A 115,343-nucleotide genomic window follows, 5' to 3' on the forward strand; every position below is an offset into this window, starting at 1 on the left:
ACGCAATATCTATGCGACTCATATTCAAGGCCATAAAATCTCCTTTGAGGCATAACTCAAAGATCAAGTCATATCAGGGACCTGAGTTAATGAATTCTTAACTCAGGTCTTTAATCGATACGGCATCCAGCATTTTTTGCGCTTGCACCCGATCAATATCTCGCTCCCAAACAGCAATTACCACAGTCGCAACGCAATTGCCTATCAAATTGGTCAGTGCACGTGCAATCCCCACAAACCAATCAATCGATAGAATCAGGACCAGGCCAATGGCAGGAATCGCCGGAATCGCAGACAATGTCGCGGCCAAAATCACGATCGCAGACCCCGGAATGCCATGTGCACCTTTAGACGTCAGTAGTGAGACCAGTAGAATTAACCCTAAATCATGCATGGATAGCGGCGTATTGGTCGCTTGTGCAATGAACACCACCGCCAAACTGAGATAAATCGAAAATCCATCCAAATTGAATGAATACCCAGTTGGAATCACCAAGCCGACCGTTGACTCTTTAATGCCCAATTGGGTGAGCTTACGCATAATTTGTGGCAAGACGGCATCTGAGGATGCCGTACCCAATACGATGAGTAACTCCTCTCTTAGATATCCGATGAGCTTAAAAATATTAAAGCCGACCAACTTCAAGATCAGCCCCAAAATCACCACGATAAAACTGATGCAACTGATATAAAAAACCAGCACCAACATCCCTAACTGCTTGAGGGATGTCACGCCATATTTGGCCGTGGTATATGCAATTGCACCCAGCACGCCCAATGGCGCCAATTTAATAATCATGCCCATGATGCGGAAGAGAATTTGTGACAGACTCTCCAAAAAGTCTGCCACCGGCTTGGCTGGCTCACCAATCATCGACATACCTGCACCAAAGAGCAGCGCGATCAATAGCACCTGCAAAATGTCGCCTTGCGCAAAAGCATCCACAACCGTCGAGGGGATAATATTGAGCAAATAATCAGACACACTATGCAGGCTTTTGGTGCGCTCGACATAAGTCGCCATGGATGTTCCATCCAGCGTCTGGGTATTGATATTCATCCCGACACCTGGCTTTAAGACGAAGGCCATGAGTAATCCCAAAGCCAGTGCCACCGTGGTCACAACCTCAAAATAAAGAATCGTTTTACCGCCTACACGCCCGACTTTCTTCAGGTTACCTGCCCCATAAATGCCAAGCACCACCACGCAAAAGACGATCGGCGCCACGATCATCTTGATCAACTTAATAAAGCCATCGCCAAGTGGTTTTAGATCTAAACCCAAATCAGGCACGATCACACCAATGATGACACCCACAATCAAAGCAAAGAGCACTTGGATAAATAATGATTTTTTGATGAAGGTCAGCATAGATGCTCTCAAAACAAAAAAGCATGCAGTTGCTCAAACAGCGAAACAACCCACGCAAAATAAATGATCTGTCAAAATTAAAGGTGCAATAACCACGCCATCAAGAAACCAGATGGTCGCTATAAATGACTATTTAAAAGCATTATTTTTATGAAATTAACAAGATATCTGCCGTCAAAAAAAATCCCCAAACTGTACGTAAGGGGATATCGTTAAGCTCTTAAGTGCGGATTAAAAATGATATTCCGCTCGGATCATCGGCGTACTTGCCGTTGCACCCTTGCCCGCTTGAGATTCTGGGTTACCGAATTTGTTATGCCAATATTCATATTCAGCACCCACGCGGAACGTCTTTTTAGACATGCCCAGATCAGCACCTAAGTCATACATGACTTGCATATCTACATGAGTTTCGGGCGCGGTTGCACTGCCAAACTCACTTTTCCCTTTAGGTCCGATAAAAAGTGCATAGCCCTCAAAGGATAATGGCAATGAGAACACCGGCATCCCCCAGACCATTTCTAACATCGGATGGGTATCGTAGGTATATCGCTTATCAATCCCCGCAGGGTCATTGCTCTCATTCAGTGCCAATACACTGATTTTAAGAAATCCCGGCACATCCATCATGATGGTCGGTCCAAGCACCAGCATGCGTTTTTTAGAGCCATAACTGTCATTTTTGGTATTAAGATCAAAACCACCGGTAATCCCAAACCCTTGAATCGGACCAATCTTTAAGTCCTTTTTAAACGCTTTGCCTAAATTGAAGGTATTGCGATATACCACATACACCTCTTGAGCGCCGTCTTTAGTGCCTTTGCCCGGATCCTTATCATCCGATAGCAGCACATCCGCATTAAAGAAGTTGGTACCGTATTTATAGCCGCTGACGTGATTTAAAGAGATGATATTCTTACTGATATCCTGACGACTACCATCGGGTTTGTTGTCATAGGGTTCAGCGAATGTGGTGCCATAACGCCATCCCAATGACGTATCACTCCACTCTGCCGCATGAATTTGTGTCCCCAAAGCCAACAGCCCCAGCCCGCAAAGCAGGCTATTTTTTAACTTTTTCGTCGAAATGGCCGTGTTTAAAACGCTGACTGACTGAGCAATCATTATGAACTCCCCCTAAGCTTAAGTGATGGTCTTACTACTAAGTCAATTTTGTGATTAACTTATTTCTTGTTATTCATTTTGCAAAACCCTGACCAATTTTAAGACTATAGATAGTCCCGCATGTTCTCCATAACTGATCTTGTATAAGAAATAAAGCTCTGCCAATATAAGCTAAAATGATCAAAATCACGGATTTATTCCGCCCCCGATTCAAGCAACGCCTAGATAAAACAGATGCTGTTTCCTGCGAAAAATCAATGCATAGGATTCATTTAGCGGTCTTTTGAGGAGCGACAAGCATGTCCAAGTCCATCACCAGCTACCCGCGCGATTTGATCGGTTATGGTGCAACACCACCACATGCCAACTGGCCCAATGGAGCACGCATCGCCGTCCAATTCGTACTGAATTATGAAGAAGGGGGTGAAAACAGCATTTTGCATGGGGACGCAGGATCGGAACAATTCCTCTCCGAAATGTTTAATCCTCCTGCATTTGAAGACAGACATTTATCGATGGAATCCATCTATGAATATGGTTCTCGTGCTGGGGTGTGGCGCATTTTGCATGAATTTGAACGGCGTAATCTCCCCCTGACCATTTTTGGTGTCGGCATGGCTTTAGCACGCCACCCAGAACTGGCACTGAAGTTTCAAGAACTGGGACATGAGATTGCCGCGCACGGCTTGCGCTGGATTAGCTATCAAAACATCGATGAAGCAACCGAACGTGCCCATATGCAAGAATGCATCACGCTTTTCAAAGAACTCTATGGTGCAGCGCCCCAAGGCTGGTATACCGGTCGCGATAGTCCCAACACACGGCGTCTACTGGTTGAACAGAATCAACTCGAACAAGGCGCAATCTTGTATGACAGTGATTATTACGGGGATGACTTGCCCTTTTGGACACAAGTCGAGCTATCGAGCGGCGAGAAAAAACCACACTTGATCGTGCCCTATACCCTAGATACCAATGACATGCGCTTCTCATTGCCACAAGGTTTTGCAACGGGTGATGACTTTTTCCACTATCTCCGGGATGCCTTCGATATCCTCTATGCCGAAGGCAGCACAGCACCCAAAATGCTTTCTATTGGACTGCATTGCCGACTGATTGGACGACCTGGGCGCTTCAAAGCCTTACAGCATTTTTTAGATTATGTGCAAAAACACGATCATGTCTGGGTTTGTCGTCGCGTCGATATCGCAAAGCATTGGATCGAAAACCACCCTTTCCAAACCCCTTAAACGCATATATTGAAATTTCATTTTATTGTAGAGAAACGCCTCATGGATTTTATTGAATCACCTGCCGTTGAACTTCCTGAGTTTGCCAAGACCGGTATGAACCTTGCCGATGGCAGTTTAAATGCCGTCGTCCTTAGCGTAACCGATGAGTTCTTCGCACCGCGCGAGCGTATGCTGAACCCTGCGCCTGCTCGCTTCTATCCTGGGCTGTATGATGACAATGGCAAGTGGATGGATGGCTGGGAGACTCGTCGTCGTCGCAATACCGGTCATGACTGGTGCGTGGTTCGCTTGGCCTATGCTGGCACACTGCTGGGCGTAGACTTTGATACCAGTTTCTTTTCCGGAAACTTTCCACCAGCGGCATCTCTTGAAGGCTGTTTCTGTGCGGAAGGTGAGCCCGATGAAGAGACAACTTGGGTGACGCTGATTGATTCAGTTGCCCTATCTGGAAATCAACATCACTTTCATACGATAGATAGCCAGCAAACGATTAGTCATGTGCGCTTGCATATTTGGCCGGATGGCGGCATGGCACGGCTGCGCATTTATGGTTTGCCATGGTGCAACTGGGAAAATCGGGATTTGAGTCAAAGTTACGACTTAATCGCCCTTGAAAATGGTGGTCGCCAAGTGGCATGGAGCGATGCCCACTACGGTGAACCTCGTCAGATATTAAAACCGGGTCGCGGTAAAGACATGGGAGATGGTTGGGAAACTCGCCGTCGCCGTGAGCCCGGCAACGAGTGGTGCATACTGGCACTTGGACAAGCGGGCACGATTGAAAAAATTGAAATCGATACCGCGCACTTCAAAGGAAATTTCCCTGATCGTTTTTCGATTCAAGCCGCATTTGAAGAAGTGACTTTGGAGCGGGCATTAGTTACGCGCAGTATGTTCTGGCCTTATCTCATTCCTGAACAGCCCCTGACTGCCGATAGTATCCATAGCTATATCAATGAAATCAGTAAGCTCGGGAAAATCAGTCACGTCCGTCTCAACAGCATCCCAGATGGCGGTATCAGTCGTTTACGCCTTTGGGGCAAAGTCGATTCAGTGCAGTGAACACTTAAGGAGCAAGTCATGTCTGACCCGATGACCTTGAAGATTGAGCCATTGACGACTGAATCTTTCGCCCCTTTTGGTGATGTGATTCAGACCGAATCTGCACACTCATTCCTGATTAACAACGGCACGACTGAGCGTTTTCACGCCTTGGCTGCGGTTGAGCTGCTCGAAGAGAATAATGATGTCGCGCGTGAAAACCACTCTCGCGCCATTATCTCTATTTTCCGAGCCGAGGCTCGAAACTTTCCCTTTTCTATCAATATGCTGGAAAAACATCCCCTCGGTAGTCAAGCCTTTATCCCGCTTTCAGGTGAGCCTTATCTGGTGGTTGTGGCAACAGGAACTGACTCTCCTCGGCAGCTTCGCGCTTTTATAGCCACGGCAAACCAAGGGGTCAACTATCACGCTGGCGTTTGGCATCACCCCTTATTGGCTTTGCATAAAACCTGTGATTTTCTGGTGGTCGATCGTCAAGGCTCTGGGGTGAACTGCATCGAAGATGATCTGGATCCATCCTACTTGCTTTCTTATCCATAATCCTTTTTCTCATGGAGTCGATAATGCTGACAATCAGCACGCATGTTCTCGATACCAGTCGCGGCTTACCCGCAGCCGATATCCCTGTGGAACTCGCCATCTGGCAAGATCATGCATGGCATCATTTGGGATCGGGAGTGACCGATCCCGACGGGCGAATCCGCTATTGGGGCGAGCAAGTCTTTGCGCTCATTGGTCACTACCGCTTGACCTTTCACTTAGTCGATTATTTTGCAGCACGTGGACAAGCGGCTTTCTTTCCTGAAGTCAGCCTACAGTTTCAGTCCGATGGTGCACTCAAACACTTGCACGTCCCCTTACTCCTGAATCCATACGGCTATAGCACTTATCGCGGTAGCTAATTTTTTTGATCATTACTTTTAAACATTTACGCTAAAGAAAGCGTGGGAGAAGCCATGAGCGCATATCTGTTGGACTGGCTGAATTTACTGGTTCGTTTTATCCACGTGATCACGGCAATTGCCTGGATTGGCGCATCATTCTATTTCGTCTGGCTCGATAATAGCCTCGCAGAGCCCCCTCAGGAAAAAAAAGACAAAGGAATCAAGGGCGACCTCTGGGCGATTCATGGCGGCGGATTCTATGAGGTCGCCAAATATCAGCTCGCCCCACCAGAGATGCCCAAGCATCTGCATTGGTTTAAATGGGAAGCCTATAGCACGTGGCTGAGTGGTTTTTTATTGCTATCGCTCATGTATTTTTTTGGAGCAACAACCTATCTGATTGATCCCAGCAAGGTTGCGTTCACACCTAAAATCGGCGTAGCCGTAGCGCTTGCCGCCATTTTTGGCAGTTGGTTAATCTACGATGCGCTCTGTCGTACGAACTTCGCACGTACTCAGGGTAAAGCCTTTGCGGCGCTGCTCATCGTACTGATTGGTCTGCTGAGTTTTACGCTCAACCACATTTTTAGTGGTCGTGCGGCTTATCTACTGGTCGGGGTATCGATCGGTACCTGTATGGTTTTCAACGTTTGGCGGGTCATCATGCCTGCTCAAACCAAACTGGTAGAAGCCGTACGCTTCAACAAGACTCCAAATCCAGCCTATGCCCAAGCGGCAAAACTACGCTCATTGCATAACAATTACGGCACCTTACCCATCGTTTTTCTCATGCTAAGCAACCACTATCCGATGACCTATGGCAATGCCCATGCATGGCTGGTACTGGTGATTTTGGTGTTACTCGGTATGTGGGTACGTCATTTTTTCAATCTGCGCCATCATGGCAAAATTCATCCTCCAATCCTGATTAGCGGCTTTATCGCATTCTTCGCCTTGGCCTTCATCTTAAAGCCGCATATGCCAGAAGCTCCCAAGCCCGTGAAACGCGTGCCGCGCATTTCAACGCCAGTGAGTGAAGGTTTACCCCTGAATACAACACCCGCCAGCAGCGCCGTACCAACGGTAACCAACGCGGTTCAAGCGCCTTCAGGGGATATCAACGCGCAAGCACAGTCGATCATCAAAGAACGCTGTGCAGTGTGTCACTCCAAAACACCAACCGACTCAACATTCACGACAGCCCCCATGGGTGTGATGCTGGACAATGAAGCTCAAATGAAGCAATGGGCAGCACGCATTCGCGCCAATGCGGTCGACAGCCACACCATGCCATTTATGAATAAAACGGGCATGACCGATGCAGAACGTGAACAGCTTCGCACATGGCTCGACAGTACCACAAATAAACAATAAATCAATACCCTAGCTCAAACAACACCCATCAGCTCCATGCTGCACGTGCTGATGGGTTTATATGAATTAGCGCAACTTCGGTATATGCATGCACCCACTTGATGCCGTTTACAGAATCTTATACTTTCACCGTATACACAAAGATTGATAGATCAATCCATACAGAAACCCGATACAAATCACCAAGCGCAGGGAAACCTTTTATGACCTTGACCACACTGCCTAAGATCGATGCGCAGCCGACATCGCATATTGCGGTCACCGCACTGTCGAAATTGGATCAATCTGATTTTGTGCTCAAATTAGAAGGCATTTTTGAACATTCACCTTGGGTTGCTGCACGCGCTTGGGCAGATCGCCCGTTCCACAATCGCAGTGACCTTGAACGTGCGCTGCAATCCGCGATGTGGTGCGCAAGCCGTGATGAGCTCTTAGACCTGATTCGTGCTCACCCTGAACTTGCTGGTAAAGCAGCCGCTTCAGGACAACTCACCAAAGAATCTACTCATGAGCAAGCCGGTGCAGGACTTAATGCCTGCACCCCCGAACAACTGATAAAAATCCAGCAACTTAATGCTGCGTATATGGAAAAGTTCGGTTGGCCCTTTATTGTCGCTGTGCGCGGCATGAATGTCGATGCCATCATTGCCGCGATCCAAACCCGGCTTGATCACACGGCGGAGCAGGAATTTGAGCAGGCTCTGCAACAAATCAGCCGTATCGCTAGCCTACGCCTAGATGGACTCTTGATTGATGCCTAACGGATACCTCAGAAAAGGATAATGTCAGCCACTAAAAAAGCACTATACCTTCTGGGTACAGTGCTTTTTTATCGCTACTTTTTCAATCTATCCGCTTTAGTTCAAGTCAGACATTAAGCATAAGCAACATGAGGAGCTGGCTGCTTGGTTGACAATGGTGCTTGAACTTTTGCCGGTGTAGACTGAGGACGTAAATATGCAGACTTGGTATCTCTCATCACCGCAATCACCTGTTCGCGGAACCAACGACACTCTTCGGAATGGTGTGATCGATCATGCCAAAGCAAATAGAATGGAATCGGCGGAAAATCAATGGGAATATCAGAGACCTTAAGCGGCATCAATGAACAGAAATGCTCTGCAAAAATACGCGGGGCAGAAAACACCGCATCCATCTGCATCAGCATATACGGCACCATATTAAAATACGGGACATACACCACGACATTGCGCTTCAAGCGCTCTTTGGCCAGATGTAAATCAATGACGCCGCGCTGCCCTACCGTATACGGTGTCGGCACCAGATGCTCTGCATTCAAATAGGTATCTTTGGTCAGTGTCTGCCCCGCCAATGGATGCGCTTTACGCATCAGGCACACCACTTCATCTTCAAACAATGGTGCTAAACGTAAATGCTCTGGTGGCTGAGGCCAGTTGGCGATCACGCCATCGAGCATCCCTGTTTCTAATGCATTGCTATAGTTAAAATCAGGTCCAAGTGAATGCAGGATCACTTGTGAGTTCGGTGCAAGCCTGCGAATCCGGCTCATCATCTCACCCAGCATCACTGCACTTAAATAGTCCGGTGTTGCCAAGTTATAGACCCGACGTGACTGGCTAGGGTCAAAACGCACCTGTTGAATGCCGATCGCCTCAATTTGGCTCAGCGCGGTACGCACAGGTTCGAGTAATGCTTGTCCACGCTCCGTTGGAATCATACCGTTGCGGCTACGCACCAATAGTTGATCCCCGGTAATTTCACGTAAACGACGAAGAGAAGTACTGACTGCTGGTTGTGACTGGTTCAAACGCCTTGCTGCATTTGACACACTACTTTCCGAAAGCAACGCATACAAAACTTGTAATAAATGAACATCTAACGATTCCCACTTGCTGGAAGTACTCATTGCTCTAACCTCAATTTTTTCGTGATACAGATCATGTATTTTGAAAATGTTTTTTCAGTTTTTAAAATACAGATCGTGCATTTTCAAAATGAAAAACATACTAACCATGTGGTAAGCAATATCCGTTCCAAGAATCCATTTTCACGAAAAAAAAATTCAGGACAATGTGTCACTGTCAAGAGGGTCAAACCATATAGACCTTATTACTTTTTCTTAAAGTTCTGCCACTTATCGCTCATTGCCTTGGCCGTTTCACGCTCACGCGGGTTATCGCCGGCTTGATAAAAAACTGTTCCTTGCAGACGTTCCGGTAAAAACTCCTGCTGTACAAAGTTTCCCGCAAAGTCATGCGCATATTTATAACCCACGCCATAGCCCTGCTCTTTCATTAGGCGGGTTGGCGCATTGCGAAGGTGCATCGGCACAGGAAGCTCTGCAGTTTTCTCAGCCAGATCCAATGCAGCGTTAATCGCAAGATAGGTACTGTTGCTTTTCGGACTGGTCGCCAAATACACCACCGTTTGCCCTAAAATAATGCGGCACTCAGGGTAACCAATCGCTTGCACCGCACGGAAGCACTCTCCCGCAAGGAGCAATGCATTGGGATTGGCATTGCCAATATCTTCCGATGCCAAGATCAGCATACGCCGCGCGATAAATACCGGGTCTTCCCCGCCTTTAATCATACGCGCCATCCAATACAGCGCCGCATCGGGGTCACTGCCGCGCATCGACTTAATGAATGCAGAGACAATATCGTAGTGCTGGTCACCCGATTTATCGTAGCGTACGATATTTTGCTGTGCACTTTGTAGCACCAAATCATTGGTGATCACCACGTCGGCATCTACTGGCTGCGTATCGACGATCAGCTCCAGCAGATTGAGTAGTTTACGTGCATCTCCGCCAGACAACTGCAACAATGCATCCGGTTCGCGCAGCACAATACTGCGATTCTTAAGCTCCGTATCCAGAGTCAGTGCCCGCTCAACCACCGCGATCAGTTCCTCACGACTCAGGCCATGCAGGGTATAAACCTGACAGCGAGATAACAACGCAGAATTCACTTCAAATGAAGGATTCTCGGTGGTTGCACCAATCAGCGTGATTTTGCCCTTCTCAACCGCTGCAAGTAGTGCATCTTGTTGAGACTTATTGAAGCGATGAATCTCATCGATAAACACCACTGGCGGTGCCAATAATCCCGCTTGCTCACCGCCCTGCCCAATCACATCGCGAATATCTTTAACCCCGGCACTGATCGCCGACAAACTAATCAATGGACGATCAACGGCCTCAGCCAAGAGCAGTGCCAACGTGGTCTTACCTACACCGGGTGGTCCCCAAAAGATGATTGATGGCAGGCGCCCCTGATCAACAGCTTGTCTCAGTGGACCATGTTCACCTAGTAGATGCTGCTGACCAATAACATCGGATAAACGACGCGGACGGATACGTTCAGGAAGGGGGATTAGAGAAGCTGTCATAAGTAGTAAATCGATACTCTAAAATAGATTTAATTATATTTCGAACAATGGATAGTAAATACTATAGCGCAGAATACTCTTCTATTCTTCTACATGCACGGGCTAGACTTTGGGAGTTCTGTATGGCGCTTTCGACAGACCAAGTATCATTGACGAATTTAATTAAACACTGGTTGTATCCTATTCCAACTTTGCTCGGACTTCCTCTTGCTGGCAAAATATCAGCTTTGAGTGATCGAGTCCCATAGCGTTGGGTTAATTGTAGTAATGCCCGCTTTGAATCTAAAGTTTCAACATTATTAGGAATCATTGTCAAAGGGGAACCTATGAACCCAGAGAAACCTTCTTTATCTGCCAGAAGCCAACTTTCTATTTCCTTAACCACTACCCGAAAAAAAAACTGGGCAGGTATATTTTTAAAATGTATCCAACTTTCAATTAAACGAGGAGCACAAGATATTTGATCAAGGTCAGTTAAGACTAAAACTGGTAAGATTCTTGCTACACTTATCAAAGACTCTATTTTCTTCTTCAGCTCTTGATTTCCATTTGTGACAATTGAAGCTACGATAGGAACGGTCGGATGATAATGTGATAATATTTTTACAGCTACAGCATTACTAAGTTGATCTTCAACTGCAATATAAAAACCCTTCATTCCCAGAGTCCCATTTGTTCTATAGTTTCTGGACGAGTTTTAGGAAGAACTACATCAGCGATTGTAAGCCCTGCATCCAAACCAACTTGTTCAACTTCATCAATTTTCCTAGCTTTTGTTCCCTCTTTTTGGGGCTCTAAAACAATGACCCCACGATAGTCAATTCCGCTATTTCTTAACAATGCTTGGCTATGCGTTGTAATAATAATTTGTCTTCTAGCTTTTCTATTGCTACGTTGGATCGTATCAATTAATAAAGGTATTTGTTCAATAACACCCTCATTAAGGGAAATTTCTGGTTCTTCTAATAGAAGCAACCCTGATCCATCTTGCAATGACCATAAAATCCCCAATAAGCGTAAGGTACCATCGGAGAAAGTGTCCTCTCTTTGCCACCCAGCATTTGGACGATAATGCTCATAAAGAGCCTCCAAATGTGGATGACCCATTTCATCCTGAGAAAAGCGTAACTCTTTAAAGCGCGGAACTGCTTTAGATAATGCAAGAGCAATTTTGCCAAGTCGAGAATCACGAACTCGCTTAGGGGTCTTAGCAATTCTTTCTAAAAATCCTTGACCAAAAGGATCCCCTTCTATTCGATTACCGCCAATAACATCGCCAAATTTCAACAACTGGGGAACTAAATGCAAATAGGTAATATTTGCAAAAAAGTCTGAAACTTCTCTAAATTTTTTATTTGCTCTAGTTTGTTCTAATGCAGTTTCTGTCAATAACTGTCGATCTACCTTGTCTTCATCATCTGGTCTACTTAACAATTTAGTATCGCCTTGCCAAACCTCTTCTGTCGAAATAAGTATTCGATGATTACCCCTACCCTCTGCCTTGAAACCCAAGACATATCGCCAACTTATAAGGTCATCATCAGGTTGGTCAACGAAGTGGAATTCAAGTTTTATTTCAGTATCTTGACGGCTATGTAAGCACCTGAGTTTTGAGATATTACCTCGATCTTTAACTGCTTTTTGCAACCCTCCACCATCCGCTTTGCAGATATCTCTCATAAACCTTAAGACATCAAGAGAGTTGGACTTACCTGAGGCATTAGGACCAATAACGTATGATATTAATGACATATTAATCTCCGCTTCGCGGAAATTACGCCAATTTTTAAGTTTTAATATTTTAATATACACAACCAACCTCATTTAATTGATCTAGTTAATCAACATATTATGTTCATAACATAGAAAAAGAATATTGAATAACGTTTTTTGAGGTAATTGCTATTTTTATAATTTAAATACCAATGTAGACGTAGATTATTAAACCCCAAACCGCGTCACCCTCGGAAAATCCAGCAAAATCCGCATTTCCTGAATTAAGCGAGCGAGATGATTACGATCACGGACTAAAACAGAGAGGTTGCTCGATTCTTCCAAGCTTTCTAAACGCTCAACCCCACCTTGAAACTGGCGGATCAAATAAATGAGCTGTGTGCTTTCTTCATCAGTGATCGGACGATCGATTTTGAGGTGTACAGGGAAACGCGGGTCGGTATCTGTAGCGGTTTGCCAATGTAATCTCACCACATTTTCAGGATGGCGATTGAGTTCATGCTTTAAATTCGGACAACGTCTGCGATGAACCACAAGCCCACGTCGGGTCAAATGACCATCGATGCGGTCACCGAGAATAGGAATACAGCACGGTGCATAGCGCACATCCAAACCATCAGTACCAACAATCAAATTATTGGATTGATTGACATGCAATGAATTTTCAGCAATGGCTGCACCATGCGACTCGGAAAGATGCGTGAGCAGTCGGGTCGCAACCATTTGCGGCAAGAGTGCGCCGAGCGCAATTTTTTCAAAGAGTTGGGCTTTGCCTTTTAGATGCTGCCAGTCCAATACACCTAACCAATCTTCATCAGACAAACTTTGAATATCAATTTGATACAGTTGCAACGCACGGCTTAAAGCTTGTTGGCCCAAGGCCAAACGATCCGTGGGTTCAGAGGCTTTAAGCACTTGCTGGATGGCACGTCGTGCCTTACCCGTATTCACAAAGCCCAACCAGTCTGGATTAGGAGTTGCTAGATCATCCGTAATGATCTCGATCACTTGTCCGGTACTGAGTGGTGTCGCCAGTGGACAGGGTTGACCATCGATAGTTGCAGCAATGGCATGATTACCCAGATATAAACTGGCGGCATAGGCAAAATCAACCGCAGTCGCACCTTGCGGGAGCTCATGCAAATCGCCATCTGGTGTATAGACAGAGATTTTTTCACGATGCAGATAATCCAGCAGTGCATCAAAAGTATTGGTCGCACAATCTTTATCGATCAGCTCACCTAAATTACGTAGCGAAGCCTGAATCGCAGAACGCGATGACTGCGGTGCAATATCACCCAGTACCACGCCCAATTGCGCGGCTTTACGCATTAACTGAGTACGGAGCGTGATGTCAAGTCTTCCCCGCTCATCACTGAGCGATAACTGCAGTGCTTGATTACCGCCGGGTAGTGGATTACGAATATGATCGGTCAATTGTGACCATAAGAAATGCTCACGAACCACCGCTGCAAACTGATCGCATTCCGCGATGCTTTCAAGTTCTATCTCATAAGCGTGGGTATGCAATAAGGTCGGAATATCCGCATGTTCATTTAAGAAGCGCTGATAGAGTGTAATGTCATTATTAATACAAATCGGGGTGCCGTGTAAGTGATGTTCCGCAATAAAGCGCCCGATCTCACCTGCCCAATGCTGCTTTGCGCGCAGTCGGTCATCGGTACTTTGTACCAACTCATCATGCAAGCGTTTAAACAGCTCAGGCTCTAGATTTTCATAACACAGAATTTCAAGCTGATCGGCAATCTCATTGACACCAACCAAGCGCCCCATCGGGACAAAAATATTCAAGGTTTCCGAAGCAATCGCCCGTCGCCTATCAGGCTTGAGCGCCGCAAGGGTCGACATATTATGGAGACGATCGGCAAGCTTGATCACGATGACGCGAGGATCATTTAAGGTCGCGGTCAGGATTTTACGTAAGGTTGCAGCTTTATTATCATTTTTATCATTGGAAACCGTGAGCTTGGTCAAGCCATCGACAATATCCGCAACGGTTTGTCCAAAACGCTGTTCAATTTCTTCTTTACTAACTTCAGTATCTTCAATCACATCATGTAGTAGCGCAGCCATCAGGCTTTCAGTATCGAGCCGCATATTGCCCAATACTTCTGCCACCGCAATCGGGTGAACAATATAAGGCTCACCACTTTTGCGTGTTACGCCTAAATGGGCAGTATCGGCAAAAGCGCAGGCATCCATGACTTGTTTAATTTGCGAGTCAAGCAGATATTCACTAAGCGTCGCCCGTAGACCAGCCGTCAAGTCTGGAAGATGACTCCAACTTGAATGGGTAAAGCCTGCTTTTTCAAAAGCAGTTGGCTGGACGCGCCCTTGATTTAACTCAAGTTCACGATCTGGCGTCGCGGTTGTCATGGGTGGTCAACTAGGCAAATGAATACGAATATAACGAACACACCTAAATGAAACGCATATCACGGTATATTGTCAATGAATATAAGCTATTTTTTTATCAGAATAAACAAAATACCGCCACGTCTATCGACTAATTCGCGACTTGGTCGCACTAGAGTAAAGCAACTTTATCATCTCGTAAGTTAAAGCACATCGAGCATAAGTATAGTGATGCACTATCCTTTCACGTACAATTGATTCGAAGAGACACGCAAACTGGATCCACGACAGATTCAAAATCTCTATTTCACGCCTCACCACTTTCATTCATCCACCTAGCCATGACGACCAATCCAATGATCTCAGAGCCATCGACCCACTCCCAAGAACCGCATGTGAGCGAACCGCTGCTTGAGCTACTCGCCGTCATGAGCCGCCTTCGTGCAGAGTGTCCATGGGATCAAGCGCAAACGCCAGCCAGTCTGACACGCTATGCCATTGAGGAAGCCTACGAAGTCGAAGCAGCTATTCAAACAGGCAATATTGATCATATTCGTGATGAACTCGGCGACTTGCTGCTACAGGTGGTCTTTCAAGCTCAAATACATGCTGAGCAAGGGCATTTTGATTTCTTTGACATCGCCCAGACACTTTCCCAAAAACTGATTCGACGTCATCCCCATGTCTATGGTGATGATGTTGCAGCGCAAGCTTCTGATGTCCGTGTGCTTTGGGAACAAGTCAAGCAAACGGAACGTGCAGCCAAGGGAGAACTGACTTCCATTTTAAATGATGTCAAACATGGCTCCCCACTCATCCAAGCCCACTCTTTACAAAAACTCGCTGCCAAAGTCGGCTTTGACTGGCCGGATGTCCAAGGTGCGCGTGATAAACTGTCTGAAGAAATTGCCGAACTGGATGAAGCAATTGCCACTAAAGACCAGACAAAGATCGAAGATGAACTGGGCGATAGTTTCTTTGCACTGGTCAATGTGGCCAGAAAATCAGGAATTCAGAGCGAAAGTGCATTACTCGGCACCATCGCCAAGTTTCGTAGACGCTTTAGTTTCGTGGAGAAACAACTCAAAACTCAAGGAATCAGCCTTGAGGAAGCGGATTTAGCCACCATGGATCAGTTATGGGATGAGGCAAAACGTTTAGAGCGTATCTCCACCCAAACAGCTAATTTAGATCTGGAGCAACAATAACGCGCATGAATGCACATGCTGATCAACTCAAAAAGCCCGAACTCATCGACCCGTTTGCGCGTTCGATCAAATACGTTCGGCTGTCGGTCACGGATCGTTGTGACTTTCGCTGTGTGTACTGCATGAGTGAGGACATGCAATTTCTGCCTCGTGACCGCGTTTTGACGCTTGAAGAGTTGGTACGTTTAGGTCAAATCTTTGCCAGCCTCGGTGTGGAAACATTTCGCCTCACGGGCGGTGAACCTCTGATTCGTCGCGATCTGCCGTGGTTAGTTGAGCAACTGGCGCAATCTGGCGAGGTCGTCATGACCACCAATGGCTCCCGCTTAGACAAACTGGCGGCACCTCTCAAACAAGCGGGCTTATCGCGCCTTAATATCAGTTTAGATACGCTGAATGATCACCAATTCCATGAATTAACCCGGACAGGTCATCTCAAAGATGTGCTCAATGGCATTGATGCGGCTCAATCAGTGGGATTTTCAATTAAGCTCAATGTCGTCATGATGAAGGGGCGCAATGACGATCAAATCTTACCTCTGGTTGAATTTGCAACTGCACGCGGTTTAGACATCAGCTTCATTGAAGAAATGCCACTGGGTGTTATCGATGAACACTCAAGACAACTGGCATTTATGTCCAGTCTTGAGGTTCGCCAAGTGATCCAAACGCGTTTTGATTTACAATCGAGCACACATCACACCAGCGGTCCCTCACGCTATTGGCAAATCGCTCTGCCTCAAAATCCGCACGGCACTCGCATCGGTTTTATCTCCCCGCATAGTCATAATTTTTGTGGCGACTGTAATCGTGTGCGCGTCACCAGCGAAGGACGCCTCCTGCTCTGTCTGGGCAATGAGGAAGGGACCGATTTAATGCCCTTGCTACGTGCAGGGGATCGTGATGAACTCATTGCCTCTCGTATCAAAACAGCACTACTGATGAAACCCGAAAAACATCACTTTGACCTAAATAATGAACCGCAAATTGTGCGCTTTATGAATATGACCGGTGGCTAATCATCAGCGCCATGCCATTGATCACGAAATGAACCATTAAAACAATCCTTAAAACAGTTGCATAATGTAGTATTATCTCTCCAGTATTATGCAATTCCGCTCACATTAAGGAGCATCTGTGCCTCTGAAAACCCTCTCCGCCTCAAGTTTAGGTCTTAACGAATCCATGGTTTCCGCCGCAATTTTGGATGTCATCGACACCCTCATGCGTGCAGGATTTAAGGCATATATCGTTGGCGGCGGTGTACGCGACTTATTATTGGGTTTACGTCCTAAAGATTTTGATGCGGTAACCAACGCAACTCCAGCCCAAATTCGCGACGTTTTTGGCAAACGCTCACGCATTATCGGACGACGTTTTGAGCTTGCTCACGTCTACTCCGGCCGTGAAATGATCGAAGTTGCCACTTTCCGCGCACCTCCACGTAAAGTCTCAACGACAGCCTCGGGCATGATTACCCGGGACAACGTCTGGGGAACCATCCAGCAGGACTACGTGCGCCGTGACTTCACCATCAATGCCATGTATTACCAGCCACGCGAAGGAGTCGTTCTAGACTTTACCCACGCGATTTCAGATATCAAAAATAAGCAACTGACCCTACAAGGCAAACCAACTGTCCGCTTTGAAGAAGATCCTGTGCGGATGTTGCGGACATTGCGCTTTGCAGCGAAGCTCGAGTTCAAGATTGATCCCGAGATCACCAAAGTTTTGACACCCGCAATGACCCAATTATTGCTTGAAGTCTCTCCGCACCGTATTTACGACGAAACACAGAAGATGTTTTCGGGCGGTCATTTAGCACCACTCTTGCCTCTCATGGTTAAGTATCATGTCTGGAATCGTCTCTTTATTGACGTCTCGCCGGAACTGACCCCCCTGATCAAGCAAGCCGCAGAAAATACGGATGCGCGGATCGCGATCGGTAAAAACATTAATCCAGCATTCTTCTACGCCGTGTTGCTGTGGGAACCATTCCTTGCGCGCGTCAAAGAACTGGTTGCCACAGGTGCCCCGCATTCCATCGCATGGACACAAGCGGGTCTCGACGTACTACGCCGTCAGTCTAAACACACCGCCATTCCACGCTTTAGCGAAATGTTCATCCGTGAAGTGTGGGAATTACAGCCGCGTTTAGAACAGCCCAAACCACGCCAAGTTCCAGCACTCGCCGCACACCCGCGCTTTCGTGCGGGCTTTGACTTTTTGCTTATGCGTGAGCAAACTGGTGATGCATTAGTGGGCACCATGGGTCAATGGTGGCATGACTACCAAACTTTGAGTAATGATGGTCGTGAACGCGCCATTGCCGATCTCAATCGTTTGCAACAGCGCCTGCAACGTAAACGTCAAGCAGGTGAAACCGTACAGCCCTTACAAGCAGTGATTGCTGAAGCTGATCATAGCGTTTCTACAGCAGAAATCACGACTCAAAATACGGTAGATAACGCAACATTGAATATCACGACACCAACAACCAAAGCAAAGCGTGTACGAAATCGTAAGCCTAAAACAGCGACACATGAGCAAACCCTTGCAGCACTTGCGGCTGAAGTGCAAGAAGCGGCGATTTTTGACGAAAGCACGCCGATCAAATCGGCTCCAATGAATGACAAGCCTCTTGAGTCAGTGGAGGCCATTCAATTGCTGCCCTCAGATGATCCGGCGATGATTCATGCCAATCTTCGTGCAAAACGTCGATCCAATCGTAACGACGGTCAAGGCTCGAGCAATAGCAGCGATAGTCGCTATAGCCTCGCCCCACGTCGTCGCCAACCGCGCAGTAAACCGATTCAAATTGAACCAACCATCGTGTCGGCTCAATCAGAAGATGCGTCATAAATGGCGCGTGCTTTTATCGGTTTGGGCAGTAATCTTGCGAATGAATCTGGCGACTCACACCAGATTCTGCGTGATGCAGTCCATGCATTACAGGGCCTGAGTACGAACAAAACTCAAGTCTCAAGTTTATATGCCAGCAGCCCAATGGGTCCCCAAGACCAACCCGACTACCTAAATGCAGTCGCTCTGATTCACACGACCCTCCCCCCTCACGACTTACTTGATGCCTTACAAAAGATAGAGCAACTTGCTGGTCGTGTTCGCGTTCGTCGTTGGGGGGAGCGTACCCTCGATTTAGATATTTTGATTATGGATGAAGGGGACATTTTCGCAAGCGATAATGCAGAGAATCCTGTTCCTAAGCAGATGATTATGCAAGATGAACGTCTCACTATCCCACATATCGGAATTTTAGAGCGGTCATTTGTCGTGCAACCACTCTTGGAACTCGACGCGAGTTTGAGCATCGGTGGTATTATCTTGACCAAATGTTCTGCCGCAACAGAACAAACCGGAATCCGGATTGTTGAAACTGTTGGTTGGGCAGATTAAAGCGGTAGTGCCCTGTCACCCCCTAAACACGTCACAGATCGATGTGATGCAAAAAAGGAAGTCACTTAAATGATTCGTCTCAGTCAATTAGCCCAATATAAAGCTGAAAGTAAACCGTTTTCATGTCTGACTTGCTACGATGCCAGTTTTGCCAAGGCTATGGAAATCGCAGAAATCGACTCTATTTTAATTGGCGACTCGCTGGGTATGGTCATTCAAGGACACGACTCAACACTTCCCGTTACTGTCGAAGATATTGCCTACCATACCCGTGCAGTTGCGCGCGCGAATCATCATGCGTTTATCATGGCCGACTTACCATTTATGTCCTACGCTACACTGCCCGATGCAATCCGTGCCGCAACCACGATGATGCAAGCCGGCGCACATGCGGTAAAGCTCGAAGGGGGTGCTTGGCTGGCAGAAACCATCCGCGTACTCAAACAAAATGGTATTCCCACTTGCGTTCATCTGGGGTTAACGCCTCAATCTGTCAACGTTTTTGGAGGCTATAAGCTCCAAGGACGTGACCGTGATGCGGCAGACCAACTCTTGGCCGATTGCCAAGCCGTTGTCGATGCAGGCGCTGCATTACTATTGCTCGAAGTCGTGCCTGCGCAACTTGCAAAAGAAGTTCAGGCGCGATTTAATGTGCCTGTCATTGGAATTGGTGCAGGTGTCGATTGCGATGGTCAAGTGTTGGTCATGCACGATATGCTGGGGCTTAATTTTGAAAAACCGGCCCGATTTGTTCATGATTTTTTACAAGGCAAAGGCAATATTGTCGAAGCTTTTCGTGATTTTCATCATTCCGTACAAAACCGGGCGTATCCTGAGACAAAGCACGCCTTTCATATAACGCTGTAACACATCCGTTTGCTGTATTTTGAAGTCATTATTTAAGATTTAATTCGTAGAGTAAGCTAAGCATGAGAACCGAAACCACTATCCAAGGGCTACATGCCGCACTCAGCCCTGTGCGTGCCAGTCGTAAAAGTATTGGTTTTGTCGCAACAATGGGCAACCTTCATGAAGGTCATCTCAAACTGGTACAAGAAGCCAGTCAACTCTGCGATGTGGTCGTGGTCAGTATCTTTGTAAACCCCACACAATTTGGCCCAAACGAAGATTTTGCCAACTATCCACGGACCTTTGAAGCAGACAGTAATCTGCTGGCTGAAGCAAACTGCGATATTTTATTTGCACCAAGTACCGAACAAATTTATGGCGAACAGCCTCAAAAAACAACCGTTCAAGTAAATTCACTTGCGGATGATCTTTGCGGTCAAACTCGCCCTGGACATTTCACAGGTGTAGCAACCGTTGTCACCAAACTGTTTAATATCGTTCAACCGACTGTCGCCCTCTTTGGAGAAAAGGATTATCAACAACTCGCGATCATCCGCCATCTGGCTAATGATCTCTGCTTTGATGTTGATGTCATCGGTGTGCCAACTGTACGTGCAGAAAATGGTTTGGCACTCAGCTCACGTAATGGCTACTTATCTGAAGAAGAACTGATTCTCGCACCAGCTATTTATACAACTCTGCAAACTATTCAAGCGCATATCTTAGAAGCGTCTGAAAGTGGCAAAATTGATTTTGATGGATTCGCTGCAGAAGGCCGTAAGGTGCTTGAAAATCAGCAATTCGCCGTTGATTACGTTGAGATTCGCAATCCAGATCTCACCCCTGCGCAAGTTGATCAGGGCAAATGGGTCATTTTGGTCGCAGCAAAACTTGGAAAAACGCGTTTAATCGACAATTTGACAGTCACTCTACCTAGCGCATAAAAGTAACCTCTTATTTTCTATAAAAAGTTGGATTCATTTACATTTCGAAATAAACCCTCACATCGTGGGGGTTTTTTTTTCGATAAAAGACCGTTCATAATGATAAAATCAATTATATTCATCACGTGTAAAACGATTATGATGGCACTCTTAACAGAAAACTTAGCTGAAAAGCACTTTTGTCATCATTATTGCGAATAATAATGAACTGGAAAACTATATTGTGAAGATCTTATTTTGAAAAAACTTCTTATCGTATCAGGTCGTTCTGGAGCAGGGAAAAGCTCGACACTGCACATGCTTGAAGACCTTGGCTATTATTGTATTGATAATTTGCCAGTTTCTTTGTTGCCTGAGATTGTGGCAAAACTAAACGCTCAAAAAAATATCGAAATGCTGGCCCTAGGGGTTGATGTCAGAACGCCTCAATCAGATCTCATGCAATTCGAAGACATCCTCGAACAACTGCGCCAGCATGGTGAGATCGAAGTGATCTTCCTGAACGCACGTGATGATGTGTTATTGGCCCGCTATGGTGCAACTCGCAGACGGCATCCTTTGACTGATCGATACAATACCATAGCAGAAGCCTTACAAGCCGAAGACTCCTTACTATCAGGAATTGCACGTCATGCAACACTAACGCTGGATACCAGCAATCTGAATGTGCATGAGCTGCAACATACGCTGTCCGTTAAGATGGGCCAAAATGAACGTATGATTTTGATTTTACAATCTTTTGGCTATAAACGTGGTGTGCCGCTCGATGCGGATTTTGTCTTTGATGTACGTCATCTTCCCAACCCACACTGGCAACCTGAACTTCGTGCTCTGACTGGGATGGATCTGGAAGTCCAAGAATTCCTGAACGGTAATGCAGATGTGACGGAAATGTATAATGACATCCTTGCTTTTCTGCTAAAATGGCTACCAGTTTTCGCAGCAAGTCACCGGCATTACTTGACGGTGGCTATTGGTTGTACGGGTGGGCAGCACCGCTCCGTTTATTTGGTTAACCGACTTGCTGATGCACTCAAAGCGCAATGGCCCACCCAAACCCTTCACCGTGAATTAAAGTATTGGTCATGAGTACAGCACAAAACGATCCGATTGATACCACGCTCGACGTGATCAATAAATTAGGCTTACATGCACGTGCTTGTGGCAAGCTTATTGAAGTGACCTCTCGCCATCGCTGTGATATTCGTATTGGTCGAGACGATGCTTTAGTTGATGCAAAAAACATTATGGCTTTATTGATGCTGGGTGCGGGTAAAGGCTCAACGTTAAGGCTCGTCATCCAAGGCTCCGATCAAGACAAAGCCCACGATGCCATACGAGAATTATTCGCTCTTAGATTTCACGAAGCGGAATAAAGCATTCGTAACCGATTTCACAGATTCAAGAGGATACTCCACGTATCTTCTTGAGTACCCCATCTGTTAACTCTTTATTCTTCTAATATTCATTCATTTTTTAGAGTTGATTTAAAAATCCATCATGCGTAAAAAACCACATACTGATATCCCTGACTTTGAAGATCTTGAAGATCGCCCAAGTCGAACCGAACAGAAAAAAGCGATGGCTCGCTTACAACTCTTAGGAGAAAAGCTTGCCGCGCTACCGCCAGAGCGTATTAAAGCATTACCCGTCAATGAAGTATTGATCGATAATTTACTAGAGATGGCACGCATTCCTAGTTTTGAAGCACGTCGTCGTCAATCACAACTGATCGGGAAATTACTCAAGCGCGAAGATGAGGGGGCAGTTTTAGCCACATTTAATGCCAAGCAACCAGCAAAAAAACAAGCACAAATCACAAGATGGGTTGATCGTCTTATTGCACAAGGTGACGGTTCATTGAATGACTTCGTACGCCAGTTCCCTGCCGCCGAGCGCCATACTTTACGTCAGCACGTCATGCGTGTGCAGAAAGCCAAGGTCGAACAAGCTTCGGAAGAAGAGCAAGCAGACGTACTTCGTGCACTCGAAAATTATGTCCATCAAGTAGCGCTCCTTTCTGATTAAAATCCGTCCTTTAGCTGCTGTAATGCATAACGATTACACCAGCTAACACAATAATTCACTATCTGACACAAATTGTCATAGATCCACATTGATCATCAACATGCTGTTTATTACTAAATTTACATATCTCACTAATTTATATCAATTAAATATAATAACCCAAAACTGGCACGCCTTCTGCATAATCTCTAACAGAATCAGTACGTACTGATTACTTATTCCTCTAGGAGAGTTAAAATGAATACTGTACAAAAGGGTTTTACATTGATTGAATTGATGATCGTTGTTGCGATCATCGGTATTTTGGCCGCGATTGCTATTCCTGCTTATTCTGACTATACCGTTCGTACTCGTGTCACTGAAGGTCTAAATTTGGCTGATAGTGCAAAACAAATGATCGCTACCGATGCAACTTCAGCTGATGACTTAACAAATGTAGTTAAAACATGGAATGCTCAAGCTGGCGCTACTGGTGCTAATAGTAAGTTCGTTGAAAGTGTCCTGTTAACTGATGTTACTGGTGTTATCTCTATTACTTATAATGCTAAAGCTGTCGGCATTGCAGGTGGTTCTAATACTCTAATCATCTCTCCATTTGTTAGATCTGCGGCTGGTGCAACAGGGACGGCTAGTACAGCTATTACTCTTGCTGCAGCACAAGCTGCTGGTACAACAGGAGCATTAGATTGGGCTTGTAACTCTCTAACCGATGATGCATCGACTAAAGCTGGAATGGCGGGTGCTGTGAAAGGTACGCTATTAACTAAATACGCTCCTTCATCTTGCCGTTAATCTAATACTTTAGCTAGAACAACTTATAAGAAAGAAAGCAGCTCTAGAGCTGCTTTCTTCAATTCCATATGAGTAAATACTGATGTCCAAGCGTATTAAAGCATTTTTAATCCACCTGATTAGTTCGTCTCTCCTAGCATTCCTAACACTTATTTTAGTCTTTTACATCTGGTACCCTTCACCTTTGCATATTGCTACAGGTGTTTCCCACATTTTTCTCATTATGCTGGCTGCAGATGTAAGCATCGGCCCAGTACTCACTTTACTGGTATATAAAGTTGGTAAAAAAAGTCTTAGGTTTGACCTAACTGTGATCATTATCGTTCAACTTTGTGTTTTTAGTTACGGCTTACACACTGTCGCAATTGCTCGTCCAGCATGGATTGTGTTTAATGTTGATAGATTCGATCTCGTCCAAGCAAACGATATCGACCTACGCAAAGTATCTAAAGCGAAAAAAAATTATCAGCAGGTCTCTTGGCGTGGGCCAGCATGGGCTTCAGCAAAATTCCCTACAGACAAAAAAGAGCGCGAACAAATCTTTATTGAATCAGTCAAAGGTGGCTATGACATCCCCCAGCGCCCTGATTTATACCTACCTCTCAGTGAGAGTTTAGATATTATTCGCAATAAATCTAATCAACTTATAAAATTAAACGAATTCAACAATAAAGAAGCAGTTCAACAAATCTTGCTTGCATGGCCTAAAGCAAATGCATGGCTACCTCTCAAAGGAAATATTCAAGATATGGTAGTACTAATCAATAAAAAGGATGGGCGTGTAATTTCTATCGTAAATCTAAAGCCTTGGAAATAATTTTATCTATCGATTCTTAATAAGAATCGATAGATAGCTACTAAGCAAAAAATCACTATGCTCTACATTTTTTACTCAATTAAAAAAAAATGTCTATAATTACGGCATTCAATCAAAACCCTGACACTAAGGTTGCAAGTGACCAAAACCATAATCTCCACACTGGCTGGCTTATCTCTCTTAATATCTTGGCTTATTCCCCATCACTATAACCCTTGGTTAACCAGTGATAGTGAATTTCTTGCTTTTATTGCAGCATTGCTGCTGTGTCCATTATTGTTTAATGCAAAAATTACCTTACCTCGAATCAGCATCTTTATCGCGATATGCGCGCTCATTCCAATCATCCAATGGGCATTTGGAGTCATCTTCTTTTTAGGTGATGCTGTTATTGTCTCGTCTTATCTGCTTGGTCTTGCAACCGCAATCATGCTGGGACATAACTTTGCGGGCAATGAAAGTACAAGAAACAAAGCCTATATGGGTCTGGCCAGTGTACTGATCATAGGGTCGGTGATCTCGACATGGCTAGCATTTCGACAATGGCTCCAATTTGATAGTGGCTTTAATAGCTTTTCCGCTTATATCCCACCTAATTCAGGCTATAGACCTTTTGCCAACTTTGGACAACCGAACAACTTAGCAACCCTTCTTTGCATGGGATTGGCAAGTGTTTGGTATTTATTCGAACGACATCTGATCGGCCGCACCGCAAGTAGTTTGTTAGCCGGATTTCTGATTTGCGGGGTGACACTCACTCAATCTCGCACTCCATGGGTGGGAGCATTTTTTGTATTGGTCTGGTGGGCTTGGAAAAGCCGCTTTCTCACTTCTCGTCTCTCTTGGCTCAGCCTTATTGTTTGGATCACCTTATATGTCGGTCTGATCTTAAGCTTGCCGATCATTACGGATTACCTAGGAGTAGGAGAAGTCGATTTAGCCGGTCATGCCCAAGCTTTTGAACGCCTAGGCCTATGGCAACAGTTCAGTCTGGCTGTTATCGATGGTCCTTGGTGGGGTTATGGCTGGAATCAGGTCAGTGTGGCTCAACTTGCCATGTCAAATGTGTTTCCCGTGGCACAGATGACCAATTCGAGCCATAACATTTTACTCGACTTGCTCGTTTGGAATGGACCCGTTGTCGGGATGCTCATGATCGCTGTAATCGGTGTCTGGATTTTCCGTTTGGGCTATTCAGCAAGAAATCAAGAAACCATCTTTGGTCTCATGACCGTGGGTTTTGTGCTCATTCATGGGATGCTTGAATACCCACTCTGTTATGCTTATTTTCTATTACCTGTAGGCTTTCTGCTGGGTTTAAGCAATAGACAGCTTACACAGATCGGTGTACCGCCATTACCTCGCTTTAAATGGATTGCTATACCCGACTTCACATTGCCACGCATTGCATTTGCAAGTTTTCTGGTTGTGAGTGTCAGCTGTATGGCATGGATTGGACAAGAATATTCAAATCTAGATAAAAATTACCAAGAGAGAGCGTCAACTCAAACCGCAGGAACATCACTTTCAAGCGAAGGCCATGCAGTTTTACTGACCCAGCTCCGTGACCGTCTTCGCTTAAAGCACTCCGATCCAACGGCTCGGATGACGGCTCAGCAATTAGATTGGACTCGCAACGTGGCGTATCGCTACCCACAAATCGCCAATCTTTACCACTATGCAGCAGCATTGGCACTGAATAATCAGCCGACTCAAGCCAAGTTAGAGTTAACTAATCTCCGTGCTCTGTATGGTGAAACGGTATATACCAATGCATTGAATCAGCTCGCAGCCCTAGAAAAACAGACCAGCGAATTAAGTACGCCGCTGATGCAAAATCAGAAACCTTGCCGACACCACCGTAAGCATACGCATTGCCAAAGCATACTTCAGTGAATTCAATAGAGGTATTAGGAGTGATGCAAACAAATTTCTTGCGTCTATCTCATTCCTTTTGAATCCGCCGACAATATCGCTTATACTTCGCCACTAATTTTTTCATGCAATGCGACCCGTAGCTTGTAGAGCGTCTTTTTAAGCTTCCGTACTGCAGAACTTAACTGATTTTAGCTATTTTTTACAAACAACCCTAATTATCATTTTCTAGGATCGAGGAAACCATGCAAATTACGACTGAAGTGGTCTCTGGGCTAGAGCGCCGTCTGAACGTTACCGTTCCAGCACAACGTGTTAAATCTCAATACGACGCACGTCTGAAACGCGTTGCCAAAACAGCAAAAATCAACGGATTTCGTCCAGGCAAAGTGCCACTATCCCGTATCCAAGCTGAATATGGTCAAGGCATTCAACAAGATGTGATTAACGATCTCGTTCGTGACACGGTATTTGAAGCCATTGAACAAGAAAAAATCCAAGCAGTAGGCATGCCTAACATTGAATCAGTAGATGTCAATGACGCAGGCTTAACCTATAAGGCGCTCGTTGAAGTCTATCCAGTAGTGACTGTAAACAGCTTTGATGGTTTAACCGTTGAGCGTCAAATCAGCACGGTTAATGATGCTGATGTCGACACCATGGTCGACAACTTGCGTAAACAACGTCAAAGTTTTGCAGTTAAAGATGGTGCGTCTGCTGATGGCGATCAAGTGACCTTTGATTTCGAAGGTAGCATTGATGGCGAACTCTTTGATGGCGGCGCAGCGAAAGACTTTAAACTGGTCTTGGGCTCAAACAAAATGATCCCTGGCTTTGAAGCTGGCATCGTCGGCATGAAAGCAGGCGAAGAAAAAGTAATCGATGTCACCTTCCCTGCTGACTACCAAGCAGAGAACTTGGCTGGTAAACTGGCACAGTTCAAAATCAACGTATCACAAGTTGAAACTGCTCAGCTTCCAGAAGTTGATGCTCAATTCCTTCAATTATTCGGCATCGACCTTGCGCCAAATGAAGGTGGTATTGAAAAGCTCAAAGCTGACGTGCGTAAAAACATGGAACGCGAAGTGAAAAGCAGCTTGCGCAACCAACTGAAACAACAAGCCTTTGATGCGGTTCTTGCAGCCAATGAAATCGAAGTGCCTAAAGCAATGATCGCTGAAGAAACAACCCGTCAGCGTAAATTGATGCTTCAGCAATTCGCTCAACAATTCGGTGGTGCACAGCAGTTTGATGAAAACATGCTGCCAGATGAATTGTTCCGCGACAAAGCAGAGCGTTCAGTGAAGCTAGGCGTATTGATCAGCAAAGTGATTGCTGATGCAAATCTGCAGGTAGATCAAGACCGTGTTAAAGCGATGATCGCTGAAACCGCGGAATCCTATGAAGACCCGACTGAAGTCATTGAATACTACACTAACGACAAACAACAACGTGCTCAGGTTGAAGCCGTCGTTCTTGAAGACCAAGTGGTTGATCACATTCTTGCGGGTGCTAAAGTCACTGAAGTGACTGTCGATTACCAAGAGCTGTTAAAACGCAACCAACAGCAACAAGGTTAATTCCATCTATTAAAATCAGAAATTAAGACAAGTGCTTAAAATCTGGTTTTAAGATCGATTTGATTAAAAAAGGCGCTATTAGCGCCTTTTTTTACAAATAAATTTTACAGTTGCCCTTTGCAATTTAGTGCAATATCCCCCATATTCAAGAATTAGCCCCTAATATCTAATAGCATTCATATTAAAAGGAAGAGATACGGTGATTGATTTATACACCCCTGAACGCAATGCTCTAGTGCCGATGGTCGTCGAACAGTCTGCTCGCGGCGAACGCTCTTTTGATATTTTTTCTCGCCTGCTCCGTGAACGCGTCATTTTCTTGACCGGCGAAGTTGAAGACCATATGGCAAATCTGGTTGTTGCTCAATTACTCTTCTTGGAAGCAGAGAACCCAGACAAAGATATTCACCTGTATATCAACTCCCCAGGCGGCTCAGTGACTGCGGGCATGGCGATTTACGACACCATGCAATTCATCAAACCCGATGTCTCGACCATCTGTATCGGTCAAGCCTGTTCAATGGGCTCCTTCCTGCTGACCGCAGGCGCCAAAGGTAAACGTTTTGCACTGGATAACTCTCGTGTGATGATTCATCAACCGTTAGGTGGTTTCCGTGGCCAAGCCTCAGATATCGAGATACATGCACGTGAAATTTTGTATATTCGCTCAAAACTGAATAACCTCTTGGCACTTCATACGGGGCAATCGGTGGAAACCATTGAAAAAGACACGGATCGCGATAACTTCTTAAGTGCAGAAGCCGCACGTGATTATGGTTTGATCGACGCCGTTTTGACTAAACGACCAAGTGTTGCCGAATAACCTCACCTATAAGCAAGGTTTTGCTATAATTATTCACATTGATTTTTACATTATAACTTGGGAGCTCCCATGACTGATCTTCCCAAAAACTCTGGTCATAGCGACAAGAGTTGTTCATTCTGCGGAAAACGTCAGGATGAAGTCAAAAAGCTGATTGCAGGCGAAAACGCATATATCTGCAATGAATGCGTGGATATCTGTATTGATCTGGTTCAGACCCCTGCTCCTGCCGCAACAGGCTCGTGGGCAGAGCGTCCTTTGCCTAAACCTGCTGAGATTCGTGCAGCCCTTGATCAATATGTGATCGGCCAAGAGCAAGCGAAGAAAACGCTCGCAGTCGCCGTTTATAACCACTACAAACGTTTGAAAGCGTCTCATAACGTGCCGGCCAAAACAGGCGCACGTGAAGCCATGGTTGAGCTATCAAAGAGCAATATTCTCCTAGTGGGTCCTACGGGTTCAGGGAAGACTTTACTTGCTCAAACCTTAGCACGTTTGCTTGATGTCCCGTTTGCGATGGCCGATGCCACAACGCTGACCGAAGCGGGTTATGTCGGTGAAGATGTTGAAAACATCGTACAAAAGCTGCTGCAAAAGGCGGAATACGATGTCGAAAAAGCGCAAATGGGTATTATCTACATCGACGAAATCGATAAGATCAGCCGCAAAAGCGATAATCCATCCATTACCCGTGATGTTTCTGGTGAAGGCGTCCAGCAAGCTTTGCTCAAAATGATTGAAGGTACGGTTGCCTCTATTCCACCCCAAGGTGGACGTAAACACCCTCAGCAAGAGTTTGTGCAAGTTGATACGTCAAACATCCTTTTCATTTGCGGCGGCGCGTTCTCTGGTCTAGAGAAAGTGGTTAAACAGCGCAGTGAAAAAGGCGGTATTGGCTTTGGTGCTGATGTGAAGAGCAAAGATGGTACCAAGACTTTGGGACAATTGTTCCGTGAAGTCGAGCCTGAAGATCTGATCAAATATGGTCTGATCCCTGAGTTCATTGGCCGTTTACCTGTACTTGCTACGCTTGAAGAACTGGATGAACAAGCCCTGATTCAAATTCTGACTGAACCCCGTAATGCATTAACCAAACAGTATCAGCGTCTGTTTGAAATGGAAAACGTGGATTTATCTTTTGATGAAGCATCACTGAAAGCGGTTGCCAAGAAAGCACTGGAACGTAAGACTGGTGCGCGTGGCCTGCGGTCGATTCTGGAAAATGTACTCTTAGACACCATGTACGATCTGCCCTCCATGAAAGATGTCGGAACGGTTCAGGTGACTGAAGCGGTCATCAACAGTGGTGAAAAACCTACGCTTAAGCCAGAACGCCTTCCGGCAGTAGCCAACGACAGCAAAGACCCGTTGGAGCATTTGCAAGTTTTAGAAAACACTCAAAAACTTGCTTAAATCACTCCAGTTATTTATCTGATCTAAAGCCGCCTATATTTAGGCGGCTTTTTATTGGCAAATGAATCGTGAATGCATACATAACTCTGACAAACCAGCGCCACTTTTTTGACTATCGTAGGCTCATGCATTCACCCACGATAAAAACAAGAGATTGAGAGTTTTATGCCTGTAACATCAATGACCCAGCGCTTCTTATTGCTCATTTTACTCACTGGGCTGCTGTTACTAAGCTATCAAGTTCTCGTCTTCTTTATTTCTCCGGTACTCTGGGCTGCCATTCTGGCTTATGTCACTTGGCCTCTCTATAGCCGTCTGCGAAGCCGACTGGGGGAACGCAATAATTTAAGCGCCCTACTCATGACCTTTGCACTGATCTTGGTCGTGGGTATCCCAGTACTGATTGGAACTTTCTTACTACAGCAAGAAGCCCGTAATCTCTATCTAAGTCTGCAAGGACAGATTGCCGAAGGTCGATTGATCGTGCCAGATTCCGTACTGAGCCTACCTGCGATTGGCGGTGAGATTAAAATCATTGTCGATAAAATCAATAACGACCCCAGTGAAACGGTACAAATGATTCGTCAGTGGACTCAAGCCCATCTGACCTACGGCAAAGTAATCATCAATGAGATATCTCGCAATGCAGCCAAACTGGGCTTTGCCTTAATGACTGTATTCTTTCTCTATCGTGATGGTGATACCGTGCTCAAGCAAATCCGCCGGGCACTGCATCACATCATGGGTCAACGTGTAGATGGCTATCTGTCTGAAATTGGCCTCACTACGCAAGCAGTGGTCTACGGCATTGGTTTAACGGCCTTGGCTCAAGCCTTGCTTGCAGGCATTGGATATGCATTTGCAGGTGCCCCTAGCCCAATCCTACTCACCGTCATGACCTTGTTATTCGCCTTGATCCCTTTTGGGACCCCGTTTGCCTGGGGTGGTGTCAGCTTATGGCTTCTTGCCCAAGGTCATACAATCCCGGCTATTGGCTTGGCACTTTGGGGAGGGTTGGTGGTGAGCTGGGTGGATAATATCATTCGCCCTATGGTCATCTCTGGCGTCACGCAGGTGCCCTTCTTACTGATCATGTTCGGTGTCTTGGGAGGGTTGGGGGCTTTTGGTCTCGTAGGCTTATTTATCGGACCGGTCATTCTGGCCGTTTTACTCGCAGTCTGGCGAGAATGGCAAGCGCGGGGCATCATAATTGATGATGAAAAAGTCCAACCCGAAGAGCAGCCATAACCTCTCCTCAGTGTTCAGTCATCGGACATGCTAAAACGTTCAAGCACGACATTGAGGTAATTAAAGCCCAATGCCGTACAAACCAGCTGTGATGCATTTGGCTGCATCAGTTGCTCTTGTTGCAAAGCCCTAACCGTGGGCCCGATACGATCAAGTGATAACCCTGTCCGCTCTGCAAAATAAGACTGTGGCACGCCACCTACTAATCGCAGAGCATTCATCATAAATTCAAAGGGCAAGTCTTCCGCTAAGACGGGCTCAAATTGCAGTGGGGGCGCGGGAACCTGCGCTAAATAATCTTTAGGCAACCGTGACTTCTGAAACCGATAAATCATAGGCGCAGGACTGCCCTGCTCCTTCACAGTGATTTTGCCATGCGCACCGGCTCCAATCGCCAAATAATCGCCAAACTGCCAATAGTTTAGGTTATGACGGCTGGGCAACTCCTTCGCCCAAGCGGAGACTTCATATTGCACATACCCATGCGCACGCAATAACGCCTCACCTGCCGACTGAATGTCTGCTAACCGGTTTTCATCAGGCAGTACGGGCTGAGTCCGAAAAAAAACCGTATTGGGTTCAATCGTCAATTGATACCAAGAGATATGGGTTGCCCCACAGTCCATCGCATTTTGCAGATCAAACAGCGCCATTTCCACCGTTTGATTGGGTAATCCATGCATCAAATCCACATTCAATCGATCAAAACCATCTGCACACGCACGCTCAATTGCCAGTCTTGCCTCGTCTGAGCCATGAACTCGCCCTAACATATGCAATAGTTCATCATTAAACGTCTGCACACCCAGCGACAACCTATTAATACCCGCTATCAGATATTCCGAGAAGGGAGCATGTTCTAGCGTGCCTGGATTGGCTTCTAACGTGATTTCACAATCAGCGGCAAACTCAAAAATTTGGCGTAGCTCAGCGAAAAGCCATTGATAGCCCGCTGCAGAAATGAGAGATGGCGTCCCTCCCCCAATAAACACACTCACCAAAGGTCGATTCTGTGCCCATGCGACTTGTTGCTTGGCATCAGCGAGCAGCGCTGCAAGATACTCCTGCTCTAAACTGATAGATAACGTGCCATCTACCGAAAATGTACCTTGCGGCACAGCATGTGAGTTAAAATCACAGTAAGGGCATTTTTTTACGCACCATGGCATGTGGATATACAATGCTAAGGGAATGTGAGAATCAACAGTAATAAAAGGACTCAAAACGGGAGCATCCTATGGCCTATTGGCTAATGAAATCTGAACCAGAAACATTTGGCATTGAACATCTTAAAGCACGCAGCACGGCACTTTGGGATGGGGTACGCAACTATCAGGCACGTAACTTTTTACGACAAATGGCTGTGGGTGATGAAGCACTATTCTACCACTCAAACACCAAAGTGCCGGGAATAGTTGGACAGATGACGATTAGTCGTGCGGGCTATCCTGATCCAACACAATTTGATCCCCACCACAAATACTATGATCCGAAATCTACACTGGATAATCCACGTTGGACAGGTGTGGATGTCAAGTTTGGTGAGATTTGGTCGAAGCAACTGCCACTGGAACAATTACGCTTGATGCCAGAGCTTGAAAGCCTTGCTTTGGTTCGCCGTGGCAATCGACTTTCGCTCATGCCAGTCAGTCCTGCTGAATGGCAAGCCATTATGAAGAAGCATCAAAGCCTATAACGCCCAATTTTAGAATTTCAATCTTGAGATTGAATATCACGCAAGACCGAAAAAAGGAACCTTCATGTTACACAACAAAAAAATGCTACTTATCGGCCTGACCGCTACCATCCTACTCTCTGGCTGCGGCGGTGGTACGGGTGATGCTATCGTTGATGCGATTACACCGCCTGCCCTCACCGATGGTGCTGGAGGCCGTTTCTACGGCTATTATGTACAAAGTGCAGATACCGCAGATACGCCCTCAACCGTGGGCGGAATGTATCTGTCCTTGCCCAATAGTGAGGGTGGGTTTAATGGTCGCATGTCCTATCAGTTCTACGATTGCCAGCGGACAAATGCCCTGCAAATCACAGGACAAAAAACCACAGCTTACCTCACCGGAAAAACCGTAGGTTCGCTAGACACTTTGAATTGGGATCAGTTGAATCCCACATTTGCGGCAACATTCTCAGGTAGCTACTCTCGGGCAACCGATAATTATTCTGGCAAATACAATCGCATCGACAAAAGTGGTGATGATCGTAAAACCGTCAATAACTGTGGAAGTTATACCGTTGCCGATAAAGGCACTTGGCAAGTTTATAAAGACTCCGTTACCTTTCCCAATAATTTTGCATTAACGCAAACAGGCGATCTGATTAACTGGACCTTTGTAAACAACGCCACTCGCGCAGTGGTCTTGATTGTCGATCCAAGCCAAGTGGATAGTTCAAACAATGCCGTTGTGCGTCAGATCATTGCACCTGCAACGACGCTCATCACCAATGCGGTCAATAATAATGTCGCCCGTGGTCAGCAATATCTTGCAGTGGTTGAACTGTTTGATATCAATAATACGCCTGTGGCTTTTAAGACCCTTGCCGTCAAATTCTAATGACCCCATAAAGACTTTTCAGATATCGAATATTGCTGAAGTCGCTTTAGCAATATTCGTTTTAAAATCTAATCAATGAAGGAAAACCATGACTACACCGTCTACTCCTGCTATCCCCAGTTTTCCTTGCCCTCAGTGCGGCAAGCCGTCGCACTGGACGGACAATCCCAGCAGACCCTTTTGCTCTGAGCGCTGTAAATTGATTGATTTAGGCGCATGGGCCAATGAAGAATATCGGGTTCCAGAACGTCAAACCACGACTCGCTATGATGCCAATCAGGATGATGATGAGGTATAGAGCAAGGTCATGATGTAAACACGACATCCGACTCTTTAAGGGCCGCGATGGGCACCTGATCATAGTGTATGACCAGATTCATACTATTCTGTTGGGCTTGAGCGAGCGCTTGTTCAGCTTGTATCAAAATTGAATCGGCTCCCACCATGCCAAAAGGCACGCAGGTAGAAACACCGATACTCGCCGTGATCTGAATCTCAAGTCCAAATCCATCTGCAATTATGAGGTTCTCAATCCGAGCCCTGATTCGCTCTGCGACAGCCAAACCCACGTCACGATGAGCAGCAGATAAAATCACGATAAAATGATCATCATCGAAGCTGCCCGCTAAATCTTGATTACGCAGACTAAGCTGCAAAAGGTTGGCGATCTTTTTCTTCAACTCATTGCTAAAAGTACGACCATATGTTTTCTGAATATATTCAATTCGATCAATAGCAATTAACAACGTTGATATTTCTTTTTCATCAGAACTCAGTGTCACCAACCGCTCTAAGTGCTGATCAATGCTATACCGACTTAAAAGATGGGTGAGGGAATCCAGTTTACTTTGCATCGCCGCATCACGTTCGCGTTGACTCCATTGCTTTAAGATCACATCCATAATGAATAAGATAAATAGCAATGGCGGCAGAGTAAAATAAAGCTGACTATATAAATAAAACGCCGTAAAACCTTGCATCCCTACCACGTCTTGATTGGCAAATAGGGGTGCATAAGGAATCAAGTTCAAATTACTGGCAATGGTTAAAACTACCATGGTCAGCATCGTCAGGACGGCCATGATCAGGACAATCTTTCGGGGAAATAAAACCAGTCCAATCAAAGGTGTTCCAATCAAAAACACCCCTGTCGCAGGACTCAATGCACCCAAACAATATCCTGATATACACATCGCAGTTGCGAAAAAAATGATACAGAAGATCGGAAAATAACGATTGACCCGTGCACTGGTCCGCCATGTATAGCCAAAAATCATTGCAGTAAATGCAATCATCAGAATGACCACATCCTTCCAAAGCAAGATCGTCGAATTGACGTTAATAAAATGATGTAATGTTGGATGAAGCATGACAAAAGCAACGTACAACGCATACGACGTAAATAGCACGACCATAATCGCAAGCAAGAGAATACTTTTTTGAATAAAGCTCCACTCAATAATGATCATAGAGCTGAGACTTTTTTGTCGTATCTCACGAATGTGTTGTCTAATTTTTTTAAGTGTTAGTGCTTGGGTCACCATGGTTCACATACCCATTTTAATAATTTACGCTCACAAATCAGAGCAGGTCGAAAGTGCAAGCTTCCATTCGACCAAGCCTAAATGCAATACATTTTAGCGACTTATCGTGACACAGTATACAAATTACTGACTTATTGCCTATTAAATTGAAGGGGGTATGGGATATGCCCCCATGTGTTTAACCAAGGTCCCCTCTTCATTAACATCAGCTTTCGCATCGTAAATATGGAAATCGGGAGCTTGCTCTGCAACTAACTGATCAAAATGGATCACTTGATTACGTCCGGCATTTTTTGCGAAATAGAGCGCTTGATCTGCTTCGTGCAGCATCGGATCGATACCCGCCATCGCTTGCGGCGCACAGCTGGAGACACCAACACTGGTCGTAATCTTAATCTCATCCCCGTTTTTATCCAGAATTCGAATCGCTTGTATGCGATTGCGTATCCGCTCCGCCACTTGCATACCCACCTGACGCTCCGAGCGCGCAAGAACCACGATAAACTCCTCCCCACCAAAACGACCCGCAACATCATTTTTACGCATGCTCTGTTGTAAGACCAGCCCAACTGCTTTGAGAACTTCATCGCCAATCATATGGCCGTGGGTATCATTGATCTGCTTAAAGTGATCAAGATCCAAAATCAAAATCGAGATCCGTTCCACTTCCGTACTTTCAATAATCAAACGCTCGAGATGTTCATTAATCGTTCGCCGATTAAACAAGTTGGTTAATGAATCGAGTTGACTCAGTAAAGTCACTTCACGCCCACGCATATGCCATTGCTTTAAAATCACATCCGCAGCAACCAAAATGATCAGCGACGGAGGCAGCATAAAGTACATTTGGCTGTAGAAATAGAACCGTGAATGCTGCTTTAAATCTAGAATCCCGCCACTGGCAAAGAGCGGCGCATACGCAATCCAGCCAGAGACTCCAGCAAATGCTAGGAGTGTCATCAAGATCGTCGCAAGTATGGTCACCCACAGCACCATACCGCGAGGAAACAAGGCAAGCCCGATCAGTGGCGTACCAATGAGAAATATGCCCGTGGCGGGACTCATTGCACCAACCAGATACCCTGTAAGGCACATGGAGATTGCATAAAACACAATAATAAAAAGAGGTAGATGCCGATTAGCCCAAGCACTTTTACGCCAGATATAGCAACAACAGAAGAAAATAGCTGCGAGCAGTGTGACTAGAATATCTTTCCAAATCAGAATTTTGAAAAGAGGAACATCAATATAAGCCGCCCACTCTGGATTCAGCGGTACTGCAAACATATAGAGGACATAAGAGGAATAAAGCATAATCATGAATACGAGCAACAACATGCTTTTTTGGGCAAAACTCCACTCCATCACGATAACCGAACCAAGAGTCCGTTTATATAATGCAATAATTTGCGTTTTGAGGTCTTTGGGGTTTAAATCACTGATATTCATGTTCCGTCACAAATCAGCTGGCGTGTATTGTTCATACGACTGTAATGAAATCGCCAAAATCCACCAACTCTTTTATGGTGATTTCCGACCAGCTCTCATATTGCCCTTATGAACGCGTTTTTTTGCTGTATTGAAAAGTCATACGTCCTATATGACTAGATCATGTATATTGTAGCGCAAAAAATATGCAGTTGTGCTCAATTTTCGTCTGACATTTCATACCACTGAAATAAACACAAATCACCTATACCTACAAAAGCACTCTATCTCATTAGATTGGGCATGCAGTTCCTCATAGAATTTGGCATAAGGATTGCTGCACTCTTGGTGGTGGATCCGCCTAGTTACGTTGTTTTAGGATAAAAACCTGCTCCTTTTGCACTCTATAGCACAAGTGATGCAAACCAATCCTATATTCATTATTTGCATTAAGGTCGTTATAATCGGCAGAATTAAGACTATAAGTTCATGTGGCTTTCTTGCGTTTTAGATGGCGTAATGGATGTCTGATTTCAATGCATCAATAGCATGTCAGAATACCAATTCTGTCAAACTATGCGATTAATGCCCAAATGGAGCCTAACTTCGATATGTGCCAATTACTCGGCATGAACTGTGCGACACCGACCGATATTACCTTTTCATTTAAGGGATTCTCGCAGCGTGCGGGTGTGACTTCGGATCATGCCGACGGCTGGGGAATTGCTTTCTTTGAAAATAAAGCCTGTCGCCTGTTCATTGACAATCAATCTGCGGTGAACTCACCGATTGCGGATTGTTTACGTCGTAATCCGATTAAGTCCAAGAACGTGATCGCGCACATTCGTAAAGCCACGCAAGGCAATATTGAAGTTGAAAACAGTCACCCCTTCATGCGTGAATTATGGGGGCGACACTGGATCTTTGCTCATAATGGCGATCTTAAGAATTATGCCCCAGCGTTAAATGGCACTTACTTGCCTGTCGGAACGACAGACAGCGAACTGGCGTACTGTGCTCTGCTACAAGGGTTGCGGGATCGCTTTGGAAACACCGAGCCGGATCTTGCTGAGATTTTCTCAGTGCTAGCCGAACTTGCACCGACCATTGCGGCGCATGGCACCTTTAACTTTATGCTATCTAACGGTCAGGCACTCTTTGCCTATGCCACAACTAATCTGCATTGGCTGATTCGCTCATGGCCTTTTAGCCAAGCCCATCTGGTTGATATGGATCTCGACATCGACTTTAGTCACTATGCCAAGCCTGATGATCGTGTTGCAGTCATTGCAACCGAACCACTGACAGACAACGAACAGTGGACTGCATTTACTTCGGGAGAATTACTGGGTTTTGAAAATGGTCATTTACGCTATCAAGCACAAACCCATGTCCAGCTCATTGAGCCGCCCGCTCAGCCTGTTCAAGAACAGGCTTTTGCCAATGCGGTTTAATTCCCCATAACAACTAAAAAATCCCTTCCTTAAGTAAAAAAGGAAGGGATTTTTTTATCCGTTTAAGAGACTGAATCTCTCAGAACACTTGTTGACTCAAAAGCATTTTGACAATGAATTCAAGAAATCGCCTCAAAGCCATCTAGTATGGGATTAATCAGCGCTGCCATCATTTCGATATGGGCGACATCAGCATTCAGCGCTGGGATGTATTGATACGACGCGCCTCCAGCGTTAAGGAACACATCACGATTTTCGATCGCAAGTTCCTCTAGCGTTTCTAAACAGTCTGCCGAAAACGCTGGACTAATGATCTGTACCGACTTGACCCCCGCTTGCGCCCACTCAGTCAGCAGCACATTGGTATAAGGTTTAACCCACTCTTGCTTGCCAAAGCGCGATTGGAAGCTGATGGCCCACTGATCATCACGTAAACCCAGCGCCTCTGCCACATGTTTAGCCGTCGCATGGCAACGCTTAGGATAAGGGTCACCCCGCTCCGCATAAGGGATAGGAATGCCATGAAAAGACATCAACAGCCGATCAGGAACACCGTGCTCAACCTGATAACGATGCACACTATCAGCAAGTGCTTGGATATAAAGCGGATGTGCAAAATAGTCTTTAATGAACGTGATCGTGGGTAAATTGCGCTGTGTCTGCATCCAACGTGTCGCTACATCATAGACCGCACCGGTGGATGTAGCTGAATACTGAGGAAAAAGCGGCAAGATGATGATCTGCTCGACCCCATCAGCAGATAAACGATCCAGTGTTGCGGCCAAACTCGGGGTACCATACGTCATCGCAGGCAGCACCGCGACATCACGATGTACAATCTGAAAATCCAGCATTTGCTGGAGCGCATTGGCCTGCGCGTTCAAAATCAACCGCATCGGTGAATCGCCCATGGCCCAGATCGAGGCATAGGCATGGGCGACGCGTTTAGGTCGAAAGGGCAGCACAAATAGATTGAGGATGATGGCCCAGATGAGCCGTGGAATCTCAATCACCCGCGGGTCAGAGAGAAACTCACGTAAGAAACGCCTCACAGCCGGCGGTGTTGGCGCATCGGGAGTACCGAGATTAACAAGAAGTACAGCACGTTGGGTTGAAGAAGAATCTGAGGTATTCGATGTCATCTATGAACCTGTTTCAAGGCGCTGACCTGCCATGAGTTTATTAAGTTGACCCTCTCCCTGCGTTGATAAGCCCCATAGGATGCGATGCTTTTCATCACGCCCAACAGGAACAATCCATTTATTATTTTTAAGCTGCATTTTAATGGCATGCAATGCACGAATATTAATCTGGCAGCGTGCTGTCGCATGGGCACGGGGCATAGAATCTTTGACATCACCGAGTGCTGAGATGTTCAAATAATCATTGATGATCCGTGCAAAGTCCTCTTCGGGTGCTGGTGGACGAAAGCCGGGGCCCATTGCCATCAGCAGTTCATTCCATGACATTTGGCGACGCGGACGCAATTCACGGAAGTTGCCATCCTGATAAGCATGTACACGGTAATCAAAAGCAACCACCTCATCCCCACGAACTACAGGAACTTCAAGCGGTGCTGGTTTTTCTTCGATATCCACAAAAGCCTGTTCAACTTCAGCATCTACTGGAGTTGGTCTTGCCGTAGAGCGACCACGACCCAGCGTCGTCAGTTGCTGAACTTTAAGGCGTAGTTTGTCATTTTCGGCTTGCAACGCTTGCATCGGACCATCGTTTGGACGCACCCAGCCCAAGGAGGGATAACGCTGTGTGAGCTGAGGCATGGCATGGCGCAAAATCACTTCGAGTTCGCGCGGTTCACGGAATGTAACCACCATATCGCGTTCGCGTTGCAATTGGCGGCGGAAATCTTGAAACTTGACCTGCCCTTCTTGAGTCTTTTCTTGAAAATCAGGAGAACGGGTCTCAGGCGACTCATGCAGAATCACAAAAACGGGTTTTTGTTTGGTGATTGCATAGATATATTCAAGATGGACATAACTGACGCCTGAAGCCGATAACTCACCGTAGCGTGATCCCAGCATCAATACAAAGTAATCGCAATCATCGATTTGACGGCGAGCAAAAGCGGTCGTCAGTGGTGTACGAGTCTCTAGTCCCCACGAGAAAAAGCCTAAACTGGCCAAAGTTTGTGCCAGTACCGACCGCTCAGCTTGCATATCTGCGCCAGTCGTACTGATAAATACATGATACCGCTTGTCGATCATCTGATCGCTCCCATTCATGATTGCCTTTGGCAATCTGCAGATTCATCCTTTTCTGCTTTCCTGATGAGTGTACATTTGCAAAGATGAGCACGCAACTAGGTCAATGCCCAACTCATGCAATAAATACGTCAATATGTGACATATTCTGCATAAAAGTGTTAAAAAGCATCATCAGCCTAAATTAACACCATCACTCAGCGATAAACTTTGGCATTATGACACGAATGGGTCGTGACAAAAAATGTCACTATCGCCCTTGTGTCATGCGGGCCAGCAACGTTAAAAAGCCCTGCATAAACACTAACTCCTGATCGACCTCTCGTACGGCAGCATAGAGCGTACGGCGCAATCCCTGCTGAGAGCCTTCAGCATTTTTAGGGATTAATCGGCGACTGACCACCCAACCTTTTTGTTCATAATCCTTAACCACCCAATCAGGCAATGCCGCAATACCACGACCACTCGCGACTAGCTGAATCAGCATCGGCGTCAATTCAGTAGTGCGTAATTGAGCAGGTTTTAAGCCATAGGGGGTTAAATATCCCGCAACAATATCCAGTCGTGTCGGCTCGACCGGATAAGCAATCAGCGTCTGTGCCGCGACTTCCTCAGCATGGATCACCTCTTGCGCAGCAAGGGGGTGAGATGGTGCCAGCACTAGCCGGGACTCATAGTCAAATAAACGGAGATACTGAATGCCCTTGACGGGTAGACAATCAGTGGTGACCAATAGATCAATCTCACCCTGCTGTAGCTGAGTATGGGGTTCTGGCTCAAAACCGCTGGCAAAGTCCAAATCGACATCGGGAAAATCCTGTCGATAACGATTCAGCACGGGCATCAGCCAGTCAAAACAACTATGGCATTCAGATGCCAGTAACAGACGACCTGTTTGTCCATGCGCCAATCGCGTCAGCTCCGCCCGCGTTGTCTGTATCAACGGTAAGACTTGATCGGCAAGCTGGAGTAGGCGCAGCCCAGCTGCTGAAAACTGGAGTGGTTTAGTCTTGCGATTGACCAATGACATCGATAGCCATTGCTCAAGCTCTTTGAGTTGATGTGACAACGCGGAGGGTGTGAGGTGCAAATGCTCAGATGCCGCAGCCAAGGAACCTTGCTCACGGAGTGCATGCAATGTTTTCAGATGGCGAAGTTCCAGCATGAAGCGTACCTTTTAAAAATAAAAATGACATAACATTAGTATTATTCATCTTACCATTAAAAAGATGAGTTTAATTCATGTTTATAAATAATCACACTAGCCTATCGAATTTTTTGTTAGGCAGTTATAAAAATGACCACGATCCATATTCTTGGGTATCCGTGCATAGATGCAAAACGTGAACTGAAGTTTGCGGAAGAATCTTGCTGGCAGAATAAATCAACTCAAGCAGAGTTAGTTGAACAAGCACTGCTGGTGGAAGCCCGCAATTGGTAAGCTCAAGTCGCAGCGGGCGTGTCACACTTACGGTCAGTGAATTTGTCTATTACGACAGCATCATCACGGGGTCTTTTTTTACTACTTTTTAATACGTTTAGTTTTACTATCAACTTAAAGTGCCCAAAGCCCCAATCGCCCTAAACTACTGGCCAGCTTCAAACGCGCCACATGCCAATTCGACAGCGCCTGTACACGTTGCTGTTCCGCTTTGCTTAAAGAGCTCTGTGCATTCAGCAGTTCGATGATGCTGCCTACTCCAGCCTTATAACGACCTTTCGCGGTATCAAACGCTTGCCGTGCACTTTTAAGGAGATCATCAGTGGCTTTAAGTCCTTCTGTTTCCGTGGCCAATGCCTGATAGTTTTTCCAGACCTCTAGCGAAACTTGCTGTTCCGCATTTTCAAGCTCCACGGACTTCAGTTCAGCTTGTGCTTTCGCAGCACGGACACGATAACTACGGCCAAACCCTTCAAAGAGCGGGATTTTCAATTGGATACCCACACTGCTGTTATCGGATTCAGTCGCCGAAGGTGGTTGACCGATTTGCCGATTGCGGTTTGCCGATCCAAACAAAGACACCGAAGGTAATCCTTCATCGCGTACAGCATTCACATTGGCATTGGCGGCAGCCAATTGCGCTTGTGCCGCCCGTAAGCTGGGATGCGTACGCTTGGCATCCGCAATCAGCTGATTGATTGAGGTAACAAATGCAGTATCCGGTAGATCACGCGTATCAGTATTGACTGTAAAAGGCGTATTCGCATCAACACCCATCGCGACAGCCAGCGTCCCTTGGGCGGTTCTCAAATCCCCCAACGCTTTCACACGATCCAAACGCGCCTGTGCATAATCCGTCTGGGCTTGCAATTTGTCGACCAGTGTCCCCGCGCCAGCATTGTATTTGGCCTCAGCTGCTTTGAAGCTTTCACCAGATGTCTTCTCTGCTTCGCTATAGGCATCCAGAGCACTTTGGGCGCTCATCAGATCATAGTAAGCTTGTGCAGCGGCCACAAAAACCTTCTGTAATGTCAGGTCTTGGGTGGCATTGGCTGCGATCAGCAATTGCCGCGCGTTTTCAAGGTTGGCGCGGCGCAGCCCAAAATCAAACAGCACCCAATTGGCATTCACGCCGACATTATGGGCGGAGGTCTTGGAATTAAAACTTAGATCGGGTCGATCCTGCACCTGATAATTATTGGGTCCACGACTATAGCTCAATGTTGCATCGGCGGTAGGAAGATAAGCCGCTTTCGCAACACCGACTTGCGCGGCTTGAATCTTGACATTGACCCACGCTTGACGCGCTTCGGTATTACTACACATTGCCCGTTCGACTACCTCAAGCAAATCGACCGAAGTCTTAATGCTGCCCCAAGTACAGGGATCGGCCATGGCTCTATCAAGCGTGCTATTCGCTGTGGGCTTTGTCGCAGATTCACCCCCCGTGATAGAGGATGACTCGGACTGAGGCGGCTTTTTCACCAACACTTGACCTTTAGATGGTGTTTTTGAATAGAGTTTTTTGACTGAAAAAGGGTCGATTTCAAAAGCATGGGCAGGAATCATTGCCGCATAGAGTGCGGTCAAAACTCCTACAGTGATCCCATGACGAGCAGACGTGCTCATATCATTGCTCACTTGACGGTTGTAGTGCCGCCTCAACGGGGACATCGTGTACAACTTTACCGCCCGACAGTACAATCACACGCTTGGCAGATGCAATCGTTTCAGGACGATGGGCAATGATCACCCGGGTCACATCCAGTGATTTCACAACCTGATTGACCTCTTGTTCTTTAGCAATGTCCAAATGACTGGTTGCTTCATCGAGAAAGAGAATCTTTGGACGTTTATACAGTGCGCGCGCCAATAAAACTCGCTGTTTCTGCCCACCTGACAAGACCGTGCCCATATCCCCCACTAAGGTGTTATAGCCCATCGGCATTGCGGAGATTTCAGCATCCACCGCCGCCATCTTGGCGCACTGTTCGACCCATGCCTGATCGGCTTTAGAATCAAAGAAACTGATGTTATCGGCGATAGAGCCTGCAAAAAGTACATCGTCCTGAAGTACCGTACCGACCATGCTGCGCAGGGTATGGATACCGAGCTGCTTGGTACTGATCCCCCCGATCAACACATCACCATCAGTCGGCGGCAATACACCCAGCAACACATTCATGAGGGTGGTTTTACCGCAGCCTGAAGGACCAATGATGGCGACAGAATCCCCAGCACCGATCGTAAAGTTCACATCATCCAAAACATAAGGTTCTTGGTCTGAATAGCGATAGCGTAGATTAGTTACGGTGATGGATGGTGTGAGTGGTGCATCCTCAGCCAGCGTTTGACGCCCGAAAACCTCCTCAGGTTCAGTCAACACGATATCGGCTAGACGCTCACCTTGCAGTTGCAGCATTTTGACTTCAACAAACTTATCAATCAGCGAGCCAACCCGCCCATCAAACTGCCCTTTATACGCCATAAACGCCATCAAGGCACCGACACTGAAATTACCATCCAGCACCAGTAAAGCACCGAGCCAAATGATCAGGATGTTTTCAACCCCAAATAACACCCCATTAAACAGTCTGAATAGAATTTGTAGTTTCTGAGTCCGCAAGCCAGCATTAGTTTGGTCTACTACCAGCGTCAGCCATGTGGAACGGCGTTCATCCTGGCGCTCAAAGAGTTTGATGGCCTTAACACCACGCACCGTTTCCATGAAGTGACTTTCTTGCTTGGCTGAGTGAATAATTTGTTCCTCAGTGGCATTGCGCAGGGGGCGATACCAGATCCAGCGACTTAAGGCATACAGGACCATCGCCGCAATGGCGATCAATGCCAGCTTTGGACTATAGATAAACATCATGATCAACGTCACGACGGTCATCAAACCATCCAAAATCGCCTCTAAAAATGTCGCAGTCAAAGTATGCTGAATCTGGTCTATCGAACCAAAGCGTGAAATCACATCACCCAGATGACGTTTCTCGAAGTACTGTACAGGCAGACGAATCAGATGAGTAAAGACGTTCGCACGCCATTGCACGTTGAGCGTCGTCCCCATATACATGATGACCCAAGAGCGCATCACACTGACCGCTTGTTGCATCAGCATTAGAATCCCAAAGCCGATGGCCAAGGTTGCCAGCAGATCTCGGTCCGCAGTCACAATCACATTGTCGATTACCCACTGCATAAAGAATGGACTGACGAGTGCAAAGACCTCTAATGCAAGCGCAAGCAATAGGATCTGACTTAAGGAACGCCACAGTCCTTTGACATGCCCCATAAGCTCACGCAGTCGTACTGCCTGAATTTCTTCTTTCTTTTTAAACTCAGGATTAGGCCAAAGCTCAAGCGCTACGCCTGTGAAGGACTTAGAGACCTCACTCAACGATAACTTACGTGAACCAAAAGCAGGATCATAGATGATGACTGATCCGCTATGAACTTCTTTGAGCACCACAAAATGATTAAAGTCCCAATGCAAAATGCACGGTAGCTTCAGTTGATCGAGATCCTCAAGCTCTAGCTTCAACGGACGGGTTGCTAGCTCTAAACGATTAGCAATTTGAATCAGATTGGCCAGTGTCGCGCCCTTAAGCGAGATTGGATAGGAGCGGCGCAGTGTCGCCAGATCAGTACGATGGCCATAGAAACCCGCAACCATGCCTAAACAGGCCAGACCACACTCCGTCGCTTCGGTTTGCAGTATGAGTGGTAATTTTTTAGAAAACCCAAAAGACAGCTCATCAAGAAAAGTCATCATTAGCAGCCTAAAAATAGAGACTTAAAAAAATTTAAAGTTTACCGGTCAAGCTATATAGGGGCTCAAGCACCCACTCATACAGATGACGCTTCTCTTGCAGAATATCGGCATCCAGCAACATGCCTGCTTGTAAAGATTGTGCTTTGCCGTAGGCCTGGACGGTTTGCTGATTCAATTTGACCGTAATGCGATACAGCGGCTCACTATTTTGAGTCGTGCCATTAATCGGGATACTCATATTGGTGATTTCACTGCTCGGCAAAGCCGTCTTGGATACGGAAACCACGACCCCTTTGGCATGGCCAAACTTTTGATAAGGATAGGCTTGATAACGCAGTAAGACAGAATCGCCCGGTTTGATAAAACCAATCGCTTTACTCGGAACATACAGCTGCGCTTGTAAAATTGAGCCTCGCGGCACAATACTAACCAGAGGCTTATTATTATCCACTGTTTGCCCAACTTCTGCCGTTACCGTAGTCGCAATACCTGATTCGGATGCGGTGATCACCAAGCGTCTTTTCGCTTCGCTCTCTGTCAGTTCCTGACTGGTACTGGCGAGTGTGCGGTCAATCTGTGCCAACTGATTTTGTTGATTGAGCGATAAGCTGCCTAGCGTGTGCTGCTGGGCATCCAGTTCACGTCCAACCGTGATGCGATCCCGCTCTAGGCTTTGCAGTCGATTGCGTTGATCCAGTAAATCTTCTTGTTTTTGTTGAAATTGTTCTTTTGAAATATAATCTTGATTCAGTAGACTCTGATAGCGACTGATGGTTTGTTCAGCTAATGCCACGCGGCTTTGCTGACCTTGAATCTGACCCGCTAAAGCAGAGAGTTCTGCGCGTAGATCGCTCACTTTTCGGGCTTGTGCAGATTGATCATCTTGCTGAATGGCTTTGGTTTTGATTAACTCATCGCGCAAGGACTGTTCACGCGCCTGAACCTGCCGACTGATTGCATTTTGCGTATCACCTTGAGTGCTGCTTTGACGTTCACTGGATAGGACGTACAACACATCGCCTTGCTTGACCGCCTGCCCTTCGACCACTTTTTTTTCTAAAACAATACCCGGCTGCTGCGCATAGATTTGCACCAGACCTGTATTGGGGATGAGTTGTCCTGTAACCGTACTGCGCTTGGTATACGTTCCCCAGATCAGAAACAGAACCACGATCAATGCAAGGATGCCTGCAAATGCAGTCATCATGCTAAAAGAAATGGGGCGTGCAAGAATGATGTTGCCCAGCCAATTGACTTGCTGGGCATTCAGCGCTTCTGTTCGGAAAAGGGGTTTATTTGACATGGTTAATTTTTCTATATTTGATTTTTAAATTGTATTTTTTTTAAATTGACCCACATGTTTCAAATTTGTTCCACATCACCAATTCTTTCATTCCAAGGTAGACCGACTAACCTGTCAATGTAAGGACTTAGTCTTTGAAAAAGTATTCCTATTACGACCAATAGTCAACCATAACTATATAGATTTAAGCGAAAAGATGTCTATTAGTTTACAAAAATTAGGACTTAGGCTGGTTTGGTAATCTTGATCCAGTTGACCTCTGACGCATCATTAGAATTATTATTTGGGGCTTAAAAACAGATTGCTCATCCTTGAGCACTCATACTTAGAAGGTATTAAGTCCCGACCACTGGCGGTTCTGTTGGTGTTGTTGGTTTGCACGGTGGTTTTGGATGGCAGCCAAAACTCGGCTTTGGCTTACAAAAGAAAAAGGAGGGTTTACAGAAAAAAAAGCACCCGCCTGATACCTGCTGAATTTCCTGCGTAGATAATACTTGCATGGTTTTAGCTCCTCGTTTGGCCAAAAATTAGGCCGATTGATGACAATGGTGATCGAATCAACGTGCAATAATATTCACACCCGACTCCATTTTGGACAACACACAAAAACGCTCATAACCAGCGCTTTGAACTAGTTATATTGAATCGTAAAAGTCGCCGTGCTATTGGCTGTACCAGGGGTCACGGTGGTTTGGGTCTGGTAATAGCGCGCTTTAAACGGCACCGATAACGGGCCAGCGCTTGAAATGCGATTGCCCGCAGGAATCCCTACCCCATAGGTCACGGGTTGATCATTCCGGGCATCTAATAATTGAATCCCAACCCCAGTGGCCGCTCCTGCACCCGTTGCAATCGCCAATACGCCCGGACTTGAGGTACTGCCACCAGTATTAGGATCTAATGAAATCAATACATTACCCGGACTTTGCTGGCAGGTGAGATTAATCGCAAAATTGCGCTCTGCTGCAGTTGAACCCACACCCGTAAAGGTACTTTTAGGGACGCTACCAAAATCAACAGGAATATTGAGAGAGCCCGCATCCACCGTACACGATGGCGAGACAATCGTAATGCCATTTCCGGATAAGACAGAAGTCAGCATCGGTCTGCTAGGACCAGTGCCATTTAAGTAATAAGAGGTGTATTCGCCCGCAGCAAATGCGCCGCTTCCTGTAGTCGCGGCAGTCTTGATCAGCTCTACACGGAATAAACCCGCATTCAGATTCAGTGTCGATGCCCCTGTAAGCGTTAGTACATGCGGATAATCCAATTGCCCCAAGCTCCCGGCCACGCGGGATAAGCGAATCCCGACTCCAGGAACTAAAGAACTATAAATTCGACCACCGGTATCACTACCCTGCTCCATGATTCCGATCGCACTACCGCCTGAAGCGGTACAACTGCCGTAACCATTAATCCCAGTAATTGGAAAATCTCGTGTTGCAAACACAGCGCCTATTGCTGTAGTTGCTGGAATCACGATCCGACCCATATCCATCTGAATCACTTGCGGTAGACCCGATGTCATCGTGACATTACATGCGGCAAAAGCCGTGTGACTTGCCACCACATAAAGCAGTGAACCCGCGATGACGCCACGTGATAGCACCTTAAATTGACTTTTCATCATTGAGCACTCACTAGACTGTTCGGTGACGTCAGCGCAGAATCCACGCACTGAACATCAAGCAATTCATACTGCGCACCAGTATCTTTTGCAGTGCGCTGCGGTAGTTTGTAATTGATTTTGCACTGTTGATTTTTTTGCTCGCCCCACTTGATCAGTAGCGTGCCCACATCCTGATTCAAACGGGCAAACAGTTGGCCGGATTGACCGACGATACCGACATTCTGACCATCGGCATCAAAGACTGATGCGCCAAAGGGCAGCGCTGTATCCGAGGCACTCTTCACGCGAAGAAGCATTGAGCGACCCACCGTCGTTTTAAAACCAACTTTGACCACGGCTCCTGCATAAGGTGCAACTTGCTGACTACTGCTTTCCAGTTGCACATCCGTTGAGATGCCTTTCGGGTCAATTTCAACCGTGTTGTTGCTGTATGGGATCAAGTATGGAATCAGCGCATAGCCCCGACCATCAATACGCACACCGGAGTAGTTGGCCACACGCGCGCCTTTTGCCGATTGCGCTTCCACAATCGCCATGGTCTCACCGCTTTGCGGACCAAAAGTCAGACCGCCTTGGTGCAGGATGATGCCACCACTGGCACCTGCGGATAGGGTACGATAGTTGCCGCCTTCGGTATAAGAACCCGTCAAGGTGCTATACGGGCTGAGATACTGCCCAGTGACTGAACCACTGGTGTCATCATTGCGCGAACTGTTATTCACACTGACGCCGTAGCTCAAATTACGATCTTCACCATAAGAGCCATTCAATCCCACACGACTGGTCGTGCCGCCCTGAGTGCTGTTACTCATGGTGGTATTGACCGATGGCGCATAAGCACCATTGCCTAATGGGAAGGAGACGTTCAACATGTATTGGGTATCATCACGCCCCAACACATCCCGCGTGCGTGCCGCAGAGAAGCCATAACTCATGCTGGCGTAGTTGTTGTTATAACCAACCTGATACTGGGTATTGGTGCCTGTCCGATCCCAATAATTGCGAACCGAACCCGTGGCATAGAATGAGCCAGATTTGCCAATGGTTTGATTAATAGTCACTTCGAAGTTGTTTTTCTGACGCTCAACACCACCCGTCATCAACCCTCGACTGTCAAAATCGCGCATGTAAATGGCATCATGCAGATTTAAAAACTCAGAAGTAGAATAACGGTAGGCCGCAACGGCAATATTGGTGTCGGTTTCGGTAAAGCGTTTGCTATAGCCTAATTTAAGACTCTGACCACTGTAATTTTTCAGGTTTTTAAAGTCAGTATTGGCCTGAGTGACATCAAGGGCAAATGCGCCAACTGCCGTATTTAATGCACCGCCCAAGATCAATGAGGTATAACCCTCACTGACATTTGCACCCCCGTAGACAGTGGTCAGGTTAGACAAACCATACTGATAAGAACCTTGCAGAAAGTACGGCTTACTGCTGAGCTGATCATCACGATATTGACCACTGGTCAACTCGTAGCGGCTGGTGCCCGGACGTAATAAACGCGCCACAGATGCAAAGGGCACGACAAAGGTGCGCTGCCGCCCATCCGCTTCCGTCACCGTCACATTTAAATCACCACCATAACCTGTGGCATACAGATCCTTGATTTCGAAAGGACCAGCAGCAACGGTTGATTGATAAATCAAGAAACCATTTTGACGAATTTCAACCAGTGCATTGGTATCTGCAACGCCGCGAACCACTGGGGCATAGCCACGGAGTGAGTCTGGCAGCATCCGATCATCGGAGACCAGTTGAATCCCGCGAAATGCCAGTGTATCAAACACTTCACCTGAGGTATTGGAGTCGCCTAGGATGAAACGACTACGAAGAGCCGCAGAGTTATATTGCGCATAGGTTGCAATATTCTGCCATTTGGTTGCGGAGTCGGTAAATTTGCTGATGGATGAATTATGGCGGAATTGCCATTCGCCTAAGTTAAAACCAGAATTTAGACCGAGGTAAGATAAGGTTTGGTCCTTACCGTTCATCTGGGTTTGGTAGGTGTTAAAGTTATAGCCCAGTGTCGCGGCGGTTACACCATGATCCCAATAGCGCGGGTCGACATAGCCACGGGCTGAGCGACTCACCATCGCCTGAGGAACGCTTAAATCTAAGCGCAGGTCAGAACCGTCAAAGTCATGGCTGGCCTGTGGCATAAAGAAGGTAATCGGACGACATTCATCCGCCCCTAGCGCAAGACTAGAATCTAATTTAGAAGTATCCACACCATAGCGCTGTAATTGCGCGATCGTAAAGCAAGGTACGGCAATCGTTTGATCTTTTTCTGCACGGAAGCGAATATCCTCACGCCCAATCCAACGCTGATTCATATACAAATCAACGCGATAATTTCCCGCCAGTACAGGGTTACTTTTTTGAAAACTGCTTAAATCGACATGACCGGTTTCACCTGCCAGAAAACGACTATCAAAGACGAAGGTGTTTCCTCCACTCGCGGCTACCCCAGCACCTGTCGCTGACCATGCGACAGGTGAGAGTCCACAACTTGCGATCAGCATCGATAACGTGCTTAAAGCAAAGCCACGATTGGGCATCAATTGGCGAATGCCACGATGTTGAATCGGTGCGTAGTCCATTGAAAATGCCATTTTTTGCACAGAGAAACTCCTAAATCATCTCAAAAAACAACTTTGAGTGAATGCCACACAGTTCTTATTGCGAATTAGGGGGTTTGTAGTGTTGCCTTACTATCAACACCAGAGCCGTAGTCATTAATAAAGGTATAGTGGACTTCGGTGGTGGCAGCGGAAGGCTGCTGCGTCAGCGCTTTCAAGTGAAAAAGGGTCTTGGAAAATGGTGCGACCATTCCACCTTCTTGATAGGTATATGTTTTGCCATTCGTTGTAATACCCGCTTGACTAAAAGACACGTGATAGACCGTTGGGTTATCCACTTGCAGGGCCAAACCGTTTTGATCAGGTACAACGGACCAACGTAATTTTTCAGGGGCATCAATCGCAAGTCCCGGTAAACCTTTGGGGCGGAAGAAAACTTTAATCCGGGATCTAAAAGCAATCTGCAAAAAATTACGTGCGGCGGCATCACTGGCTTGAGGGGGAATCTCTAGCACGTTGAGCCAGAACACGGATTCACGATCTTGCGGTAACGGGGTACCGGTATAAATCAAACGTAGGGTTTGTCCACGACCCTGTTCAATACGGGTCAGCGGCGGTGTTAAAAGAAAGGGGGCTGTGCTTTTTTCAGGGGCTTGCTTTGCGTCTCCATCATCCAGCCAGGCTTGGACCAATGAGGGTGAATCCCCATTATTGTCGAGCTTAATGGTCACTTCTCGTTCTTGCGCAGGATAAATAATCCGCGTGCCGTTAATGACGACGCTTGCGAAAGATTGACTGCTGCAAAACAATAGTGCTGCTGCCCAAACTAGATGGATCGAAGCTTTCATAGGTAAACCTTAGCAATATGAAATACGTCCTTTTGATGCACAGAAGATGCGGCAACGAGTCCGTGTCGCCACAAAAAACCAAGAGTCGATAACGAATTAGTTATAAACGATGGTGTAGTTGGTACGGCTAGCCACTTTACCTGCAGTCGCTGCACCACCTACTGCGGTGTATTGCACGAAGTAGTTCAATGTTGCTGCACCAGCATTCAGCGCAACAGTTTTAGAACCGTTAGTACCGTTTTTAGCTTGGTTTAATTGCAAACCAGTAGTGTCGTCATTCAACAATTGCAGTTGAACGTTGGTTGCTTGACCAGTACCGGTATCATTTTTCAAGTAGCCTGTGGTCAGATCAGTAGATACGCCTGGTTCGAAGTAAGTTGCGACGTTACCAGTTGCAGGTGAACAACCGCTCAATGCGATGTTGAACGGTGTACGACCAGCCCATGAGCCAACTGCAGGAAGAGTTTGAACAGAAACAGTAGGCAGAGTCACGGTAAAGTCCTTACCACCACCGTTACCACTGATCGTACAAGTTTGTGCAGTGATTTGACCTACAAAGTTGATCAAGCCATCAGCAGCTTGTGCATTGATTGGCAACAATGCTGCGGTGCCAAGAGAGAGAACTAAAGCGGTATTTAATGCAGAAATTTTCATGCGGTTTTCCTTTCATTCAGGTGTGAAGAATTAAGTTCTTTTGGAGCACCCTTTTCATGACCATCGCAATCATCAGACATATGTAGAGAAGCTAAGTAGCGCGTTAGCTCACCAGCATCAAATGTGTGGACTTACCATGAAGGAGCAGGAATCAGTTTATGATAGATTTCTAATTTTATTATTTAGATAAACTTAATGAATATTTACCAATCGGTCGATAAAAAAGCTTTTTATTCTAAAATAATGTGAACTAGTTATCATTATTTTGATTTTATTATTACCTCTTATCTATCGCTCTACACACTTCATCCATATATATGCAAAGTATGCTTAACAATACGTGCTAGACTAGGTGAGCTTCTTCGAGTCAATGCGGACCGCATATTACCGAATGGGTCGTGAAGATGGAATTGAAGATGTCATCCCGGTTACAAAAAAAATTGCAACATTATTGTGAACTAGTTATCACTTTATGTCAGTTTCTGACTGCTTTGAGTTGTTCAATCCTCGGAAAAAATGGCTGATCAAACCAAACCTTCGTACAACTCTCTACAATTGTCACAGAACAGTCCAGACTCAATCCCGCGAATCAAGGCTATTCAGATGTTCAGGGATCACTTTTGGCTGATCAACTTGAATCCGCTTAATCTTTGCGGTTTCGCCGCTAAGGAGCATGACTTGCCGAAGGGGTACATCAAATTGCTTTGCAATAAAGGCACACAGCACTTGGTTGGCTTTACCATCAATAGGTGGTGCAGCCAAACGAATCTTTAACATAGGCGTGGGGATATTCGATGCGGGATGATTGATAGTCTCAAGCCCAATGATCTCAGTCTTTTTTGCATTGGGCTGAACTTTGACAAAGAAAACAAAAACAGGCACAGAATCACTCAAATCCATTACTCATTTCTGAATAATGCGAACGAGCGTCTATGCTGCTGGAAAACATGCTTAGAGCATGCCTTGCAGCAGGAAATTATGTGCATAGCTGAGTAAAAAGCGCGTAGCTCCAATAGCAAGCAATGCAACCAATGGCGACAGATCCAGTGGCCCCAGATCCGGCATAAACCGTCTAAACGGTGCATATAACGGCTCAGTCATTTGCATGACCAGTACAATCATTGGCGTTGGTGCTTGCGTAAACATCATGACAAGGCTTGAAATAATGGACACATAGATCAGAATCTTGCACATCCACAAGAAATCATCGAGCAAGCCAAAAACCAGCTCCAGAAGTAAAACATCCGGTCCGATATTGGTTGAGCCATTCAACAAGTTCGTACCGCCTAAATCGATCAGGCGAACCAGAACCATCAGCCCAAGCGCTGCCAAATTAATGCGACCATGACCGACTGTCGGTAAAATACGACCAAAAATATCCACAATGTGCGTTGCACGAACGGTCGACATCACAATCGGGTTATAGGGATCAACCTGAGTTAGCTGCATCATAAAGCGCAAGAAAAACAATAACATTGCCACGCCAGTGACGATGTTAAAAATCTGTAAAATTAACGAATCCATACAACCGCGTCCTCATCTCTATTTTGTAAAACTTAGTCGATCAAGCATGACACTGCCAGTCGGGCAATGCGACTTGATATCAAAAGCGACTGCATTAATTGGCTGACAATTCGATACTGCGTGTTTCTGCTGCGGCTAATGCATCAATAATATGCGCCCGCACCGCATGGGCATCCAGATAGTCAATCGCCGCCGCCGTTGTGCCGTTTGGAGAAGTCACTTTTTGGCGAAGTTTTGCAGGACTGTCTTCGCTGATAATCGCCATTTGTGCTGCGCCTAGAGCCGTTTGCAAGGTCAAGGCACGAGCAGTCCGTTCATCGAGCCCTTGCGCCACTCCCGCATCGATCATGGCTTCCATCAAATAAAAGAAGTAGGCGGGACCCGAACCTGATACTGCAGTGACGGCATGCATCAATGATTCATCTTCAACCCACAGCACTAAGCCTGCGGCTGAAAGAATGGTTGCTGCCGTATCTCGATCCAACTGGCTAAGCACATCATCGGCATACAAACCAGTTGCACCTGTTTGCACCAAAGCAGGGGTATTGGGCATCGCACGGACGATCCGCTCTTGTCCTGCAAGACCATGGGCAATCGTCGCCACCGAAATACCGGCTGCAATTGAGATCACTAGCTTATCAGCAACCAGATCAGCCAATTCAGCCAATACCGCTTGAATGATTTGTGGTTTTACAGCGAGCACAACAACATCCGCACCCTTCACCGCTTCAGTGGCGGTCGAGAACGCCCCGACGCCGCGCAATGCCAATATCTCCCGTAACTCAGCGACAGGCTCAGCAACGCGAATCATTGTCGCGGGTAAACCCTCTGCCAGAAGCCCGCCGATCAATGCCTGCGCCATGTTTCCGCCGCCGATAAAGGCTACGATTTTGGTTGAATCAATTGGGGTCACATTGTGTTGTACGCTCATAAAACTAAATCCACAAAATTATTCATAAAAATTATAAAACTCATCATTAAAACAAGTCATCAAAAACCAATCATTAAGATCGTGATCCTTTTATCACGATCTTAATGATCATCTGCGGCACCTTAAAATAACCATGCCAAAATCACAGATGATCTCGCCGCTGAGCATAACCAAAATCTATTGGAATTTAATGACACTGAATCAAACCCCAACCAGGAGTTTCGACGACCTGTGCCACGGGCCAAAATCCAGCCGCGCTAAGGAGTGCTAAAGGCGCTGCATCTAAAGTTTCAAGCACTTGGATTTGTTCACGCTGCCAAGGTGACAAATCCAATGACTGTAACAGTTTTTTAAGTGGCCAGCGCCCCACCCGCCCACTTAAATGTAACGACTCTCCTGGACGACGTGGACGGAGTCGCAAAGGTTGCCTCAGCAGCGTCAGTGACAAGCCGCTGGGCATCAACTGGATATGCCACTTGCCCGTGGCTAAATCCAACTGCTGCTCCAGCACAAAAAATCTTTCCTGAATATCGGCTTTTGGTAGATCAAGCGGTAGACGAAATAATCGCCCCTGATAGCGCCTAAACTGATAACTGCCCGTACCAGACTTCCAAATCACCTCGGGCGTCGCATCCATCTGGGCATCCATCATCTGGCGTACGGCTTCAACCCGACTCAGTGGCGGGGCATAGCGTTCGTCCCCTTGCATCCAGCGCGACAACAGCCAACGCGTTCGCGCCTCGGATAAGGTCTGAATCGCAGTAATATCCAAGGTATTTTGTGATTGCCGCACCGATGTAATATCCAGCAGACCCTGCTCTGTAAGCATGGACTCCGCATCCGCCATCAAGAGTGCCGTGCGTGTCATCGCTGTTTCAAACCCCGGCCACTGGGCTTGCAGCACGGGCCAGACTTTTTCGCGTAATACAACCCGATCAAAATTCAAATCATGATTGGCCGGGTCATCGACCCAACACAATTGATGCTGGAGGGCGTAATGCTGGATATCGGCACGAGAGATGTGCAAGAGCGGCCTGACAATGGTCAACTCGTCTTGCACATAGACTTCACGCATCGCCGCTAAGCCACTCACACCGCTGCCACTCAGCAAACGCATCAAGACCGTTTCAGCTTGGTCTTGTTGATGATGTGCCAGCACCAGCACCTCATCGGCATCAATCACTTCCTTAAATGCACGATAGCGGGCAATGCGTGCCTCATTCTCAAGATTACCGGATGCGACATGAACTTTCTTGACCACCACATCCAGATTTAAGGCTCGCGCCTGAGTCACCACTTGACGGGCCCACTCGCTAGAAGGTGCTTGTAAATCATGGTCCACGTGGACCACGCGCAGTTTGAAGCCAGACTCCGCTTCCGCACAAATACGCTGCAGCGCAAACAGCAATGCAATGGAGTCTAATCCCCCACTACAACCCAACAAAAAACGCTGATTCGGTTTAAACCGTTTCAGCGTTTCCTTAATCGCCTGTTCAATCAGCATGCAAGCTGCATCCGTTTAGTCTTAGTCGCACGCAATACTCATCACGTGACCGGTAATGCAGGCAAACGACTCCCGAATTTCATTAAGCGCTGATAACGCGCCTCAACCAGTTCTGCCACGGGCAATGCACTGAGTTGATCAAGCCATGCCGTCAGTGCAATCCGCAGTGCATCTACAGCATAGTCTGGCGTCAGATGCGCCCCTTCACCTTCGCTGATCACTTGGTCGATCAAACCCAAAGCTTTTAACTTCTGCGCAGTCAACGCCAATGCCTCACTGGCACGCTCAGCTTGTTCGTTGGTTTTCCACAGAATCGATGCACAGCCTTCGGGTGAAATCACTGAATACATACTGTTTTCAAGCATCAGGACTTTATCTGCAACACCAATCGCCAGTGCTCCACCTGACCCACCTTCACCAATCACGGTCGCAATAACCGGTACTTTCAACGTGGATAGTACCGCCAGATTTCGCGCAATCGCTTCCGCTTGACCGCGCTCTTCTGCACCTACGCCTGGATAAGCCCCCATGGTGTCGATAAAGGTAAATACGGGCAAACCAAAGCGTTCAGCCATTTCAAACAAACGCTGTGCTTTGCGATAACCTTCGGGATTGGTCATACCAAAATTATGATAAATCCGCTCGGCAGTGCTCCGGCCCCGATGCTGCCCAACCACCATCACTGGGCGACCATTAAATCGGGCTAATCCGCCAATTAATGCGTGGTCATCGCCAAAAGCACGATCGCCATGCAAGACATCAAACTCTGTAAACAAGCCATTCACATAATCTAAAAATTGCGGGCGATCCGCATGACGTGCAATCTGCACGGTCTGCCATGCGCTTTTAATCGGGTTCAGTGATGCATTCATGTTTTATCCTATTCAATCATGAGCCAAGCAAGGCGAGCAAACTGCTGTTAAGACACTGTTAGGCTTCAATTTCAGCTTTAATCAATTGCACGATATCCAGTGCAATCCCCCAATTCGCGAACTGGACAATCTCCTGCTGCAGATCCGCTTGCAGCATTGGCCACTCAGCGCCATGCTGATCTACTGCCAACTGCCATGTTTTCTCATCAATAATCGATAACACAAAGGTCGGTACGACCTGATCATAGCGTGAATGATGGAACAAGACTGATAAGCGTAACAACAGACATAGTGTTAATAACGATTGACCACCGGCATGCAGTACTTGTGCGCGTGTTTCAACGCGAAGCTTGCGGCGATGTAGGCCGACGAGAAAAGACAAACGTAGTTGATCGACTTTAGAAAAGCCGGGCACATCAGAATGCTCAAGCAGGTAAGCCCCATGACGATGATAACTGCCGTGACTAATGGCCAATCCAATTTCATGCAAGTAAGCCGCACGGCGCAGTAAATCACCGTCTTCTTCATCCAGATTTAAGGCATCTGCTACTTGTTCAAATAAGGTACGTGCAGTCAATGCCACTCGCTCCGCTTGACGTGGATCAGCGTAGTAACGTGCCATCAACGCTTGGACACTACGATCACGCACATCTTCATGACGGAAGCGTCCGAGCAGATCATACATGACCCCCTCACGCAGTGCGCCATCGGAGTAACCCATTTTTTCAATACCAAGAATTTCAAATAAACCCATCAGAATCGCAAGACCCGCTGGCAACACTGCTTTACGGTCTTCTTTTAACCCCTCAAAGTAAATGTCATCAGTATGTTTCCACTTCAAAATTTGCTCACGCAGTTTTTCGAGTGCCGCATACGTAATATGGCCTTGCTCATCGCTAAGGCCTTGCTGAATCAGCAACTGACGCGCGGCCTTAATCGTACCGCTTGAACCAACCACAGTATCCCAACCCGTTTCACGATAAATCGCCGCAATCGCGGTGACTTCCTTACGCGCCGCTGCCTTGGCACGTTCAAAAGACATCGGATTGATCTGACCATCCACAAAAAACTGACGGGTAAACGCGACACAACCCATCTGTAAGGACTCTGTTTGCAACGGCTCAAAATCCTGACCAATAATAAACTCGGTCGAACCGCCACCAATATCCACCACCAAACGACGACCACCCGCCGCAGTGGTATGCGATACGCCCAGATAAATCAGACGTGCTTCTTCGCGTCCAGCGATAATCTCAATTGATTTCGGCAGTATCCGCTGCGCTTTATCAATAAACTCTTGAGCATTGGTTGCTTCACGCAGCGCATTGGTCGCCACAATGCGCATCCGCTGGGGAGTGACACTCCCCAACCGCCCCACAAAACGGGAAAGACAATCTAATCCACGCTGCTGCGCCTCCAAACTCAATACTTTGTCAGCATCCAAGCCTGCGGCTAACTGCACTTTTTCTGACATTGATGCAACTTTACGCACTTCGCCGTGATCTAAACGCGCGATTGCTAAATGAAAACTATTCGACCCGAGATCAATCGCGGCCAAAAGTTCTTCTTCAGGGAAAAAATCAGCCATCAGCAAATCCAAAAACGATAAAAACCATTAAAAGAAAAAAGAAAAATTGGAGAAATTCTCATCCAAAAAAAACGCTAGAACGCAATTTGGGGTTAATCCCCTACCCGCCCTAGTCGCTTGCATCAAACGTATCACACGTCAATTGACCTGAGTTTAACGCGAAACGTCACCAAAGCCCAACCAAAACGTCATGCAAATCGACTCAAAATGCTACCAATATTTCACCATGTCGTCATATTAGTGAGATCGAAACGCGTTAACAGGTGACTTTTATCTGCATAACACGCTGATTTAAAACTGACATCATCGACAGAACCGATCAGCCCCATCAGAAGAGCCCATTTGACAGTAAAGGCTTTACCCTTGAAAATGGCAACATTACCCTACATATCAACACTACGCAGTTTTAGTAGCGCCATGCTTTAATAGCGCAGAGATTGATACTGATCAAACAAACCATTAATCTTTCGCGATCAGCATGTGTATCGTAGGTCTACCGATTCACCTATTTGGAGTCCGCCATGAGCGACCTGATTATCAACACCACTGACAGTAACTTCAAAACCGACGTCTTGGATTCAGATATCCCTGTACTGGTTGATTTCTGGGCAAGCTGGTGTGCACCTTGTAAACAAATCGCTCCAGTTTTAGAAGCATTGTCTGCAGAATACGAAGGCAAAATCAAAATCGTCAAAGTAGACGTAACTGCTAACGAACAAACCTCTGTAGATTATAACATCCGTAACATTCCTGCTCTGCTGATCTTCAAGAACGGTGAGAAAGTAGATCAAAAAGTTGGCGCAGCACCGCGCTCACAATTGGTTTCATTCATCGAACAACATATCTAACAGATCTTGAGTGATGGACATGCCATGCATGCCCATCACCACTAATGCTTTTTTTTGTATTGTTTTTAAATTTAGATGTGTAACAACATTGACAAGTCCTTATCAAAGCTCTTATAGTTCCAAATAAGGAAAAGATGTTTATTTTTTGATAGACTGCCCCGCCAGTTGATTCAAGACGACCGCTCGGTCAAACCTACTTCACTCCTATAAAATTTGTTCCGAATCGATTTAAATTTAATAATTTTGCTTTGATACTTTATCTAGGGTTACAAAGTGATCTGAATCAAACGATTTGAATTCTGTTTTTGTTTCAGAACCAACGCGTTATGATGTAGTAAAGATGATGCTTTTAAGATAACACAACGACGTACACTATCTTAAACAAACACAAAATATGACTGTCCGGGATGACGGCATTTTACTTAGTGATTCACTTGATCATTTTTAGCAACCCTGCATTCAGAGCATAAAGTCTCTTACACTCTGATGGTTCGCGTTCCCGCTAAAACTAATCAATATCATCTGGCTAGACTGTACATATCCCTCTCAACAACTTTAATTTTTAATTTAAGACACTTCATGCATTGCTCACTGTATTTACACGCGATTGGTCCTTTTTGGATTTCGCAAAACCACAGGTCGCACCTAGAAATGCCCCAATTTATCTTATTAGCTGAACGAAACCGATCCCCATTGAAAGATATCCATACCATGCAACATTTTGTTTCTCCCTCCCTCCTCCATTCCACGAATCCTGCTCTATGAATCTTACAGAACTTAAGAAAAAACCAATCAGCGAACTTGTGCATATTGCTGAACAAATTGGCTTAGACAATATGGCGAGAAATCGCAAACAAGATATTATTTTTGCACTGCTTAAACGCCACGCCATGAACGGCGACGAAATCTTTGGCGATGGTGTCCTTGAAATTTTGGGTGATGGTTTTGGCTTTCTACGCTCTGCTGAAGGCTCTTATCTTGCCGGCCCTGACGACATCTATGTCAGCCCAAGTCAGATTCGACGCTTCAATCTGCGTACAGGCGACACCATCAACGGTACGATTCGCCCACCAAAAGAAGGTGAACGCTACTTCGCACTGCTTAAAGTGAATCAGATCAACTACGATTCCCCAGAAAATGCCCGTAATAAAATCCTTTTTGAAAACTTAACCCCGCTGTTCCCAACAGAACAGATGATCATGGAGTTAGGTAACGGCACGACTGAGGATCTAACGGGTCGTGTGATCGATTTGATGGCGCCGATTGGTAAAGGCCAACGCTCCATCGTGGTTGCACCGCCTAAAGCCGGTAAAACCATGTTGCTGCAAACTCTGGCCCAGTCAATTACTCGCAATACGCCTGAAGCGTATTTGATCGTTCTCTTGATCGATGAGCGTCCTGAAGAAGTCACAGAAATGCAACGTACTGTCCGTGGTGAAGTCGTCGCATCGACCTTTGATGAGCCACCAGCACGTCACGTCCAAGTGGCTGAAATGGTGATCGAAAAAGCAAAACGTCTCGTTGAACACAAGAAAGACGTGGTGATTCTGCTCGACTCGATCACTCGCCTCGCCCGTGCTTACAACACCGTGATTCCATCCTCCGGTAAAGTCTTGACCGGTGGTGTGGATGCGCATGCGCTTGAACGTCCAAAACGCTTCTTTGGTGCAGCGCGTAATATCGAGGAAGGCGGTTCACTGACCATCATCGGTACCGCGCTGATCGAAACTGGTTCAAAAATGGATGAAGTCATTTTCGAAGAGTTCAAAGGAACCGGTAACCAAGAAATCAATCTTGAACGCCGTATCGCCGAAAAGCGCGTGTTCCCAGCCATGAACATCAAGAAATCTGGTACGCGTCGTGAAGAGCGTCTGATGGATGAAGATACCCTACGTAAGGTTTGGATTCTGCGTAAATTGCTACATCCGATGGATGAGCTACAAGCGATTGAATTCTTGCTTGATCGCATGAAAGATACCAAGACCAACGATGACTTCTTTGATCAAATGAAGAAGAAATCCGCAACGGCATAATGCCCTAAGCAAACAAAAAGCCGCACACATCGAAAGATGGTGCGGCTTTTTTGTTTTTCAGAATAAACGAGAAATACTTAAGACTTCTTCAATGTATACATTGCAGCATGTTCACTGGCAATCGGTTTGCATGAGGTATCGTATTTAACAATACCGCCAGCCACAACGCCAAAGCACACGATATTGCCAGGAACAGCACTATCGGACTTCAGCGCAATATTGGTGCCGTCTTTGCTAGCCAGCCACAGCCCTTTTACTTCAGGTTGCTTAAACTCTTTCTCACGAACATAGGTTTCATTGGACGTGTAAGTACCATCTGCATTAAGTTGTATAATGGTTTTAATACTGGAGTCTCCGCCCGGCAGAGTGCCCTCATACTTTCCTGCAATCGCAATTTGATTCGCGGTGGGCGCCGGGGCTGATGCGGTCTCCGTGGGTGCTGCCTCTTTGGCATCGGCGGCAACACGTTGCTCGTGTTTATTACAGGCTGACAAGAATGTCACCAGAAAGACGCTACTCCACACCAGCAACATGGGCTTATTGATATTCATATACTTTTCCAAAGCGACTAAACCAGACTTATATTTTAGAGCATCCCACCTTTAAAAAGATGCCCCACGCGTCCCGTTTATGTAAATAATCTGGCTCAAACAGATGTTGAGCACACGCGGCTACAATGCCCCTACGATGTCTTATCTCTTGCGCTTACAATTTTAACGTAAGATGACACAGTGCTCCAATTTGGTGATGTTTTACATCTTTTAACATACTAACGGCACCTACACCGATAACAAACTTTACCATGTGGTAAAATACAATTCGCGATTGAACATACGACTCTCAATCAAAGCAACGCGTCTGAGCGCTGATAGGAATGTTCATGACAGAAATTTTCATGGAATAACTTCCTGCACAGACATTACGATAAGTTACGACCTCATTCATGCAACTCACAAATGATCAACGGCGGCAAGTTGAACACATCAAAATACAGCCTCAAAAATAAATACGATAAATTTTTATAAAACAATGCGCTAAGCATGATACGGCATACCCATGACAAAACAGGATGTCTGATTTTAAAAGCGCAAGGATGAACGCTTATCCATGAATAACGACGGTATTTCGCTGCAAAGTAGCAACCCGTCTTAACTTTTTGTCAGTCCACACAATGACGATGACCTATAGACCCAAACATGAACATGACAGAGAAAGATCTATGAGCTGACATCCATTCCATTTCCATGACTACGCAATTGCGTCAAAGGTATATATATGATTTTTAAAGATAGAACCATTAAGGCTGCCATTTTCGATATGGATGGCACCATGTTTGATACTGAACGACTTCGCTTCAAAACAATCCAGCAAGCGTCCGATGAGCTCTTTGGAACGCCCATCAGTCATGAAGTCCTCTTGGGCTCACTGGGTTTGAGTGCTAAGAAAGCCGAAGAGCTAGCCCAAAGTGTCTATGGCACTGACTATCCCTACAAAGATATCCGCCGTCGTGCCGATGAGCTTGAACTAGCACACATCAGAACATACGGCGTGCCCATCAAAAAAGGACTGTTTCAAGTCCTAGAACGACTCAAAAAAAATGACATGTTGATGGCCGTTGCCACATCAAGTCGCCGTGAGATTGCAGAAGAATATCTGATCAATGCCAATGTGATGAAGTACTTTGATATCACCGTGTGTGGTGATGAAGTGCAATTGGGCAAACCTCACCCAGAGATTTTCTTAACCGCAGCGCATGAACTGAACTGCCCCCCCGAACACTGCTTTATGTTTGAAGACTCCGAAAATGGTTTGCTCTCGGCATTTGGTGCTGGTGGGATCCCCATCCTGATTAAAGATATCAAAGAACCAAAACCCGAGATCAAGCAAAAAGCTTTTCAGTTTTATGAAAGCATGACTGAGTTCCTACAAGAATTGGCAGATGCAACACCTAACCTACCGATCCCCAAACTGATTGATGCCTTTCCCCAAGCCATTAATCAATTAAAAGTGGGTATCCATGGTTTTGGCGCCATGGGCGGTGGTTATCTGACGCAAGTCTTCTCTCATTGGGATGGCTACACTCGTCCAATGGAAATCACAGCCGCCACGGGCAATAGCGTCCTTAGAAATCTGATCAATGCCTTCGGCAAATATCATGTGGACTACAGCAAACTCGCCTTTGACCAAACCATTGATCATATTCGATTGATTGATATTGCTGATGAAGAGGCCATGCTTCAGATGTATGTTGAATCTGAGATCATCGGCTTATGCCTACCTGAAGCGGCGATCAAACAACAGGCGAGCCTAATTGCCCAGGGGCTGCTTGCACGTCACCACGCCAGTGGCCGTGAGATCACGCTATTGATTATCTTAAATAAAGTTTCTGGCGCAACCTTTGTGAAAAAGCAAGTCAAACAGGCCTTATCCCTGCTGACAGATGAGGTGACATGCAAACAGATCATTGATCACGTTTACTTTACCGAAACCGTGGTGAATCGTATTGTCAGCAAGGCATCGAATAAAGCGCTGATCAAACAAGCCAAGATTAATTTTTATAGTGTGGAGGGGGGCCTTGCCGATAAGAATCTGCTCTCGCGCAAGAATATCCGCACCATACTGCCGCAAGGTGAAGACCCCACCGATCAGAGTATTCAAAGCATCTCTGAAAAACTGGATGTGATGTCGAATATCACGGATATCGTCAATTCGTTCAACGTGACGGTGTTTAATAGCGGCCCTGAAATGGCGCTGTATGCACAAAAAGGCAGTAAAATTCTGGAGCAATTAAGACAAGTTCAAGTTTTTGATAATATGAAAGAAATTCAAATGATCAAAAACAAACTGCTCAATGGCACCCATGCCATCATCGCATGGTATGGCAGTTTACTGGGCTATCAAAGTATTGGTCAGGGCATGGGTGATCCACGGGTTTTGGCACTGGTCAAAAAACTGGTCAATCATGAGATCAAACCTGCCATTCTCAAAGAATCCCCTGTGTCCGCCAACTTTATGAATACCTTTATTCAGAATTTTATTCAAAGCTGTAAGGTCTCTTTTAAAGACCCTTGTGCTCGCGTGGCCCGCGATCCCCTGCGTAAACTGCAAAGAAAAGAACGCATCATCGGCAGTATTGATCTGGCTCAGAAATACGAGATTGCCACACCAATGCTGGAATTTGGTACCGCACTAGGGCTACTCTATGCGATACGTCTGATCAATCCGAATGACAAAGAAAGCCAGTTGATTCATTCGATGTATAAGGAGCAGCAATCGATTGTGCCCATACTGACCTATCATGATCGCTACAATGGTCAAAGTTATCAAAGCCTTGATCGGGAAAAAGACCATGCACTGATTGAACGGATTACGGATCACTTTAATCGCTTAAATGACCCGTCACTCAACCACCTCGACTGGCCGCTTGAAAAATCCTAATCGAACAGCTCCCCTTGCAGCGAGATCTCATCTCGCTCGACAAAACCACTGAGACCCACACCCACGAGTCGATAATGAGTGCTTTCTGGCAATTGAACACGCTCGCAGAGTGCGAGCGCGATTTGCGTGAATTCCGTCTCGGAACGAATCGTGTGCTGAGGGGTAAAGCTACGGGTGATACTTTGAAACTGCGCAGTTTTAAGCTTTAAGACCACTGTGCGTCCAATACGATTGGTCTTCTTGGTCGCATTCCATGTTCTGAGCGCCAACTTCTGAATGGCTTCATGTAAAGCACTTAAGGGGAGATCGACACTAAAGGTATCTTCAGATGAGATCGACTGCACAGGTTGATTGGGCTCGACCGTACGCTCATCGATACCTCGCGCGCACTCAAACAGTCGCCGACCAAAACGACCAAAGCGTTGCTCAAGCTCAGCAAGCTCTCGTTGTCTTAAATCCGCAACGGTTGCGATACCCAGTTCTGTCAGCTTGGCCTGCATCACCTTACCCACGCCATGAATCTTCGACACGGGTAACGGTTGTAAAAAAGCCTCGACCTGATGAGGTCGAATCACAAACAGCCCGTCGGGCTTACGCCAATCAGAGGCAATCTTGGCCAACAGTTTATTCGGTGCTACGCCAGCCGATGCCGTAAGCCCAATCTCGTCGCGAATCTCGGCACGGATTTGGGTGGCTATGGCAGTCGCTGATCCAAGATCTGCCTTTGGCGCAGTGACATCGAGATAAGCCTCATCTAAAGACAAGGGTTCAATCAGATCGGTATAACGATGAAAAATCTCATGCATCTGCCGCGAAGCCGCTTTATAACGGACAAAATCAGGGGGAACAAAGACGGCATCAGGACATAAGCGCTCGGCGCGGATTGCCGACATGGCCGAGCGTATACCAAACTTTCTGGCCTCATAAGAGGCCGCACAGACCACCGAGCGCTCCCCTTTCCACGCCACCACCACGGGTTTGCCACGCAAGCTGGCATCATCACGCTGCTCAACTGAGGCATAGAAGGCATCCATATCAATATGGATGATTTTCCGTGGTGATGTGCTCATGACCAATTTCGCTGTGGTTAGGCTATCGTTAGACTGCGTTTATGCTTCGCTGACAATCGGCCAGCCGGCAGCTTTTGCACCGCGAGTGCCGCCTTTTAGTTCAATATAATCGCGTGTTGGATCTAAGGCTTCCAGAATCGTCACCGCACGACCCGCTTTGGTGCCACCACCACACAGCACGTACACAGGCTCACCTTGAGGGATGCCTTCGAGGGTAGATGCATCCAGATGCTCAATCGGGCGATTCACCGCACCCACAATATGCCCCTCGGCAAAAGACTTGCTATCTCGTACATCCCAGACCTGCACCTGCGGCTTATCCTGTTGAACTGCAGGAAAATCCATAATTGCTAATTGCTTAATCACCACACTACTCCTCATGATTTGAACTGATGCGTTCATTCAACTTAACACTTCATACACGTCAAAGCGCTGACACCCCGCGTTTTGTAGGTACAATTTGCTATAATGACGTCATTCAATTTATCCGTATAGGTTACCTTATGCCATCACTCGATATTGTCTCAGAATTAGAGCTTTTTGAACTCAATCATGCTGTACAAAACACACAAAAAGAAATCCAGACCCGTTTCGATTTTCGCAGTAGCGAAGTCAGTATTGAACTGAATGAAAAAAACAAAGAAATTAAAATCAAAGGCGAAAGCGATTTTCAAGTTGAAAACGTTTACGCCATGTTAGAAAACCACATGACCAAGCGCAAAGTAGACATCCAGAGTCTGGATCCGCAGGACATGGCTGCTTCTGGGAAGTTCATCACTCAATTGATCAAGCTCAAAGATGGACTTGACTCAGATAGCGCAAAAAAAATTAATAAAGCCATTAAAGAAAGCGGCATTAAAGTTCAATCTTCAATCCAAGGTGACAAGATTCGCGTCACAGACAAAAAACGCGATACCTTGCAACAAATCATGGCTTATCTGAAAGAACAACAGTTCGGTTTACCATTGCAGTTCAATAACTTTAAAGACTGATGCGGTCTAAGCCCATCAGATCTAGACACTAAACCCCTTGCAGGATTGAGAGTACATTATGAGTAAGAATCTAATCGCCACTATCGTGAACGGAACCAAACTACTACCGGCATCGGTTCGCGTTCGAGTACTCTCTACTGCTTTTGGTAAAGCGGTTCCCATGGTTGGCACAGCAGGCATCCGCTACGAACTGGTTACTCCAGAAAAAGTCATCTGCACCATCAAAAATCGTCGCCCCATGCAAAATCATATTCATGGTGTGCATGCAGTTGCCATGGCATTGGTTGCAGAAACTGCGACCGGTTTTGTCACCTCGATGAACCTGCCTGATGGTGAAAAACTGGTGCTGATTAAATCGATGAAACTGGAATACAAGAAAGTTGCCAAGGGTGATATTACTGCGGTCGCAACCCTGACTCAGACTCAGCGTGAATTGATTGCCACCACTCCTAAAGGTGAAGTGACAGTCTCTTGCATCATCACCGATGAAACGGGCCAAAGCCCAGTTGAATGTGAAATGATCTGGGTCTGGGTTCCAAAGAAAAGAGCGGCTTAATCTAGGCACTGTTGTGCTGATACCCTCCCATTCAGGCGGTCAATTGACCGCCTGAATAACTCTCAATTCCATAAACATTCGCACCACTTTTCCTCATTCGATATCCGATCATAAAACAATCACATTTCTAAATTAGAATCACTTCCAAACGTAAATAAATCTACTTTTGAATCCTATTCTTGATAGTCACAAATCTCCTCAATATTTGATTTTAAATTGATTTATTCTGATGGCAGACGCGATTACAATAATGCCAACACTTATTAGAACTCATCAGGAGCCTTATCATGTCATTACGTGGCGACCCGCAAGTTATTGCCTATCTCAATAAAGTTTTGCTCAATGAATTGACGGCCATCAACCAGTATTTTCTGCATTCCAAAATGTTTAAAAACTGGGGCATCACCAAGCTTGCTGAACATGAGTGGCATGAGTCGATTGATGAAATGAAACATGCTGACCGATTGATTGAACGTATCCTGTTTTTGGAAGGTCTGCCAAACTTGCAACAGCTCGGCAAACTGCATATCGGGGAAGACGTCAAAGAGGTATTGGCATGTGACTTAGGCATGGAAATGCAAGCGCATCCGGATTTGAAAGATGCCATTGAACATTGCGAAAAAGTCCGTGACTATGTGTCCCGTGATCTGTTTAACGACATTCTGGAAAGCGAAGAAGAACACATCGACTGGCTGCAAACCCAGCTTGATCTGATTGAGCGTATTGGCATTCAAAACTATACCCAATCTCAACTCGGCTCTTCCGCAAACGATTCTTAATAGGAACTAGACGACCAGCCTCGTCCCTGCCTATTTCATAAAAAAACGCCCAGATCGGGCGTTTTTTATTGCCTGTGATATGAATGAAGTCTTGGCATGACTATACAACACGCATAAAAAAAGTCCGCCGGGGGAGGCGGACTGAAAAGGGGTCTTACTGTCTTTGGGGGACATAAGCAGTATATGTCCACATGCAGCTTGAGTCTGTAGCTAGGCTGTCCTAACTCTGTAAACAAATGTCAATTATGTAACGATTAAAACAAAATTAACCTTATTCATAAAAATTTTAAAAATTAGAATAAGATTTGTATAAACAACATATTAAATAAATCTATAGCTCACTTCAACTTCTGAAAACGTTGACCGATTGCTTGGATAAATGTTAACACGTTTTTACCGTTCGGTTCAATATTTAAGAAATAAAAAAAGAAGCATCTTTTAAAACTGGTCAGAACTGACTTTTGGGATGCATAAATGATCGATTTCGCCATTTAATTTGACACTGCTCATTGTCATGATAATTCTCTGAATAAACTTGTTTGCAAGCCTCTGATGACCAGTCGCCTGTAAAGCATCGTTTGGAGAATGCCCCCCATGTCTGTTGCTATTCGACCCATTACCCGCCCGAAAGCCATCGGCATTACCGTACGTCGCCTCGCCTTCCAGCCTGCGCGGATACCGCGTCAGTACTTTGCACGGTCGCCGCTGGTCTCTCATTTACTGACGGCCCTCTCTTCGACCTTTCCGATTGGCGAGCAGTTCTTTGTCCATAGTGTGCGGAATGTGCGTGATCGGGTAAAAAACGATGCCTTGCAAACCCAGATTTCTGCATTTATTGGTCAAGAAGCCATGCACTCACAAGCGCATAGTCAATTCAACCAAAGCTGGCGTCGGGATGACTACCAACTGGATAGCTTTATGGCATGGCTGGCACGTGAAGACAAACGGATCAAAGCCGTACCTGCACGTTATCAACTGGCAGTCACCTGTGCCTTCGAACACTTTACCGCGATGCTCGGTGAATACATCCTACGCAATCCCAAGTTAGTTGAATCCTTTGATCAAGAAGCCATGCGTCTCTGGCTCTGGCATGCGATTGAAGAAGCGGAACACAAGAGTGTCGCCTTTGATGTTTATCAAGAAGTATTTAATGATCTCAAAGTGCGCCGTCAGGTGATGCTCTCCGTCACCACAGGGTTCGCTTCTCTGGTGGCCTATAGCACTTGGCGTTTGTTTTGGCAGGATCGACGTAATAGCCTGTTTGCGCTACGCGGTAATCTGCGCGGCGTGGCTTTTTTGGGTCATATGTTCATTACGCTGGTACCAGAGTATCTGGACTATTTTAAAGCCGACTTCCATCCCGCTAAACGTGATCGTACTGCCCTACTAGATCATTGGCGGAAATATCTGGATGAGACAATGAAAATCGCTGCGTGAAGCGGATCAACACAAAACAAGAAAGGGAGCATCAAGGACGATGCACTACCCATTAGCTTTTAAGCTTTGCTGATGGCGCGTACACGCTCGGTCAGAAAGCTTTGTAAGTCACTATAGCTATAGATATCGGCATCATCGCCTATACGGACAATAATCGTCACCAGCATATTATTGATCGGTGCGGCATAGATCTCGACGCGCTGACGTTGGTTTTGCACATCGCGGGTGCGGTAGGTGGTATGCAAAAAATCATGATTGTTGATGGTTAACTGATCGGGATCGGTCGCACTCATTAAGCTGCACTTGGATGCCTTAAAGTCACGCTCTATTTGTTTACGCAGGATCGAGAAAGCCGCAGCGGTTTTGGGCTGTTCAATGCTTTTCAGTAGACTGGGTGTTTGGCTAAATTCAATGGTCCCCAAGGGTGACTCAAAGCGCTCAGCATGCTTGGTGGTCGACACTGAACGCCAGTCGTCTGAGCTGGCTTTAGGGGATGAGATTTGAGAGATCGTCACCGCTTGGTCTTCATAGGACTTACATCCACTCAAAAGCGATGCAGCCACTAGCAGTCCTGCGGCAACATTCCATGTTTTCATTGATCTAGGCGTCCTTATCCTATTAAACAATTCAAAATACAAATATCTTTACCGGTTGGTCATAAATCGGACGATTAAGCATCATACAGATTCATGACTTTAACCATGCAAAAAAACCGCCAATCTCCGGGCGGTTTCTGATAAGCGGTCACAAAAAAAGCAAATTATGCCTTTTTGACAAACTCTGACTTCAGTTTCATGGCGCCAATGCCATCAATCTTGCAGTCAATATCATGACCATCACTGGCATCTGGCAACAAGCGAATGTTTTTAACCTTGGTGCCTACTTTAACCACTAAAGATGAACCTTTGACTTTCAGATCTTTAATCACCGTCACGGTATCACCATCTTGCAGCAAATTACCATTTGAATCTTTGATCACAGCACTGTCATCCGCAGCTTCAGTCGCGGCACTCTTACTCCACTCGTAGCTGCACTCTGGGCAAATATATAAATCGCCGTCCTCATAGGTATATTCAGATTGGCACTTTGGACAGTTTGGCAATGCGCTCATGGGAAAAGGCCCTTAAAAAGGGTGCATTGTAACCGAATTGGGGTAATTTATGCGCATCACATACACATCAAATGATAATGATGTGCTAATCCAGTCCTTTAACAGAAAAACCCAACCCCAGAAACGAACTCTTTTTAAAGTCGTTTTTTAGCTCAATCTATGTCAGGACAGCATTCAGATCAAGATATTGTATCTCAATCTACTGCTGCCCTATAGCTCGCTGATGAATCCTCTAGCTCATCATTGCAGATGCTGCAATGATCACGACAAAACTCGCAACAATGAACAATAGCGTCGTTTCCACCAATCCTGCCGCACGCGCTACTCGCTCTTCGCTAGAAGACAGCAGGAGCACAGGAAACTCTCTTAAGAAGATCAATGCTGAAAAAATCTGAACCACCACACAGAAGCCGATTAGCAAGAAAGCAATCGGATGTTCCATACGGCTGGTATGCATTGCAGAGGTGGCAGAACTCGGATCGAAAAAAGCGGTGATGATGGGTGCATCGGAGAACAATTTCCCGCCTATGGGTTCCATGGCGTAGAAAAACACACTTCCAATAAAAGAACCAATAAAGACCATGGCTAAGAACCATGGTGGGCAAACAGGTTTATACGACAGTACATTACGACTAATTGCAGCCATGATATCTCTCCTTGTATCTAAACTCTACAAAGACAGCGGCTTAGCAGCTAACGTGTCTACAACGGTTTACTTTGGCACATCAGCTCTTTTTAAACACCCAAGCCTTAAGCTTTGCGTGGTTTATTCTTGAATAATGTCTGATTATTCTTTGAGCTTTTGATTTAATTTATACCCTTTATGAATCATTGTCAAATTGTACAAATAGCCTATAATTACAAAATAAAATACTGAATTATAATGATTATTATAAGAGCACAAACATTCTGTTTAACTCAACGCCTAGATCACCAACAAATCCATAAACTCATGCACAGGCATTGCCTCTAATTGCACCGGATCATTGGTCAGATTCACAATCTGCTCAACCCGACTCGGCACAAAACGCGTCGCCAGATTAGTCTTAAATTTCTCAATCAGCACAGGAATGCCATCGAGACGGCGGCGGCGATGACCGAGCGGATACTCCACTTCGACCTTCGCAGTTGAGGTTCCGTCTTTAAAGAAAATCTGAATGGCATTGGCAATTGAGCGGTAGGCAGGATCGTAATATTCCGCACTATAGCGCGGGTCTTCGACCACGATCATCTTGTCACGCAGCACATCAATCAACGGATGTGCTGCATGGTAATCATCTTCATAGTCATCCGCCGTGAGATTCCCTGTGATGAGGGGTACTGCCACCATGTACTGCAGACAGTGATCACGGTCGGCAGGATTGGCCAGAGGACCGACTTTAGAGATAATCCGGATGGCTGAATCATGGGTAGTGAGGATAATCTTATCAATCTGATCCAGTTTGTCTTTGACCCACGGATGCAGTATAACGGCAGCTTCGCAAGCCGTCTGACTATGAAACTCGGCAGGAAAACTAATCTTAAACAAGACATTTTCCATCACGTATGAGCCATAGGGGCGCTGGAATTTAAACTGGCGGTCTGCGGGTGCTTTGGTTGCTAGATCTTTATTGGTATGGCTAAACAAAACGTCATAGAACCCCCACTGCGGGGCAGTCAGCGCACTGGGAATCCCCATCTCACCGCGTGCGGCGATATCGACCAGACGTACGGCACGCGAAGTCGCATCGCCAGCCGCCCATGACTTACGTGAACCGGCATTCGGCGCATGACGATAGGTACGCAGAGATTGACCATCGACAATCGCTTGAGATAAGGCCGCCATGGTGCGCTCACGATCCAGACCGCGTAGTTTTGCAATGACCGCAGTAGACGCTAGCTTGACCAAGAACACATGATCCAGACCCACACGATTAAAGGAATTCTCCAGCGCAATCACGCCTTGAATCTCATGTGCCATGATCATCGCTTCAAGCACTTGCTTCATGGGGATTGGGACTTTACCACGCGAGACTTGCACCTGAGACAGATGGTCAGCAACTGCCAGAATCCCGCCAAGATTATCAGAAGGATGCCCCCACTCTGCGGCAAGCCACGTATCGTTGTAATCCAGCCAGCGAATAATCGCGCCGATATCCCAAGCCGCTTTCACCGGATCAAGCTGAAATGATGTGCCAGGCACGCGTGCGCCGTGCGGCACAATCGTACCTTCAACGATGGGACCGAGCAGTTTGGTACATTCAGGGAAACGCAGGGCAAGTATGCCACAACCTAGGGTGTCCATCAGACAGTGACGCGCGGTAGTCAGTGCTTCAATACTCTCTATCTGGTAGTGAAGTACATAATCCGCGATGTCCTGAATCACGTGATCGTAATCAGGACGGGTATTGAGATCAAACGTAGCAGACATAGCAAAGCTTCCTGCTGATCGGGGAACTCAGGACAAGTTCCCCGCACTGACAAGCATACTCTAGAAGGTGTCGCCAGGGATGCGTACCCAACCTTCCATCAACACACGTGCACTGCGGCTCATGATTGCTTTGGTCACGGTCCACTCGCCATTCACTTGGGTTGCTTCCGCACCGACACGCAAAGTGCCTGATGGATGACCAAAACGTACCGCAGTACGCGCACCACCGCCAGCCGCAAGGTTCACCAGCGTACCGGACACTGCCGCCGCCGTACCGATTGCTACTGCTGCTGTACCCATCATGGCATGATGGAGTTTACCCATCGACAGTGCACGTACCAATAGATCGACATCGGCAGCATTAACCGCTTTACCACTTGATGAGACATAGTCTTTCGGCGGGGCAACAAAGGCAATTTTTGGGGTATGTTGACGTTTAGCGGCTTCAGAAATATCTTTGATCAAGCCCATACGCACCGCGCCGTAAGCACGAATGGTTTCAAACATCGCCAGCGCTTTGGCGTCGCCATTGATCGCCTCTTGCAGCTCTGTCCCGGTATAGCCAATGGCATCGGCATTAACAAAAATAGTTGGGATACCGGCATTGATCATGGTCGCCTTGAATGTGCCCACACCCGGAACTTCCAGATCATCCACCAGATTACCTGTTGGGAACATCGAACCACCTGCACCGTCTTCACCTTCATCAGCAGGATTGAGGAATTCGATTTGCACTTCTGCTGCTGGGAATGTCACGCCGTCCAGTTCGAAATCACCGGTTTCTTGCACTTCACCATTGGTAATCGGCACATGGGCGATGATGGTTTTGCTGATGTTGGCTTGCCAAATGCGCACGATGGCAACGCCATTCTGCGGGATACGGCTGGCATCGACCAAACCTGAACTAATCGCAAAGGCACCGACTGCCGCTGACAAATTCCCGCAATTCCCACTCCAATCCACAAATGCAGTATCAATAGACACTTGACCAAACAAATAATCGACATCGTGATCAGGCTGAGTGCTTTTCGACAGAATCACCGTCTTGCTGGTGCTGGAGGTCGCGCCGCCCATACCGTCGATTTGCTTGCCGTAAGGGTCTGGACTACCGATCACACGCAGCAGTATTGCATCACGTGCTTTGCCCGGCACTTGTGCCGCTTCTGGCAAGTCGGTCAGATTAAAGAAAACGCCTTTGCTGGTGCCACCACGGATGTAGGTTGCTGGGATTTTAATTTGGGGAACGTTGCTCATTAGGGTACCGAATGACTATTTAAACTTGCTAAGGATTATAGCGGCAATGCCCTATGGATTATAGGGAAAATGATGCTGCTTATTGTTGTGCATCCATAGGTCACATGCGTATCACGCTCTATTGCCCCGATGGAAATCAAACAAATCTAACGCACCGTTGAGACAAAAGTTGGCAAATCCCAAGTTCCGCCGGCTGCCACAGCTTTACACTCGCCTGTCGTCGAGGCGCCTGTATGAATAAAGTGATTGCCATCCCATGCCCATGATTCTGATGACAAACAATCTCCAACGCCCCGCCCTTTTTGCACAGAGGTGATTTTACCTTCCTGATAATCACTGGCATCCGTGGTAACGAGAACAGGATGGTAAGGCGCTTTGGCATCAATAACCCAGTAACCATACCCTTCGTTATATGCCGCGCGCCAACATAATGCTGAAGCGAGTAGCTTCTGGTCATTGAGACGTGTAATCGAGATTTCGCTGGACCCTTCCTGTGGATCAGTCAGCATCGAACAAGCGTCATCATCACTTTTAAAAGTCGACTTCAACGCCGCTCGGAGTTGGCTCCGTTGTGTGGGGTTCCACGATACAGGTGATGATTTGACTTTGACAGCGGTGATTAGCGGCTTAGGCAAGGCTGGTAATACATTGGCTTCGGTCAATGTGCCTTTCTTCACAATGGCGCCTGTGGTGTTGATACGGCCTTGCACATCATCCATTTTGAGCAGCACGGCGGCCGCGCCTTTATCCGAGATACGCCACTTTTGCTGCTTACCGATCAAATCAATTGGGCTGGTCTTTTTCACTGAGGATAATATCCCCTCAACCTGGGCACTCGATAAGTGACCGATAAAATCACCATCTTTACTGATGCTCACCTTGCCAAAATTCTGACCATTGATCTTCATTTGTACTTCGGTATCTGTCGGGTCGGTATCAGTAGCGCCTAAACGAATCTGACCAACGACCGCTTGATTCCTACCCGCTGCACGGGTCAACAATACAGAGACAGGTTGTTGAGTTCCATTATCTTCATTTTGATAACCCGCCGCACGACAAGTTCGCGTGTTATCACAGATGATCTCCCAATCCCCAGAGGTAAAGGAAATACCACTTTCAATGGGATCAGCATATGCAAACTGTCCAAGCACCAGCCCTAGTGACAACCAAGCCAATTTTTTCATTTTTATTTTCCGTTGTTATGGTGTGTGGTCTAGCGCCTCCAAGCTTAAACGGAATGAATCTGCTGAGCTAGCGGATTGCGGTGTTTTATCTCTACGCTATCTAAAATGGTACCTGAGATCGTAGCGCTATCGGCTGGCCCTGTAGCGGATGTTCAAAGGCCAAGTAACTAGCGTGCAAGGCCAAACGATTCAAGCGACTTTGCAGGGGATCAGGGTGATATAGCTTATCGCCGGTAATGGGATGACCGATATGTGCCAGATGCACGCGTAGTTGGTGTGAGCGTCCAGTGATGGGCTCTAATAAAATACGGCTGTGATTGTCGCCAGCGTTATAGTCGAGTTGCTGGTAGAGCGTTTTGGCGGTTTTACCTATCTCAAAATCTACTTTTTGCTTGGGGCGATTGGGCCAATCGGTGATCAGCGGCGCATCTATACTCCCCTCGCCAATCAAATTGCCTTGGACTAAAGCGATATAGTGCTTCTTAACCGTGCGCGCTTGAAACATTTTACTGATCGCGACTTCTGCATCACGGTGTTTGGCAAACATGAGAATGCCTGATGTCGCCATATCCAGACGATGGGTGACTTTGGCGTTGGGGTGTTTTTCTAATATGCGCAGGTAGGCACTGTCATGGTGTTCAGGCAGGCGCCCGGGAACGGACAATAACCCTGCGGGCTTGTCGATCACCACAAGGTCATCGTCCTCAAACAGAATGGTTAAGGAATCTTGTGGTGGGGTGTAGATGAAGTTGTCATCAAGCGGCATAAGAATATATCTAATTTTAAAACAACATCAAAAAAGCCCCGCCTCACGGCAGGGCTTTCAATAATTACTAAAGCTAATTAAGCCACAGCACCTTCCAAGAAGTCCTGTGCAAAGCGCTGCAATACACCGCCCGCTTCATAGATCAACACTTCCTCAGCGGTGTCCAGACGGCAAGTCACTGGCACTTCAACACGCTCGCCATCCTTACGATGGATGACCAAAGTCATGGTCGCACGAGGAGTCGGCGTACCGATCACATCAAACACTTCAGTACCATTGATGTTCAATGTCTTGCGGTTTTGACCCGCTTTAAACTCAAGCGGCAGTACACCCATACCGATCAGGTTGGTACGGTGAATACGCTCAAAGCCTTCAGCCACAATCGCCTCAACACCAGCCAGACGTACACCTTTAGCTGCCCAGTCACGGCTAGAGCCTTGACCATAGTCAGCACCGGCGATGATGATCAGTGGTTGCTTGCGATCCATGTAGGTCTCAATCGCTTCCCACATACGTGTGACTTTACCTTCTGGCTCAACACGGGTCAGCGAGCCTTTCTTCACTTGACCATCGACTACAGCCATTTCGTTGACCAATTGCGGGTTAGCAAAGGTCGCACGCATAGCAGTCAGGTGATCACCACGGTGAGTCGCATAGCTGTTGAAGTCTTCTTCTGGCAGACCCATTTTATGCAGATATTCACCCGCAGCACTGTTCATCATGATCGCGTTCGATGGTGACAAGTGATCCGTGGTGATGTTGTCTGGAAGTACCGCCAGAGGACGCATACCGGTCAAGGTACGTGGGTTCGCCGCCAGTGCGCCTACACCCGTTGTATCCCAGTAAGGAGGACGACGGATATAGGTCGACATTGGGCGCCAGTCATACAGTGGGCTTGCCGCTTCTTCTACCTTGCCCAAGTCAAACATCGGGATGTAGACCTTGCGGAATTGTTCTGGCTTCACGCTCTTGGCAACCAAGGCGTCGATTTCAGCATCAGATGGCCAGATGTCTTTGAGGCGAATCTCTTTGCCTTCATGTACACCAAGCACGTCTTTTTCGATATCGAAACGAATCGTACCTGCAATCGCGTAGGCAACCACAAGTGGTGGTGATGCCAAGAACGCTTGCTTCGCATACGGATGAATACGACCGTCGAAGTTACGGTTACCGGACAGTACGGCAGTCGCATACAAGTCACGGTCGATAATTTCTTGCTGGATCACCGGATCAAGCGCGCCGCTCATACCGTTACAGGTCGTACAAGCGAATGCCACGATACCAAAGCCCAATTGCTCCAGATCAGTCAGCACACCTGCTTCTTGCAAATAAAGCTCAGCGGCTTTAGAACCCGGTGCAAAGGATGATTTGACCCATGGCTTACGCACCAGACCAAATTCCAGCGCTTTGCGTGCCAACAGACCTGCGGCAACAGTGTTACGTGGGTTACTGGTGTTGGTACAGCTGGTGATTGCAGCGATGATCACTGCGCCGTCTGGCATTTCGCCTTCGACTTCTTCCCAAGCACCAGAGATGCCTTTCGCTGCTAAATCAGCAGTTGCAACACGTGCGTGTGGGTTTGAAGGACCCGCCATGTTACGGCCTACGGCTGACAAATCAAAGGTCAAAACGCGTGGATAAACGGCAGTTTTCAGGCTCTCAGACCAGAGGCCAGTTTCTTTGGCGTAGATTTCTACCAGTTCAACTTGTGCATCTTCACGACCAGTCAAACGCAGATAATCAAGCGTTTGGTTGTCGATGTAGAACATGCCTGCGGTAGCACCGTATTCTGGAGTCATGTTGGAAATAGTTGCACGATCACCGATCGACAGATCATCTGCACCTTCACCAAAGAACTCTAGATATGCAGAGACCACACGCTCTTTACGTAGGAATTCGGTTAATGCCAGCACGATGTCAGTTGCAGTGATGCCCGGTTGACGTTTACCAGTCAGCTCAACGCCGATAATATCCGGCAGACGCATCATCGATGCACGGCCTAGCATAACGGTTTCTGCTTCCAGACCACCCACACCAATCGCGATCACACCCAATGCATCGACGTGCGGTGTATGGCTGTCGGTACCCACACAAGTATCCGGGAAAGCCACGCCATCACGGGCTTGAATCACTGGAGACATTTTCTCCAAGTTGATTTGGTGCATGATGCCGTTACCCGCAGGGATCACGTCAACGTTTTTAAATGCGGTTTTAGTCCACTCGATAAAGTGGAAACGGTCTTCGTTACGACGGTCTTCAATCGCACGATTCTTGACGAAGGCATCCGGATCAAAACCACCACACTCCACAGACAAGGAATGGTCAACGATCAATTGAGTCGGCACAACCGGGTTTACTTTAGCAGGATCACCGCCCATGTCTGCAATCGCATCACGCAGACCTGCCAAATCAACCAATGCGGTTTGACCCAAGATGTCATGACACACTACACGAGCGGGATACCAGGGAAAATCCAAGTCTTGCTTGCGTTCGATCAACTGTTTGAGCGAATCGGTCAAAGTCGCAGGATCGCAGCGACGCACGAGGTTCTCTGCCAATACGCGTGAGGTATAAGGCAATTTGGCATAAGCGCCTGACTCGATTGCATCGACAGCACTACGGGTGTCGAAATAATCAAGGTTAGTACCTGGAAGGGGTTTGCGGTTTGCTGTATTCATATGACGTCTAGGCTCAATCATTAACATTCAAAGGGGCTGGGTAGCGGGAGAGTCGATTGGATCGACCTGCGCCTTCTTCTGCCGATCTGCAATGCAGGATCAGCACGACCTTGCTTCGCTCAACGCGAAAAATCTAATCTATGCTCAAATAAGACTATTGTTTGTCTCTTAAGAGATATATCGAGCAATCCGTAGATGTTGGCTTAAAAGGGCTTCAAAATGATGTTCGCTTTAAAGCTGCAGTATTGTACTCCTTCAAAATACCATTTCCCAAATCTTATATTAATCAAAATGATAACCTTATATTTTGAATGTTTTTAGAGTTTTTACTCAAAATAAGGCAATTTCGAGGGGGTTTAAAGGGTTCTTTTTCAAAAAAAAAAGAACCTAAAACAACTAAGTAATTAATTTATATAATAATAAATTTTAATTTTTAAATGTGATAAATCACCAAATCTAGTTAGATCTTGGGTTTGGTGGCCTGTATCATCCCTTTTAGCATCGCCAAGCGTGACATGGCCTGTGCCCTATAAGCAGCGGAGAAGCGTCTTTTTTGAATATGATTGCTCAACTCAGCAATCATGGACTCCGGTTGATTGAACAACTGCTGCACTTGAGCGCGATCTTCAGCCGTCATCTTTTGAGGATTGAGCTTTGCTGAAAGTTGCCGCCATTCCAGCTTAAAGACACGCAGCTTCATTTCTTGGATATCCAGATACTCTTGATCATAAGTGCCCCACTGCCGTGTAAACGCGTCGATGTACATGGTATCGATCAAGTCCAACTGACTATGGGTGAATTGCGTCATCTTTTGAGTATCGCCGGTATTGGCTTGTGCTGCGATGAGCGTGGCTTCATAGCGATCAGGATTGAGGATTTTACGCAGGCGCATGCCATCTGGGTCGGCATAGGTCATCAGGTGCGCTGGATGCCTACTCTGGGCCAATTTATAGGCATTGATATCGCTGTTATACGCCGCAAGTGCTTGGCTAAACGTTTCCTTGTTTTGCTCGGCATGGAGTCCGTTTGCGGATAACAGCAGGCAAAATATCCCTATAATTTTTTTCATGATTTCCTAATCAAATAAAATCCCCAAGCCTGCAAATTAGCATACTCCAAATGAAGGTCGTACAAAAATTGTCTCACAAGATGTGATGAATTTCTCAGATGAAAAAGGCTCAGATTTTTCTGAGCCTTTATATACACCTTACAGAGGATTAGCGCTCAACAACACGTGCATCTTTGGGAGAACTGATCGTGTAGTTGGCAGCAAAGCGTGTTTTTTTGTTTGAACCCAACTCCGTTCTCCACAGCGTCAGACCTTGCTGCTTATTCCAGTTCTGTTCAGTTGGCGTCGGCTCAAACTGACTGGTGATATGGATGTTACTATCTAGAGCGACTGGAGCCGCCTCAAAGACTTGTAAAGTAATAGACTGATTATGCTTATTTTCAATCACATAGCCATGAGTGATATGTCGTTCACGGCGTGAGCCAGTAAATCCAGCGACGGATTGCGTATCCTGCACAGGTTCCGATAGAACACGAACCAACTCATCACGACCAAAAGGCAAATCCTGCTTGTCGGTCTGATCAACATTGAAATTGGTTGATCCAACAAAAGCTCCATCTCTGTAGAGTTGCATCGGCCCTTCGGGCCAGATCCCGTCTGGTGGCGCTATCTCTGCTACCAAATAGGCATTTGCATCGAGCAGTGGACTGGTTCGAGCCACGATCTTGGCGGTTTGATCCGTTTGTCCTAATGAAAATGCAATGCGTTCACCGTTAGAGGGAACATCGATGTTGCCGGGAATATTGAATGCGGTAGTGTAGCCATAGTTCACCACTTCGGGCGTATAATTTGGTTGCATCGCTGAACCAGACTGTCTAATCGGTATGTCTTCTGTCAATTGCGGTGTTGCTATTGGCGCTGGGGCTGGGGCTGGTGGGCCATATTCGAGTGCGGAACTGGCCGCAGCAAAACGACGTTGTGGCTGTGGGGGTGGCAAAATATCAACACCCCATTGCCGTGGAATCGGTGAGTTCGAATTTGCATGGGGCTGCCCTGTCGATAGGGTAAGTTTGACTCCAGACCAATCCTCCCCTGTCGATTGACTCACCATTGCCCGACGCTCGATGTTAAGTTTGCCCGTGCCCGTATCTAAAGATGCACGATAAGCGGGTGACCAGTTCGGTCCATGCACCAGATAATTTAAGCGGATTTCAGCATTTCTAGAGGAATAGAGAGTTGCTTTCACGGTTGTGACTTTATCGTGTTTCTGGGTACGAGCCCGCTCTGTGATCAAGGGTTGCAGTTGCTTGTCTAAGTTTTCTATTTTTTTGTCTAACTGATACTGTCTTACATTGTTATCTTGTCCAGAACGGCGCAAAGCATCGATTGTTGCGGTGATATTCTCGTTTTTAGAGCGAACTTTCCATGGGTGATCAGGGTCATAGGTATAGCTCTTCAAATACCCCTTTACCGTATCCAAAGAGTCACTCTCAGCTTGCAGAGCTGCCTTCTGATCTTGTAAGGTATCGATACGGGCATCTAATGGATGTGCTGCACAAGTCGTGGATAAACTGCGATCTTGAGTGTCTACAGTCATCTCACCAATACTGACTCCGCTATCCGCAGTGATCTGCAAGCTTTGTGGATCCAGTCCTGCTGGTAAGCAATCAAAAATGACCGTTTTGGTTCCAGCATCTACGGTCATGGCACGCTGCACTGTCGCGGTTCCCGGATAAACAGTAACCGCAGTCAAATGCGAACTGGCCTCTGCCACCAAAGGCAGACCCAACAAGAGGACCAGACAGGAAGATGAGGATAAATGAGGTGCAATAGAACGTTTAAAAAAAAGAGACGACAACGGCTTAGGCATATCCATATCTCAAAAAGAATTGTTATCTATGATCTTTTGAGCATAGCAACATGTCGATCAGCCTACCATAGTGTTTTGATGACAATTGAAGCGTTTCAAGTCCAGTAGAATACTCCGCAATAAAAAAAGCCCCTTTGAATAAAGAGGCTTTTTTTGATGATTAAAGCGGTAGCGAATTAGCCGCGTGCAGCAATCGGAGTCACTTTACGCAGTTCTGGACCAGTATATTCAGCACTTGGGCGAATGATACGGTTGTCAGCGCGTTGTTCCATCACGTGTGCAGCCCAACCCGTTAAACGGCTGATCACGAAAATTGGCGTGAACAGTTTGGTTGGAATACCCATGAAGTGATAAGCCGATGCATGGAAAAAGTCTGCGTTACAGAACAGTTTCTTCTCACGCCACATGACTTCTTCACAACGCACAGAAACTGGATACAGTACGGTATCGCCCACATCAGCCGCCAGTTTCTCTGACCATTGTTTAATGATGCCGTTACGTGGATCGTTGTCTTTGTAGATCGCATGACCAAAGCCCATGATCTTGTCTTTACGTGCCAGCATACCGAGCATTTCTTGTTCTGCTTGGTCTGGGCTGGTGAACTTTTCGATCATGTCCATGGCTGCTTCGTTTGCACCGCCGTGCAGTGGGCCGCGCAGTGAACCAATCGCAGCAGTCACACAAGAGTGCATATCGGACAAGGTTGATGCACACACACGTGCAGTGAAGGTTGATGCGTTGAATTCATGCTCTGCGTACAGAATCAAAGAAACATTCATGGTTTGAGCATGCAGTGCCTTTGGTTTTTCGCCATTTAGCAAATGCAGGAAGTGTGAACCAATGCTGTCGTCATCGGTTTCGGTTTCGATACGCACGCCATCGTGCGAAAAACGATACCAGTAGGTGATGATCGATGGGAATGCGGCCAATAAACGGTCAGTTGCGTCTTGCTGCTGCGCAAAGCTCAGTTCAGTTTCAAGGTTACCTAGCATCGATGCGCCAGTACGCATCACATCCATTGGATGCGCTTCTTTTGGAATATTTTCCAAAACGGTTTTCAGTGCTTGTGGCAAACCGCGTAAGGTTTTCAGTTTGGCTTTATAAGCTGCAAGCTGTGCTGCGGTTGGAAGCTCACCAAAGAAAATCAGATAGGCAACTTCTTCAAACTCGCAATGTTCTGCAAGATCACGAACATCATAGCCACGGTAGGTCAGACCTGCCCCTTCTTTGCCTACGGTTGAGAGTGCAGTTTTACCTGCAACTTGTCCACGTAGCCCCGCACCAGATAATACTTTTGCTTCTGCCATGTTGTTTATTCCCATTGATTGTTGATTTAAAGGATAACGTCTACATTCTATTTTTAAAGCGAATCCCCACTCACCTGCTTTTCTTCAAGCAGGTCAGCGGGATTTTTTAAACTTATTTCTCAGATTTAAACAATGCGTCAAGTTTATCTTCGTAGGAGTAGTAATCCAGGAATTTGTACAGATCGACACGCTTTTGCATCAGGTCGAGTACGTTAACTTGGGTCCCTTCTTTACGTACGGCTTCAAATACGGCCAGTGCAGCTTTCTGCATTGCTCGGGTGCCAGACAGTGGGTAAAGCACCATCGCGATGTCTTGTTCGCGCAGTTGTTCAACCGTGTAGTACGGGGTATCGCCGAACTCAGTGATATTGGCAAGAACAGGGACTTTAACCGCGTCACAGACCTTTTTGTACATGGTGATGTCGGTCATCGCTTCTGCGAAGATCGCATCCGCACCGGCTTCAACAAATGCACAAGCACGGTCGATCACGCCTTGCAGACCTTCAGCTTGCAGAGAGTCGGTACGCGCCATGATGACGAAGTCAGAATCGGTTTTGGCATCAACCGCTGCTTTAACGCGATCAACCATTTCACCTTTGGTGACGATTTCTTTGTTTGGACGATGACCACAGCGTTTTTGCGCGACTTGGTCTTCAATATGGACAGCGGCGACCCCAGCGCGGATCATTTCTTTAACGGTACGGCCGATATTGAATGCACCGCCCCAACCAGTATCGATGTCCACAAGCAGAGGGGTATCAACAACGCTGGTGATACGGCGTGCATCAATCAACACATCTTCAAGTGAGGTGATGCCCAGATCAGGCAAGCCATAGGAGTAGTTCGCAACGCCTGCACCGGATAAATAAATCGCTTTGTAGCCCACTTGGGTGGCCATCATGGCGGCATAGGCGTTTACGGTGCCCATGATTTGTAGTGGCTTTTCAGCCGCTAAGGCTTCCCGAAAACGTTTACCTGCACTGCTTGTAGACATCAAAAACTCTCCTGACGATGAGATCCTAGCCATTGATAACGCACACTAGGATGAAATAAGCATATAAAATTTTGCCGATATTGTAGCGGATTCTTTACACAAGTTGAGTAATTCACTCCATCACGCTAAAAAATTCTCAATATAGCGCCTTAATAACGCCTTCTAGAAACGCAAAAGCCCAATATGGAGAACCATATTGGGCTTTGATATTGCGAATAAATCGTTAAGGCAATTTGACAATGCCATAACCCGCACCACTACGTTGATAGTAGTGTTTATTCGCAAAATAATAGGTTTGGTGATGGGATTTCACAATCCGGTAGCGATGCGGTAAGGTCTTAATCCATCCCTTGGTCGATGGTGGAGTCACCGCCGCTTTAGGATGAGCTTGATGCCATTTTGCGTCATGGACGGATTCAGCACGATACTTGCTGCCGGGTTGCTGAGGAATCGCTTGTGCAACCTGTAGCGACCCAGCCCATAGCCCAAGCACCACGAGTGTGCCCAGACCTGCTTTCAACGTGATTGGATTTGAAGTATTCACACCTTCCCCTTTTTCATAACACCATCAAGTATTTAATACTTGATGGATAACGTTTTTATGACGATGTTTTGGCATGCTGATTCGTGAAAAAAGCATGGAGCTCATCTTGACTAATCTGACCGTTATGATCTGTATCAATTTCATTAAAATGTTGTGCGATTTTTGGTGCATTCGCTTGAGCTTCGCTCAGACTAATCTGACCATCGCCATTGGTATCGATTTTCTTGAACCAATCCCCACGATCACGCCATGGACCGCGATGATCACCGCCATGATGATGCTCATGACCAAAGAAACGACCCCATAAATGATGCCAGAAACCACCATGGTGATGCGGCTTGAACGCCAGCCACTCTGCCAAGGTTAACTGGCCATCATGGTTGGTATCTGCCTTTTTAAAGGCTTCGGTTCGCATCTCGATACGCTTGGCATCCCATTTTGCTTTCTGTGCTTCATGGTAAGCCTTCAGCTCATCTTGACTAATCAAGCCATTATGATCGGTATCGATCTCATTAAAATGCTTGGCAATAAATGGCGCATTCGATTGCGCTTCAGCAAGACTAATCTGATTGTCATGATTAGCATCTACTTTTTGCAGCCATTCTGCAAGATGTTTAGCACCACGATCTGCTTCTGGCGGCGGTGGTGGTTGATCCCCTGCATGCTCTGGGCGCTCATCAGGGCGACCTTGATCGGGACCATGGCCTCCACGATGCCCCTCAAAACGATGCTCAGAACGTGGCGGTTTAAACGCTAACCACTCTTGCAAACTCACTGTACCGTCTTTATTGGTATCGGCGAGATTGAAAAGTTCTGTACGGCGCTGAGTCCGCTGCTCCTCACGTTCAGCTTTATGCTTTTCATGCCACGCTTTACGCTGTTCAGCGGTGAATTCTGGTTTAGCAGCAGCGGGCGCCACGCTGGCTGGTGCTGTCGCTACGGCGGCACTTGCCGCACTGTCATCGGCCCAACTCGCCATGGACAATCCACCACAACCGATCACGACTGCCGCGATCAGAGAGTGTTTAAAACTCGGCTGTTTGCTGAGCTGTTTTTTTGACAATTGCTTCGAGATAAATGTACTCATTTGATGACTCCGATTTGTCGGTACGGCTAATTGCCGCTTTTTGTGGACAAGACCAAAGTAACGTTCAAATGTCGGTACAATTTGCAGGAAATGAGGAGAAAACAAGGAGCTATGTGCCTTTGCGTGACTTATGCACACTTTAGGTACACTGCCAGATTTCTCCGCTTTTTTATCCTACAGCTCCAATTTATAACCCACACCATAAATCGAACGGATCACATCCTCAGGGGCAACAATCGCCATCTTCTTCCTTAAGTTTTTGATATGACTATCAATAGTGCGATCCGTGATAATGCGCTGGTCATCATAGACATGATTGATCAACTGATCGCGTTGAAACACGCGCCCCGGTGCATCAGCTAAGGTCTTCAGCAAACGAAACTCGGCAGGTGTTAGCTCCAGCAATTGATCGTGATAACGCGCTTCAAAGCGTGCCTCATCCAGCTGTAATTGCGGAAAGTGAGTTAATCCGGTGGTTTTAATGCCCTGATCGCCATGCGGAATGCGACGTAAAATCGCCTTGACCCGCGCCATCACTTCACGCGGGCTAAAGGGCTTACAAATATAATCGTCGGCACCAATCTCAAGCCCGATCAAGCGGTCGATCTCTTCCACCCGTGCCGTAATCATGATAATCGGTACTTGACTGATCCGGCGCAGGTCTTTGCAGACATCCAGACCATCACGTCCGGGCAACATCAGATCCAGCAAGACCAGATCGGGTTGATCGGCTTTGGCATGTTCGCTGTAGTATTTCGCAACGTCACGACCGTCGGAAATCCAATGCGTCGCATAGTCATTGGCCGTTAGATAATCGATTAGCACTTGCGCCAGTTTCGGCTCGTCTTCAACCACGAGCACCAAGGCTTTCTTTTCACTCATCACATAGTCCTTCTAAAGCTGGGTTCTCATTAGGCAATACAATATCAATCCAAATGCCTCCGAGCGGTGAATGTTTGGCTTGGATCGTGCCCCCATGCGCCTCAACAATCGTCTGGCAAAGCGGTAAACCTAAACCTGCTCCGCCGGTCGCCCGATTACGCGAGCTTTCCACCCGATAGAGACGCTCAAACAATTGTGGCAATTCTTCGTCAGACACGCCCGGTGCTGAGTCTTGCAAACTGATGTGGACACCGTGATCGGTACGCCGCATGGTAAATTTGACTTGCCCATTGGGGTCGGTATAGCGCAGTGTATTTTCAAATAAGTTCTTAAATAACTGGGTTAATCGACGCTCATCCCCATGCAGAAGCACAGGCTGATCCGGCAGTAACACATATAAGGTCAACTGCTTCAGCTTGAATCGCTCTTGAAAAAGCGAAATCACATGATGCAAGCTGGCATTAATGTCCATCTCTTGCATTTGATAACGTAAACCACCGACATCTGAAAGCGATAACTGATAAAGGTCATCAACGAGCTGACTTAAGGCTTGGGTCTCGGATAATAATGAGTTCATCGCAGCCACATCCGGCTTTCTAATCCCATCCTGTATGGCTTCCAGCTCGCCTTTGAGGATAGCAAGCGGCGTCCGCAGTTCATGAGAGATATCTGCCACAAAATCACGGCGCATTTTTTCATTGCGCTCAAGCGTTGCCGCTAGATGATTAAAGTCTTTCGCCAGTTGCCCCAGCTCATCTTGCTGATCCACATGGGTACGCGTCTCATAACGCCCCGCAATCAACTGCTGGGTTGCATCGGCCAAGCGACGTACTGGCGCAAGAAACAGCCGTGCGAGCAACAATGCAGCAATGATCGCAACAATTGCCGCGCCGAGCATAATCAGTAAACTCGACTTGCGCTGCTGAGCCAGGAAATTCTGCTCAGCAGGCATCGCTCGTCTTTCCCGCGGAGAGACTGCAAGCCAGCCCACAGGCTTGGCTTGAAAGAGGATGGGATAACGATGCGAGGCTTGAGAGAGATCGGTCTTACCCGCGATCACAACGCCCTTCTCATCCAGCAAACTCCAATGAGCAAAACGTCTGGAACGATAATCTGAACTCGGGGGCGGCCGTTTAGATTCTGCTGGGTGTTGTCCGCCCACGGGAGATTTCTTAGACTCGGCTTTAGCAACCGCAGCGTTATGAATATCCTGAAGCGTTTTTTTCTCGGACTCACTCACCAGACCTTTAAGCTGGTCACCAAAAGAAGGATCCATGGGTTGCTTGTTATTAAGCCCTCGCCAGATTCCGTCCGAACGCAAAATATCCCGCCATAGCTCGGGCTTATTACGGATAAAATCCCAACTGCCTTTATCATCATAAAGATCAGCAAGCGTCACCGACATCGCTTGTGCACGCTGATCATCCTGCTGTTCATTAAAGGCATTAAAGCTATGACGCAAGCTCCACGTCATGGCCCCGCCCATAGCAAAAATGACCAGTGCACTAATGCCCAGAATGGCTATAAACAACTTAGTGGTGATGGCTATCCGCATGATAGCCCTACCCGTAATCCCTCGATCATTGTACTCACGTCATTCAATTTTAAGGCTTTGAAGCATAGTATGCGAGCCACAATCTGCATTCAAGTTGTGCGATGTATCCTTGTCAGCATAGACTAGGGTCTTTCGTGAAATGTATTTAAAAAATAAAGGCAGGGAACCTATGATCATCAAACGCCTCGATCCAGACTCTGATGAAGCACAAATGATTATCACGCAGTCTGATGCCTATATGAGCGCCCTATACCCCAGCGAGAGTAATCATCTGGCCAGTACCAATGTGCTGAAACAATCCAATGTGCTGTTTCTTGGCGCCTATGTCCAGAATCCTGCCCAAGAGGAAAAACTGGCTGGCTGTGGCGCTGTGCGGATACGCACGGACGATGGACACTATGGTGAAATTAAACGTTTATTTGTCTTTGAGGAATACCGCGGCCTTGGGATTTCAAAAGAAATCATGTGTGCCCTTGAGTCCTCCCTGATTGATCAGGATATCTGGATTGCGCGCTTAGAAACGGGTGTCAAACAGCCCGAGGCCATCGCACTCTATCAGAAGATCGGTTATATAGAGCGTGGTCCGTTTGCGAGCTATCAGACTGATCCACTTAGCTTATTTATGGAAAAAGTGCTATCCCCTCATGGGGTCTAGACTGATCCATACGACATGTTTTGAGATCGCCCATCAAAACTTCACCTAAAATCCATAATCGATACTGGACATCACTTGCGATTCATTCCAATAATGCATGATCACTTCTGACCTGACTGGCTATGTCTTCGATCACTCCTCCTGCAACGACTAAAAAAATTCTGTTGGTTGAAGATGACCCTGCCATTGCTGAACCGCTGATTTATGCGCTGCAACGCGAAGGCTGGCAGGTCAATTGGGTTACGCTTGCCGCACACGCCTTAGATCTACAAGAAGAGACACCACACGACTTTATGATTCTGGATGTCGGGCTCCCTGATATGGATGGTTTTGATCTATGCCGTGCCATCCGTAAACAGTGGAGTACCCCACTGCTCTTCCTCACCGCACGGAGTGAGGAAATTGAACGCATCATCGGCCTTGAGATCGGCGCCGATGATTACTGTGCCAAACCCTTTAGTCCGCGTGAAATTATCTCGCGAATCAAAGTGATCTGGCGACGGATGCAGACCTCGGAGGTCGCACCTAGCCATCCTGCCCCCAGTCCAGAACCTAAATCAGACTTAGAACAGCTAATTGCTTGGGGGCCATGGCACTTAAATCTACTGACCTTCCATGTGCTTTATCATGCGCAGCCCTTGAGTCTCACCCGTTATGAGCTCCGCTTACTGAAGGTGTTGCTGAAGCATCCTGAGCGCGTCTGGAGCCGTAACCAGCTGATGCAAGCCGCATGGGAGCATCCGGATCATAGTTTAGAGCGCACCATCGACAGCCATATAAAAACCTTGCGTCAGAAGCTACGTGTGATTGATCCCATCGACCCCATTCAGACCCATCGGGGATTGGGTTATAGCTTAAGTCGCTCATGAGCAGATTAACGATGCACGTCTATACTCGTATGACACGATGCGGAGGCTACCCATGTCGATTTTTTTAAGAATCTGGCTGGCCTTTGCCATCGTGCTACTGGTCGGCAGTTACTTTACCTTAAGCGCCATGCAAAACCAGATTAAGCCGAGTGTGCGACAGGTTGTTGAAGAAATACTGGCGGACAATGCCAATATCATCGCCACTTTGATTGCTGCTGACGTCGCTAACGGTCAAGTCCAGACCCCTGAATTTCAGCAAAAGATGCAGCAAATTCTAAGTCGTAAACTGGATGCCAAAATCTGGAATCAACAAAAAGATAGCATCAGCCAGCAGCTTTATATTACGAATAGCAAAGGCATTGTGCTCTACGACTCGCAAGGTCTTACCGTAGGCCATGATTATTCCCGCTGGAATGATGTGTACCTGACCCTGCGCGGTCACTATGGGGTGCGCTCTACCCGAACTAACCCCAATGATGCCAGTACCTCAACCATGTATGTTGCCGCACCAATTCTCTGGCAAGGGCAACTCATTGGCGTACTGTCACTGGCAAAACCGGGTATCTCGGTACAACCCTATATCGACCGTGCACAACATGAAATGATGTTTAGGGCGCTGTGGATTGTGCTGTTGTCCTTGATCGTTAGTGGCGGTGTGGCATGGTGGCTGCGACACGGCATTGAGCAGGTACGACGCTATGCCTTGGCGTTTACACCCAGATCCGCTACCGAGTCGCATCCGCAAGATTCGGGCTATACGTCCAGCAAGCCTGCTAAACCATTACGCTTTTGGATTGCCCGTGAGCTCAACGATCTGACCAAAACCATTGATGACATGCGCGAAGCACTAGCAGGAAAGGCCTATGTCGAAAACTATGTCCATACCCTCACCCATGAGCTCAAAAGTCCACTGACCGCAATCGCCGCCAGTGCCGAACTCTTGCAGGATGATTTACCGACCGCAGATCGTCTACGTTTTGCCGAGAACATTCATGAGCAAACCGAGCGCTTGCAACTGCTGATCGAGCGCCTACTGTTACTCACGCGTTTAGAGAAACAGCAGGATCATCTGGAGCAACCTCTTGATCGGGAATCGGTCTTGCTCATCGAGCAGTTTAAGCAATTGCTGCATGAGCGCAGCGCCCTAATCCAGACACGGCAATTGCTGATTACGCTGGATATACCCAACAATACCACGCTCAATGCCGAGCCTTTCTGGTTAGGTCAGGCCTTGGGTAATCTTTTGGACAATGCCATTGATTTCACGCCGCAGGGTGGCCGCATTCACATCAGTGTCACCCTTGCCACAGCTCAGGACCCTCACCTCCGCATTCAAATCCAGAATAATGGTCAAGCGATTCCCGACTATGCGTTGCCGCAAGTCTTTGATCGTTACTTCTCATTGCCTAGGCCCGGAAGCGGACGCAAAAGTACGGGGATTGGTCTCACGCTGGTGCGCGAGGTGATGGCCCTGCATCATGGCTATGCGCAGATTGAGAATATTGCGGACGGCGTGTTGATTAGTCTGTATTTTAAACAAAATTAGGGAATAGCGTAGAGGGGTTGATCTTTATTAGAGACCAACCCCTCTAAACATTTGCAATCTACCAGTAATTCTCAACCGCAATATTGCCCACCCCACGACGATTCATGGTCAAGCCGCGGGCTTTTAACGCATTGCGCGTATCGTCCACCATTTGTGGGTTGCCACATAACATCACATGACTACTCTCAAGACTTAGCGCTACCCCAGCGGCCTCTTCCAATCGGCCTGATGCAATCAATACAGGCAAGCGCTCATGCAGTGGATAGGTAGAATCACGCGTCACGATGGGCAAGAACTGGAAAATGGCACCGCCTTCATCACGGAACAGCTCAGGGAGCGCATTAATCTCCGTGACATAAGCCAGTTCCTCCAGCGTACGGACGCTATAAGCCAGAACAATATGACGATAGCTCTGCCATACGGTAAAGTCTTGCAGGATCGAGAGAAATGGCGCAAGTCCCGTTCCGGTCGCCAGCAGCCATAGGTCTTGTGGCAACGGTTCTTGATATCGTGCAAGGGTCAAATAACCGTAAGGAATACGCTCAAGCAGTAATTGATCACCAGCTTTTAAAAACTGCAACTTTGAGGTGAATGCACCATCCGCCACCACAATGGAGAAAAACTCTAGTTCTTCGGCAAAGGGAGATGACACCACGGAATAGGCGCGGACTATCGGCGCTGCACCAGGAACTTCAATACCAATGCGGGCAAACTGTCCGGCATCAAAACGGAAATGGGCAGGACGCGTCATGACGAAGCTAAATAGGGTTGGACTCCAGCGACGCACGCTCAGGACAGTTTCTCTGGTGTATTTCTCGCTCAGGGCATCCACCACAGACGCACTCACTACCTCATCACTCACGCAAATATCTCCCCAACGGACTTTAACTGACTTAAACTGACTGGGCCTATCTCACCTGCCAACATGGTAGCATGTCGCTTGCTTAAAGTGATTCATCAACATGATTGAGATTGATCCATGCGTATGACCTTGCGCCAGCTTGCCGTTTTTGTTGCCATTGCCCAAGAGGGAACCGTTACCCGTGCCAGTGAAGCCGTACGCCTCACCCAAAGCGCCGCCAGTATGGCACTGTCCGACCTTGAAAATGGTATCGAGTCGCCCTTGTTTGATCGTCAGGGCAAGCGCCTGCATTTAAATGATTTGGGACGCTATCTTCTACCCCAAGCACTGGAAATTTTAGGTCGCGCGGAAGCCTTTGAACAAGCGGCGCGCGGTGAACTACAAACCGTTGATCTGCGTCTTGGCTCTACCCTGACCATCAGTGACTATCTCATGCCCGACCTGATGGCGGGCTTCTTGTTGAAGAAACCCGATGCGCACCTACGACTGCAAGTGGGCAATACCCGCCAGATTATTGAAGCGGTCAGCCAGTTCCAGCTGGATCTGGGATTGATTGAAGGCTCGTGTAACCTCCCGCAGTTGCAAGCCATTCCATGGGGGGCGGATGAACTGGCGGTGTGTAGCGCACCGACCCATCCTCTAGCGATCAGACAACAACACGCCGCACTTCATCTTGATGACTTTCGCGATGCTGACTGGATCGTACGAGAGGAGGGTTCAGGTACCCGCGAGGTCTTCGATAAGATCGTGTTGAACGACCTGCCGGACGCCCGCTTACGCCTGACCTTGGGTCATAACGAAGCGATTCTAAAAGTGGTGGCGGGTGGGATTGGGATTGGCTGTGTGTCGCGCCTTGCCGTTGAACCAATGATTGATGCAGGTCAATTGGTGGTGCTGAATACGCCGTTTTGGATGCTGATTCGCCCTTTTTTCTTGCTGGTTCATCGTCAAAAGTATCAAGGACCGGGGATGAAGGCGTTTATGACGTATTGTCAAGAGTCGATTTAATTCATTATACAGATCAGAAAATTAGGCATAAAAAAACCAGACATCACGTCTGGTTTTTTTATTTAACTCTAACGACGTTTAGAAGCGTGCCATCGCAGCCAGTGCCAAGAGTGGTGCTGGATAGACCCCGAGGATCAATACCAGCAGCGAGCATAGGAGTACAACCACCCCACCCGCTTGCGTACCCCAGTTACCTTGTGCATCCAGCCCTTTGGTTTTGGCGGGTGTCATGTAGAGCACAACCAATACGCGCAAGTAGTAGTACAAACCGATCGCACTACCCAAGATCACCACAGCAAGCAGATACCATGCACCGCCAGTGGTCGCAGAGAGGATCACGAAGAACTTCCCGATAAAACCAGCAGTCAGTGGAATACCAGCGAGTGACAGCATCATCACGGTCAGTACCGCTGTCAGCACCGGACGACGCCAGAACAAACCACGATAATCCGCCAAAGACTCCGCTTCATCGCCGTCATAAGGGCTCGACATCAAGGCCACCACACCAAAAGCACCAATCGTGGTCAGTACATAAGCGACCAAGTAGATGTTGACTGTCGGTAAGCTTGCAGTACCCGCAACCACAATCGCAATCAGGATATAACCCAAGTGTGCGATGGATGAATAACCCAGCAGACGCTTGATGTTAACCTGACGTACAGCCAATAAGTTACCAATGATCACGGACAATACTGCAATGACGGTCAGGACGATACGTGTCCCTTCCATCGCCAGTGCACCACTGCTGAACAAGAAGCGCAAGAGCAATGCCAATACCGCAACTTTGCTGACCGTCGCCAAGAATGTGGCAACGGGTGCAGGCGCACCTTGATAGACATCGGGTGTCCAACGATGGAACGGCACCAATGACAACTTAAAGGAAACACCCACTAAAATCAGGCCAACACCCGTCACTGCAAGCGGCGCATGTAAGGTGCGAACCAAGACTTCGCCCAATTGACGGAAATCCAGTGTGCCGCTGTAGGCATACAAGAAAGCCATACCCATCAGGATCGATGCAGAAGCCGTTGCAGAGAGCACCATATACTTGATGCCTGACTCCAACGCTTTGCTACGCTCATGGGTATACGCGAGTAATCCATAGGTCGGTACAGAAAGCAGTTCAAGACCGATAAAGAAAGAGGTCATGTTCTGTGCACAAACCAGCAGCATACCGCCCGCAATTGCAATCAGCAGCAGAATATACAGCTCTTCTTTATTATCTTTATAGTCATGAATATAGGCATGGGCCAAGGTACAGCACGCCAAACCTGCAATCAGAATCAAAATGATATAGAACTGTGCAAAGCCATCCACCACGAACAGCGAGTTAATCGCATTGATCGCAGCAACTTTGCCCGTCACAAACTGTTCAGGCAGAAAGTCTAACTGGATAAATTCTTTGATCCCGAAACTTTGATCAGGACCCAATTGGAAATAACGGCGTAGCACTTCCATCGGAATAATTTGCAAGCGATGCACTGCAGGTAAGAACACCGATAACAGCGCCGCATTCAGACCAATCACCGTCACCGTCGCACTGAGGTTATGGTGACGCTTAATCGCAATCAGCAGCATTACTAAAACGGAGGTCAAACTGACAATAAAGACTGGCATTAAAGGCAGAAAATCGACCAAATTGAGTTCATTCGTCATGGCTTAGTGAACTCCCGTGCCAGTTGTTGTCGGTAAAGCTGGAACTGCTGCTGGAAACAGTGGCGAGGTAAACGAATTACTGATCCATTGCATGGTTTGATTCGAGGTATCCAAAACAGTTTGTGGATACAAGCCGAGCCACACCAAGCCCACCGCCATCACCACCAGCAGTGATAACTCACGTGCATTAAGATCAGTAATGGCAAAAGTTGCTGATGTTGCAGGGCTGCTGTGATGATGATCAACAACAGGCGCTGTTGCTACAGGTTCATCATCTTCGTCATGTGCAGGAATCACTGTTTCATGCGCATGACCAAACAAGGTCAGGTGAATCATGTACAGTGAATACAATCCCGCAAGGACTAAGCTGACTGTCGCAAGCACCGTATACCACGGGTACTGTTTAAAGGCTCCGAGTAGAATCAGGAACTCCCCGATAAAGTTTCCGGTACCGGGAATACCCAGTAATGCGGCACTAAAGAACATCAGGAAAACAGGCAAGTAGCGCGCACGCCCCCACATTCCGCCCATCAGACGCAGATCACGGGTATGCAGACGTTCGTAAATTTGACCGCTCATGATAAACAGTGCGGCGGATGACAAACCATGTGCCAGCATTTGGACCATCAGACCTTGCATGGTCAGTAGATTGCCGGAGTAGATCGCAAGCAAAATAAAACCCATGTGCGACACACTGGTATAAGCAATTAGACGCTTGATATCGGTCTGCAGGAATGCAACCCACGCGCCGTAGAACACGCCGATCATCCCAAGAGTAATCGCAATCGGTGCAAACTCTGCTGATGCATGCGGGAATAATGGAATCACAAAGCGCAATAGACCATACGCCGCTGTCTTGATCAGAATACCTGCCAAGTCAACCGAACCCGCGGTGGGTGCTTGTGCATGCGCATCGGGCAACCAGCCATGGAGTGGCACAACCGGGAGCTTCACCGCAAAAGCGATAAAGAACGTCAGCATCAGCGCATATTCAAAGCCCGGTGGGAACTGCGTACCCAGCAATGCCATATAGTCAAAGCTGAGTTGATGCGTTTGCTGATAGCGGATCAAGACCAGAGCCAAGATACCCACCAACATGATCAGACCCGATGCTTGGGTATAGATAAAGAACTTGGTTGCCGCATAGACACGGCTGTGACCATTTGATCCGGCATGACCCCACAGTGCGATCAGGAAGTAGATCGGCACCAACATCATTTCCCAGAAGAAGAAGAACAAGAACATGTCGATCGCGAGGAACACGCCGATCACACCGCCCAAGCTCCACAGCAGATTCAGGTGAAAGAAGCCCACATGCTTTTGGATCTCACCCCAAGAACAGCCAACTGCGAGCACACCGAGCAGTGCAGTCAACGCGACCATCATGAGAGATAGACCATCCAGCGCCAGATGGATATTAATCCCCAACTGTGGAATCCACTGGACTAAATATTCTGCTTGCCAGACTGGCGCTGTACCCGGTTGCACCAGATTATGCGCAGATAAGCTGTAATCACCGTGTATCCAGAGGTGTATCGTCAAACCCAACGTCAACAACATACCGAACAAGGCAATCCAACGCGGAAAGCTGATACTAATTTTTTCGCCAACCCAGCACAGGAATCCTGTAATAAAAGGAATCAGGATCAGTAGCGGTAAAATCAGGTTATTTTGAAAATGTTCCATCTTATTTCCCCATCACCTGAATTGCCAACAGTGCAAAGAGCAATATGATTGCACCGAACGCAGTACTTGCAGCATAACCGCGTAATGAACCGCTTTGACCTTTAGTCGCCACAGCATTACCGCCGCGCACAATTGCAGGGACGATACTCCAAAATTTATCCACAGGATCGCTTTTCACCAGACGTGCGATGAACAAGAACGGTTTGGTAAAGATGATGTCAAACAGCGCATCAAAACCACACGCGTTATACAGCCAATAGCCAAGGCCTGCACCAATCGTGGTTTGGTTAAATTTGTTGACCAAAGTGCGTTTGCCTGAGAACAGGATAAAGCCGACCAATACACCGCCCAGTGCAGTCGCAATGGAGAGGTACTCGATAAAGTGTTCATCATGTTCAAACTGAGCCAGTGCTTTGAAGTCTGGCAATACGCCAGCAAGTGGAGGATGAATCAACGCACCGACAGCAGTTGATAACACCAGCAACACAGCCAGTGGTAACCAGTAGCTTGAACCTTTGATCGCATGGGCATGACCATTCGGTTGACCATGGAACACGGTCCAGATCAGACGGAAGGTATACACCGAAGTCAGGAACGCACCGAGCAGACCAGCATAGAACAAGCCTTGATGACCTGATGCCCATGCCTGCCACAGAATCGTATCTTTAGAGTAGAAACCAACGGTGACGAATGGTAACGCCGCAAGCGCACCGCCACCAACGAGGAAACAGACATAGACGAATGGAATCTTTTTCCACAGGCCGCCCATTTTGAAGATGTTCTGTTCATGATGGGTCGCAATAATGACCGCACCTGAAGAGAGGAACAATAATGCTTTAAAGAACGCATGCGTCATCAGATGGAAAATCGCTGCTTGCCATGCCCCAACACCGAGTGCCAGGAACATATAAGCAATCTGGCTCATGGTTGAGTAGGCCAACACGCGCTTGATATCGGTTTGTGCCAGCGCTGAGAAACCCGCCACCAACACACCGACCGCACCGACTTGACCTACAAACTCAAGAATGTTTGGTGCCATCAGGAATACGGGATGCAGACGTGCAATCAGATACACACCCGCGGTCACCATGGTTGCCGCGTGGATCAAAGCAGAAACTGGGGTTGGACCCGCCATTGCATCGGCAAGCCAAGTATGCAGCGGAATCTGCGCTGATTTACCCATCGCACCGCCCAGAATCATGAGTGCAATCAATTGTGCATTGGCGCTGTTGGCAATCAGTTCCGGTGCTCGGTGAATGATTTCCTGAATATTCAGGGTACCCAGCTCACGGAACAACAGGAACATCGCAATCGCAAGGAATACGTCACCGACACGCGTCACAGTAAACGCTTTGATTGCCGCACGACCGTTAGCCAGATCAGAATAGTAAAAACCGATCAGCAAGTACGAACAGATCCCAACGCCTTCCCAGCCCAAGTACAACAGGACAAGGTTGTCACCTTGTACGAGCAGCAACATGCTGGCAACGAACAGGTTCATATAAGAGAAGAAACGGGCATAGCCAACTTCACCGCGCATATACCACGATGCAAACAGATGAATCAGGAAACCAACACCGGTGATGATTCCGGTCATGGTCAATGACAAACCATCAAGATGCAATCCAAAGGCAGGTGCAAAGCTACCCACTTGCATCCAAGTCCACAGCACTTGATGCGCCGCAATCGCATGATCAGCCACTGGGATATGCAGAAACTCATTACCAACCAATACTGCAACGAGTGCAGACAAGGCCATGCTACCGACACCCACTACAGCAGCGACATTCTCGGATAAACGATCACGGAAGATCGCCAGAATCAGGAAGCCGACCAGCGGAAAGAGAAACGTTAAAGGCAAGTAAGAAATCATTGATAGGCTCATCCGTGCATCTCACTGGCCGCATCGATATCCAAGTGCTGGAATCGACGATAAAACTGCAACAGGATCGCAAGACCAATACTGGCCTCCGCTGCGGCAAGGGTCAGAATCAGGATAAACATCACCTGACCATCCGGTTGTACCCAGCGCGAACCTGCGACCACAAATGCCAGCGCCGCTGCATTCATCATGACTTCTAGACTCATCAGGATAAACATCAGATTACGACGTGCCATCACACCATAAAAACCCAGCGCAAACAGAATTGCCGAGATCACCAAGCCATGTTCTAAAGGAATGATCATTTCGATGCCCCTTTATTCTGAGATTGTTGGCGAGCCAACTGTTTTTCTTTAATTTGTGCAGTCGTTTCTGCAGCGACATCACGGATCGCGATCGGATCATTGAAGCCATCGGTATTACGACCCAGATGGTACGCAGCAACCAAAGCCGCCAGCAGCAGCAATGACGCAAGCTCAACCAACAGCAAGTAAGGTCCAAACAGGGAAATACCGACCAACTTGGCATCGACCACTTGAGTACCAGTGATCGCCGTTTGTGGATCGTATTGACCACTGGCCAAAAGCCAGACCACAGCCAGAGCGAGTAAGAACGATAAGCCAGCTGGCCACGCCCATGTTTCAGCAGTAAACCAGCGTTTTTCTTGTGCAGTCGTCGCCTGACCTAAGTTCAGCATCATGACCACAAACACGAACAGCACCATGATGGCGCCTGCATAGACAATCACTTCCAGTGCCGCAGCAAACGGTGCGCCGAGACAGAAGAACAAGCCAGCAACAGAGAGTAAGGAAACAATCAAACTGAGCAGCGCATGAACAGGGTTGGTATTGGTTACGGTGCGGATGGTTGCAAAGATCGCAACCACAGCAATCGCGTAGAACGGCCAAGCGTTCAATATAGTCGTCATCATGGCAACAACCCCTTCACGTCGACCGGAGCCGCTTCGTGCTCGCCAGAACCTTTAGGTTTGCCAGCAATCGACATCCCCGCTACGCGGTAGAAGTTATAGTCGTGGTATTTACCAGGTCCGGAGATCAGCAAATGTTCTTTTTCATACACTAGATTTTGACGGTCAAATTCAGCCATTTCAAAATCTGGTGTCAATTGAATCGCAGTCGTTGGACACGCTTCTTCGCACATGCCGCAGAAAATACAACGGCTGAAGTTGATACGGAAAAACTCCGGATACCAGCGTCCGTCTTCTTTCTCCGCTTTTTGCAGGGAAATACAACCCACTGGGCAGGCAACCGCACACAGGTTACACGCCACACAGCGCTCTTCCCCATCGGGATCACGGGTCAGGATAATCCGGCCACGATAACGCGGCGGCGGATTAATCGGCACTTCAGGATACATTAAGGTATCGCGCTTGCGCCATGCATGGCTAAACACCATCAGCAAGCTACGAATTTGGGACCAGACACCGGTCAATAAGTTTGCACTAGAATTATTCATTATGTTCATTCCAAAGCATGCTTTAAGGCTGCAGCGGGCTGGTATAAAGCACCATGCCGGCAGTAACCAATAGATTCAATAACGTAATCGGTAAACAGATTTTCCAACCGAAATTCATGATTTGGTCATAACGAGGACGCGGTAATGCAGCGCGAACCAAGATAAACATCATGACGAAAAATACAATTTTCACGACAAACCAGAAAATGGCTGGTACGTAAGGAATATTCCAGTTAAACGGCGCAAGCCAACCGCCAAAGAACAAGGCACTGATTAGGGCAGACACCAGAATCACACCGATATATTCACCAACGAAGAACATACCCCACTTCATCCCTGCGTATTCGGTATGGTAACCCGCACCCAGATCCTGCTCGGCTTCAGGCGCGTCGAATGGACTACGGTGAGTCACTGCCACACCCGCAATCGCAAAGGTGATGAAACCCAAGAACTGTGGAATCACAAACCAGAGGTGGGTTTGCTGATATTCAACGATGTCACGCAAGCTAAAGCTACCAACAGTTGCAACCACACCCATTAACGACAAGCCCATGAACACTTCATAGCTCACCGTCTGTGCAGCGGCACGGATGCCACCGAGAAGCGCAAATTTGTTATTCGATGCCCAACCAGCAAACATCACGGCGTATACACCCAGACCTGCCATAGCAAAGAAAAACAGAATGCCGATATTCAAATCAGCCACACCCCATGTCGGCGTGAATGGCACAACGATAAAGGACAACATCAATGCCCCCATACCAATGGCAGGCGCAAGGATAAAGGTCAGTTTGTCAACAAATGGCGGAGTCCAGTCTTCTTTGAAGAACATCTTCAGCGCATCGGCGATGATCTGAAATAGACCAAAAGGACCCACGCGGTTTGGACCATACCGATCCTGCCACAGTGCAAGCACACGGCGCTCTACAAAGCTCAGGAAACCTGCAACCATAACTACGAGTAACAGGATCAAGACCGCTTGTACAACCGAAAAGGTAATATCCCATTGCGATTGGGTCAGCGTGCCTGCAAGAAAATTCGGTAACGTTGGGTCAGCTCTCATCTTAGCCCCCTACCGCAGCAGATTGAACTTGTGGTGCCGCCTGAATCACGACCGCTTGTGACAGATCCAATGCCGTGAGTTGGCCGAGTGGATAACCGATCACGCCCACAGGCAAGTTTTCGGTGACAACGATCGGTAACCGCACTTCGTCAATCCCGACTTGCAACAGAACATCTTGACCGTCTTTCAGCTTCAATTGTTCAGCCGTTTCAGTGCTTAAGGTCAATACCGCATCGCTGATACGTTCTTGCATAACAGGTGCACGTGCAGCCATCTCATCTGATGCATAGAGATTAGCGATTGGCAGCAATTTATAGCCAACGCCAGCATCCGCATCAGGTGCCACATAAGTACGTTTTGCAGTTTTGCGCAGTAGGTCGAACAGACGTACACCTGGATCACCCGCTTTTAAATGTCCACCCACTTCATCTTGGAATTTATTCCAAGATTGCGGTGAGTTCCAGCCTGGCGCCCACGCAAAGGGAATCAACGAACCAGACTCTTGCGGCCCCACATAACCTTCCATCGAGAAGGTCAATGCCGAGTCTTTATCTTGCGGTTGACGAGGTTCATGAACGGATACTTTGGCACGCATAGAGGTACGACCTGAGTAGCGACGTGGTTCACGTGCAATCTTCAGCCCCTGAACACGATAGCCAGCATTCGGTGCCGCTTCAACGATGTGCTCAAGCGATGGCACCAGACGTGCGATGGACTCAATCACATCATCTAGTACGGTCCATTCAATCGCACGATTCTCAAGACCGACCTTAACCGCATGCAACCAGCGCCAGCCTTCTTTGATCGTGATCTTCGCGTCGTAATAGCTCGCATCGAACACTTGGAAATAACGCTGTGCACGGCCTTCGCCAGATACTACAGTGCCATCGCCTTCAGCAAAACTCGCTGCTGGCAGTACGATTTGTGCTTGTGCGGTGGTCTCAGTCGCTTGATGATCCAGCACAATAATTTGCTGTGCTTTGGCAAACAACGCTTCAACTTTGGCTTTCGGCAAACGACGAGTCAGATCATTTTCAGCAATGATGAGTACGTCATAATCAGCATCGAGTAAGTTTTCTAGGGGTTGTGCACCGCCATGCTGAGCAAGCAATGCTAAACCCATAGAGTTGACTTCAGGCACGACCAGATTGATACCAGCCAGACCTGCGTCATCACCTTGAGCCGCGAAATACACACCCAAGTTTTGAACAATCTGTGCTGCGGCTTCAAGCAGCGCAGGCTCACGTAAGGTGGTTCCTGTCACAACCAAAGGTTTCTTCGCCGCTTTTAATGTCGCCGCAATTTGATGGGCAAATTCAACCGCCTCTTCAGCAAGACCTGTCAACGGCTCACCAGCGATGCTCGCCGCAACCGCAAAACCTAAGCGCGCGATATCATTCGGCGTTGCAACACAAACGCCTTCAGCGAGCTCATCCAGTTTGGTTTCAGAGACTGAAAGAATAAAGATCGGGCTTTGTTCACGCTGACCAATACGACTGACTGGTTCTGCCAACCACTCTTGGGTTTTCAGCTTGGCAGCCATGTTTTCACTGCGGGTTTTCGCAGCTTGGCGTACAGCTAAGGCAACACGTGCAGCAGTTTGAGTAATGTCTTCACCCAAGATCAATACCGCATCAGCGTCTTCTACATCACGCAGATTCGGGTTATAGATGCCTTCGGTTTGCAGAATTTCAGCAGTTTTTTCGATCAGCAGTTGTTCATCGCGTGACACACCCGATGAGAAATTTGCAGTACCGACCAATTCACGCAGTGCAAAGTTGGTTTCCACCGATGCACGTGGCGAGCCGATACCGAATACTTTTTTGCCTTTTAAGGTTGCAATCACTTGATCCAGTGCCGCATCAACCGTAATTGCTGACTGTTTGCCCGCTACGGTTTGCAACGGTTGACGTGGACGGTCAGCACGGTTGACATAGCCATAACCAAAGCGACCACGGTCACAGAGGAAGTATTGATTGACGGAACCATTAAAACGGTTTTCGATACGACGGATTTCGCCATAGCGCTCGCCCGGTGAAGTGTTACAACCGCTAGAACATTGTTGGCAAACGCTTGGTGCGTATTGCATGTCCCACTTACGATTATAGCGTTCACTATGGGTTTTATCGGTAAACACGCCTGTAGGGCAGACTTCAACCAAATTACCGGAGAATTCACTTTCCAGTACGCCTTCAGTCGCACGACCAAAGTACACATTGGATGCCGCGCCAAACACACCGAGATCTTTACCTCCGGCGTAATCATTGTAATAACGAACGCAGCGATAGCATGAAATACAGCGGTTCATTTCATGCGAAATGAATGGACCGAGATATTGGTTCTGGTGAGTACGTTTGGTAAAGCGATAGCGACGACGATCATGGCCCGTCATCACGGTCATATCTTGTAAATGGCAGTGACCACCCTCTTCACAGACTGGACAGTCGTGCGGATGATTGGTCATCAACCACTCAACAACGCTGGCACGGAATGCAACCGCTTCAGCATCATCAATCGAAATATACATATTGTCGGTATTGGGTGTCATACATGACATAACCAAACGACCACGACCAGCGGCGGCGTCTTCAGCGGTGTTGTATTGCTTCACCGCACATTGACGACACGCACCTACTGAACCCAGCGCGGGATGCCAACAGAAATACGGAATATCTAAACCCAGCGATAAACACGCTTTGAGGAGATTATCCGCTCCATTAACATCAAACTGCTTTCCATCGACATGAATGACTGCCATCTCGATTCCTTATGCTTGTATAACTGAAATATGATTAATCGCGTCAACCTTGGTTGCGCGCACGCCTGCTTCAAACTCTGAGCGGAAGAACTTGAGCGCACTCTGGAGTGGCTCCATCGCGCCGGGCGCATGCGCACAGAACGTTTTTCCAGGCCCTAAGAAGCGAGTCAGTTGCAGCAAGACATCGATGTCTTCTGCTTTCCCTTCACCCTGCTCCAGACCTTTAAGCAGTTTGACCGCCCACGGCAAGCCATCACGGCATGGCGTACACCAACCGCATGATTCACGTGCAAAAAATTCTTCAAGGTTACGAACGGCTGAGACGATATTCTGAGTTTGGTCAACCACCATCAAAAGACCGGTACCCATACGACTACCTGCTTTACCGATCGTGTCAAAGTCCATCGCCAGGTCCAGATGCTCTGGCATCAAGAAGTCTGTCGAGGCACCGCCCGGCAACCAGCACTTCAGCTCAAGGCCATCTTGCATGCCGCCTGCGAGTGCCAAAATTTCACGGGCACTGGTCCCGATCGGCAGTTCCCAAAGACCCGGGAATTTGACCTTACCTGATGCGCCATAGATCTTGGTGCCTGCATCGCCACTACGACCATTGGACAACCCTTTAAACCATGTTGCACCGCGTACGATAATTGCAGGCACGTTACACAGGGTCTCAACGTTGTTCACAATCGTGGGTTTACCCCATGCGCCGGAAATTTGTGGGAATGGTGGTTTGGTCCGTGGATTTGCGCGGCGGCCTTCTAGCGAGTTAATCAGTGCAGTTTCTTCGCCGCAGATATAACGTCCAGCGCCAGTATGCACATGTAGGTCAAAGTTATGACCTGAATCAAGGATGTTCTCACCGAGATAACCCTTGGCTTTCGCTTGATAGATTGCGCTGTTAAGATTTTTCGCGGCAAGGACATATTCCCCACGCAAGAAGATATAGCCTGTTTGCGCACCAATCGCATATGACACCAGAATCATCGCCTCTACCAATTGATGGGGAAGTTTCTCCATCAATAAGCGATCTTTAAATGTACCCGGCTCCATCTCGTCAGCGTTACAGACCAGATATTTCGGGCCTACATCTGGGGAACCTTCTTTATTCATCGGAATCAAAGACCACTTGATCCCCGCTGGGAAGCCAGCACCACCGCGACCACGCAGCACTGCATCTTTAATGATGCCCTGTACTTCAGCTGGAGTCATTTTTAAGGCTTTCTTCAAGCCCTGATAACCTTCTAATGACTCATAGGTATCCATGCCGAGCACTTGCTGATGATGTTTCAAGCGCCAAGTCAGTGGATGCGTCTCTGCTGTACCGTTGCCATGAATCGGGGTTGGCTCAGTCTTAGGGATCTTCGCGGCTTCAATTTTTGCGGCTTTCGCAGCGGCTTCTTGAGCTGCTTTTTCTTCAGCTTTTGCAATTGCAACGCCAGCAACAACGCTGACCGTACTGCCTTCTGGTAGATCTTTGTTGTCTGGTTTATTTTCAGATGTCATAGGTATTGCTCCAATACTTCGGCAACTTGGGCTTGGGACACAAGTCCGTAGGTATCTTCATCGATCATGAGCGAAGGGGCTTTATCACAATTCCCTAAACAACAGATAGGCAACAGCGTAAAACGACCATCCGGTGTGGTCTGACCGTACTGAATGCCTAATTGTTTTTTAAACACAGCAGCCAGTGACTCATTGCCCATCAGAAAACATGCAATCGAATCACACAACAGGATCACATGACGACCAACGGGTTGACGATAAATGCGGTTATAGAATGTCGCAACCCCTTCAACATCAGGAATCGAGATGCCTAACACTTGGGCAATGGCATTAACCTGTGCATCATCCACCCAACCATTGCGCTTTTGCACATGTTTGAGTGAGTCGAGTGATGCCGCACGTGGATCTGGATAGTGATGCATAAAATCATGCAGCGCAGCGCGCTCACTCTCGGTCAGGACCGCTTCCACATTGATATGCGGTTGCTTATCGCTGAGGATTCGCGCTTTATTTTTTAAAATCATCATACAATTAATTCCTTAGCGGTCAACGTCAGCCATTACGAAGTCAATCGACGCCAAATATGTAATCAAATCTGGAACCATACTGCCATTAATCACCGAAGGCATTTGCTGGAGATGCGCATAACTGGGTGTGCGGATACGCGTACGATAACTCATCGTATTGCGGTCACTGGTCAGGTAATAGCTGTTAATCCCTTTGGTGGCTTCAACCATCATGCTGGCTTCACCTTCAGGCATGACCGGACCCCAAGACACGCTCAAGAAGTGCGTAATCAGTGTTTCAATGTCTTGCAGAGTGCGGTCTTTCGGTGGTGGTACGGCGAGAGGGTGATCTGCTTTATAAGGACCTTCAGGCATATTGTCCAAGCACTGCTTGATAATACGAATCGACTGACGCATTTCTTCAATACGCACCAGACAGCGGTCATACGCATCGCCGTTATAGGCCAATGGCACTTCAAAGTCGAAGTTCTCATAACCACAATAAGGGCGGGCTTTACGTAAGTCGAAATCAACACCAGTAGCACGCAGACCTGCGCCTGTTACACCCCAAGCCAAGGCTTGACGTGCGTCATATTGCGCAACGCCTTTGGCACGGCCCATGATCATCGAGTTTTGAATCGCAGCTTTGACGTATTCGTCCAAGCGCTTCGGCATCCACTCGACGAAATCACGAACGAGCTTGTCCCAACCGCGTGGCAAGTCATGGGCAACACCGCCGATGCGGAACCATGCAGGGTGCATACGGAAACCGGTAATGGCTTCGATCACATCATAGGCTTTTTGGCGGTCAGTAAACATAAAGAAGATCGGGGTCATCCCGCCCAAATCCTGAATGTACGTTCCCAAGAACAACAGATGAGAGGTGACACGGAAGAACTCGCTCATCATGATACGAATCGTATTTACACGATCAGGCACCTTGATCCCAGCCAGCTTCTCAACGGACATGACATACGGCAAGTTGTTCATGACACCGCCGAGATAGTCGATCCGGTCGGTATAAGGAATAAAGGAGTGCCATGACTGACGCTCTGCCATCTTCTCAGCACCACGGTGGTGGTAACCGATCTCTGGCACACAGTCGAGGATCTCTTCACCATCCAACTGCAGCACAATACGGAACGCACCGTGCGCTGAAGGGTGGTTTGGACCCAAGTTCAAGAACATGAAATCTTCGTTTTTGTTGCCGCGCTTCATGCCCCAGTCATCAGGATTAAAGTTCCCTGACTCTTCTTCAAGCTTGTGCTTTTCGGCATTCAAACGATACGGATCAAATTCAGTTGCGCGCGCAGAGTACTCTTTGCGCAGTGGATGACCTTCCCAGTAGTTAGGTAGCAGAATGCGACGTAAGTGCGGATGACCCGTAAAGGTAATCCCAAACATATCCCATACTTCACGTTCGTACCAATTGGCGTTTGGCCAAATTTTGGTTGCGGTTGGAAGGTTAACATCTGATTCTTTTAGCGCAACCTTGATACGGATATCGCTGTTACGCTCTAAAGACAGCAAGTGATAGAACACTGTGAAATCAGAAGGTGGCAGACCTGCACGATGAGTACGCAAGCGCTCATCAATTGCCGAGAGGTCATATAACATCACGTAGGGTTTAGGCAGGGTACGTAAGAACATCAGCACTTCTAACAGCTGCGAACGTTCAACCCAGAGTGTAGGCATATCGTCGTGTGTCGCTTGCAAAAACAGCGAATCACCGAACTTGACACGTAATTCCTCTACCACCGCGAATGCAGGGCGAGGATCTATAAAAGGTGCAGCTTGATTCGCATCTTGCGCATCAGATGCTACCGCTTGAGCTTCAGCCATTGCTAGACTTCCCAAATAACAACAATTTCTTAAATATGTTTTAAATGCTTTGTTTGGCGATCGCTGACTCATCTGATGCTGCTTTTTACTTAACCGCTTATGCTACTTATTGATGCATGCAGATGAAATCAGGTCAAAAGTCCATACAAATTAAAGAGAAACTTCTTAGCTCGCATCATCCGGCGAACGCAGATTGGTCACCGCAATACGCTCAGCTTGTTTACGATCACGCTCAGGCTGCATGATAGGACGATACAGACCCTGATCACCAACAACACTCGATAAAGGACGACGCTCTTTACCGATTGAATCCTGAAGTAACATCAACGCTTGCAGAAAGGCTTCTGGGCGCGGTGGGCAGCCGGGGATATAGACATCCACAGGAATAAATTTATCGACACCTTGCACCACAGAGTAAATGTCGTACATGCCACCGGAGTTGGCACACGCACCCATTGAAATCACCCATTTAGGTTCAAGCATTTGTTCGTATAGACGCTGTACGACAGGTGCCATTTTAACAAAACAAGTTCCCGCAACCACCATCAAATCGGCTTGACGGGGTGATGCGCGAATAACCTCTGCACCAAAACGCGCAAGATCATGCGGTGAGGTGAAGGCGGTTGCCATTTCAACATAGCAACATGACAAACCAAAGTTATACGGCCAGAGTGAATTTTTACGACCCCAGTTCACAGCCAAATGCGCCAAGTCTTCAAGCTTGGTCATAAAGATGTTTTTATCAACTTGGTCTTGCAGCGGATCGCTGACAACTTCACTGGAGTGGTCGGGGTATTGCAGGGCTGTTTCGCCATCTTGAGTGGCGCGAGTCAGTGTGTATTTCATACGCTTTCCTTTTGCAGCTTAGCTTGTTGCACAGCATTTGCAGCTGCATCGATCGACTGTCCGGGAATCATGCCGCGGTTATCAAGCTCGAGTTCTTCCATCGGGATGAAACGCGTGATTTCAGCAAGATCCAATGGTGCTTGTTCGCTGCCATGTTTTTGACGTGCAGCTTTTTCAAGCGCAAGGCGTTTTTCAGGTGCCCAATCCAGCGCACCGATGCGCCAAACATAGATCAACCCAACGAGCAGCACGACAATAAAGACAGCAACTTCGACAAAGCCTACCCAGCCATTTTCGCGGACGGAAACGGAGTATGCATAGAGAAAGAGGGCTTCAACATCGAAGATGACGAAGAACATCGCCACCAGATAAAACTTTGCGGACAACCGCAAACGAGCACCGCCAGCACCAAGCTGACCTGACTCGAATGGTTCTTCCTTTGTACGACCCACTGCTTTTCCGCCCATCAAGAGAGGAACGGTCAGCATAAAGCCCAACAAAAAAACAACACCTAGAACAAAAGCAATCAACGACCAATGATGGGCTACGATGGCACTCATGCGGGGATTACTCCTGGCTTGCCAAGCTCTAACGGTGAGAAAAACCCCACTGTCAGAACCTTGATTAAAGATTTTAAGTAAACATTTTTTAATGATTGTCCGACAGATATCGGAACCAAAAACGTTTACTTAAAATTTCATAGGCGAACTATACCTGATATAGACATCGCTTTTCTAGATGAAGCTCAAAAAAGCGCGGGGAAATAATGAACCAATGATTCTTTTTTAGCAACCGCAACTTAGCCAAATCATCACCACTTTGCGCTTTACAGCAGTGCTGATCCACCCACTGCACATAACAACTATGATGATCCCGCATACCAGTAAGCTTATTCAACAGCGACAAGGATGAACGCACACACTTTATAAAAACAATCAAATAATGAAATACCCAACATCAGCAAATCCATATCACCAAAGGCTAATGACTATCATTAGCCTGTGCCCGAGCCCCAACTTCAACAAGAATCCCGTTTAAATTGCCTGCCCAAATGTATCGCAGACTTCAATCCGCCCTTGTTGGAACCCCAATTGAAACCACTTGACGCGTTGGGCGCTGGTACCATGAGTAAAGCTATCCGGTACCACATAGCCATGTGCGCGCTGTTGCAAACGGTCATCGCCAATCGCGGTTGCCGCGTTTAATGCTTCTTCAATATCACCCGCCTGCAAAAAGTTCACCCGCTGCTGATTGCGATTTGCCCACACACCGGCAAAACAATCCGCCTGCAACTCTTGACGTACCGAGAGTGCATTGGACTGCACCTTACTCGCATTTTGCCGTGCACTTTGTATCTTATCTGCGATACCGAGTAAATTCTGAACGTGATGCCCCACCTCATGCGCCACCACATAAGCACGTGCAAAATCACCAGCCTCATCATTAGCCCCTGATCCGCTATTTTGCTGATCACCACTGATGCCTAACTGCTGACGCATGTCTTTAAAGAAATCCATATCAAGATAGACTTTTTGATCCATCGGGCAATAAAAAGGACCCATTGCTGATTCTGCTGCACCACAACCAGACTGGATGGTACCGCTAAATAACGTTAACTTTGGCGGCTGGTAGGTCGCATGGTGCTCTTGAAATATCTGCCGCCACGTATCTTCGGTATCCGCCAGCACCACACTGACAAATTTCTTATCTCGGGCACTCTCGGGCGTATCCACAACAGGCTGACCACTTGGGGTTGCAGCCGACCCTGTCGATTGCACCTGTTGGCTTAAACCCAAAGTCACGGAAGGATCAATGCCGCACCCCTTCCAAAGCACCAATGCTAAAACAAGCGTCCCAATGCCTACCCCACCGCCAACCCGAAAACCACGACCACTACTTCCGCGAGCGTCTTCGACGTTGTCACTTTCTCTTCGATCTTCCCAACGCACAAAAGCACCTCTACTTGAAATAAATGATTTAACTCGCTTATACACCAACATCCCTAGACTGCATATAGTCAAAAAAGTACGCACAATGCGCGTATTAAGACTCAAATACCCACAACCCTTCTATTTTCAGCTTCTTCCTTAAAATAGACACTGGCTCATCATTTATTTATCTAAGACCCCAACTTAAAAAACATTATCAAAATGAAATTCATTTGTTTTTTGTACAAAATATGATAATGATGCGACATGATTCACACCAATTGGATAATCAGGATCAACCATGTCGCGTCTCCCGCAAACGGCACTTTCAGTTTTGATCATCAGTTGCACCGCACCTGCCATCGCAGCCACGACCACAAATCAAATACCCACTACAACGGTTGCAATTCCGTCAGCACCCGAAAACAATCCAACGCCAGCAACACCCCTAGCATGCACCAGCATTGATGCCGATGCTGCACGCCTCGCGTGTTATGATGTCGCATTCGGTCGTCAAGCTGCTGCGCAAGCTGCCGCCAAGACCGAAGCCAAAGCGGCGAACGCGATTGCAAGCACCAATAAAGATGTCCCCTTAGCCACCGCAATTAACCCATTCGATGCCTCCAATCAAAGCACGACACCCATTACGCCGACCACCTCATTGCTGGATCGACGCTGGGAGCTATCGCCTGAATCCAAACTGGGAACATTTAATTTACGCGCCAATAAACCACTCTATATTTTGCCTGTTTTTTATAACACCAAGGCCAATACGACCCCATCCAGCCCCAACCCTGCAAATACAGTCACTACACCTTTGAACATTGACGATGTTGAATCAAAATTTCAGTTCAGTCTGAAAACCAAAGCGCTTGAAAACATCTTTGGCAACAATGGTGACTTATGGCTCGGATATACCCAGACATCACGCTGGCAAGTGTATAACGCTGATGACTCTCGCCCATTTCGTGAAACGAATTATGAACCTGAAGCCAGCTTAATCTTTCGCACCAATTATAATTTTTTGGGATTAGATGGCCGACTCTTCGGGCTTACGCTGAATCACCAATCCAATGGCCGTGCACTACCCCTCTCTCGCAGCTGGAATCGGGCGATCTTGAATATTGGGCTTGAGCGCGGGGACTGGGTCGTCATGCTACGTCCTTGGTATCGCATTCCAGAAAGCAAAGCCGATGACGATAATCCAGATATCAGCAACTACCTTGGGCGTGGTGACCTACAAATTACCCGCAAATGGAATAACCAAGAATTCTCCTTAATGCTGCGCCATAGTCTCAAAACGGGCGATAAGTCGCACGGTGCAGCGCAACTCGACTGGACCTTCCCACTACAAGGCAATCTGCGCGGGTTTGTGCAAGTGTTTAATGGTTACGGTGAAAGCTTGATCGATTACAATCATCAATCTACGTATGTTGGGCTCGGCGTATCCTTGTTGAACTGGTACTAGCTGCAAATCACCCCCTCCAATCTTCATTGGAGGGGGTGCTTTTTTACAAAACTGACCGCACAGTCAAAATTAAATAATTTTTCTTTATACTATTTTTAGATTTTTAATGCTGATGCCTTGCTTATTAAACATTGTTGCCCTACAATCTCGCCACGCACTTTTCACGTTCATGCCTGAACTTTTCCACTGACCAGTCAGTTTAGTCTCGCCGCCTTAAAACAGCCAAAACTAAGCGACTAAATTAAGCGTCCACATTCAAGAGAATGTAACCAACGCCCAAGTCGATAGCCTTATCGACAATCTTCAGGCCACGTCCAAAAGCATTTGTGTGTTTTTGTGTATAAGCCCTGCATCGTCTTTTTCAGGAAGCCTCCATTGAATTGATTCATTTTGAATCATTTGATCTGATTTGGCTTTGTTTAAAGAATTTAGGTCATCTATTTGATATGTCTCGTATGTGATGCTTGTTTTAAAGCAACCATGGCGAGCGAAAGTCAAACTACCGATGTGCCCACATTCAAAACGATACGAGACTCGTCAGACTTTATAACCGACGATATAAACGGTTTTATAAAGTAATACGTTGGTCCTTATCCCTGCTCGCGCCGATGCGCTATTTTGATTTTTTTTAATTGGAGTGTCCGAAAAACGGACAAAACCCCATGAGCATGACTTTTTCTGATTTTGAGCTAGCCCCTAGCCTACAACAAGCCCTGACTGATCTTGAATATACCGCACCGACTGATGTTCAGTTGCAAGCGATCCCTGCAGCACTCGCAGGTAAAGACCTTCTCGTATCAAGCCAAACCGGTAGCGGTAAAACCGCTGCATTCTTGCTGCCAACATTAAACGCTCTGGCAATGCAAGACCAACCATCCCTGAATGCACGTTTGAAAAACATGCCTTCACCTAACATTCTCGTACTCTGCCCAACACGCGAACTTGCACAGCAAGTCAGCCAAGATGCAATCAAACTGGTTCGCCATGTACGCGGCGTACGCATTGCAACTGTTATGGGCGGCATGCCTTTCGGTAAGCAAATTGCACAGCTCAAAGGCGCGCAAGTTCTTATCGCAACACCTGGTCGTCTGCTTGACCTCGTAAACCGTCGCCAACTCGCACTGAACGAAGTCGATGCGTTGATCGTTGATGAAGCTGACCGTATGCTGGATCTGGGCTTCTCTGAAGACCTAGAAGCCATCGGTGACTTGGCTGCAAACCGTAAACAAACCTTGATGTTCTCTGCAACATTCGCAGATCGCATCATCCATCTTGCAAAACGCATGATGAAAGCAGACCCAACACGCATCGCGATTGAAACTGGTCACTCAACCAACCTTGACGTCACCCAAACACTGCATTGGACTGATGGTTTTGAACACAAGAAAAAATTGCTGTCTCATTGGTTGAATGACGAAACCATGGATCAAGCCGTTGTGTTTGCAAGCACTCAAGAAGATACCGACATGTTAGCTGAAGAGCTGGCGATGGCGGGTCATCAAGTGGTTGCACTGCATGGTGCGATGCCACAAGCCGTACGTATGCGCCGTATCCGCAGCCTACGTGAAGGTAAAGTTCGCGTTCTGGTTGCAACCGATGTTGCCGCACGTGGTCTTGACGTTCCTGCGATCAGCCATGTGATCAACTTTGGCTTACCAATGAAAAACGAAGACTACGTACACCGTATTGGCCGTACTGGCCGTGCAGGTCGTAGTGGTCAAGCGATCACCTTGGCGACTCATCGTGAACGCAGTAAGATTCGTGCGCTTGAAGACTACTTACAAGCCAAAATCAACGTAACCGAAATCGCTGGCCTTGAGCCAAGCCCACCACCTGCAGGCAGCGATCGTCGCGGCCGTGACGGTGGTCGTGGTGGTTTTGGTGGCGGCCGCAATAGTGGTGGTTATGGCCGTGATGGCGGTGGTCGCAGTGGCGGTTATAGCCGTGATGGCGGCAGTCGTGATTCTGGTGGCTATCGTGGTAACCGTGATGGCGCAGCTGCACCGCGCGACTTCGGTAACAGCGAAGGTGGTCGTGGCTTTAGCCGTGACTCTGCTCCTCGTGATTCAGCACCTCGTGGTGACTTTAGAGACAGCAGTTCACCACGTCCAGAACGTGATGGTCAACGTTTCAACAGCGACCGTCCACGTGGCAATGATGAAAATCGTGGCAATCGTTTTGACTCACGTCCATCGGGTGATCGTCCACGTCCAGCCGGTGACCGTCCATATCCATCACGTGATGGCGGTGCTCCGCGTAGCGCTGGTTTCAGCCGTGATGGTGGCGATCGTGCACCGCGTGGTGACTTCAATCGTGATTCAGGTGCAGGTCGTGGCTTTAGCCGTGATGGCGCAGCTGCACCACGTCCGTTCAGCAGCCCGCGTGCGGGTGGCAACGAGCGTAGCTTCAATTCAGAAGTGGGCGGTCGTAGTGAAGGTCGTGTCGTTGGCGAACGTAACTTTAACCGTGAAGGCGCAGCCAACACTGCACCAGCACGTCCACGTCGCGAATTCCAAGCTGGCAGCCGTGATGACCGTTTTGAACGTCAAGAACGCCGCTT

The 115,343-nt window shown here is 47.2% G+C and carries 100 protein-coding genes and 1 pseudogene (2 of these 101 running past the window's edge); 41 read left to right on the top strand and 60 right to left on the bottom strand.

Going from position 1 to position 115,343, the window contains the following annotated elements; genetic code table 11:
• A protein-coding gene (gene guaD / locus ACLHG7_RS02225; protein ID WP_410209451.1) for a guanine deaminase crosses the window boundary here: on the top strand, positions 1-55 show its end. It extends 1,262 nt beyond the left edge of the window; the window shows 55 of its 1,317 coding nt (coding positions 1,263-1,317); the start codon falls outside the window, past its left edge; it ends in the stop codon at positions 53-55.
• 42 nt (positions 56-97) lie between these two features.
• Here the strand turns inward: guaD and dctA are convergent, their stop codons facing one another.
• On the bottom strand, positions 98-1,372 hold the full coding sequence (dctA, locus tag ACLHG7_RS02230; RefSeq protein ID WP_410209452.1) for a C4-dicarboxylate transporter DctA: 1,275 nt from the start codon (positions 1,370-1,372) through the stop codon (positions 98-100).
• 231 nt (positions 1,373-1,603) lie between these two features.
• Positions 1,604-2,497, bottom strand: coding sequence for an outer envelope protein (locus tag ACLHG7_RS02235; protein ID WP_410209453.1), 894 nt, complete (start codon positions 2,495-2,497; stop codon positions 1,604-1,606).
• 299 nt (positions 2,498-2,796) lie between these two features.
• On the opposite strand from ACLHG7_RS02235, the gene puuE reads away from it, so the two are divergent.
• The 6 genes from puuE to uraD all read left to right on the top strand — a co-directional run bounded on the left by puuE (position 2,797) and on the right by uraD (position 7,831).
• Entirely contained in the window at positions 2,797-3,747 is a 951-nt protein-coding gene (puuE, locus tag ACLHG7_RS02240; protein WP_410209454.1) for an allantoinase PuuE, read from the top strand.
• 42 nt (positions 3,748-3,789) lie between these two features.
• Positions 3,790-4,812, top strand: coding sequence for an allantoicase (alc, locus tag ACLHG7_RS02245; RefSeq protein WP_410209455.1), 1,023 nt, complete (start codon positions 3,790-3,792; stop codon positions 4,810-4,812).
• Between the two features lie 18 nt (positions 4,813-4,830).
• Positions 4,831-5,352, top strand: coding sequence for an ureidoglycolate lyase (locus ACLHG7_RS02250; protein ID WP_410209456.1), 522 nt, complete (start codon positions 4,831-4,833; stop codon positions 5,350-5,352).
• Positions 5,353-5,375: 23 nt separating this feature from the next.
• The gene (gene uraH / locus ACLHG7_RS02255) at positions 5,376-5,714 is read left to right on the top strand and encodes a hydroxyisourate hydrolase (RefSeq protein ID WP_410209457.1); all 339 of its coding nucleotides are present in this window, start codon (positions 5,376-5,378) and stop codon (positions 5,712-5,714) included.
• A gap of 54 nt (positions 5,715-5,768) precedes the next feature.
• Positions 5,769-7,070 (top strand): urate hydroxylase PuuD, encoded by a 1,302-nt coding sequence (locus tag ACLHG7_RS02260; protein ID WP_410209458.1) that lies wholly within the window; start codon positions 5,769-5,771, stop codon positions 7,068-7,070.
• 203 nt (positions 7,071-7,273) lie between these two features.
• A complete protein-coding gene (gene uraD, locus ACLHG7_RS02265; RefSeq protein WP_410209459.1) occupies positions 7,274-7,831 on the top strand; it encodes a 2-oxo-4-hydroxy-4-carboxy-5-ureidoimidazoline decarboxylase in 558 nt (185 codons plus the stop codon).
• Positions 7,832-7,944: 113 nt separating this feature from the next.
• Here uraD and ACLHG7_RS02270 read toward each other — a convergent pair whose 3' ends face one another.
• The 5 genes from ACLHG7_RS02270 to ACLHG7_RS02290 form a co-directional block, all read right to left on the bottom strand.
• Positions 7,945-8,958 carry a LysR substrate-binding domain-containing protein gene (locus tag ACLHG7_RS02270; protein WP_410209460.1) on the bottom strand — a complete coding sequence of 338 codons (1,014 nt, stop codon included), beginning with the start codon at positions 8,956-8,958 and terminating at the stop codon, positions 7,945-7,947.
• Between the two features lie 203 nt (positions 8,959-9,161).
• Positions 9,162-10,445, bottom strand: a complete 1,284-nt coding sequence (locus ACLHG7_RS02275; RefSeq protein ID WP_410209461.1) for a replication-associated recombination protein A — start codon at positions 10,443-10,445, stop codon at positions 9,162-9,164.
• Between the two features lie 61 nt (positions 10,446-10,506).
• Positions 10,507-11,103, bottom strand: a complete 597-nt coding sequence (locus ACLHG7_RS02280) for a hypothetical protein (protein ID WP_410209462.1) — start codon at positions 11,101-11,103, stop codon at positions 10,507-10,509.
• Entirely contained in the window at positions 11,100-12,257 is a 1,158-nt protein-coding gene (locus ACLHG7_RS02285; protein WP_410209463.1) for an AAA family ATPase, read from the bottom strand. Before ACLHG7_RS02285 ends, ACLHG7_RS02280 begins: the two co-directional genes overlap by 4 nt.
• Before the next feature lie 129 nt (positions 12,258-12,386).
• A complete protein-coding gene (locus tag ACLHG7_RS02290; RefSeq protein ID WP_410209464.1) occupies positions 12,387-14,576 on the bottom strand; it encodes a RelA/SpoT family protein in 2,190 nt (729 codons plus the stop codon).
• Between the two features lie 335 nt (positions 14,577-14,911).
• On the opposite strand from ACLHG7_RS02290, the gene mazG reads away from it, so the two are divergent.
• The 16 genes and pseudogenes from mazG to ACLHG7_RS02370 all read left to right on the top strand — a co-directional run bounded on the left by mazG (position 14,912) and on the right by ACLHG7_RS02370 (position 31,546).
• Complete coding sequence (gene mazG / locus ACLHG7_RS02295) at positions 14,912-15,763, top strand: nucleoside triphosphate pyrophosphohydrolase (protein ID WP_410209677.1); 852 nt, start codon at positions 14,912-14,914, stop codon at positions 15,761-15,763.
• A 5-nt stretch (positions 15,764-15,768) separates the two neighbouring features.
• On the top strand, positions 15,769-16,782 hold the full coding sequence (moaA, locus tag ACLHG7_RS02300; RefSeq protein WP_410209465.1) for a GTP 3',8-cyclase MoaA: 1,014 nt from the start codon (positions 15,769-15,771) through the stop codon (positions 16,780-16,782).
• A gap of 124 nt (positions 16,783-16,906) precedes the next feature.
• Positions 16,907-18,154: pseudogene (pcnB, locus tag ACLHG7_RS02305) on the top strand (polynucleotide adenylyltransferase PcnB); the annotation flags it as partial.
• 471 nt (positions 18,155-18,625) lie between these two features.
• A complete protein-coding gene (gene folK, locus ACLHG7_RS02310) occupies positions 18,626-19,177 on the top strand; it encodes a 2-amino-4-hydroxy-6-hydroxymethyldihydropteridine diphosphokinase (RefSeq protein ID WP_410209466.1) in 552 nt (183 codons plus the stop codon).
• A 69-nt stretch (positions 19,178-19,246) separates the two neighbouring features.
• Positions 19,247-20,044, top strand: a complete 798-nt coding sequence (panB, locus tag ACLHG7_RS02315) for a 3-methyl-2-oxobutanoate hydroxymethyltransferase (protein ID WP_410209467.1) — start codon at positions 19,247-19,249, stop codon at positions 20,042-20,044.
• A 62-nt stretch (positions 20,045-20,106) separates the two neighbouring features.
• The gene (gene panC, locus ACLHG7_RS02320; RefSeq protein ID WP_410209468.1) at positions 20,107-20,970 is read left to right on the top strand and encodes a pantoate--beta-alanine ligase; all 864 of its coding nucleotides are present in this window, start codon (positions 20,107-20,109) and stop codon (positions 20,968-20,970) included.
• A 237-nt stretch (positions 20,971-21,207) separates the two neighbouring features.
• Positions 21,208-22,059 carry an RNase adapter RapZ gene (gene rapZ / locus ACLHG7_RS02325; protein ID WP_114899621.1) on the top strand — a complete coding sequence of 284 codons (852 nt, stop codon included), beginning with the start codon at positions 21,208-21,210 and terminating at the stop codon, positions 22,057-22,059.
• On the top strand, positions 22,056-22,346 hold the full coding sequence (locus ACLHG7_RS02330) for an HPr family phosphocarrier protein (protein ID WP_410209469.1): 291 nt from the start codon (positions 22,056-22,058) through the stop codon (positions 22,344-22,346). Before rapZ ends, ACLHG7_RS02330 begins: the two co-directional genes overlap by 4 nt.
• A 124-nt stretch (positions 22,347-22,470) precedes the next feature.
• Positions 22,471-22,998, top strand: a complete 528-nt coding sequence (gene yjgA / locus ACLHG7_RS02335) for a ribosome biogenesis factor YjgA (RefSeq protein ID WP_410209470.1) — start codon at positions 22,471-22,473, stop codon at positions 22,996-22,998.
• A 237-nt stretch (positions 22,999-23,235) separates the two neighbouring features.
• The gene (locus ACLHG7_RS02340; RefSeq protein ID WP_410209471.1) at positions 23,236-23,790 is read left to right on the top strand and encodes a prepilin-type N-terminal cleavage/methylation domain-containing protein; all 555 of its coding nucleotides are present in this window, start codon (positions 23,236-23,238) and stop codon (positions 23,788-23,790) included.
• Positions 23,791-23,872: 82 nt separating this feature from the next.
• Positions 23,873-24,607 carry a TfpX/TfpZ family type IV pilin accessory protein gene (tfpZ, locus tag ACLHG7_RS02345; RefSeq protein WP_410209472.1) on the top strand — a complete coding sequence of 245 codons (735 nt, stop codon included), beginning with the start codon at positions 23,873-23,875 and terminating at the stop codon, positions 24,605-24,607.
• 138 nt (positions 24,608-24,745) lie between these two features.
• Positions 24,746-26,503 carry a Wzy polymerase domain-containing protein gene (locus ACLHG7_RS02350; protein WP_410209473.1) on the top strand — a complete coding sequence of 586 codons (1,758 nt, stop codon included), beginning with the start codon at positions 24,746-24,748 and terminating at the stop codon, positions 26,501-26,503.
• A 224-nt stretch (positions 26,504-26,727) separates the two neighbouring features.
• The gene (tig, locus tag ACLHG7_RS02355; protein ID WP_410209474.1) at positions 26,728-28,062 is read left to right on the top strand and encodes a trigger factor; all 1,335 of its coding nucleotides are present in this window, start codon (positions 26,728-26,730) and stop codon (positions 28,060-28,062) included.
• Positions 28,063-28,264: 202 nt separating this feature from the next.
• Complete coding sequence (gene clpP, locus ACLHG7_RS02360) at positions 28,265-28,885, top strand: ATP-dependent Clp endopeptidase proteolytic subunit ClpP (RefSeq protein ID WP_410209678.1); 621 nt, start codon at positions 28,265-28,267, stop codon at positions 28,883-28,885.
• A 69-nt stretch (positions 28,886-28,954) separates the two neighbouring features.
• Positions 28,955-30,298 carry an ATP-dependent protease ATP-binding subunit ClpX gene (clpX, locus tag ACLHG7_RS02365; protein ID WP_114899628.1) on the top strand — a complete coding sequence of 448 codons (1,344 nt, stop codon included), beginning with the start codon at positions 28,955-28,957 and terminating at the stop codon, positions 30,296-30,298.
• 165 nt (positions 30,299-30,463) lie between these two features.
• The gene (locus ACLHG7_RS02370) at positions 30,464-31,546 is read left to right on the top strand and encodes an AI-2E family transporter (protein ID WP_410209475.1); all 1,083 of its coding nucleotides are present in this window, start codon (positions 30,464-30,466) and stop codon (positions 31,544-31,546) included.
• Between the two features lie 14 nt (positions 31,547-31,560).
• On the opposite strand, the gene hemW is transcribed toward ACLHG7_RS02370, so the two are convergent.
• Positions 31,561-32,757, bottom strand: coding sequence for a radical SAM family heme chaperone HemW (hemW, locus tag ACLHG7_RS02375; protein ID WP_410209679.1), 1,197 nt, complete (start codon positions 32,755-32,757; stop codon positions 31,561-31,563).
• A 26-nt stretch (positions 32,758-32,783) separates the two neighbouring features.
• Between hemW and ACLHG7_RS02380 the strand changes: the two genes are divergently transcribed.
• The 3 genes from ACLHG7_RS02380 to ACLHG7_RS02390 all read left to right on the top strand — a co-directional run bounded on the left by ACLHG7_RS02380 (position 32,784) and on the right by ACLHG7_RS02390 (position 34,417).
• Complete coding sequence (locus ACLHG7_RS02380; protein WP_410209476.1) at positions 32,784-33,242, top strand: EVE domain-containing protein; 459 nt, start codon at positions 32,784-32,786, stop codon at positions 33,240-33,242.
• 64 nt (positions 33,243-33,306) lie between these two features.
• Positions 33,307-34,119, top strand: coding sequence for a hypothetical protein (locus ACLHG7_RS02385; RefSeq protein WP_410209477.1), 813 nt, complete (start codon positions 33,307-33,309; stop codon positions 34,117-34,119).
• Positions 34,120-34,207: 88 nt separating this feature from the next.
• Entirely contained in the window at positions 34,208-34,417 is a 210-nt protein-coding gene (locus ACLHG7_RS02390; RefSeq protein ID WP_410209478.1) for a DNA gyrase inhibitor YacG, read from the top strand.
• Between the two features lie 7 nt (positions 34,418-34,424).
• Here ACLHG7_RS02390 and ACLHG7_RS02395 read toward each other — a convergent pair whose 3' ends face one another.
• Complete coding sequence (locus ACLHG7_RS02395; RefSeq protein WP_410209479.1) at positions 34,425-35,588, bottom strand: GGDEF domain-containing protein; 1,164 nt, start codon at positions 35,586-35,588, stop codon at positions 34,425-34,427.
• 216 nt (positions 35,589-35,804) lie between these two features.
• A complete protein-coding gene (locus tag ACLHG7_RS02400) occupies positions 35,805-37,112 on the bottom strand; it encodes a GGDEF domain-containing protein (protein WP_410209480.1) in 1,308 nt (435 codons plus the stop codon).
• Positions 37,113-37,702: 590 nt separating this feature from the next.
• Between ACLHG7_RS02400 and ACLHG7_RS02405 the strand changes: the two genes are divergently transcribed.
• Positions 37,703-38,545, top strand: coding sequence for a class II glutamine amidotransferase (locus ACLHG7_RS02405; protein ID WP_410209481.1), 843 nt, complete (start codon positions 37,703-37,705; stop codon positions 38,543-38,545).
• Between the two features lie 119 nt (positions 38,546-38,664).
• On the opposite strand, the gene hemH is transcribed toward ACLHG7_RS02405, so the two are convergent.
• The 3 genes from hemH to ACLHG7_RS02420 form a co-directional block, all read right to left on the bottom strand.
• Entirely contained in the window at positions 38,665-39,687 is a 1,023-nt protein-coding gene (hemH, locus tag ACLHG7_RS02410; protein WP_410209482.1) for a ferrochelatase, read from the bottom strand.
• Positions 39,688-40,770 (bottom strand): DUF4062 domain-containing protein, encoded by a 1,083-nt coding sequence (locus tag ACLHG7_RS02415; RefSeq protein WP_410209483.1) that lies wholly within the window; start codon positions 40,768-40,770, stop codon positions 39,688-39,690.
• Between the two features lie 247 nt (positions 40,771-41,017).
• A complete protein-coding gene (locus ACLHG7_RS02420) occupies positions 41,018-41,932 on the bottom strand; it encodes a LysR family transcriptional regulator (protein ID WP_410209484.1) in 915 nt (304 codons plus the stop codon).
• A gap of 132 nt (positions 41,933-42,064) precedes the next feature.
• Here ACLHG7_RS02420 and ACLHG7_RS02425 point away from each other — a divergent pair, with 132 nt between their 5' ends.
• Positions 42,065-42,208, top strand: coding sequence for a hypothetical protein (locus tag ACLHG7_RS02425; RefSeq protein WP_410209485.1), 144 nt, complete (start codon positions 42,065-42,067; stop codon positions 42,206-42,208).
• Positions 42,209-42,322: 114 nt separating this feature from the next.
• Here the strand turns inward: ACLHG7_RS02425 and ACLHG7_RS02430 are convergent, their stop codons facing one another.
• From ACLHG7_RS02430 to ppx, 13 genes are all read right to left on the bottom strand, one after another.
• Positions 42,323-43,837, bottom strand: coding sequence for a TolC family protein (locus ACLHG7_RS02430; protein WP_410209486.1), 1,515 nt, complete (start codon positions 43,835-43,837; stop codon positions 42,323-42,325).
• 1 nt (position 43,838) lies between these two features.
• On the bottom strand, positions 43,839-45,983 hold the full coding sequence (locus tag ACLHG7_RS02435) for a peptidase domain-containing ABC transporter (RefSeq protein WP_410209487.1): 2,145 nt from the start codon (positions 45,981-45,983) through the stop codon (positions 43,839-43,841).
• A gap of 34 nt (positions 45,984-46,017) precedes the next feature.
• Positions 46,018-47,289: an HlyD family secretion protein gene (locus tag ACLHG7_RS02440; protein ID WP_410209488.1), complete on the bottom strand. Its 1,272-nt coding sequence runs from the start codon at positions 47,287-47,289 to the stop codon at positions 46,018-46,020.
• Between the two features lie 631 nt (positions 47,290-47,920).
• Positions 47,921-48,919: a fimbrial protein gene (locus tag ACLHG7_RS02445; RefSeq protein WP_410209489.1), complete on the bottom strand. Its 999-nt coding sequence runs from the start codon at positions 48,917-48,919 to the stop codon at positions 47,921-47,923.
• Positions 48,916-51,534 carry a fimbria/pilus outer membrane usher protein gene (locus ACLHG7_RS02450; protein WP_410209680.1) on the bottom strand — a complete coding sequence of 873 codons (2,619 nt, stop codon included), beginning with the start codon at positions 51,532-51,534 and terminating at the stop codon, positions 48,916-48,918. Before ACLHG7_RS02450 ends, ACLHG7_RS02445 begins: the two co-directional genes overlap by 4 nt.
• A gap of 74 nt (positions 51,535-51,608) precedes the next feature.
• Positions 51,609-52,349, bottom strand: a complete 741-nt coding sequence (locus tag ACLHG7_RS02455) for a fimbria/pilus periplasmic chaperone (protein ID WP_410209490.1) — start codon at positions 52,347-52,349, stop codon at positions 51,609-51,611.
• 96 nt (positions 52,350-52,445) lie between these two features.
• A complete protein-coding gene (locus ACLHG7_RS02460) occupies positions 52,446-53,003 on the bottom strand; it encodes a fimbrial protein (protein ID WP_410209491.1) in 558 nt (185 codons plus the stop codon).
• Between the two features lie 576 nt (positions 53,004-53,579).
• Positions 53,580-53,897 (bottom strand): DUF167 domain-containing protein, encoded by a 318-nt coding sequence (locus ACLHG7_RS02465; protein WP_410209492.1) that lies wholly within the window; start codon positions 53,895-53,897, stop codon positions 53,580-53,582.
• A gap of 57 nt (positions 53,898-53,954) precedes the next feature.
• Positions 53,955-54,527, bottom strand: a complete 573-nt coding sequence (locus ACLHG7_RS02470; protein WP_410209493.1) for a YggT family protein — start codon at positions 54,525-54,527, stop codon at positions 53,955-53,957.
• A gap of 94 nt (positions 54,528-54,621) precedes the next feature.
• Positions 54,622-55,458 carry a pyrroline-5-carboxylate reductase gene (gene proC, locus ACLHG7_RS02475; RefSeq protein ID WP_410209494.1) on the bottom strand — a complete coding sequence of 279 codons (837 nt, stop codon included), beginning with the start codon at positions 55,456-55,458 and terminating at the stop codon, positions 54,622-54,624.
• Positions 55,459-55,645: 187 nt separating this feature from the next.
• Positions 55,646-56,962 carry a tRNA lysidine(34) synthetase TilS gene (gene tilS, locus ACLHG7_RS02480; RefSeq protein ID WP_410209495.1) on the bottom strand — a complete coding sequence of 439 codons (1,317 nt, stop codon included), beginning with the start codon at positions 56,960-56,962 and terminating at the stop codon, positions 55,646-55,648.
• 41 nt (positions 56,963-57,003) lie between these two features.
• The gene (locus tag ACLHG7_RS02485; RefSeq protein WP_410209496.1) at positions 57,004-57,834 is read right to left on the bottom strand and encodes an acetyl-CoA carboxylase carboxyltransferase subunit alpha; all 831 of its coding nucleotides are present in this window, start codon (positions 57,832-57,834) and stop codon (positions 57,004-57,006) included.
• 58 nt (positions 57,835-57,892) lie between these two features.
• Complete coding sequence (gene ppx / locus ACLHG7_RS02490) at positions 57,893-59,422, bottom strand: exopolyphosphatase (protein ID WP_410209497.1); 1,530 nt, start codon at positions 59,420-59,422, stop codon at positions 57,893-57,895.
• A 521-nt stretch (positions 59,423-59,943) separates the two neighbouring features.
• Here ppx and trxA point away from each other — a divergent pair.
• Positions 59,944-60,270, top strand: coding sequence for a thioredoxin (trxA, locus tag ACLHG7_RS02495; RefSeq protein ID WP_114899647.1), 327 nt, complete (start codon positions 59,944-59,946; stop codon positions 60,268-60,270).
• A 761-nt stretch (positions 60,271-61,031) separates the two neighbouring features.
• Positions 61,032-62,303, top strand: a complete 1,272-nt coding sequence (gene rho / locus ACLHG7_RS02500) for a transcription termination factor Rho (RefSeq protein WP_114899648.1) — start codon at positions 61,032-61,034, stop codon at positions 62,301-62,303.
• 77 nt (positions 62,304-62,380) lie between these two features.
• On the opposite strand, the gene ACLHG7_RS02505 is transcribed toward rho, so the two are convergent.
• A complete protein-coding gene (locus ACLHG7_RS02505; RefSeq protein WP_410209498.1) occupies positions 62,381-62,854 on the bottom strand; it encodes a copper resistance protein NlpE N-terminal domain-containing protein in 474 nt (157 codons plus the stop codon).
• A gap of 724 nt (positions 62,855-63,578) precedes the next feature.
• Here ACLHG7_RS02505 and mtlD point away from each other — a divergent pair.
• Entirely contained in the window at positions 63,579-65,741 is a 2,163-nt protein-coding gene (mtlD, locus tag ACLHG7_RS02510) for a bifunctional mannitol-1-phosphate dehydrogenase/phosphatase (protein WP_410209499.1), read from the top strand.
• Here mtlD and dinB read toward each other — a convergent pair.
• Together dinB and ACLHG7_RS02520 are read right to left on the bottom strand one after the other, a co-directional pair.
• Complete coding sequence (dinB, locus tag ACLHG7_RS02515; protein WP_410209500.1) at positions 65,738-66,811, bottom strand: DNA polymerase IV; 1,074 nt, start codon at positions 66,809-66,811, stop codon at positions 65,738-65,740. The genes mtlD and dinB overlap by 4 nt on opposite strands.
• A 39-nt stretch (positions 66,812-66,850) precedes the next feature.
• The gene (locus tag ACLHG7_RS02520; RefSeq protein ID WP_410209681.1) at positions 66,851-67,156 is read right to left on the bottom strand and encodes a rhodanese-like domain-containing protein; all 306 of its coding nucleotides are present in this window, start codon (positions 67,154-67,156) and stop codon (positions 66,851-66,853) included.
• 158 nt (positions 67,157-67,314) lie between these two features.
• On the opposite strand from ACLHG7_RS02520, the gene ACLHG7_RS02525 reads away from it, so the two are divergent.
• From ACLHG7_RS02525 to ACLHG7_RS02540, 4 genes are all read left to right on the top strand, one after another.
• Positions 67,315-67,803, top strand: a complete 489-nt coding sequence (locus ACLHG7_RS02525; RefSeq protein ID WP_410209501.1) for a YajQ family cyclic di-GMP-binding protein — start codon at positions 67,315-67,317, stop codon at positions 67,801-67,803.
• A gap of 58 nt (positions 67,804-67,861) precedes the next feature.
• Positions 67,862-68,359 (top strand): DUF4442 domain-containing protein, encoded by a 498-nt coding sequence (locus ACLHG7_RS02530; protein WP_322887809.1) that lies wholly within the window; start codon positions 67,862-67,864, stop codon positions 68,357-68,359.
• 287 nt (positions 68,360-68,646) lie between these two features.
• On the top strand, positions 68,647-69,138 hold the full coding sequence (bfr, locus tag ACLHG7_RS02535; protein ID WP_410209502.1) for a bacterioferritin: 492 nt from the start codon (positions 68,647-68,649) through the stop codon (positions 69,136-69,138).
• A gap of 594 nt (positions 69,139-69,732) precedes the next feature.
• The gene (locus ACLHG7_RS02540; protein WP_410209503.1) at positions 69,733-70,575 is read left to right on the top strand and encodes a metal-dependent hydrolase; all 843 of its coding nucleotides are present in this window, start codon (positions 69,733-69,735) and stop codon (positions 70,573-70,575) included.
• Between the two features lie 59 nt (positions 70,576-70,634).
• Here ACLHG7_RS02540 and ACLHG7_RS02545 read toward each other — a convergent pair whose 3' ends face one another.
• The 16 genes from ACLHG7_RS02545 to ACLHG7_RS02620 form a co-directional block, all read right to left on the bottom strand.
• Entirely contained in the window at positions 70,635-71,171 is a 537-nt protein-coding gene (locus ACLHG7_RS02545) for a hypothetical protein (RefSeq protein ID WP_410209504.1), read from the bottom strand.
• A 164-nt stretch (positions 71,172-71,335) separates the two neighbouring features.
• Positions 71,336-71,686 carry a zinc ribbon domain-containing protein YjdM gene (locus tag ACLHG7_RS02550; protein WP_410209505.1) on the bottom strand — a complete coding sequence of 117 codons (351 nt, stop codon included), beginning with the start codon at positions 71,684-71,686 and terminating at the stop codon, positions 71,336-71,338.
• 232 nt (positions 71,687-71,918) lie between these two features.
• Entirely contained in the window at positions 71,919-72,332 is a 414-nt protein-coding gene (locus ACLHG7_RS02555; protein ID WP_410209506.1) for a hypothetical protein, read from the bottom strand.
• Between the two features lie 279 nt (positions 72,333-72,611).
• Entirely contained in the window at positions 72,612-74,096 is a 1,485-nt protein-coding gene (locus ACLHG7_RS02560) for a bifunctional 2-methylcitrate dehydratase/aconitate hydratase (RefSeq protein ID WP_410209507.1), read from the bottom strand.
• Positions 74,097-74,156: 60 nt separating this feature from the next.
• Positions 74,157-75,350: a 2-methylaconitate cis-trans isomerase PrpF gene (gene prpF / locus ACLHG7_RS02565; protein ID WP_410209508.1), complete on the bottom strand. Its 1,194-nt coding sequence runs from the start codon at positions 75,348-75,350 to the stop codon at positions 74,157-74,159.
• Positions 75,351-75,496: 146 nt separating this feature from the next.
• On the bottom strand, positions 75,497-76,534 hold the full coding sequence (locus ACLHG7_RS02570; RefSeq protein WP_410209509.1) for a DUF1176 domain-containing protein: 1,038 nt from the start codon (positions 76,532-76,534) through the stop codon (positions 75,497-75,499).
• Between the two features lie 100 nt (positions 76,535-76,634).
• On the bottom strand, positions 76,635-77,300 hold the full coding sequence (locus ACLHG7_RS02575) for an RluA family pseudouridine synthase (protein ID WP_410209510.1): 666 nt from the start codon (positions 77,298-77,300) through the stop codon (positions 76,635-76,637).
• A gap of 77 nt (positions 77,301-77,377) precedes the next feature.
• Entirely contained in the window at positions 77,378-79,978 is a 2,601-nt protein-coding gene (gene acnD / locus ACLHG7_RS02580) for a Fe/S-dependent 2-methylisocitrate dehydratase AcnD (RefSeq protein WP_410209511.1), read from the bottom strand.
• 460 nt (positions 79,979-80,438) lie between these two features.
• On the bottom strand, positions 80,439-81,047 hold the full coding sequence (locus tag ACLHG7_RS02585) for a hypothetical protein (RefSeq protein ID WP_410209512.1): 609 nt from the start codon (positions 81,045-81,047) through the stop codon (positions 80,439-80,441).
• Positions 81,048-81,195: 148 nt separating this feature from the next.
• A complete protein-coding gene (locus ACLHG7_RS02590; protein WP_410209513.1) occupies positions 81,196-82,857 on the bottom strand; it encodes a DUF4139 domain-containing protein in 1,662 nt (553 codons plus the stop codon).
• A gap of 176 nt (positions 82,858-83,033) precedes the next feature.
• Positions 83,034-84,164 (bottom strand): 2-methylcitrate synthase, encoded by a 1,131-nt coding sequence (gene prpC / locus ACLHG7_RS02595; RefSeq protein WP_410209514.1) that lies wholly within the window; start codon positions 84,162-84,164, stop codon positions 83,034-83,036.
• A gap of 112 nt (positions 84,165-84,276) precedes the next feature.
• A complete protein-coding gene (gene prpB, locus ACLHG7_RS02600) occupies positions 84,277-85,158 on the bottom strand; it encodes a methylisocitrate lyase (RefSeq protein ID WP_407640760.1) in 882 nt (293 codons plus the stop codon).
• Positions 85,159-85,381: 223 nt separating this feature from the next.
• Positions 85,382-85,702, bottom strand: a complete 321-nt coding sequence (locus tag ACLHG7_RS02605; RefSeq protein ID WP_410209515.1) for a hypothetical protein — start codon at positions 85,700-85,702, stop codon at positions 85,382-85,384.
• Positions 85,703-85,757: 55 nt separating this feature from the next.
• Entirely contained in the window at positions 85,758-86,789 is a 1,032-nt protein-coding gene (locus ACLHG7_RS02610; protein ID WP_410209516.1) for an EF-hand domain-containing protein, read from the bottom strand.
• A gap of 174 nt (positions 86,790-86,963) precedes the next feature.
• On the bottom strand, positions 86,964-87,671 hold the full coding sequence (locus ACLHG7_RS02615) for a response regulator (RefSeq protein WP_410209517.1): 708 nt from the start codon (positions 87,669-87,671) through the stop codon (positions 86,964-86,966).
• The gene (locus ACLHG7_RS02620; protein ID WP_410209518.1) at positions 87,664-89,226 is read right to left on the bottom strand and encodes an ATP-binding protein; all 1,563 of its coding nucleotides are present in this window, start codon (positions 89,224-89,226) and stop codon (positions 87,664-87,666) included. The genes ACLHG7_RS02615 and ACLHG7_RS02620 overlap by 8 nt, the downstream gene beginning before the upstream one ends.
• Before the next feature lie 169 nt (positions 89,227-89,395).
• Here ACLHG7_RS02620 and ACLHG7_RS02625 point away from each other — a divergent pair, with 169 nt between their 5' ends.
• The 3 genes from ACLHG7_RS02625 (at position 89,396) to creC (ending at position 92,296) form a co-directional block, all read left to right on the top strand.
• On the top strand, positions 89,396-89,881 hold the full coding sequence (locus tag ACLHG7_RS02625; RefSeq protein ID WP_410209519.1) for a GNAT family N-acetyltransferase: 486 nt from the start codon (positions 89,396-89,398) through the stop codon (positions 89,879-89,881).
• Between the two features lie 122 nt (positions 89,882-90,003).
• Positions 90,004-90,750: a two-component system response regulator CreB gene (gene creB / locus ACLHG7_RS02630; RefSeq protein WP_410209520.1), complete on the top strand. Its 747-nt coding sequence runs from the start codon at positions 90,004-90,006 to the stop codon at positions 90,748-90,750.
• 52 nt (positions 90,751-90,802) lie between these two features.
• Positions 90,803-92,296 carry a two-component system sensor histidine kinase CreC gene (gene creC, locus ACLHG7_RS02635; RefSeq protein ID WP_410209521.1) on the top strand — a complete coding sequence of 498 codons (1,494 nt, stop codon included), beginning with the start codon at positions 90,803-90,805 and terminating at the stop codon, positions 92,294-92,296.
• A gap of 58 nt (positions 92,297-92,354) precedes the next feature.
• On the opposite strand, the gene ACLHG7_RS02640 is transcribed toward creC, so the two are convergent.
• A complete protein-coding gene (locus ACLHG7_RS02640; RefSeq protein ID WP_410209682.1) occupies positions 92,355-93,119 on the bottom strand; it encodes a ferredoxin--NADP reductase in 765 nt (254 codons plus the stop codon).
• A 156-nt stretch (positions 93,120-93,275) separates the two neighbouring features.
• Here ACLHG7_RS02640 and ACLHG7_RS02645 point away from each other — a divergent pair, with 156 nt between their 5' ends.
• The gene (locus tag ACLHG7_RS02645) at positions 93,276-94,166 is read left to right on the top strand and encodes a LysR family transcriptional regulator (protein WP_410209522.1); all 891 of its coding nucleotides are present in this window, start codon (positions 93,276-93,278) and stop codon (positions 94,164-94,166) included.
• A gap of 78 nt (positions 94,167-94,244) precedes the next feature.
• Here ACLHG7_RS02645 and nuoN read toward each other — a convergent pair whose 3' ends face one another.
• From nuoN to ACLHG7_RS02715, 14 genes are all read right to left on the bottom strand, one after another.
• Complete coding sequence (gene nuoN / locus ACLHG7_RS02650) at positions 94,245-95,822, bottom strand: NADH-quinone oxidoreductase subunit NuoN (protein WP_228254807.1); 1,578 nt, start codon at positions 95,820-95,822, stop codon at positions 94,245-94,247.
• Between the two features lie 3 nt (positions 95,823-95,825).
• Positions 95,826-97,508 (bottom strand): NADH-quinone oxidoreductase subunit M, encoded by a 1,683-nt coding sequence (gene nuoM / locus ACLHG7_RS02655; protein ID WP_410209523.1) that lies wholly within the window; start codon positions 97,506-97,508, stop codon positions 95,826-95,828.
• Position 97,509: 1 nt separating this feature from the next.
• The gene (gene nuoL / locus ACLHG7_RS02660; protein ID WP_410209683.1) at positions 97,510-99,378 is read right to left on the bottom strand and encodes an NADH-quinone oxidoreductase subunit L; all 1,869 of its coding nucleotides are present in this window, start codon (positions 99,376-99,378) and stop codon (positions 97,510-97,512) included.
• A gap of 11 nt (positions 99,379-99,389) precedes the next feature.
• Entirely contained in the window at positions 99,390-99,695 is a 306-nt protein-coding gene (nuoK, locus tag ACLHG7_RS02665) for an NADH-quinone oxidoreductase subunit NuoK (RefSeq protein ID WP_114899677.1), read from the bottom strand.
• Complete coding sequence (gene nuoJ, locus ACLHG7_RS02670) at positions 99,692-100,318, bottom strand: NADH-quinone oxidoreductase subunit J (protein WP_114900752.1); 627 nt, start codon at positions 100,316-100,318, stop codon at positions 99,692-99,694. Before nuoJ ends, nuoK begins: the two co-directional genes overlap by 4 nt.
• A complete protein-coding gene (gene nuoI, locus ACLHG7_RS02675; RefSeq protein ID WP_114899678.1) occupies positions 100,318-100,866 on the bottom strand; it encodes an NADH-quinone oxidoreductase subunit NuoI in 549 nt (182 codons plus the stop codon). The genes nuoJ and nuoI overlap by 1 nt, the downstream gene beginning before the upstream one ends.
• Positions 100,867-100,888: 22 nt before the next feature.
• Positions 100,889-101,929, bottom strand: a complete 1,041-nt coding sequence (nuoH, locus tag ACLHG7_RS02680) for an NADH-quinone oxidoreductase subunit NuoH (protein WP_114899679.1) — start codon at positions 101,927-101,929, stop codon at positions 100,889-100,891.
• A 1-nt stretch (position 101,930) separates the two neighbouring features.
• Complete coding sequence (gene nuoG, locus ACLHG7_RS02685; protein WP_410209524.1) at positions 101,931-104,687, bottom strand: NADH-quinone oxidoreductase subunit NuoG; 2,757 nt, start codon at positions 104,685-104,687, stop codon at positions 101,931-101,933.
• A gap of 9 nt (positions 104,688-104,696) precedes the next feature.
• Positions 104,697-106,193 (bottom strand): NADH-quinone oxidoreductase subunit NuoF, encoded by a 1,497-nt coding sequence (gene nuoF / locus ACLHG7_RS02690; RefSeq protein ID WP_410209525.1) that lies wholly within the window; start codon positions 106,191-106,193, stop codon positions 104,697-104,699.
• A complete protein-coding gene (gene nuoE, locus ACLHG7_RS02695; RefSeq protein WP_410209684.1) occupies positions 106,190-106,717 on the bottom strand; it encodes an NADH-quinone oxidoreductase subunit NuoE in 528 nt (175 codons plus the stop codon). The genes nuoF and nuoE overlap by 4 nt, the downstream gene beginning before the upstream one ends.
• Positions 106,718-106,732: 15 nt before the next feature.
• The gene (nuoC, locus tag ACLHG7_RS02700) at positions 106,733-108,541 is read right to left on the bottom strand and encodes an NADH-quinone oxidoreductase subunit C/D (RefSeq protein WP_114899682.1); all 1,809 of its coding nucleotides are present in this window, start codon (positions 108,539-108,541) and stop codon (positions 106,733-106,735) included.
• A 165-nt stretch (positions 108,542-108,706) separates the two neighbouring features.
• Complete coding sequence (locus tag ACLHG7_RS02705) at positions 108,707-109,387, bottom strand: NuoB/complex I 20 kDa subunit family protein (RefSeq protein ID WP_114899683.1); 681 nt, start codon at positions 109,385-109,387, stop codon at positions 108,707-108,709.
• Positions 109,384-109,947, bottom strand: coding sequence for an NADH-quinone oxidoreductase subunit A (locus tag ACLHG7_RS02710; RefSeq protein WP_114899684.1), 564 nt, complete (start codon positions 109,945-109,947; stop codon positions 109,384-109,386). The genes ACLHG7_RS02705 and ACLHG7_RS02710 overlap by 4 nt, the downstream gene beginning before the upstream one ends.
• Positions 109,948-110,421: 474 nt before the next feature.
• Positions 110,422-111,336: a neutral zinc metallopeptidase gene (locus ACLHG7_RS02715; protein WP_410209526.1), complete on the bottom strand. Its 915-nt coding sequence runs from the start codon at positions 111,334-111,336 to the stop codon at positions 110,422-110,424.
• 280 nt (positions 111,337-111,616) lie between these two features.
• Here ACLHG7_RS02715 and ACLHG7_RS02720 point away from each other — a divergent pair, with 280 nt between their 5' ends.
• Together ACLHG7_RS02720 and ACLHG7_RS02725 are read left to right on the top strand one after the other, a co-directional pair.
• Positions 111,617-112,783, top strand: a complete 1,167-nt coding sequence (locus tag ACLHG7_RS02720; protein ID WP_410209527.1) for a phospholipase A — start codon at positions 111,617-111,619, stop codon at positions 112,781-112,783.
• 662 nt (positions 112,784-113,445) lie between these two features.
• On the top strand, positions 113,446-115,343 hold the 5' portion of the coding sequence (locus tag ACLHG7_RS02725) for a DEAD/DEAH box helicase (RefSeq protein WP_410209528.1). It continues 52 nt past the right edge of the window; 1,898 of the gene's 1,950 nt are visible here — the first part of the coding sequence; it begins with the start codon at positions 113,446-113,448; the stop codon falls past the right edge of the window.

The organism is Aquirhabdus sp. (assembly GCF_046462495.1).
GTDB lineage: Bacteria > Pseudomonadota > Gammaproteobacteria > Pseudomonadales > Moraxellaceae > Aquirhabdus.

What these genes read in the sequence shown, in the direction of transcription:
- dctA (WP_410209452.1), bottom strand. Translation starts at nt 1,372, where the DNA reads ATGCTGACCTTCATCAAAAAATCATTATTTATCCAAGTGCTCTTTGCT.
- ACLHG7_RS02235 (WP_410209453.1), bottom strand. Translation starts at nt 2,497, where the DNA reads ATGATTGCTCAGTCAGTCAGCGTTTTAAACACGGCCATTTCGACGAAA.
- puuE (WP_410209454.1), top strand. Translation starts at nt 2,797, where the DNA reads ATGTCCAAGTCCATCACCAGCTACCCGCGCGATTTGATCGGTTATGGT.
- alc (WP_410209455.1), top strand. Translation starts at nt 3,790, where the DNA reads ATGGATTTTATTGAATCACCTGCCGTTGAACTTCCTGAGTTTGCCAAG.
- ACLHG7_RS02250 (WP_410209456.1), top strand. Translation starts at nt 4,831, where the DNA reads ATGTCTGACCCGATGACCTTGAAGATTGAGCCATTGACGACTGAATCT.
- uraH (WP_410209457.1), top strand. Translation starts at nt 5,376, where the DNA reads ATGCTGACAATCAGCACGCATGTTCTCGATACCAGTCGCGGCTTACCC.
- ACLHG7_RS02260 (WP_410209458.1), top strand. Translation starts at nt 5,769, where the DNA reads ATGAGCGCATATCTGTTGGACTGGCTGAATTTACTGGTTCGTTTTATC.
- uraD (WP_410209459.1), top strand. Translation starts at nt 7,274, where the DNA reads ATGACCTTGACCACACTGCCTAAGATCGATGCGCAGCCGACATCGCAT.
- ACLHG7_RS02270 (WP_410209460.1), bottom strand. Translation starts at nt 8,958, where the DNA reads ATGAGTACTTCCAGCAAGTGGGAATCGTTAGATGTTCATTTATTACAA.
- ACLHG7_RS02275 (WP_410209461.1), bottom strand. Translation starts at nt 10,445, where the DNA reads ATGACAGCTTCTCTAATCCCCCTTCCTGAACGTATCCGTCCGCGTCGT.
- ACLHG7_RS02280 (WP_410209462.1), bottom strand. Translation starts at nt 11,103, where the DNA reads ATGAAGGGTTTTTATATTGCAGTTGAAGATCAACTTAGTAATGCTGTA.
- ACLHG7_RS02290 (WP_410209464.1), bottom strand. Translation starts at nt 14,576, where the DNA reads ATGACAACCGCGACGCCAGATCGTGAACTTGAGTTAAATCAAGGGCGC.
- mazG (WP_410209677.1), top strand. Translation starts at nt 14,912, where the DNA reads ATGATCTCAGAGCCATCGACCCACTCCCAAGAACCGCATGTGAGCGAA.
- moaA (WP_410209465.1), top strand. Translation starts at nt 15,769, where the DNA reads ATGAATGCACATGCTGATCAACTCAAAAAGCCCGAACTCATCGACCCG.
- folK (WP_410209466.1), top strand. Translation starts at nt 18,626, where the DNA reads ATGGCGCGTGCTTTTATCGGTTTGGGCAGTAATCTTGCGAATGAATCT.
- panB (WP_410209467.1), top strand. Translation starts at nt 19,247, where the DNA reads ATGATTCGTCTCAGTCAATTAGCCCAATATAAAGCTGAAAGTAAACCG.
- panC (WP_410209468.1), top strand. Translation starts at nt 20,107, where the DNA reads ATGAGAACCGAAACCACTATCCAAGGGCTACATGCCGCACTCAGCCCT.
- ACLHG7_RS02330 (WP_410209469.1), top strand. Translation starts at nt 22,056, where the DNA reads ATGAGTACAGCACAAAACGATCCGATTGATACCACGCTCGACGTGATC.
- yjgA (WP_410209470.1), top strand. Translation starts at nt 22,471, where the DNA reads ATGCGTAAAAAACCACATACTGATATCCCTGACTTTGAAGATCTTGAA.
- ACLHG7_RS02340 (WP_410209471.1), top strand. Translation starts at nt 23,236, where the DNA reads ATGAATACTGTACAAAAGGGTTTTACATTGATTGAATTGATGATCGTT.
- tfpZ (WP_410209472.1), top strand. Translation starts at nt 23,873, where the DNA reads ATGTCCAAGCGTATTAAAGCATTTTTAATCCACCTGATTAGTTCGTCT.
- tig (WP_410209474.1), top strand. Translation starts at nt 26,728, where the DNA reads ATGCAAATTACGACTGAAGTGGTCTCTGGGCTAGAGCGCCGTCTGAAC.
- clpX (WP_114899628.1), top strand. Translation starts at nt 28,955, where the DNA reads ATGACTGATCTTCCCAAAAACTCTGGTCATAGCGACAAGAGTTGTTCA.
- ACLHG7_RS02370 (WP_410209475.1), top strand. Translation starts at nt 30,464, where the DNA reads ATGCCTGTAACATCAATGACCCAGCGCTTCTTATTGCTCATTTTACTC.
- ACLHG7_RS02380 (WP_410209476.1), top strand. Translation starts at nt 32,784, where the DNA reads ATGGCCTATTGGCTAATGAAATCTGAACCAGAAACATTTGGCATTGAA.
- ACLHG7_RS02385 (WP_410209477.1), top strand. Translation starts at nt 33,307, where the DNA reads ATGTTACACAACAAAAAAATGCTACTTATCGGCCTGACCGCTACCATC.
- ACLHG7_RS02390 (WP_410209478.1), top strand. Translation starts at nt 34,208, where the DNA reads ATGACTACACCGTCTACTCCTGCTATCCCCAGTTTTCCTTGCCCTCAG.
- ACLHG7_RS02395 (WP_410209479.1), bottom strand. Translation starts at nt 35,588, where the DNA reads ATGATCATTATTGAGTGGAGCTTTATTCAAAAAAGTATTCTCTTGCTT.
- ACLHG7_RS02400 (WP_410209480.1), bottom strand. Translation starts at nt 37,112, where the DNA reads ATGAATATCAGTGATTTAAACCCCAAAGACCTCAAAACGCAAATTATT.
- ACLHG7_RS02405 (WP_410209481.1), top strand. Translation starts at nt 37,703, where the DNA reads ATGTGCCAATTACTCGGCATGAACTGTGCGACACCGACCGATATTACC.
- hemH (WP_410209482.1), bottom strand. Translation starts at nt 39,687, where the DNA reads ATGACATCGAATACCTCAGATTCTTCTTCAACCCAACGTGCTGTACTT.
- ACLHG7_RS02415 (WP_410209483.1), bottom strand. Translation starts at nt 40,770, where the DNA reads ATGATCGACAAGCGGTATCATGTATTTATCAGTACGACTGGCGCAGAT.
- ACLHG7_RS02420 (WP_410209484.1), bottom strand. Translation starts at nt 41,932, where the DNA reads ATGCTGGAACTTCGCCATCTGAAAACATTGCATGCACTCCGTGAGCAA.
- ACLHG7_RS02425 (WP_410209485.1), top strand. Translation starts at nt 42,065, where the DNA reads ATGACCACGATCCATATTCTTGGGTATCCGTGCATAGATGCAAAACGT.
- ACLHG7_RS02430 (WP_410209486.1), bottom strand. Translation starts at nt 43,837, where the DNA reads ATGAGCACGTCTGCTCGTCATGGGATCACTGTAGGAGTTTTGACCGCA.
- ACLHG7_RS02435 (WP_410209487.1), bottom strand. Translation starts at nt 45,983, where the DNA reads ATGACTTTTCTTGATGAGCTGTCTTTTGGGTTTTCTAAAAAATTACCA.
- ACLHG7_RS02440 (WP_410209488.1), bottom strand. Translation starts at nt 47,289, where the DNA reads ATGTCAAATAAACCCCTTTTCCGAACAGAAGCGCTGAATGCCCAGCAA.
- ACLHG7_RS02445 (WP_410209489.1), bottom strand. Translation starts at nt 48,919, where the DNA reads ATGATGAAAAGTCAATTTAAGGTGCTATCACGTGGCGTCATCGCGGGT.
- ACLHG7_RS02450 (WP_410209680.1), bottom strand. Translation starts at nt 51,534, where the DNA reads ATGGCATTTTCAATGGACTACGCACCGATTCAACATCGTGGCATTCGC.
- ACLHG7_RS02455 (WP_410209490.1), bottom strand. Translation starts at nt 52,349, where the DNA reads ATGAAAGCTTCGATCCATCTAGTTTGGGCAGCAGCACTATTGTTTTGC.
- ACLHG7_RS02460 (WP_410209491.1), bottom strand. Translation starts at nt 53,003, where the DNA reads ATGAAAATTTCTGCATTAAATACCGCTTTAGTTCTCTCTCTTGGCACC.
- ACLHG7_RS02470 (WP_410209493.1), bottom strand. Translation starts at nt 54,527, where the DNA reads ATGGATTCGTTAATTTTACAGATTTTTAACATCGTCACTGGCGTGGCA.
- proC (WP_410209494.1), bottom strand. Translation starts at nt 55,458, where the DNA reads ATGAGCGTACAACACAATGTGACCCCAATTGATTCAACCAAAATCGTA.
- tilS (WP_410209495.1), bottom strand. Translation starts at nt 56,962, where the DNA reads ATGCTGATTGAACAGGCGATTAAGGAAACGCTGAAACGGTTTAAACCG.
- ACLHG7_RS02485 (WP_410209496.1), bottom strand. Translation starts at nt 57,834, where the DNA reads ATGAATGCATCACTGAACCCGATTAAAAGCGCATGGCAGACCGTGCAG.
- ppx (WP_410209497.1), bottom strand. Translation starts at nt 59,422, where the DNA reads ATGGCTGATTTTTTCCCTGAAGAAGAACTTTTGGCCGCGATTGATCTC.
- trxA (WP_114899647.1), top strand. Translation starts at nt 59,944, where the DNA reads ATGAGCGACCTGATTATCAACACCACTGACAGTAACTTCAAAACCGAC.
- rho (WP_114899648.1), top strand. Translation starts at nt 61,032, where the DNA reads ATGAATCTTACAGAACTTAAGAAAAAACCAATCAGCGAACTTGTGCAT.
- ACLHG7_RS02505 (WP_410209498.1), bottom strand. Translation starts at nt 62,854, where the DNA reads ATGAATATCAATAAGCCCATGTTGCTGGTGTGGAGTAGCGTCTTTCTG.
- mtlD (WP_410209499.1), top strand. Translation starts at nt 63,579, where the DNA reads ATGATTTTTAAAGATAGAACCATTAAGGCTGCCATTTTCGATATGGAT.
- dinB (WP_410209500.1), bottom strand. Translation starts at nt 66,811, where the DNA reads ATGAGCACATCACCACGGAAAATCATCCATATTGATATGGATGCCTTC.
- ACLHG7_RS02520 (WP_410209681.1), bottom strand. Translation starts at nt 67,156, where the DNA reads ATGGATTTTCCTGCAGTTCAACAGGATAAGCCGCAGGTGCAGGTCTGG.
- ACLHG7_RS02525 (WP_410209501.1), top strand. Translation starts at nt 67,315, where the DNA reads ATGCCATCACTCGATATTGTCTCAGAATTAGAGCTTTTTGAACTCAAT.
- ACLHG7_RS02530 (WP_322887809.1), top strand. Translation starts at nt 67,862, where the DNA reads ATGAGTAAGAATCTAATCGCCACTATCGTGAACGGAACCAAACTACTA.
- bfr (WP_410209502.1), top strand. Translation starts at nt 68,647, where the DNA reads ATGTCATTACGTGGCGACCCGCAAGTTATTGCCTATCTCAATAAAGTT.
- ACLHG7_RS02540 (WP_410209503.1), top strand. Translation starts at nt 69,733, where the DNA reads ATGTCTGTTGCTATTCGACCCATTACCCGCCCGAAAGCCATCGGCATT.
- ACLHG7_RS02545 (WP_410209504.1), bottom strand. Translation starts at nt 71,171, where the DNA reads ATGAAAACATGGAATGTTGCCGCAGGACTGCTAGTGGCTGCATCGCTT.
- ACLHG7_RS02550 (WP_410209505.1), bottom strand. Translation starts at nt 71,686, where the DNA reads ATGAGCGCATTGCCAAACTGTCCAAAGTGCCAATCTGAATATACCTAT.
- ACLHG7_RS02555 (WP_410209506.1), bottom strand. Translation starts at nt 72,332, where the DNA reads ATGGCTGCAATTAGTCGTAATGTACTGTCGTATAAACCTGTTTGCCCA.
- ACLHG7_RS02560 (WP_410209507.1), bottom strand. Translation starts at nt 74,096, where the DNA reads ATGTCTGCTACGTTTGATCTCAATACCCGTCCTGATTACGATCACGTG.
- prpF (WP_410209508.1), bottom strand. Translation starts at nt 75,350, where the DNA reads ATGAGCAACGTTCCCCAAATTAAAATCCCAGCAACCTACATCCGTGGT.
- ACLHG7_RS02570 (WP_410209509.1), bottom strand. Translation starts at nt 76,534, where the DNA reads ATGAAAAAATTGGCTTGGTTGTCACTAGGGCTGGTGCTTGGACAGTTT.
- ACLHG7_RS02575 (WP_410209510.1), bottom strand. Translation starts at nt 77,300, where the DNA reads ATGCCGCTTGATGACAACTTCATCTACACCCCACCACAAGATTCCTTA.
- acnD (WP_410209511.1), bottom strand. Translation starts at nt 79,978, where the DNA reads ATGAATACAGCAAACCGCAAACCCCTTCCAGGTACTAACCTTGATTAT.
- ACLHG7_RS02585 (WP_410209512.1), bottom strand. Translation starts at nt 81,047, where the DNA reads ATGAAAAAAATTATAGGGATATTTTGCCTGCTGTTATCCGCAAACGGA.
- ACLHG7_RS02590 (WP_410209513.1), bottom strand. Translation starts at nt 82,857, where the DNA reads ATGCCTAAGCCGTTGTCGTCTCTTTTTTTTAAACGTTCTATTGCACCT.
- prpC (WP_410209514.1), bottom strand. Translation starts at nt 84,164, where the DNA reads ATGGCAGAAGCAAAAGTATTATCTGGTGCGGGGCTACGTGGACAAGTT.
- prpB (WP_407640760.1), bottom strand. Translation starts at nt 85,158, where the DNA reads ATGTCTACAAGCAGTGCAGGTAAACGTTTTCGGGAAGCCTTAGCGGCT.
- ACLHG7_RS02610 (WP_410209516.1), bottom strand. Translation starts at nt 86,789, where the DNA reads ATGAGTACATTTATCTCGAAGCAATTGTCAAAAAAACAGCTCAGCAAA.
- ACLHG7_RS02615 (WP_410209517.1), bottom strand. Translation starts at nt 87,671, where the DNA reads ATGAGTGAAAAGAAAGCCTTGGTGCTCGTGGTTGAAGACGAGCCGAAA.
- ACLHG7_RS02620 (WP_410209518.1), bottom strand. Translation starts at nt 89,226, where the DNA reads ATGCGGATAGCCATCACCACTAAGTTGTTTATAGCCATTCTGGGCATT.
- ACLHG7_RS02625 (WP_410209519.1), top strand. Translation starts at nt 89,396, where the DNA reads ATGATCATCAAACGCCTCGATCCAGACTCTGATGAAGCACAAATGATT.
- creB (WP_410209520.1), top strand. Translation starts at nt 90,004, where the DNA reads ATGTCTTCGATCACTCCTCCTGCAACGACTAAAAAAATTCTGTTGGTT.
- creC (WP_410209521.1), top strand. Translation starts at nt 90,803, where the DNA reads ATGTCGATTTTTTTAAGAATCTGGCTGGCCTTTGCCATCGTGCTACTG.
- ACLHG7_RS02645 (WP_410209522.1), top strand. Translation starts at nt 93,276, where the DNA reads ATGCGTATGACCTTGCGCCAGCTTGCCGTTTTTGTTGCCATTGCCCAA.
- nuoN (WP_228254807.1), bottom strand. Translation starts at nt 95,822, where the DNA reads ATGACGAATGAACTCAATTTGGTCGATTTTCTGCCTTTAATGCCAGTC.
- nuoM (WP_410209523.1), bottom strand. Translation starts at nt 97,508, where the DNA reads ATGGAACATTTTCAAAATAACCTGATTTTACCGCTACTGATCCTGATT.
- nuoK (WP_114899677.1), bottom strand. Translation starts at nt 99,695, where the DNA reads ATGATCATTCCTTTAGAACATGGCTTGGTGATCTCGGCAATTCTGTTT.
- nuoJ (WP_114900752.1), bottom strand. Translation starts at nt 100,318, where the DNA reads ATGACGACTATATTGAACGCTTGGCCGTTCTACGCGATTGCTGTGGTT.
- nuoI (WP_114899678.1), bottom strand. Translation starts at nt 100,866, where the DNA reads ATGAATAATTCTAGTGCAAACTTATTGACCGGTGTCTGGTCCCAAATT.
- nuoH (WP_114899679.1), bottom strand. Translation starts at nt 101,929, where the DNA reads ATGAGAGCTGACCCAACGTTACCGAATTTTCTTGCAGGCACGCTGACC.
- nuoG (WP_410209524.1), bottom strand. Translation starts at nt 104,687, where the DNA reads ATGGCAGTCATTCATGTCGATGGAAAGCAGTTTGATGTTAATGGAGCG.
- nuoF (WP_410209525.1), bottom strand. Translation starts at nt 106,193, where the DNA reads ATGACATCTGAAAATAAACCAGACAACAAAGATCTACCAGAAGGCAGT.
- nuoE (WP_410209684.1), bottom strand. Translation starts at nt 106,717, where the DNA reads ATGATTTTAAAAAATAAAGCGCGAATCCTCAGCGATAAGCAACCGCAT.
- nuoC (WP_114899682.1), bottom strand. Translation starts at nt 108,541, where the DNA reads ATGGCTGAAGCTCAAGCGGTAGCATCTGATGCGCAAGATGCGAATCAA.
- ACLHG7_RS02705 (WP_114899683.1), bottom strand. Translation starts at nt 109,387, where the DNA reads ATGAAATACACACTGACTCGCGCCACTCAAGATGGCGAAACAGCCCTG.
- ACLHG7_RS02710 (WP_114899684.1), bottom strand. Translation starts at nt 109,947, where the DNA reads ATGAGTGCCATCGTAGCCCATCATTGGTCGTTGATTGCTTTTGTTCTA.
- ACLHG7_RS02720 (WP_410209527.1), top strand. Translation starts at nt 111,617, where the DNA reads ATGTCGCGTCTCCCGCAAACGGCACTTTCAGTTTTGATCATCAGTTGC.